Source organism: Enterobacter sp. Bisph1 (assembly GCF_000814905.1).
Taxonomy (GTDB): Bacteria; Pseudomonadota; Gammaproteobacteria; order Enterobacterales; family Enterobacteriaceae; genus Kosakonia.
This window is the reverse complement of record NZ_JXAG01000047.1, coordinates 56369-171711: the sequence shown is the minus strand read 5'-3', so window position 1 is coordinate 171711 and position 115343 is coordinate 56369. Positions and strand designations below refer to the sequence as shown.

The 115343-nt window shown below is 53.4% G+C and carries 104 protein-coding genes and 2 pseudogenes (2 of these 106 running past the window's edge); 61 read left to right on the top strand and 45 right to left on the bottom strand.

Annotation, left to right across the window (positions count from 1 at the left end; genetic code table 11):
* A protein-coding gene (locus RW65_RS16210; RefSeq protein ID WP_039057821.1) for a DUF1796 family putative cysteine peptidase crosses the window boundary here: on the bottom strand, positions 1 to 751 show its 5' portion. Its footprint begins 74 nt before the window's first position; 751 of the gene's 825 nt are visible here — the first part of the coding sequence; its start codon is at positions 749 to 751; its stop codon lies off the left edge, out of view.
* A 635-nt stretch (positions 752 to 1386) separates the two neighbouring features.
* Between RW65_RS16210 and RW65_RS16205 the strand changes: the two genes are divergently transcribed.
* On the top strand, positions 1387 to 2805 hold the full coding sequence (locus RW65_RS16205) for a hypothetical protein (RefSeq protein ID WP_039057819.1): 1419 nt from the start codon (positions 1387 to 1389) through the stop codon (positions 2803 to 2805).
* Positions 2806 to 2878: 73 nt separating this feature from the next.
* Here the strand turns inward: RW65_RS16205 and RW65_RS16200 are convergent, their stop codons facing one another.
* A complete protein-coding gene (locus tag RW65_RS16200) occupies positions 2879 to 3583 on the bottom strand; it encodes a GNAT family N-acetyltransferase (RefSeq protein ID WP_039057818.1) in 705 nt (234 codons plus the stop codon).
* A 553-nt stretch (positions 3584 to 4136) separates the two neighbouring features.
* Between RW65_RS16200 and RW65_RS16195 the strand changes: the two genes are divergently transcribed.
* Genes RW65_RS16195 through RW65_RS16180 form a run of 4 tightly spaced genes read left to right on the top strand, consistent with a single transcriptional unit; the run spans position 4137 to position 11567 of the window.
* The gene (locus RW65_RS16195; RefSeq protein WP_039057816.1) at positions 4137 to 6062 is read left to right on the top strand and encodes a type VI secretion system Vgr family protein; all 1926 of its coding nucleotides are present in this window, start codon (positions 4137 to 4139) and stop codon (positions 6060 to 6062) included.
* Positions 6062 to 6481 carry a DcrB-related protein gene (locus RW65_RS16190; RefSeq protein WP_039057815.1) on the top strand — a complete coding sequence of 140 codons (420 nt, stop codon included), beginning with the start codon at positions 6062 to 6064 and terminating at the stop codon, positions 6479 to 6481. Before RW65_RS16195 ends, RW65_RS16190 begins: the two co-directional genes overlap by 1 nt.
* A gap of 2 nt (positions 6482 to 6483) precedes the next feature.
* Complete coding sequence (locus tag RW65_RS16185) at positions 6484 to 11031, top strand: RHS repeat-associated core domain-containing protein (RefSeq protein ID WP_231564399.1); 4548 nt, start codon at positions 6484 to 6486, stop codon at positions 11029 to 11031.
* Complete coding sequence (locus RW65_RS16180; RefSeq protein WP_039057814.1) at positions 11028 to 11567, top strand: hypothetical protein; 540 nt, start codon at positions 11028 to 11030, stop codon at positions 11565 to 11567. The genes RW65_RS16185 and RW65_RS16180 overlap by 4 nt, the downstream gene beginning before the upstream one ends.
* 809 nt (positions 11568 to 12376) lie before the next feature.
* Here the strand turns inward: RW65_RS16180 and RW65_RS16175 are convergent.
* Entirely contained in the window at positions 12377 to 12964 is a 588-nt protein-coding gene (locus RW65_RS16175) for a DUF4291 domain-containing protein (protein ID WP_039057813.1), read from the bottom strand.
* Between the two features lie 512 nt (positions 12965 to 13476).
* Here RW65_RS16175 and RW65_RS16170 point away from each other — a divergent pair.
* From RW65_RS16170 to RW65_RS16160, 5 genes and pseudogenes are all read left to right on the top strand, one after another.
* Positions 13477 to 13758, top strand: coding sequence for a hypothetical protein (locus tag RW65_RS16170; RefSeq protein ID WP_039057812.1), 282 nt, complete (start codon positions 13477 to 13479; stop codon positions 13756 to 13758).
* 110 nt (positions 13759 to 13868) lie between these two features.
* Positions 13869 to 13949, top strand: a pseudogene (locus RW65_RS23390) (RHS repeat-associated core domain-containing protein); the annotation flags it as partial.
* A gap of 129 nt (positions 13950 to 14078) precedes the next feature.
* Positions 14079 to 14489 (top strand): RHS domain-containing protein, encoded by a 411-nt coding sequence (locus RW65_RS23385; RefSeq protein ID WP_502685562.1) that lies wholly within the window; start codon positions 14079 to 14081, stop codon positions 14487 to 14489.
* Positions 14387 to 14923, top strand: coding sequence for an RHS repeat-associated core domain-containing protein (locus tag RW65_RS23380; RefSeq protein WP_502685561.1), 537 nt, complete (start codon positions 14387 to 14389; stop codon positions 14921 to 14923). Before RW65_RS23385 ends, RW65_RS23380 begins: the two co-directional genes overlap by 103 nt.
* 8 nt (positions 14924 to 14931) lie before the next feature.
* Complete coding sequence (locus RW65_RS16160) at positions 14932 to 15366, top strand: hypothetical protein (protein ID WP_039057810.1); 435 nt, start codon at positions 14932 to 14934, stop codon at positions 15364 to 15366.
* A gap of 537 nt (positions 15367 to 15903) precedes the next feature.
* Here the strand turns inward: RW65_RS16160 and RW65_RS16155 are convergent.
* The 4 genes from RW65_RS16155 to RW65_RS23255 all read right to left on the bottom strand — a co-directional run bounded on the left by RW65_RS16155 (position 15904) and on the right by RW65_RS23255 (position 17306).
* Positions 15904 to 16215, bottom strand: a complete 312-nt coding sequence (locus RW65_RS16155; protein WP_039057809.1) for a SymE family type I addiction module toxin — start codon at positions 16213 to 16215, stop codon at positions 15904 to 15906.
* Positions 16216 to 16296: 81 nt separating this feature from the next.
* Positions 16297 to 16653, bottom strand: coding sequence for a helix-turn-helix domain-containing protein (locus RW65_RS21425; RefSeq protein WP_052250329.1), 357 nt, complete (start codon positions 16651 to 16653; stop codon positions 16297 to 16299).
* 32 nt (positions 16654 to 16685) lie between these two features.
* Complete coding sequence (locus RW65_RS16145; protein WP_156124015.1) at positions 16686 to 16997, bottom strand: hypothetical protein; 312 nt, start codon at positions 16995 to 16997, stop codon at positions 16686 to 16688.
* A 48-nt stretch (positions 16998 to 17045) separates the two neighbouring features.
* Entirely contained in the window at positions 17046 to 17306 is a 261-nt protein-coding gene (locus RW65_RS23255; protein ID WP_197058896.1) for a DUF4291 family protein, read from the bottom strand.
* Between the two features lie 637 nt (positions 17307 to 17943).
* On the opposite strand from RW65_RS23255, the gene RW65_RS16140 reads away from it, so the two are divergent.
* A complete protein-coding gene (locus RW65_RS16140) occupies positions 17944 to 18417 on the top strand; it encodes a hypothetical protein (RefSeq protein WP_231564398.1) in 474 nt (157 codons plus the stop codon).
* A gap of 295 nt (positions 18418 to 18712) precedes the next feature.
* Positions 18713 to 19690 (top strand): AEC family transporter, encoded by a 978-nt coding sequence (locus tag RW65_RS16135; RefSeq protein WP_039057806.1) that lies wholly within the window; start codon positions 18713 to 18715, stop codon positions 19688 to 19690.
* A gap of 17 nt (positions 19691 to 19707) precedes the next feature.
* Here the strand turns inward: RW65_RS16135 and RW65_RS16130 are convergent, their stop codons facing one another.
* The 8 genes from RW65_RS16130 to RW65_RS16095 all read right to left on the bottom strand — a co-directional run bounded on the left by RW65_RS16130 (position 19708) and on the right by RW65_RS16095 (position 26891).
* Positions 19708 to 20502 carry an SDR family NAD(P)-dependent oxidoreductase gene (locus RW65_RS16130; protein WP_039057805.1) on the bottom strand — a complete coding sequence of 265 codons (795 nt, stop codon included), beginning with the start codon at positions 20500 to 20502 and terminating at the stop codon, positions 19708 to 19710.
* 78 nt (positions 20503 to 20580) lie between these two features.
* Positions 20581 to 20982, bottom strand: a complete 402-nt coding sequence (gene nikR, locus RW65_RS16125) for a nickel-responsive transcriptional regulator NikR (protein WP_039057804.1) — start codon at positions 20980 to 20982, stop codon at positions 20581 to 20583.
* Positions 20970 to 21755 (bottom strand): nickel import ATP-binding protein NikE, encoded by a 786-nt coding sequence (gene nikE / locus RW65_RS16120; RefSeq protein WP_039057803.1) that lies wholly within the window; start codon positions 21753 to 21755, stop codon positions 20970 to 20972. The genes nikR and nikE overlap by 13 nt, the downstream gene beginning before the upstream one ends.
* Positions 21752 to 22516: a nickel import ATP-binding protein NikD gene (nikD, locus tag RW65_RS16115; RefSeq protein WP_039057802.1), complete on the bottom strand. Its 765-nt coding sequence runs from the start codon at positions 22514 to 22516 to the stop codon at positions 21752 to 21754. Before nikD ends, nikE begins: the two co-directional genes overlap by 4 nt.
* The gene (nikC, locus tag RW65_RS16110; RefSeq protein ID WP_039057801.1) at positions 22516 to 23349 is read right to left on the bottom strand and encodes a nickel ABC transporter permease subunit NikC; all 834 of its coding nucleotides are present in this window, start codon (positions 23347 to 23349) and stop codon (positions 22516 to 22518) included. Before nikC ends, nikD begins: the two co-directional genes overlap by 1 nt.
* Positions 23349 to 24290 carry a nickel ABC transporter permease subunit NikB gene (gene nikB / locus RW65_RS16105; protein WP_039057800.1) on the bottom strand — a complete coding sequence of 314 codons (942 nt, stop codon included), beginning with the start codon at positions 24288 to 24290 and terminating at the stop codon, positions 23349 to 23351. Before nikB ends, nikC begins: the two co-directional genes overlap by 1 nt.
* Positions 24287 to 25858 (bottom strand): nickel ABC transporter substrate-binding protein, encoded by a 1572-nt coding sequence (nikA, locus tag RW65_RS16100; protein ID WP_039057799.1) that lies wholly within the window; start codon positions 25856 to 25858, stop codon positions 24287 to 24289. The genes nikB and nikA overlap by 4 nt, the downstream gene beginning before the upstream one ends.
* Before the next feature lie 175 nt (positions 25859 to 26033).
* On the bottom strand, positions 26034 to 26891 hold the full coding sequence (locus RW65_RS16095; protein WP_039057798.1) for a LysR family transcriptional regulator: 858 nt from the start codon (positions 26889 to 26891) through the stop codon (positions 26034 to 26036).
* A gap of 97 nt (positions 26892 to 26988) precedes the next feature.
* On the opposite strand from RW65_RS16095, the gene RW65_RS16090 reads away from it, so the two are divergent.
* From RW65_RS16090 to arnF, 8 genes are all read left to right on the top strand, one after another.
* The gene (locus RW65_RS16090; protein WP_039057797.1) at positions 26989 to 27495 is read left to right on the top strand and encodes a phenolic acid decarboxylase; all 507 of its coding nucleotides are present in this window, start codon (positions 26989 to 26991) and stop codon (positions 27493 to 27495) included.
* A gap of 427 nt (positions 27496 to 27922) precedes the next feature.
* Complete coding sequence (gene arnB, locus RW65_RS16085) at positions 27923 to 29059, top strand: UDP-4-amino-4-deoxy-L-arabinose aminotransferase (RefSeq protein ID WP_039057796.1); 1137 nt, start codon at positions 27923 to 27925, stop codon at positions 29057 to 29059.
* 1 nt (position 29060) lies between these two features.
* A complete protein-coding gene (gene arnC / locus RW65_RS16080) occupies positions 29061 to 30044 on the top strand; it encodes an undecaprenyl-phosphate 4-deoxy-4-formamido-L-arabinose transferase (RefSeq protein WP_039057794.1) in 984 nt (327 codons plus the stop codon).
* The gene (arnA, locus tag RW65_RS16075) at positions 30041 to 32020 is read left to right on the top strand and encodes a bifunctional UDP-4-amino-4-deoxy-L-arabinose formyltransferase/UDP-glucuronic acid oxidase ArnA (protein ID WP_039057793.1); all 1980 of its coding nucleotides are present in this window, start codon (positions 30041 to 30043) and stop codon (positions 32018 to 32020) included. Before arnC ends, arnA begins: the two co-directional genes overlap by 4 nt.
* A 2-nt stretch (positions 32021 to 32022) precedes the next feature.
* On the top strand, positions 32023 to 32916 hold the full coding sequence (gene arnD, locus RW65_RS16070) for a 4-deoxy-4-formamido-L-arabinose-phosphoundecaprenol deformylase (RefSeq protein WP_039057792.1): 894 nt from the start codon (positions 32023 to 32025) through the stop codon (positions 32914 to 32916).
* Between the two features lie 4 nt (positions 32917 to 32920).
* A complete protein-coding gene (gene arnT, locus RW65_RS16065) occupies positions 32921 to 34579 on the top strand; it encodes a lipid IV(A) 4-amino-4-deoxy-L-arabinosyltransferase (RefSeq protein ID WP_039057791.1) in 1659 nt (552 codons plus the stop codon).
* A gap of 13 nt (positions 34580 to 34592) precedes the next feature.
* Entirely contained in the window at positions 34593 to 34931 is a 339-nt protein-coding gene (arnE, locus tag RW65_RS16060; RefSeq protein WP_039057789.1) for a 4-amino-4-deoxy-L-arabinose-phosphoundecaprenol flippase subunit ArnE, read from the top strand.
* Complete coding sequence (gene arnF / locus RW65_RS16055; protein ID WP_039057788.1) at positions 34928 to 35311, top strand: 4-amino-4-deoxy-L-arabinose-phosphoundecaprenol flippase subunit ArnF; 384 nt, start codon at positions 34928 to 34930, stop codon at positions 35309 to 35311. The genes arnE and arnF overlap by 4 nt, the downstream gene beginning before the upstream one ends.
* Before the next feature lie 3 nt (positions 35312 to 35314).
* Here the strand turns inward: arnF and RW65_RS16050 are convergent, their stop codons facing one another.
* Complete coding sequence (locus RW65_RS16050; RefSeq protein ID WP_039057787.1) at positions 35315 to 36364, bottom strand: AI-2E family transporter; 1050 nt, start codon at positions 36362 to 36364, stop codon at positions 35315 to 35317.
* A gap of 145 nt (positions 36365 to 36509) precedes the next feature.
* Between RW65_RS16050 and RW65_RS16045 the strand changes: the two genes are divergently transcribed.
* The 3 genes from RW65_RS16045 (at position 36510) to RW65_RS16035 (ending at position 39386) form a co-directional block, all read left to right on the top strand.
* A complete protein-coding gene (locus RW65_RS16045; RefSeq protein ID WP_039057786.1) occupies positions 36510 to 37712 on the top strand; it encodes an MFS transporter in 1203 nt (400 codons plus the stop codon).
* 317 nt (positions 37713 to 38029) lie between these two features.
* Complete coding sequence (locus RW65_RS16040; protein ID WP_082022460.1) at positions 38030 to 39001, top strand: DUF3289 family protein; 972 nt, start codon at positions 38030 to 38032, stop codon at positions 38999 to 39001.
* Positions 38994 to 39386, top strand: coding sequence for a DUF943 family protein (locus tag RW65_RS16035; RefSeq protein ID WP_039057785.1), 393 nt, complete (start codon positions 38994 to 38996; stop codon positions 39384 to 39386). The genes RW65_RS16040 and RW65_RS16035 overlap by 8 nt, the downstream gene beginning before the upstream one ends.
* A gap of 42 nt (positions 39387 to 39428) precedes the next feature.
* On the opposite strand, the gene RW65_RS16030 is transcribed toward RW65_RS16035, so the two are convergent.
* Both RW65_RS16030 and RW65_RS16025 read right to left on the bottom strand, forming a co-directional pair.
* Complete coding sequence (locus RW65_RS16030; protein WP_039057784.1) at positions 39429 to 39986, bottom strand: DcrB family lipoprotein; 558 nt, start codon at positions 39984 to 39986, stop codon at positions 39429 to 39431.
* Between the two features lie 72 nt (positions 39987 to 40058).
* Positions 40059 to 40724, bottom strand: a complete 666-nt coding sequence (locus RW65_RS16025) for a 7-cyano-7-deazaguanine/7-aminomethyl-7-deazaguanine transporter (RefSeq protein ID WP_039057783.1) — start codon at positions 40722 to 40724, stop codon at positions 40059 to 40061.
* Between the two features lie 187 nt (positions 40725 to 40911).
* Between RW65_RS16025 and tusA the strand changes: the two genes are divergently transcribed.
* Positions 40912 to 41157, top strand: coding sequence for a sulfurtransferase TusA (gene tusA / locus RW65_RS16020; RefSeq protein ID WP_072037784.1), 246 nt, complete (start codon positions 40912 to 40914; stop codon positions 41155 to 41157).
* Here the strand turns inward: tusA and zntA are convergent.
* A complete protein-coding gene (zntA, locus tag RW65_RS16015; RefSeq protein WP_039057781.1) occupies positions 41154 to 43364 on the bottom strand; it encodes a Zn(II)/Cd(II)/Pb(II) translocating P-type ATPase ZntA in 2211 nt (736 codons plus the stop codon). The two genes, tusA and zntA, sit on opposite strands and share 4 nt — an antisense overlap.
* Before the next feature lie 75 nt (positions 43365 to 43439).
* Positions 43440 to 44066, bottom strand: a complete 627-nt coding sequence (locus tag RW65_RS16010; RefSeq protein WP_039057780.1) for a lysoplasmalogenase — start codon at positions 44064 to 44066, stop codon at positions 43440 to 43442.
* A gap of 128 nt (positions 44067 to 44194) precedes the next feature.
* On the opposite strand from RW65_RS16010, the gene RW65_RS16005 reads away from it, so the two are divergent.
* Positions 44195 to 44560 (top strand): DUF2500 domain-containing protein, encoded by a 366-nt coding sequence (locus RW65_RS16005; RefSeq protein WP_039057779.1) that lies wholly within the window; start codon positions 44195 to 44197, stop codon positions 44558 to 44560.
* Between the two features lie 24 nt (positions 44561 to 44584).
* Here the strand turns inward: RW65_RS16005 and RW65_RS16000 are convergent, their stop codons facing one another.
* Both RW65_RS16000 and rsmD read right to left on the bottom strand, forming a co-directional pair.
* Positions 44585 to 44854, bottom strand: a complete 270-nt coding sequence (locus tag RW65_RS16000) for a DUF1145 family protein (protein WP_156124017.1) — start codon at positions 44852 to 44854, stop codon at positions 44585 to 44587.
* Positions 44844 to 45446: a 16S rRNA (guanine(966)-N(2))-methyltransferase gene (rsmD, locus tag RW65_RS15995; RefSeq protein ID WP_156124014.1), complete on the bottom strand. Its 603-nt coding sequence runs from the start codon at positions 45444 to 45446 to the stop codon at positions 44844 to 44846. The genes RW65_RS16000 and rsmD overlap by 11 nt, the downstream gene beginning before the upstream one ends.
* A 189-nt stretch (positions 45447 to 45635) precedes the next feature.
* Here rsmD and ftsY point away from each other — a divergent pair, with 189 nt between their 5' ends.
* The 6 genes from ftsY (at position 45636) to RW65_RS15965 (ending at position 52661) form a co-directional block, all read left to right on the top strand.
* The gene (gene ftsY, locus RW65_RS15990; protein WP_039057776.1) at positions 45636 to 47015 is read left to right on the top strand and encodes a signal recognition particle-docking protein FtsY; all 1380 of its coding nucleotides are present in this window, start codon (positions 45636 to 45638) and stop codon (positions 47013 to 47015) included.
* A 2-nt stretch (positions 47016 to 47017) separates the two neighbouring features.
* Positions 47018 to 47686, top strand: a complete 669-nt coding sequence (gene ftsE / locus RW65_RS15985) for a cell division ATP-binding protein FtsE (RefSeq protein ID WP_039057775.1) — start codon at positions 47018 to 47020, stop codon at positions 47684 to 47686.
* Positions 47679 to 48737 carry a permease-like cell division protein FtsX gene (ftsX, locus tag RW65_RS15980; RefSeq protein ID WP_039057774.1) on the top strand — a complete coding sequence of 353 codons (1059 nt, stop codon included), beginning with the start codon at positions 47679 to 47681 and terminating at the stop codon, positions 48735 to 48737. Before ftsE ends, ftsX begins: the two co-directional genes overlap by 8 nt.
* 267 nt (positions 48738 to 49004) lie before the next feature.
* On the top strand, positions 49005 to 49862 hold the full coding sequence (gene rpoH / locus RW65_RS15975) for an RNA polymerase sigma factor RpoH (protein WP_039057773.1): 858 nt from the start codon (positions 49005 to 49007) through the stop codon (positions 49860 to 49862).
* Between the two features lie 211 nt (positions 49863 to 50073).
* Positions 50074 to 51339, top strand: a complete 1266-nt coding sequence (locus RW65_RS15970; RefSeq protein WP_039057772.1) for a 4-aminobutyrate--2-oxoglutarate transaminase — start codon at positions 50074 to 50076, stop codon at positions 51337 to 51339.
* A 218-nt stretch (positions 51340 to 51557) separates the two neighbouring features.
* A complete protein-coding gene (locus tag RW65_RS15965; RefSeq protein ID WP_156124013.1) occupies positions 51558 to 52661 on the top strand; it encodes a branched-chain amino acid ABC transporter substrate-binding protein in 1104 nt (367 codons plus the stop codon).
* Positions 52662 to 52752: 91 nt separating this feature from the next.
* On the opposite strand, the gene panM is transcribed toward RW65_RS15965, so the two are convergent.
* Positions 52753 to 53136: an aspartate 1-decarboxylase autocleavage activator PanM gene (panM, locus tag RW65_RS15960; protein ID WP_039057872.1), complete on the bottom strand. Its 384-nt coding sequence runs from the start codon at positions 53134 to 53136 to the stop codon at positions 52753 to 52755.
* A 487-nt stretch (positions 53137 to 53623) separates the two neighbouring features.
* On the opposite strand from panM, the gene livK reads away from it, so the two are divergent.
* From livK to ugpQ, 10 genes are all read left to right on the top strand, one after another.
* On the top strand, positions 53624 to 54733 hold the full coding sequence (gene livK, locus RW65_RS15955; protein ID WP_039057770.1) for a high-affinity branched-chain amino acid ABC transporter substrate-binding protein LivK: 1110 nt from the start codon (positions 53624 to 53626) through the stop codon (positions 54731 to 54733).
* A gap of 54 nt (positions 54734 to 54787) precedes the next feature.
* Complete coding sequence (gene livH, locus RW65_RS15950) at positions 54788 to 55714, top strand: high-affinity branched-chain amino acid ABC transporter permease LivH (protein ID WP_039057769.1); 927 nt, start codon at positions 54788 to 54790, stop codon at positions 55712 to 55714.
* On the top strand, positions 55711 to 56988 hold the full coding sequence (locus RW65_RS15945; RefSeq protein WP_039057768.1) for a high-affinity branched-chain amino acid ABC transporter permease LivM: 1278 nt from the start codon (positions 55711 to 55713) through the stop codon (positions 56986 to 56988). The genes livH and RW65_RS15945 overlap by 4 nt, the downstream gene beginning before the upstream one ends.
* Positions 56985 to 57752 (top strand): high-affinity branched-chain amino acid ABC transporter ATP-binding protein LivG, encoded by a 768-nt coding sequence (livG, locus tag RW65_RS15940; RefSeq protein WP_039057767.1) that lies wholly within the window; start codon positions 56985 to 56987, stop codon positions 57750 to 57752. The genes RW65_RS15945 and livG overlap by 4 nt, the downstream gene beginning before the upstream one ends.
* Position 57753: 1 nt before the next feature.
* The gene (gene livF, locus RW65_RS15935) at positions 57754 to 58467 is read left to right on the top strand and encodes a high-affinity branched-chain amino acid ABC transporter ATP-binding protein LivF (protein ID WP_039057766.1); all 714 of its coding nucleotides are present in this window, start codon (positions 57754 to 57756) and stop codon (positions 58465 to 58467) included.
* Positions 58468 to 58684: 217 nt separating this feature from the next.
* Entirely contained in the window at positions 58685 to 60001 is a 1317-nt protein-coding gene (ugpB, locus tag RW65_RS15930) for a sn-glycerol-3-phosphate ABC transporter substrate-binding protein UgpB (protein WP_039057765.1), read from the top strand.
* Positions 60002 to 60103: 102 nt separating this feature from the next.
* Entirely contained in the window at positions 60104 to 60991 is an 888-nt protein-coding gene (gene ugpA / locus RW65_RS15925; RefSeq protein ID WP_039057764.1) for a sn-glycerol-3-phosphate ABC transporter permease UgpA, read from the top strand.
* Positions 60988 to 61833, top strand: coding sequence for a sn-glycerol-3-phosphate ABC transporter permease UgpE (gene ugpE / locus RW65_RS15920; protein ID WP_039057763.1), 846 nt, complete (start codon positions 60988 to 60990; stop codon positions 61831 to 61833). The genes ugpA and ugpE overlap by 4 nt, the downstream gene beginning before the upstream one ends.
* Before the next feature lies 1 nt (position 61834).
* On the top strand, positions 61835 to 62908 hold the full coding sequence (locus tag RW65_RS15915; RefSeq protein ID WP_039057762.1) for a sn-glycerol-3-phosphate import ATP-binding protein UgpC: 1074 nt from the start codon (positions 61835 to 61837) through the stop codon (positions 62906 to 62908).
* Complete coding sequence (gene ugpQ / locus RW65_RS15910; RefSeq protein WP_039057761.1) at positions 62905 to 63645, top strand: glycerophosphodiester phosphodiesterase; 741 nt, start codon at positions 62905 to 62907, stop codon at positions 63643 to 63645. The genes RW65_RS15915 and ugpQ overlap by 4 nt, the downstream gene beginning before the upstream one ends.
* Here the strand turns inward: ugpQ and RW65_RS15905 are convergent.
* Positions 63642 to 64052: a DUF2756 family protein gene (locus RW65_RS15905; protein WP_039057760.1), complete on the bottom strand. Its 411-nt coding sequence runs from the start codon at positions 64050 to 64052 to the stop codon at positions 63642 to 63644. The genes ugpQ and RW65_RS15905 overlap by 4 nt on opposite strands.
* A 122-nt stretch (positions 64053 to 64174) precedes the next feature.
* On the opposite strand from RW65_RS15905, the gene ggt reads away from it, so the two are divergent.
* Positions 64175 to 65932 carry a gamma-glutamyltransferase gene (gene ggt / locus RW65_RS15900; RefSeq protein WP_502685560.1) on the top strand — a complete coding sequence of 586 codons (1758 nt, stop codon included), beginning with the start codon at positions 64175 to 64177 and terminating at the stop codon, positions 65930 to 65932.
* Positions 65933 to 65963: 31 nt separating this feature from the next.
* On the opposite strand, the gene yhhY is transcribed toward ggt, so the two are convergent.
* The 3 genes from yhhY to RW65_RS15885 form a co-directional block, all read right to left on the bottom strand.
* The gene (yhhY, locus tag RW65_RS15895; protein WP_039057758.1) at positions 65964 to 66455 is read right to left on the bottom strand and encodes an N-acetyltransferase; all 492 of its coding nucleotides are present in this window, start codon (positions 66453 to 66455) and stop codon (positions 65964 to 65966) included.
* A gap of 402 nt (positions 66456 to 66857) precedes the next feature.
* Positions 66858 to 67862, bottom strand: a complete 1005-nt coding sequence (locus RW65_RS22735) for a hypothetical protein (RefSeq protein WP_156124012.1) — start codon at positions 67860 to 67862, stop codon at positions 66858 to 66860.
* A 409-nt stretch (positions 67863 to 68271) separates the two neighbouring features.
* The gene (locus RW65_RS15885; RefSeq protein ID WP_039057756.1) at positions 68272 to 69318 is read right to left on the bottom strand and encodes a hypothetical protein; all 1047 of its coding nucleotides are present in this window, start codon (positions 69316 to 69318) and stop codon (positions 68272 to 68274) included.
* Positions 69319 to 69551: 233 nt separating this feature from the next.
* Here RW65_RS15885 and RW65_RS15880 point away from each other — a divergent pair, with 233 nt between their 5' ends.
* From RW65_RS15880 to gntU, 5 genes are all read left to right on the top strand, one after another.
* Positions 69552 to 70589, top strand: a complete 1038-nt coding sequence (locus RW65_RS15880) for an oxidoreductase (RefSeq protein WP_039057755.1) — start codon at positions 69552 to 69554, stop codon at positions 70587 to 70589.
* 122 nt (positions 70590 to 70711) lie between these two features.
* Positions 70712 to 71407, top strand: a complete 696-nt coding sequence (locus RW65_RS15875) for a pirin family protein (RefSeq protein WP_039057754.1) — start codon at positions 70712 to 70714, stop codon at positions 71405 to 71407.
* 104 nt (positions 71408 to 71511) lie between these two features.
* Entirely contained in the window at positions 71512 to 72507 is a 996-nt protein-coding gene (gntR, locus tag RW65_RS15870) for a gluconate operon transcriptional repressor GntR (protein WP_039057753.1), read from the top strand.
* Positions 72508 to 72643: 136 nt separating this feature from the next.
* A complete protein-coding gene (gntK, locus tag RW65_RS15865; protein ID WP_039057752.1) occupies positions 72644 to 73177 on the top strand; it encodes a gluconokinase in 534 nt (177 codons plus the stop codon).
* Complete coding sequence (gntU, locus tag RW65_RS15860) at positions 73174 to 74514, top strand: gluconate transporter (RefSeq protein ID WP_039057751.1); 1341 nt, start codon at positions 73174 to 73176, stop codon at positions 74512 to 74514. The genes gntK and gntU overlap by 4 nt, the downstream gene beginning before the upstream one ends.
* A gap of 94 nt (positions 74515 to 74608) precedes the next feature.
* Here the strand turns inward: gntU and RW65_RS15855 are convergent, their stop codons facing one another.
* The 5 genes and pseudogenes from RW65_RS15855 to RW65_RS15840 form a co-directional block, all read right to left on the bottom strand.
* Positions 74609 to 75046 (bottom strand): type II toxin-antitoxin system HicB family antitoxin, encoded by a 438-nt coding sequence (locus tag RW65_RS15855; protein ID WP_039057750.1) that lies wholly within the window; start codon positions 75044 to 75046, stop codon positions 74609 to 74611.
* Between the two features lie 24 nt (positions 75047 to 75070).
* Positions 75071 to 75253: a type II toxin-antitoxin system HicA family toxin gene (locus tag RW65_RS22140; RefSeq protein WP_072037776.1), complete on the bottom strand. Its 183-nt coding sequence runs from the start codon at positions 75251 to 75253 to the stop codon at positions 75071 to 75073.
* 208 nt (positions 75254 to 75461) lie between these two features.
* Positions 75462 to 76215, bottom strand: a pseudogene (locus RW65_RS15850) (Fic family protein).
* Positions 76212 to 76475 carry a hypothetical protein gene (locus RW65_RS15845; RefSeq protein ID WP_039057749.1) on the bottom strand — a complete coding sequence of 88 codons (264 nt, stop codon included), beginning with the start codon at positions 76473 to 76475 and terminating at the stop codon, positions 76212 to 76214. The pseudogene RW65_RS15850 and the gene RW65_RS15845 overlap by 4 nt, the downstream one beginning before the upstream one ends.
* An 81-nt stretch (positions 76476 to 76556) precedes the next feature.
* Positions 76557 to 77150, bottom strand: coding sequence for a YhgN family NAAT transporter (locus RW65_RS15840; protein ID WP_039057748.1), 594 nt, complete (start codon positions 77148 to 77150; stop codon positions 76557 to 76559).
* Positions 77151 to 77324: 174 nt separating this feature from the next.
* Here RW65_RS15840 and asd point away from each other — a divergent pair, with 174 nt between their 5' ends.
* From asd to glgP, 6 genes are all read left to right on the top strand, one after another.
* Positions 77325 to 78431 (top strand): aspartate-semialdehyde dehydrogenase, encoded by a 1107-nt coding sequence (asd, locus tag RW65_RS15835; protein WP_039057747.1) that lies wholly within the window; start codon positions 77325 to 77327, stop codon positions 78429 to 78431.
* Between the two features lie 261 nt (positions 78432 to 78692).
* Positions 78693 to 80879: a 1,4-alpha-glucan branching enzyme gene (gene glgB, locus RW65_RS15830; protein WP_039057746.1), complete on the top strand. Its 2187-nt coding sequence runs from the start codon at positions 78693 to 78695 to the stop codon at positions 80877 to 80879.
* The gene (gene glgX / locus RW65_RS22730; protein ID WP_039057745.1) at positions 80876 to 82852 is read left to right on the top strand and encodes a glycogen debranching protein GlgX; all 1977 of its coding nucleotides are present in this window, start codon (positions 80876 to 80878) and stop codon (positions 82850 to 82852) included. The genes glgB and glgX overlap by 4 nt, the downstream gene beginning before the upstream one ends.
* A gap of 12 nt (positions 82853 to 82864) precedes the next feature.
* Positions 82865 to 84157 (top strand): glucose-1-phosphate adenylyltransferase, encoded by a 1293-nt coding sequence (gene glgC, locus RW65_RS22725; protein WP_039057744.1) that lies wholly within the window; start codon positions 82865 to 82867, stop codon positions 84155 to 84157.
* Positions 84158 to 84239: 82 nt separating this feature from the next.
* Positions 84240 to 85673 carry a glycogen synthase GlgA gene (glgA, locus tag RW65_RS15815; RefSeq protein ID WP_039057743.1) on the top strand — a complete coding sequence of 478 codons (1434 nt, stop codon included), beginning with the start codon at positions 84240 to 84242 and terminating at the stop codon, positions 85671 to 85673.
* Positions 85674 to 85692: 19 nt separating this feature from the next.
* Positions 85693 to 88140 carry a glycogen phosphorylase gene (gene glgP / locus RW65_RS15810; RefSeq protein ID WP_039057742.1) on the top strand — a complete coding sequence of 816 codons (2448 nt, stop codon included), beginning with the start codon at positions 85693 to 85695 and terminating at the stop codon, positions 88138 to 88140.
* Positions 88141 to 88175: 35 nt separating this feature from the next.
* Here the strand turns inward: glgP and glpD are convergent, their stop codons facing one another.
* Positions 88176 to 89681, bottom strand: a complete 1506-nt coding sequence (gene glpD, locus RW65_RS15805) for a glycerol-3-phosphate dehydrogenase (RefSeq protein ID WP_039057741.1) — start codon at positions 89679 to 89681, stop codon at positions 88176 to 88178.
* Between the two features lie 190 nt (positions 89682 to 89871).
* Between glpD and glpE the strand changes: the two genes are divergently transcribed.
* Genes glpE through RW65_RS15790 form a run of 3 tightly spaced genes read left to right on the top strand, consistent with a single transcriptional unit; the run spans position 89872 to position 91866 of the window.
* Entirely contained in the window at positions 89872 to 90201 is a 330-nt protein-coding gene (glpE, locus tag RW65_RS15800; RefSeq protein WP_039057740.1) for a thiosulfate sulfurtransferase GlpE, read from the top strand.
* A 58-nt stretch (positions 90202 to 90259) separates the two neighbouring features.
* Positions 90260 to 91090, top strand: a complete 831-nt coding sequence (glpG, locus tag RW65_RS15795; RefSeq protein ID WP_039057739.1) for a rhomboid family intramembrane serine protease GlpG — start codon at positions 90260 to 90262, stop codon at positions 91088 to 91090.
* Positions 91091 to 91107: 17 nt separating this feature from the next.
* A complete protein-coding gene (locus RW65_RS15790) occupies positions 91108 to 91866 on the top strand; it encodes a DeoR/GlpR family transcriptional regulator (RefSeq protein WP_039057738.1) in 759 nt (252 codons plus the stop codon).
* Positions 91867 to 91884: 18 nt separating this feature from the next.
* On the opposite strand, the gene malT is transcribed toward RW65_RS15790, so the two are convergent.
* Complete coding sequence (gene malT / locus RW65_RS15785; protein WP_039057737.1) at positions 91885 to 94590, bottom strand: HTH-type transcriptional regulator MalT; 2706 nt, start codon at positions 94588 to 94590, stop codon at positions 91885 to 91887.
* Between the two features lie 603 nt (positions 94591 to 95193).
* Here malT and malP point away from each other — a divergent pair.
* Positions 95194 to 97587, top strand: a complete 2394-nt coding sequence (gene malP / locus RW65_RS15780; protein WP_039057736.1) for a maltodextrin phosphorylase — start codon at positions 95194 to 95196, stop codon at positions 97585 to 97587.
* An 8-nt stretch (positions 97588 to 97595) separates the two neighbouring features.
* Positions 97596 to 99686: a 4-alpha-glucanotransferase gene (gene malQ / locus RW65_RS15775; RefSeq protein WP_039057735.1), complete on the top strand. Its 2091-nt coding sequence runs from the start codon at positions 97596 to 97598 to the stop codon at positions 99684 to 99686.
* A gap of 77 nt (positions 99687 to 99763) precedes the next feature.
* Here the strand turns inward: malQ and gntT are convergent, their stop codons facing one another.
* The 3 genes from gntT to gntX all read right to left on the bottom strand — a co-directional run bounded on the left by gntT (position 99764) and on the right by gntX (position 102754).
* A complete protein-coding gene (gene gntT, locus RW65_RS15770) occupies positions 99764 to 101080 on the bottom strand; it encodes a gluconate transporter (RefSeq protein WP_039057734.1) in 1317 nt (438 codons plus the stop codon).
* Positions 101081 to 101436: 356 nt separating this feature from the next.
* Positions 101437 to 102012 carry a Fe-S biogenesis protein NfuA gene (gene nfuA / locus RW65_RS15765; protein ID WP_039057733.1) on the bottom strand — a complete coding sequence of 192 codons (576 nt, stop codon included), beginning with the start codon at positions 102010 to 102012 and terminating at the stop codon, positions 101437 to 101439.
* A gap of 58 nt (positions 102013 to 102070) precedes the next feature.
* A complete protein-coding gene (gntX, locus tag RW65_RS15760; RefSeq protein ID WP_039057732.1) occupies positions 102071 to 102754 on the bottom strand; it encodes a DNA utilization protein GntX in 684 nt (227 codons plus the stop codon).
* Between the two features lie 38 nt (positions 102755 to 102792).
* Here gntX and bioH point away from each other — a divergent pair, with 38 nt between their 5' ends.
* Complete coding sequence (bioH, locus tag RW65_RS15755; protein ID WP_039057731.1) at positions 102793 to 103566, top strand: pimeloyl-ACP methyl ester esterase BioH; 774 nt, start codon at positions 102793 to 102795, stop codon at positions 103564 to 103566.
* On the opposite strand, the gene feoC is transcribed toward bioH, so the two are convergent.
* The 5 genes from feoC to greB all read right to left on the bottom strand — a co-directional run bounded on the left by feoC (position 103563) and on the right by greB (position 109790).
* Entirely contained in the window at positions 103563 to 103802 is a 240-nt protein-coding gene (gene feoC / locus RW65_RS15750; RefSeq protein ID WP_039057730.1) for a [Fe-S]-dependent transcriptional repressor FeoC, read from the bottom strand. The two genes, bioH and feoC, sit on opposite strands and share 4 nt — an antisense overlap.
* Positions 103803 to 103813: 11 nt before the next feature.
* Positions 103814 to 106132, bottom strand: a complete 2319-nt coding sequence (gene feoB, locus RW65_RS15745; RefSeq protein WP_039057728.1) for a Fe(2+) transporter permease subunit FeoB — start codon at positions 106130 to 106132, stop codon at positions 103814 to 103816.
* A gap of 32 nt (positions 106133 to 106164) precedes the next feature.
* Positions 106165 to 106392 (bottom strand): ferrous iron transporter A, encoded by a 228-nt coding sequence (feoA, locus tag RW65_RS15740; protein ID WP_039057871.1) that lies wholly within the window; start codon positions 106390 to 106392, stop codon positions 106165 to 106167.
* Positions 106393 to 106880: 488 nt separating this feature from the next.
* Positions 106881 to 109220, bottom strand: a complete 2340-nt coding sequence (locus tag RW65_RS15735; protein ID WP_039057727.1) for a Tex family protein — start codon at positions 109218 to 109220, stop codon at positions 106881 to 106883.
* 96 nt (positions 109221 to 109316) lie between these two features.
* Positions 109317 to 109790: a transcription elongation factor GreB gene (gene greB / locus RW65_RS15730; RefSeq protein WP_039057726.1), complete on the bottom strand. Its 474-nt coding sequence runs from the start codon at positions 109788 to 109790 to the stop codon at positions 109317 to 109319.
* A 227-nt stretch (positions 109791 to 110017) separates the two neighbouring features.
* On the opposite strand from greB, the gene ompR reads away from it, so the two are divergent.
* Positions 110018 to 110737 (top strand): osmolarity response regulator transcription factor OmpR, encoded by a 720-nt coding sequence (gene ompR, locus RW65_RS15725; protein WP_039057725.1) that lies wholly within the window; start codon positions 110018 to 110020, stop codon positions 110735 to 110737.
* Positions 110734 to 112086, top strand: coding sequence for a two-component system sensor histidine kinase EnvZ (gene envZ / locus RW65_RS15720; protein WP_039057724.1), 1353 nt, complete (start codon positions 110734 to 110736; stop codon positions 112084 to 112086). The genes ompR and envZ overlap by 4 nt, the downstream gene beginning before the upstream one ends.
* 46 nt (positions 112087 to 112132) lie before the next feature.
* Here the strand turns inward: envZ and pckA are convergent, their stop codons facing one another.
* The 3 genes from pckA to hslR form a co-directional block, all read right to left on the bottom strand.
* Positions 112133 to 113752 carry a phosphoenolpyruvate carboxykinase (ATP) gene (pckA, locus tag RW65_RS15715; RefSeq protein ID WP_039057723.1) on the bottom strand — a complete coding sequence of 540 codons (1620 nt, stop codon included), beginning with the start codon at positions 113750 to 113752 and terminating at the stop codon, positions 112133 to 112135.
* A gap of 335 nt (positions 113753 to 114087) precedes the next feature.
* Positions 114088 to 114966 carry an Hsp33 family molecular chaperone HslO gene (gene hslO / locus RW65_RS15710; protein WP_039057722.1) on the bottom strand — a complete coding sequence of 293 codons (879 nt, stop codon included), beginning with the start codon at positions 114964 to 114966 and terminating at the stop codon, positions 114088 to 114090.
* A gap of 24 nt (positions 114967 to 114990) precedes the next feature.
* Positions 114991 to 115343, bottom strand: the 3' portion of a protein-coding gene (hslR, locus tag RW65_RS15705) for a ribosome-associated heat shock protein Hsp15 (RefSeq protein WP_039057721.1). 49 nt of this gene lie beyond the right edge of the window; the window shows 353 of its 402 coding nt (coding positions 50-402); the start codon falls outside the window, past its right edge; its stop codon occupies positions 114991 to 114993.

Below are 115343 nucleotides of genomic sequence, written 5' to 3'. Positions count from 1 at the left end.
CGAACATTTCGGCAAACAGCCGATCGTCTTTTTTGGCCCAGAAGACGTCTAAATCGTCACCTTCCCATATCTCATGGGTATGGCAGACAAACTCAAGCAAACCGCTATCATGCGGTGTGAAGTCGATACGCTTAGGGTCATTTTCGCCAATAAGCCGTTGGTAAAAGAGCACCATTTTGCAGTCGCAGCCGCGTGTGTTGTACATCGCCAGCAACGCATTTAAGTGGTCGCGTAACTGGGGAAGGTTCGAGCGATCGGTAATGCGGTGATGATAGAGGAAGACAAAATTCTTCGTGCCCCGGTAGCTTAGCTGGCGAGAAATACGCCGTTGCATGGCGCAGCGATCCTCTTTAATGCGCAGTGGGTCATGATGCGTAAATTCAAAACCCAACATATGTCGGGTGGCGTAATGACCGGTGCATTTATCGTAGTAGGTCGAGCGCACCACCGTATGTTCACCGTCCGGGAAATGTCGCAAATTCTCTTTTGCCAGCAAATGGTGATAATTGTCGTTTTCCATTTGCAGGATATATTCGATATTCGAGCGCCCGGCGGAGAAAACGGAACTGAAAGATTTTCGATTATGACGTCGGAGAATATCGTCAGCGAGACAGTTTTCACCCAATGAAATCCAAAATACTTGCGACAAGTAATTATTTCGATATTTCCATTTCTTGCGTAGATTAATCAATTTTCTTTTCAGCGATTTAAGATGATCTTTCGCCAGTTGCTTAATTTCTCTACCTTGCATCAGCGGTACCTCATATTAATGACAGCCATTCCAAATGAAGTAATCAGCAGGCGTGTTACTTCGATCTTTTCTCCAGTGCGCCGTAAAGGTTATGTCCCGCGGCGCTAAAAGGTTTTTGTTATTTTTTTTGAGCGCAGGCTCACTAGCCTGCTGTTTCGCTGTGCAAAATGTGATGCGTCGCAGTCTGTCGCTGGCGTATACGCTATGCGCGTCGTTTATTCTCACCTGAATGAGGCGATAAATTAACGGCGTCTTTGCCGTATTTTAGTGGGCAATAATAGCCTAACTTGATGTCGTGGTGATGTTTAAATAATAACCTCCATGTTGATGCATAATATATCCAATATATCCCTTTCAGTGACCCATGAATAAATCCGTCTGCAACACCAAAAGGCGGTGTTAAACAACGCGGGTGCAGGTTATCTACTTTACACTTTGCCGCGCTATTGACCTTCATCAGGAAAATCCCAAAAGCCGCTGACAATGTTGATGCAGGTCGCGTAATAAAAAATAAATGCGGCATGGCGGGTTAGGCCGAAAGATTTTTGGCCTCGATATTTTATTTCCGCTGCCGATAACCGCTTCACGCGATCTCACTGGCGCAATTTATTACGCGCCCCGATACAGGAATGATAATGAAAATCGGCAATACCCTTTTATGCGCATTACTGGCGGCCACTCTGAGTTCTCATGCCGCTGATGCGCCTGCCCCGGCGGGCAAGAAAGTCCTGAGCAGCGCCGTGAATCCGCTGGTGCTGGTGCGCATTAACGATCGCATTTCTGCCTTGAACCAGCTGGTATTTGAAGACGGGCAACACATTAATCGCTGGGACGGTTTCGATTGCTCCACCAACCAGGCGGTAAGGCTTTACTGGGACATGCTTGATGAAAACGAAGCGGTGGTGCGCCGTTTTTACAATGGCAGCTATGACCGTTACGCCGCGCCGCAGCCGGAAAATTCGCTGGCCGAGGTGGCGGCAAATCTCTGTCGTGCTCCGCATCTAAAGAATCCGAGCTGGGTCTATATCGAGAAAAAATCCAAATACGACACTCCCATTCTTGTCGATACCGCTTCTGTGCTGCGGGTAAAAGATCTGCTGATTGCGAAAATTGGCTTCGAATACGGCGAAATCCAGTTCGATCCGCCCTATGACGCGCCCTACGATATGAAGATTGAAGTGCATGGTTATAACTGCGAAACCCAGCATGATAATGTGATCGCCGGTCTGGATATCACACCGGAGGGCTACGTTTCCGATAGCCTGACCGGCAAAGCGGCACAGCGCCGCAATGAAGATTTTTCTAACACCCCGGCAACCAGCGCCGCGCTGAAACAGCTTTGCGCCATGAGCACGCCGTCCGCGTTTAAAGGTGAAGGGGCTTATGTGGCGACGACGAAGAAGAAAAATGTCTCTTCAACGTCTGGGCCGATGCTGCCGGATATGAGCAATAACGGGCCGCAGTGGCTGGCGCAGTTCCCGCTCCCGGCAGAGATTGAAAAACAGGCGCTACAGACGATTAACCAGTGGGCCACGCCGCGCTTTAAGAAACTGAGCTGGAATATGCACTGGAGCGACAACGACACCGTACCGATGAGGCTGGATGTGCAGCCCAACGGCTTACTGTTACTGCTGGAAAATTACACTATGTTCAGCGCGCAGCGCCTGACAATGGGCAACCTTGGGCAGCTTAAAGGCGGTATCAGCATTAGCTACACGCCTACGGTCATTAGCGAACTGCATACTGATCTGCGCTTCCCGTTGCACCAGGGGCAGAAATTCACCTTTGATACCGTGGCGCCTAAAACGGACAAAAAAGATGAGCAGACGGTGATTAAACGCCGTTGCGAAGTGACCGGCAGCGATGAAGCGCGTCAGATCAATAGCGCGTTTAGTGGACGTTACTGGAAGGTCGCTTGCGAGATTGAAAGCGATGGTGTTGAACATCAGACGCTGGCGTGGCTTTCCGATCTGAATGTCTTTATGCCGCTGACGCAGTGGCAAAAAGGTAAAGAGGTGGCGGCCAAAATCACCGATGTTGAGATTGTGCGTTAAGTTATCGCCACCCTGAACGCACGGTTCAGGGTGGTATGTCATGCGTTGGGCTTGTCGCCAACGCATGACGCCATTAATAGCGGCGAAACGACGACAGTTTATGTAACTGGCGGCCGCGGCCGTCGAAATTGCTTTCGTTCAGCCAGCCGGTCAACATTGACGAGATGCCCGGCCATTCGCGCACGGTTATTGAGAACACCGTAATATCGCTGAGCCGCCCTTTACGGATTTTTTTCTCGCGCAAAATGCCCTCTTTGACAAAGCCGATACGCTCCGCCGAATGAATCGCTTCCGCGTTATAGCTGGCGGTTCGCCATTCGCAGCGGCGGTATTTCAACTGATCGAAAAAATAAGACAAAACAAGATACAGACTTTCGGTGCTCATACGGGTTCTTTTCATTAACGGCGTCCAGTTGACGTCGCCAATATCAAAAGAGCCGTTTTCCTGATCGAATTTGCCGGTGTAAAAAATGCCTTTAACTTGTTTATCGGTTTTATCTTGTACCACAAAATAGATTCTATCGGGGCGAGCGGTAAGATTGCGTAGGTAGGCGTAACAGGAGGTTAAGTCTCTTGGCCGGGGATCTTCAAGGTAGGTCCAGTCGCGGTCATCATCAATGCTTTGCCATTCGGGGAAAAGATCTTCAGCATGATCCAGCGCCAGCGGAACAACGTCGCAATAAGTGCCCTTAAGCACAATTTTTTCCGGCAGCGGACGTTTTGTCCAGCCTTCAATCTCCTGGCCGATACGCTGTCCATACTGGTTATAAAATTCCATATCCCCTCCTGATTAAGACGAATGTATTGCTGCTTAACTTTTATTAAATGGGTATTAATTATTAATAGGGTTAAGAGGTAAATTTTATCGGCATAAAACAATAACTCTTTATATAATTACGCAAATAATATAACGGCGACGTTTTTAAAAACTAATCCTGCTTTCATCATGCGCGTCGGCGTTTTCGTCTGAACGGCGATAATAATGGTGAACGGTTAAACAGATAATTTAACTTAGCGCCGGTAAATAAAGCGGTGACTTAAGGACAATGGCGCATTAGCGGAAGAAAGTGTGGTCCTTACAGCCATTTTTAGGGATTAATCAAGTTGGGCTGGTTTAAAAACCCCCCTTTTTTTTAGTAGGTTAAAAGTGGATTAGGATAATTCCTGGCATTTCTTGTCGCAAAAAACCAGACAATATTGATCTTTTTGTTTACAGCAATCATGCGGTAGCTTTTTACAGCAATCGTGCGGTAGCGTTTTCGCTCACCCGTAACGTTAAACTTGTGGACCGCACCCGGACAGGGGCGCATCCCTACGTCAGGATCCGATTTATGAGCAATCGTATTACTGTTCAATTACCCGTCGAAGGACTGCTTTTCTGGAAAATCTCCGGGCGTGAAGCGTTGTCTGAAGCTTTTACCTTCAACCTGCAGCTGCTGGGTACCGACGCGCGAATGGACCGCAGCACGCTGCTTGGAAAATCGGTGACTGTCACCCTTCCAACACAAGCGCTGACCGGCTCACCGCGCTACCTTAACGGCAAAATTACCCGCGTTGCGGTGAGCGCCGTCGAGCTGACCGGCACGCGTTACGCCGTCTATCAGCTGACCGTCGAGCCGGATGTATGGCCGATGAAGCGCGACCGTAACCTGCGCATCTTCCAGGGGCAGACGGTACCGCAAATCGTTAAAACCCTGCTCGGCGAATATCAGGTCAATATTGAAGACAAACTGACCGGCAGCTACCGCAGCTGGGAATACTGTGTCCAGTACCAGGAGAGCAGCTTTGACTTCATCAGCCGCTTAATGGAACTGGAAGGCATTGCTTACCACTTCCGCCACGAAGCGGATAAACACACGCTGGTGCTGACGGATGCCGCCACCCAGCATCAACCCTTTAGCGGTTACGAAATTATTCCTTATCACCAGACGCCGTCCGGCGGTTCGACCTCCGAAGAGGGCATTAGCCAGTGGGCGCTGGAAGACAGCGTGACGCCGGGGCTCTACAGCCTGGATGATTACGACTTCCGCAAACCCAACGCCTGGCTGTTCCAGGCGCGGCAGAACCCAAGCTCGCCGTCGCCGGGCACCATCGATGTTTATGACTGGCCGGGACGCTTTGTTGAGCACGGCCACGGTGAGTTTTACGCCCGCATCCGCCAGGAGCGCTGGCAGGTAGAGCATCAGCAAATTGAAGGCACGGCAACGGCGATGGGTATCGTGCCGGGCAGCACCTTCCAGTTGACTAACGCCGCTTTCTTTAATGACAACGGCGAATACCTGGTGACGGCGGCAAACTACTTTTTCGAAGAGAACCGCTACGCCAGCGGTGCCGACAACGACACCGTTCACCGCACTGATTTCAGCGTGATTCCCTCATCGGTTGTCTTCCGCCCGGCGCAGCAAACCGCCTGGCCGCGCACCTACGGCCCGCAAACGGCAAAAGTCGTCGGGCCGCAGGGGGAAAGCATCTGGACCGATAAATATGGCCGCGTGAAAGTAAAGTTCCACTGGGATCGGCTGGCGAAGGGCGATGATACCAGTTCCTGCTGGGTGCGCGTCTCCAGCGCGTGGGCCGGGCAGGGCTTCGGCGGCGTGCAAATCCCGCGCGTGGGCGACGAAGTAGTAATCGACTTTATCAACGGCGATCCCGACAGGCCCATTATTACCGGCCGCGTCTATAACGAAGCCAGTATGCCGCCGTGGGCGCTGCCTGCCGCCGCCACGCAGATGGGTTTTTTAAGCCGCTCGAAAGATGGCTCTGTCGACAACGCTAACGCCCTGCGCTTTGAAGATAAAGCCGGCGAAGAGCAGGTGTGGATCCAGGCCGAGCGCAATATGGATACCCACGTTAAAAATGACGAAACCCACAGCGTTGGCGGCTCGCAAACCGTCAGCGTCACCCGCGATTACACCGGTTCGGTGGCGGGTAAACATACCCAGGCCACCCAGCTCGCTCATGAAGAGGTGATTGGCGGCGGGTTTACGCAGATGGTGCAAGGCGCGCTGGTGCAGGCGTCCGACTCGGCAATCCAGTTGGTATCGGGACAATCGGTGTTGACGCTGGGTGCAAACGGCACCGTTACGTTGAAATGCGTCAATTTTCAAATTGATGCCACCGGCTCCGGGGCGATTAACACCGCTGGCCTGCTGGATCTCAACCTGTCGAAACCGGAAAAAGGCGCAGATGCGCAGCCGACCATTGCGCAGATCCAGGCGGCGGTCAAAGCGGCGTTTAATCAAGGAACGGATAAATAATGGCGACGGCACAATTTGCCCTTACTGAAGGCACACTGAACGTGCCGGATACGTATCAGGATCGCAGCATTAACGTGCTGAAGTTCAAAGAGAACAACGCGACGCTGGTGATCACCCGCGCCTGGGATATCGAGCCCGGCGACGAAGAGAATTTCCTTAACCAGCAGTTGGCGAAAGTGAAACGCAGCATGCGCAAAGTGGTGATGGACGCCATAGAGGACAGCCGCGTGGCAGGCCAGCCTGCTCGCGAAGTGTCTTTGCGCTTCGAAAATCAGAGCACCATGGTGTATGAGAAGCTTGCCGTCACGCGCATTGACGATCATCTGCTGGTGCTGACCCTCAGCCGTACCCTGCCGTTTGATACCGACGCCGACGCGTTTTGGGCGGCGATCAAAACGGGCTTTCAACTGGGGGCTTAAGGATGACGGATTACATCGCGGCCCGCATTGATGACCCGCTGATCCATAGCTCTGCGCTGGCGGACTTCGTTGGCGGGCTGGTGGAAGGGGCAATTGTTCTCGGTATTGTCGTCGCCGCCGGTTCCGGTATTGGCGCTGTTATTGGTGCCGTGGCGATTGGCGCGCTAATGGTCAGCGGTACGCTGGAGAGCATTGGCGATGCCGCCGGGAAAATGGTGGATGCGCTTATCGACCCCGGGCCTCCCGATGCGCATATTGTTTCCGGTTCTGATGATGTCCATATCATGGGCAAGAAAGCCGCGCGCGCTGCCGGCACGGTAGATCGCGACTATCTTAATAGCCTTGCCGCCGCGCCTGCCGATGACAGTATCGACTGGGCAGCAATCGGTTCGTTGGCGCTGGCCGGGGCGGCGGCGGTATTGAAAACCGCGTTGAACCCAACGGCGGCGATCCTCGCCGTGGCCGAACGCGCCAGCCATCTCACACTTGATGACATGAAAAAGTGGGGCTCGAACCTGTGGGATGATTTAACTCAGCCGACGGTCGAGAGCGCCAACCCCTATGCCACCCCGATGCCGCAAGATAACGTTGACTGCAAAAAAGGCCATATGGTCACCAGCAGCAACTTTGTCGCGCAAGGCTCCAGAACCGTCTTAATCAACAACCAACCGGCGGCGCGCAACGGCGAGAAAAGCACCTGCGAAGCCGAAATCAAAGTCAGTGAAAATCCGCGCGTGCGCATCGGTGGCGATACCATAACCGTGCGCGATATCCGCAGCGGTAAAAACCAGCTGGCGTACCTGCTGGGCAACTTGCTGGGCAGCCTGGGTATTGGTGCGATTTCGCGCCTGATCAAAATGGCCTGCGAGCGCCAGCTGATCCGCGGCGTGCTAAAAGAGATTGTTTGTCCCCTCGGTGGCTTAGCCGTATCGGAGATTGTTTCCGCAGCAGCGATCAGCGCAGCGAACACCGCCTTCCCGGTCAATATTCCGACCGGGGCGAAACTCCTCGCCAAAGAGGAGGATCTCGACTTTGTGCTGCCGGACCGCATGCCGCTCTACTGGCAGCGTATCTACCACAGCCGCAATCGCGCCACCGGCATGCTCGGCACCGGCTGGATGCTGCCCTTTGAAACCCGCCTGATTCGCCTGGCAGACAACCAGCTGATTTTCCGCGATATGAGCGGACGCGAGCTGGGGCTTGGCGAAGTGCTGCCAGGCGATATGATCACCTACCCGGACGAGGGGCTAAAACTCTTCTCCAGCCCGAACGGCGCAATGGTGATTCAGACCGGCGATGGCGAACATCAGGTTTATGAACCGGATCCGACCCGCCCCGGCGAGTGGCGTATGCACCGCCTGTTCGATCGCCATGAAAACGCCCACTATTTTAGCTGGAACGAACGCGGCCAGCTGGTGCGCATCTCCAGCGATAACGAAGCGCTGGATGTGGAACTGGAGCATGACGATGAATCCGGCAGGCTGCATGCGGTGTATCAGGTGTGCGGCGGCGCGCGCCATCAGCTGGTTTCCTATGATTTCAACGAACAAGGGCAACTGATCGCCGTGACCGATGCCGATGGCATTGTTACCCGCGAGTTCGGCTGGGATCGTGCCAGCGATCTGCTGGCCTGGCACGGCTTTTCTACTGGCTTAACCGTGCACTACCTGTGGCGACCCGCCGCCGACTCCAGCCACTGGCGCGTTAGCGCGTATCAGGTGCGCGACGAGCAGGGCACGGTGCTGGAAAACTGGCGCATCGACGCCGATGAAGCCAAACGCGTTGCCCGCGTGAGCAATGACGAAGGCGTGGTAAGCGACCACCATTGGGATGCGCTCTACCGTATTACCGAATATACCGACGTGCACGGCGGTAAATGGCAATTTAGCTGGGCGGGCAAAACCGCACAGCCCCTTGCCGTGATCCAGCCGGATGGCGGCCGCTGGGAGTATGCCTGGGACGAGCGCGGTAATATGGCCCTTGAGCGCGACCCGCTGGATCGCGCGACGCTGAAAACCTGGCATCCGCTGTATGACTTCCCGGTAACGGAAGTGCTGCCGGACGGCGCAACCTGGCGCTATGAATACAATCTGGCGGGCGATGTGGTAACGCTGACGGATCCCGAAGGCGGCGTCACCCGCTTTGAGTGGAACGATCAGGGCGATTTGATCCGCCGCATCGATGCGCTGGATAACAGCCACCGCTTCTGGTGGGACGCGCTGGGGCAGCTGATCCGCGAAGAGGATTGCTCCGGTTACCAGAGCCGTCGCCAGTACGATGAAGCCGGTCGGCTGGAACTCACTACGGACCCGCTGGGCAATAGCGAGCGCTATATCTGGAGCGCCGCAGGCCGCCTGAAAAGTTTTGTTCGCGCCGATGGCCGCGAAACCCTGTTTAAATACAACAAAGCCGGGCTGCTGTGCGGCCAGAGCGTGGACGGTATCAGCGAGCGTAAAGTCACCCTGAACGCGCGCGGCCAGGTCACGGAAGCCGTCGATCCCGCCGGGCATATCACCCGTTTCCGCTTTAACCGCGCGGGTCGGCTGGTCACGCTAACCAACGCCAATAACCAGCAATGGCGTTTCGATTACACCGCCACCGGCCTGCTGATGCGCCAGCATGATTACGCCGGGCGGCAAACGGAGTACCAGTACAACGCATCGCAACAGGTCGCAACCCTGGTACGCCATCCCGCCAGCGGCAGCAACCTGCCGCCGCAGGTAATGAACTACGAATATGACGCCCTCGGGCGCATGGTGGCGCGGGAAACCGAGCAGCACCGCACCGAATACCGCTACAGCGAGCTGGCGACGGAAGTGCGCCGCTATGTTTACAGCGAGTGGCGGCAGGCGATGATTGATTCCCGCGAGCCGGAAAACGCCGAGGTGATTGTTTTCCGCCGCAACAAGTTGGGGGATCTGGTCAGTGAAGAGAACCATTCTGGTATTTATCAGCATCAATATGATGCGTTAAGTAACCTTAGCGCTACCACCTTCCCGGACGGACGCCAGATGCAGTATCTGCGCTACGGCACCGGGCATCTGCTGGAGATGCAGCTCGCCTTCGCGGGTAAAACGCTGCCAATCACCGGCTACCGGCGCGACAAACTGCACCGCGAAACCCACCGCACGCAGGGCGCGCTGGAGCTGGAAACCCAGTACGATATCGCCGGGCGGATCACTCAGCGCCGCTGCATGGACAATGTGCGCGACCGGCTGGTCTTCGAGCGCCGTTACCAGTGGGATCGCGCCGACCAGATTATCCGTCAGATGTATACCGACGGCGCACCGCCGACGCCTGCGGAAAAATACCGTCAGTCGCTGTGGGGCTACGACGCCGCAGGGCGCATGACCCAGAGCATCCAGCCGACGGGTGAAGAACGTTTCTGGTACGACGCGGCGGATAACCGCACCACGGCGGATTTACCGCCGGTGTGGGACAACCTGCTGAAACGCCTGGAAGGCGTGCGCTGGGAGTATGACGGTTTTGGTCGCATGACCGAACGCCACGATGCTCAGCGCGGTACGGTGCAGCGCTTCAGCTATGACGATGAGCATCGCATCAGCCAGGTGCTTATCGAGGGTAATTCTGAATTTACTAAAGCCGAATATCGCTACGATGCCCTCGGTCGCCGCACGGAAAAACGGGTGTGGAAAAAGCGCGACCGCCAGCCGGAATGCACGCATTTCGCCTGGGCGGGATTGCAGATGGTCGGCGAAACCAGCGAAAGCAACCCGGATGCGGCGGTGCAGTATATCTACACCGAGAACAGCTACGAACCGCTGGCCCGCGTCGACAGCGTTGAACAGCATGCGGAAGTCTACTGGTATCACACGGAACTAAACGGTCTGCCAGAAAAAGTCACCGACAGCAGCGGCGACGTGGTGTGGCAGGGCGTGTCCACCACCTGGGGACGCAGCGAACGGGAAACCGCGCGCGTCGGCTGGGATGTACCACAGAACCTGCGCTTCCAGGGGCAGTATCTGGACCGCGAAACGGGGCTGCATTACAACACTTTCCGCTATTATGATCCGTGTGGTGGGCGTTACACGCAGATGGACCCGATAGGGTTGCTCGGTGGGCTGAACACTTATAGTTATGTGGTGGATCCGTTAACTTGGATGGATCCGCTGGGTCTGGCAAGAATTGGTTGCTATCAACCACCTGAGAAAGATGTATTCTACCGATCTATGTCTGAGCGGGATTATAAAGTTTTGAAAGCAACAGGACGCATGCCAGGTACAACAGAGACCACAATTTCGCCGACACGGGGATTTTCTCAAAACTATGACGGTATTTTAGTAAAATTCACGATGAAACCAGGTACTACCGATGCTTTGGAAAGAATTGGCATAAGGGATAGCTCTTCATTAGCAGCAAATACTTATCCTGAAATGCTCAGCCCCGCTAAGACTAGGGGCTGGGGGACCCAATATGCAAGGTTCAAAGGTGAAGGAGACCAGATTAATATAGCTTTAGGTAGAGAAGGTGGGAATGCATTAAATATATTTAATGATGGAATACACTCATTTGAGGTTTTACCAAAATGATTATTGATAAAAAAGATTTGATCTTATCCGTTATTAACAACACCCCTCTAAGGAAGGGTAAAATAACTGATGAGGAGTTTTTGAGAAAATTTTTAAACGGACCCGCTAATATCAATGAGGCGATTTCTAGAGAATTAAATAATTCACTGGTTACAAAGGATCCAGTTTCTCTCGAGCTTGCAATGTACTTGGGATTTCACTTTGAATTCTCTGAAAACGATGTAAATACGCTTGCTTCACTGATGACTGAAAATTGGCATGAAAAGCATGCTGATGTTTTAAGAGCGTTAGTCGGTTTGAAAAGTCATTCTTCTGAAGTAGTCGATGCAATCTATCATTGTGCGATCACTGATTTCGACTATCTCGAAGATGATAGAGAAGATGGGATATTTACTCTTGCATCAGACTGTATTTATGCTTTAGCAAAAATTGGAACGCCTTGTGCAATTGATAAACTAAAATTATTAATGGAAAGCAGATGGGAAGAAGTACGCGAACAAGTTGACAATGTTATGAGAAATTACGATCTTAAGTAGGCATGTCTTTAAAAATTATTTTCTTTGAGAAAAGCTCATCTAATTAGAAGGTATAGTTTTAATAAATACACTTTTTTGAATAAAAGCATGATTATTAAAATGAAAAATAAATTTATGAACTGTCGTGGGCGCTAATAGGAGTGTTTTTATTTGTAAACAATCGATTTTGTTTCTGATGAAAATCTCAATTAAATTAAGGTAAGATTTAGAGCATGAATGAGATTAAGGTTATTAAATCTCACCTAATTATTTTTTAGATAAAAGAGCAGCGTTTGAATGAACTGGTGTTTAATTATCGATTGGTTAGCAGACGCTCATTCTTAGATACAGATTTGCATCTCATTTTATGATAAATCAAGGAAATATAATTATTTGATAGGTTTAATCTTTTATAAAAAATCAATAAATAAAGATTGAATGTTTTTCGAAGGGTTGTCGAAATTATTAATTCCAAAAAAAATTATAGAGACATTTGGTCTTGGAGTTAGTGATTTTTTCATCGTTTGATGAAAAATTTAAAATATATTGCGGGCGTTGGATGGAAAAGATAATTTAAGCGCAAACTAGTTGTTAAATGGAAGCATTTACGCCCAAAACATTATAAGTTATTAGATTAGTAAAGAATTTCTTCCCGTATCGATAATCGTTAAAAGTATATAAGAATTAATATCGAGCGGAGTGGTTTTGCTGTAAAAAAACCGACTAAAAGGATAATTTTTTAGCTGAGGGCCGTCACCTAAATTTTTAGCTACTAATTATATTCTCTAAACGAGAATATTTATATCTACGTTTGCAGCTCAGAAATGCCCTCAAACCCCATATACCCGCTCTTTTGGCAGCATCTCCAGCGCTTCACTAATGCGTTCGGCTTCCACCAGAGCACATATCTCCTGCGTCAGATCAGTCACATCCGTGATGTTAACTATCCATTTCTGGCAGTAATCTTTGAGCGCTTGATTGCGCAAGCCGATCTGGATAGTACGATGCTCAAGTTTGTTCAACCGAATGTCGCGCTCCGGATCCCATTGAATAACCACATCTGAAGATTTGATTCGTTTTTGCCATTCAGCTTCTTCGCTGCCGGATTGTTGATGATGACTCAGAATCCCCTGTTCAAGGATTTCACGAAATCCCTCGTGGGTGAGATCGATAGCCAGGATCCGCTGTTGGTTGTGATCTTTCTTGCCCCATCCAGAGCGGTACATCATCCACATAAAAGAGGGCTTGATCCATGTCATCCGGGTCATACTAAACGGCGGAGAGACAAAGGTACCGTTCTCAAGGGCGCTATCGGCGATGGCGTCAGAATAGGCCTGGTAAACGCGTATAATATCTTGGTTATAAAACGCTCGGATCTCTCTTTCGCCAGGCGTATTAGCGAGTATTTCTCTCTTCATTATTCTGTGATTTATCCTAAATATGACCGCTTGATATCACTTTTTATCATTCGACCTGAACGAAGTAAAACAATTCTTAAAGTCGTTGATTTAGTTCATCTTATAATAATAACTCTATTGTACAAAAAATTTTTTTGAAGCAGCAGAAAAAATGCGTAGCATAAAAATACCTCATCGAAGCAGCTTTCGCCTCTCTATTTCCTTTCTACCCCACCAATTATGATAGTAACCAGTATGATACTCGCGTACTTTATATCACTAGCTTGACTCTCTTATCCTGCAAGGCAATTAAATAGCCAGGCCTGAAAAAAATGGCGACTACGTTTTTGACCAATCATTACCCCTGTGCTATATAAGGCTAAATGTGCTCAACGTACTGTTTTGACTTAAATTTGATGATGTTACTCACCAGATTGGCGCATGGGCTAAGTCTCAAGGATATGACGGAATATTTGTTCCTTCAGCACGAAATCCCACTGGTTCAAATTTGATTGCTTTCTTCGGATTTTAATATGCATAGATTAGAAAGGTATTATTCTGGTGATGCTGACTGGAATGATTTTGTAAGGCTCTACGCTGAGGATTATCTAGATGAAAATGCACGTATTTTATCTAGTAAGCTCAATGGCGCTCTTGACTTGGCAATCGTTATCTACGGAAAAAGAGGGATAAAAGAAGGAGAATGGTGGATAGAGCAGAAAGTACCTATGCTTGACAATATCAGACCATTAGACTGTCTTGATGAGCCTGAGTTACTTAAGCGCCTTCGGGAATGTTTAATGCGGATGCCATAAAGAAATATGGCGGTAGCGTAACCGATTTCTTACACAATGACGACGTTATGAAGGTAATTTACAGCCACAACCGGTAGTACGAACCGAACATCGGGTGAGTTATTTTAATTGATCCGATAGGGCTGGCGGGGGGCATTAATTTATATCAGTATGCGCCGAACCCTCTCAGTTGGATCGATCCTTTAGGCTTATATAAAGGTGAAGGTCAACGTGAGCTTGGTAAATATAATTTATTCCATGAACATACTTTAGATCCTTCTGAATATTCTCTTTCCGACCGAGAGCATTTTAAACGTGGAAATCAATCTGTTTATGAGAGAATGCTAAACGAACCTGTGTTCAGACGAGAAATGCAGACTAAATATCCTGGAGTGGTTGAACATGTTCAACCGATGTATATCTACACGGAGAACAGTCACGAACCGCTGGCCCGTGTCGACAGCGTTGAACAGCATGCGGAAGTCTACTGGCATCACACAGAATTAAATGGTCTGCCGGAAAAAGTCACCGACAGCAGCGGCGATGTGGTGTGGCAGGGCGTGTCCACCACCTGGGGACGCAGCGTGCGGGAAACCGCGCGCGTCGGCTGGGATGTGCCACAGAACCTGTGCGTTTCCAGGGGCAGTATCTGGACCGGGAGACGGGCCTGCATTACAACACCTTTCGCTATTATGACCCCTGCGGCGGGCGCTACACGCAGATGGACCCGATTGGGTTGCTCGGTGGGCTGAACACATATAGTTATGTGGTGGATCCGCTGGTTTGGGTGGATCCGTTGGGTTGGAAAAGCTGTAGATTGCAGTATATGGGAAGAACACCGAGCAAAAATTCCCGTACTGGCCGCGCCGTTATTCAGCGGATGCGTGAAGAAGGAAGAATTATTGGTTCAGGTAATAATATGCGATTTAAAAGCTCTACGGACGGGAAATGGTATCCAGTAAAAATGGCCGATATGGCACATTTAACTGATGCAGTTTCATATTGGAATCAAAAAGGTGGTTTCTATGGTGCTAAAGCATCAGAAGTAAGAGCCTGGATCAGGGATCCAAATAATTATGAACTTGAATATTTTGGATATAACCGTTCGCAAGGCACGAAACTACTTGAAACTTATAGAGATCCAGCGACTTTTATTGGGCCCGCTGAGGTTTCACAATATTTTTAGGAGGAATAATGAAAGAGCTTTCAAAAATTGATACGGTTTTAGAAAATAAAATTATTGAGACTATTTCTCTTGGGAATGAGCTTGATGATAATAAAAGATATGATGAGGCACTAGAAAAATATGATGAAGCCTTTTCTCTCTTACCCGAACCAAAGTTTGAATGGGAAATGATTAGTGCATGGCTTGTTGGGTGTTATTTTAATGCCTATTTTGCTATGGGGAATTATTTAAAAGCTAAAGAATGGGCTTATTTAGAATTAAAACACAGAAGTTCTGATATTGATATTACACCTTACATTAATATTGGTATGGCTTCTTTTGAGATGAATGAAGTTGATGAAGCATATAAAAATTTTGACGTGGCATATAAATATGGTCAAGAAAGACCATTTAAAGAATACCCTAAAAAATATCTTAAATTCTACCTTGAGAGAAAATCCTAATTACTTTCTAAAGAATATTTGACATATTGGATAGTAATAACGAGACCGGAAATGAAACTTCCGGTTTTTTTGTGATATTTTTATATATTAACGAATTTTGACCAAATTAAGTAAGTTTATGATCTTTCACTGAATCTATCATGCTTGAAAATTTTTCTGTAAAATTTACAAAATGTATATGCTATAAAACATTTATTGAGTTAACAAGTATAAATGGCACTTCCGGAAATGTACTTCCGTTAAGAGTAAACTCAAAAACTTTTTTGGTGAAATGAAATCTATCAATTGTGATTTTACGGACTTCTACCATGCAAAATAAAATTTTTATGCATTCTATTTTGAAAGCTGAAAATCTGATGACATAAATTTTAGGGGGGTATATCTGGATCCATCTTTATTGGCGCAAGGCTTTCAGATAGTTAAATTTCAAGCTGTCTAATGGCAGGAAAAATTAAATATTTATAACATTAAAGGTTTCACAAATAAAAGTGTTGAGCCGGAAATAACACTCTATTTTCGGCTCTTGACTAAATGCTTTCAAACCAGCACAGCCTTCACCTCTTTTACTACCTGCAACGCCTGCAGAAGCTGCTTTCTGAGTTCATATACTTCATTATTGTCAGCAATAATGCTCAGACAGCCCGGTGAAATCCTTACAGTAACGCCTCTTCCGGTATCGAAACCGGCTTCTTTGAGCCAGTCACCTTTGAGATGCAGGCTGGGATGTCGCGAGTAATATCTGGAATGCAGTGTCTTAGGATCCTGATGTCGTTTGCTCACATAACCGACTTTATAGCGACGCTGTGCTTTGGAAATCTTGCTTTCTGCCTTAGAATGCGTTTTAGCCATGATTAACTACCTCGTTTAGTTGATTGTGGTGAGCGGTGGCAGTGAGCTGCGAACTCATTGCCATCGCGTTAATACGAATACCTACGTTTTAGATTCTGCTAAATCCTTCACCAGAAGATATAAAAAGTAATTTTTCATCACCCTGCTCAATGCTTTCTGCTCTTTATGGGATAAAGTACCAGCCAGTGCGCAGAGTAAGTGCAGTTCTTTGTTATGGAAGAAGATTTCTTTCGCTTTAACGGGCCTGCCAACCAGTTCGTCGATAGAGACATCAAATATGTCGGCCAGCTTAATTACGGTTGATAGTTGTGGACACATATGCCCGCGCTCCCATCGATTATAAACTCTGGGTAAAACGTTTAGCAGTTGTGACAGCTCTGTTTGAGATAATCCTTTTGCTTCACGCAATTTTTTCATCTGAGCCGAAATAATGGTCATATATCAATCTTCCATGAATATAACGTGACTGTTTAAGCTTTACGATACAAATTAATTTGTCTACTTCGATATGATTCAATATTAATCGTTAAAACACGTATACCCAACCGGGCACCGATAAATATGCGAACTGTTTTCCAAAATAAAAAAACATAACAGATCGCCATTTTTACCCCGGACGCGCTGAAGCTGGAAACCCAGTACGATATCGCCAGGCACATTACCCAGCGCCGCTGCATCTTCTCCCCCAGCTTCGTAACCTCCGCAATCTTCCAACCAACCGGCAACCACTTGATTGGGCAAGCCGAGCTGTATCGTGCCGTATCAGGCTGGTTGAAACGCATATCGCGTTCCGGCTCCTCCTGAATCACACCTCCGCCGCTTTGATTTTGTTACCTGGCTTTTTTGCTGCAGAAACGCCAGCGATCGCTCAAAATCCTCTGGTTAACTATTCGCCGTAATTCCACAAGACTAAGATCAACGGTGAGGATCCGCAGCTGGCTGACGTGCTTTTTGCCCCAGCCGGAGCGGTGAAAAGTCCACACAAAAGAGGGCTTAATTATCGACAGCGGGTCAGTATGAACGACGTGGATACGAAGGAACTCATAGCAGCGCCTTGTCCGCAAGAGTGTTTGAATAGCCTTGCTAAACACGAATAAAATCTTCACTATAAAAAGCGCTAATTTCCCTTTTGGCAGTGAAATGAACTCATGTTTTTATTTTTATCAGGATGAAATTTACCCTAAATAAGCTTATCGCTTCGGTATCTGGCGCAAGAGGTATAGAAACGTTTAAAGCGGAAAACTATTTACTTCGATGCGTAATAATTACCGCATTATACAAATAATTCCTCGCTAGAGAGCCGCTTATTTAACGAAGCATGAAACTTTTTAATTGAAGCGACTGCTGTAAATATATAATGTAATTCAATCGGTTACCCTGTGGAAGTAGGGTTTCAGCGACTTGTCCGATATCACCTCCTTGACCTACATATACCTCACATCAATTAAATCGCGGTTTGGGAATATATTAACGAATCGAATTTTGACTAGTCTATAAGCTTGAGCTATATAAGGAATATCCTAAAAATCCTTCTCATTGCGCGAATGTTTAAAATTTAGTCGTATAACATGATTAAAATTATTCATAATATAAATGGTAATAAGTGCACTACACTGCAAAGGCAGCTCGACTCTTTAAGAAAACGATAAAAAGAGTTATTCGCATATAGCAGCCTTTTTGTTTATATATCGTGCATCAGAGACGGGTTTTGCCCAGGGAAGAATGGTTATGGTTGACTTCAACGCGGATATTGTGAGCTTTACCTCGCTTGGAAACGTACGTTTAGGTGATTCAATTGATTTTTATCTGGATGACATATTCAATCGATTTAATGTGGAAATAAAAGAGTACTCTCTGCCTGCGCCATCTATTGAAACGCGATATGCCTATTTAGTTGATAAAGGCACCTTAACAATCGCCACCACCACGGACGATATTATTGTTTCGCTGGGCTGTAATGAAAATTATAGCGGAAAATATAAAAATCGATTATCGGCGGGGATGACAATGGGGGAGTTGCTTAACCTCAGCACAAATGTGAGTATTGTTAACGGCGCGCTGATTATTGATAACGATTACGGGCTCTCTTTTACGTTGCCTTCCCCCTACGATGAAATCGCCGATTCACTCGCGCAAATTCCCGATGATGTCGTACTCAATCAAATTTATGTAAGCGATCATTCCGCCTGGAAGCCGCGTTAAGCCTAACGGCGCTATTCTGCTGATGTTTGCGCCTGCTTAATGGTGAAGCCCAACATCGGCGGAGACTGCGCAACACCGTTTTCCTGGCAACAACGCAAAGCCATTTAACCCGCAGAAAAACACCTTTTCTCAGCGATGATGGTGATAAAAAGGCGCGGCGAGAGTGCTCACGCTGCGTGCTTTTTTTAGGTAAAACACCAAAGCCGAAGCGGGCAGACTGACGCCCGTAAAACCTTCCCGTATACTGCGAAAAACAAAAGAAAATAACCTCTTTTCAATACTTACCGGGGATGGAATGGAAACGGCTGAATTCTTCGCGCAGCTCGCGCAACAATTGCTCCTCTCGGCACCGCTCTTTTTATTGATTGCGCTGGGATATGGCCTGGGACGCTTCGCGGGCTGGCCGGAGTCGGTCAATGAAGGGCTTAACCGCTTCTGTTTCAATGTGGCTATCCCATGCATGCTGTTCAAAGTGATGAGCAAGTTCTTTGAAAGCCCTCCGGTGGATATGCGCCTGCTGATTGCTTACTTCGGCACCTGCTTTGTTATCTATGTGATTGGCCGTATCGCCGCGAAAAGTCTGTTCCGCATGGAGGCCATTTCCGCCTCGGTATTTAGCCTTGCGGGCATTTTCTCCAATAACGTCATGCTCGGTATTCCGGTCGCCATTATTCTGCTGGGTACGCCGAGCCTCTCATCCGTCGCGCTGGTACTGGTTTTTAATAGCCTGATTTTATGGACGCTGGTTACCGTGTCGGTGGAGTGGGCGCAAAACGGCAGTTTCTCGGTGAGAGGGATCGCCAAAACGCTGCTCAGCGTACTGCGCAACTCGATTATTATCGGTATTTTTAGCGGCTTCGCCTGGAGCTTCTTGTTTCACCGCCCGCTGCCGCAATTCCTCGACAGCCCGGTGGGCATGGTGGCGCAGGTTGCCGCGCCGCTGACGCTGATTACCCTTGGTATGAGCCTCTCGCGCTATCAAATCCGTAAAGGGCTGCCGGAAAGTTTGACCATTTGCCTGTTTAAACTGATTTTAATGCCCGCGCTGATTTGGCTTATTGCCTGGCTGCTGCATCTGCCACGGGCCGAGAGCCAGGTCGTGGTACTGCTGGGATCGATGGCGGTGGGAATTAATGTCTATCTGATGGCACAAAAATTCCAGGTGCTGCAGGGGGCGACGGCGACCAGCATGCTGCTTTCCACGCTGCTATCTACCGTAACCACGCCGCTGTTTATGATTTTAATGGCCCATTATTATCCCGACTGGCCCTAAGGCCAGCCGGAACGGCGTTAGACAATATCATCCACTACGCCGCCGTCCACGCGCAGCGCCGCGCCAGAGGTGGCTGAAGCCTGTTTCGAGCATACATACACCACCATGTTCGCCACCTCTTCAACGGTGGCGGCGCGCTGAATAACCGAGCTTGGGCGGTTAGCCATCACAAACTCTTTCGCCAGCGTCTCCAGCGACTTACCGGTTTTCTCCATCTCCTCTTGCATCATCCCGGCAAAGCCGTCCGAAAGGGTAGGCCCCGGCAGCACGCTGTTAACCGTCACACCGCTGCCGGCGACAAACTTCGCCAGCCCGCGCGCCAGCGACAGCTGCGCGGTTTTGCTCACGCCGTAATGAATCATGTCCGCCGGGATATTCAGCGCGGATTCTGAAGAGATAAACACCACGCGCCCCCAACCCTTTTTCACCATTGTCGGCAGCAGCGCGCGGGAAAGACGCACGCCGGACATCACGTTGGTTTGCCAGTAGCTTTCCCATGTGGCGTCGTCGGTGGCATAAAAATCCTGCTGGCCATAAATCCCGGCATTATTCACCAGGATATCGACCTCACCGCTCGCTTTCAGCAGGTTTTCTACACCCTGCGCCGAGCCAAGATCGGCGATCGCCGTGCGGATTTTCGCCCCCGGGACCTGTTGCGCCAGCGCCGCCTGGGCCTTATTCACCGAGCCTTCGCTGCGCCCGTTAAGGATCACTTCCGCGCCGCTCTCAGCCAGCCCTTTCGCAATGGCAAAACCAATACCGCCCGTTGATGCCGTGACCAGTGCTATGCTTCCGTCGAGTGAGATTTTCATCGTCTGCTCCTTAAATGGATTGAACAAATGATTTAAGGCTAGCAGCTGCGGCGCGAAGGGGTTTGCCAATAGCGGGCGTTATTTCTCGGTTGCCAGACACTGCAAATGGCCGTGACGCACGCCGCGTTGGGCTATCACATCATCGGCAAAGTGCTGAACCTCGCCCATTTTGCCTTTCAGCACGGCGATTTCGAGGCAGTCGTCGTGGCTGATATGCACATGCAGCGTAGCGACGGACAAGTCGTGGTGATGGTGCTGCGTGGCGACAATGCGGCTTGCCAGATCGCGCTTCTCATGTTCATAAACATAGGACAGCACGGCGTAACCCTGCTGCTGCTGATCTTCGACGGATTCCTGCGCAAGCGCGCCGCGCAAAATATCCCGCAGCGCTTCCGAGCGATTATGGTAGCCGCGTCGCGCGCTCAGGTTGTCCAGCGTATCGAGCAGATCATCATCAAGGGTTATGGTTACGCGTTGCATAGCGGCGTCCTGTTGAAGGAGAGGGGAAAGGCGGGCAGGACCGCTTGTTGCAGCGCTTGCCCGGCCGGTGAGTGAAAGCGCAGCGGTGAAGTGACATCGAGGGTTTCGACCAGCGCGCCGGATTCCATCACCATTACCCGCTGGCAAAAACGCTCGACCAGACGTAAATCATGGGTGATAAACAGGCAGGCGACGCCGGAACGCTGCTGTAAGCGCTGCAACAGGCGGATAACCCCGGCCTGCAGCAATACATCGAGACTGGAAACGGCTTCATCAAGAATCAGCAGCGTCGGTTCTACCGCCAGCGCCCGTGCCAGACACACGCGCTGTAGCTGACCGCCGCTGAGCTGTGGCGGGCGTTTATCGACAAGGGATGGATCCAGTTCCACCTCTTCCAGTAAGTGTGCCACGCGCGCCTGCTGTTCAGCCTTCGGGAGCGTTAACAGATGGCGCAGCGGTTCGCGCACAATCTCGCCCACGGTTTTGCGCGGGTTGACGGCGCTGACGGGATCCTGAAACACCATCTGAATATCGCGGCGAAACGCCTGACGGGCGCGAGCATTAAGCGTGTGCAGAGGCGTGCCTCGCCAGCGCACGTCACCTTCCGCAGGGGATTCCAGCCCCACCAGCAGCCGCGCCAGCGTGCTTTTGCCACAGCCGCTGCGCCCGAGCAGCGCCACGGTTTCACCGCTTTTGATTTGCAACGAGATATTCTCCAGCACCGGGCGCTGGTGATACGCGTGAGAAACACCGCAAACCTCAAGAAGATTCATTCCGTCAGCTCCAGTCCATACAGCGCCAGATGGGCCGCCACCAATTCACGGGTAAGCGGGTGCTGTGGGGCGCTGAACAGGCTTTCTACGCTTCCCTGTTCAATAATGCGCCCGTTGTTCATTACTGCGACATCATCCGCCAGGCGTGCTACAACGCCCATATCGTGGGTTACTAACAACATCCCGGGTCGCCGTTCGCCCATGATGCGCGCCAGCAGATCGAGAATGCGTGCCTGGGCGACGGCGTCGAGATCGGTGGTCGGTTCATCGGCGATAATAAAAGGCGCATCACTCAGCAGCGCCATGGCGATCATCATGCGTTGCAGCATGCCGCCGCTCATCTCGAAGGGATAGAGCGACAATACGCGTTCGGCATCTTCAAGCCCGACGGCATTCAGCGCCGCCAGTAGCGTCGCGCGCTCGGCGGGTTTTCCCAACGCGCGACAGGTTTCCAGCCCGTGAGCGGCCATGGTATGCAGCGGGTTAAAGGCGCTGCGCGGGTTTTGCATAATCGTGGCGATGGTCGCGCCGCGCAGAGAGTGTGGCGTTACGGGTTGGTCATCCAGCAGCAGCCGTCCGGCAGTTTGCCGCACGCCCGCAGGTAATACGCCGAGCGCTGCCGCGCAGGTCAGGGATTTACCGCTGCCGCTGCCGCCTACCAGCGCCAGTACGCGCCCACGATGCAGGGTTAATGACAGATCCGCTACCAGTGGGCGTTCCGCCTGCAGGGAGATATTCTCAAGCGTCAGTTGCGCAGGCATCAGTGGGCATGCTCCGTTTCCAGATGGGGATCGAGATGGTCGCGCAGGGCGTCGCCCACCAGGTTAAAGGCCATCACGCTGATAAACAGCGCCAGCCCCGGCCACACCATTTGCAGCGGCTGCGTCCAGATATACTGCCGAGCGTCATTGATCATCACCCCCCATTCCGGCGTTGGCGCGGTAACGCCAAGACCGAGGAATGACATCCCGGCGACATGTAGCATCATATGACCAATATCCAACGTCGCCAGTACCAGCAGCGAGGGAACCACCGCGCCCGCCAGGTGATCGCGAAAAATCTGCCCGTAGCCTGCGCCGCTTAACCGCGCCGCCAGCACATATTCGCGGCTGCGCAGAGAAATCACCAGGCTGCGTACCATTCGTGCGTACCACGCCCAGTGGGAAAGGGCGATGGCGATAATCACGTTGGTTAAGCCGGTGCCGAGCACGCCGACCATAAAAAAGGACAGAATCGACGTCGGAAAGGTCATAAAGATATCCGCCACGCGCATCACCGCCTGATCGATGCGCCCGCCAAGCAGCCCGGCGCAGCCGCCAGCGGTTAAACCGAGCGCCAGCACCAGCAGCAGACAGAGCATCACCGAACCCAGCGAAACGCGGGTGGCGGCCATTAACCGTGAGAAGATATCGCGCCCAAGATGATCGGTGCCGAGCCAGTGCTGGCTGCCCGGCGGCAGCAGGCGCGCGGGTAAATCAATACTTTGCGGATCGTACGGCGTCCACCACTGGCAGGTGAGGGCAATAAACAGCAGCAACAGCAGGATCAGCAGCGCAAAACGCACCGGCCAGCGGGCGGTGTTGAGAAAGTGCATCAGTGCGCTCCTTGATGAAGGCGAATACGCGGATCCAGCGCGGCGCTCAGCAGGTCAACCAGCAGATTGCACACCACGAAAACGATCACCATCACCAGCGTAAAGCACTGAATTACCGGATAGTCGCGGTTAAATATCGCCGACACCGCATAGCGGCCAATGCCGGGCCAGGCGAAGATGCTTTCAATAATCATCGTGCCGCCAATCAATTCGCCAATATGCATGCCCATGGCGGTGATCACCGGCAGCGACGCATTACGCAAAATATGCCGCCGCTCGGTCTGCTTATCGTTTAATCCGCGCAGCCGCGCCCAGGTGACATGGCGCTGCCCGGCGGCTTCCAGCATGCTGGCGCGCAGCAGGCGAGCGTTGATCGCAAGCGACATAAAGGCGATGGAAATGGCAGGCAAAATAAGGTGCTGCCAGCCGCCATAGCCCATCGCCGGTAGCCAGCGCAGATGCACGGAAAAGAACATCACCAGCAGGAAGGCGAGCCAGAAGTTCGGCATCGACACGCCAAGAAACGCTATCGCGCGCACCAGATAATCCGGCAGCCCGTCGCGATGCCGCGCCGCCCAGATACCAAGGGGCACAGAGGTGAGAAAAATCAGCACCAGCGCCGCGCCTGCAAGCTGTAAGGTGGCGGGCAGAAAGTGCAACACATCCTCCAGCACCGGGCGCTGGGTGGCATAGGAGATGCCGAAATCGAGATGCAACGCGCGCCACAGCCAGTGAAAATATTGGCTAACAAGAGGCTGATCCAGTCCCAGTTGTAAACGGGTGGCGGCGATCATCTCCGGCGTCGGCGGCAGGTTGGAGAGACGCAAATAATCCATCGCCGGATCCCCCGCGCCAAGACGCAGCAGCAGGAAGATCGCGACCGATGCGGCAAAGATCATCGGGATCAGCAACAGTAGCCGCTGGCATAAATAGCGGATCATTGCGCATCACCCGGGGTTATCTGCTCAAAGGGGATCTCTGAGGCGATAGGGGCAAACGGGATTGTGCCAAGCTGCGGTTTCGCTACCACCATCATTGAGATATAGCTAATGGGCAGATACACCGCATCGTTATGCAGGCGGGTAAGAATATCGCGGTACAGCGCCCGGCGCGCGGTTTCGTCGCTGGTGGTTAGCACCTCGCCAATCTCTTTATCGATAATGGCTTTATCTGCCAGACCGCGTTGCGCCTGGTAATCGGCGTGGGACGGCACACGCATCGAACTCATAAACGCATGGGGATCGTAGGGCGCGCCCCAGGTGCGGTTAAAAATCATGCCGAAACGGCCATCGCGCTGGCGGGCGTAAATGCTGCTCTCTTCTTCACCGACCAGCCCGACGTCAACGCCCACCTGACGCAAGTTGGCCTGAATAATCTCCGCCATCGATTTGCTCAGGGCATCGGTGCCGATATACGCCAGTTCGATATGCAGCGGCTGCCCGGCTTTTTCACGGATACTTTTGCCAGCGGGAAGCGTCCAGCCCGCCTTTTCTAACAGCGCGTTAGCCTGCGCCGGATCGTACCGGCGCGGCTTAAGGCCGATATTGGCATAGGGTACGGAAGGGGCGAACAGCGTGTCGGCAACCTGCTGGGTGCCGTACAGCGCGCCGGTGATAAGGGTTTGCTTATCGACGGCATAGTTCAGCGCTTCGCGCACCGCTAACTCATTGGTTGGCGTATGGGTTGAATTGAGCGCCAGCATCACCGTTTCAATCGGCGCGGAGAGCTGTGTGTGCCAGGCCGGATCCTGGCTAAAGCGCGCAAACGTATCCAGCGGCAGCAACCCTTCGTTGCCATACAGTAAATCGATATCGCCGGTCTCAAAGGCGACCGCGCGGCTGGTCGGGTCGGGGATCACTTTGATAATGATTTTTTCCAGCGCCGGTTTCGCCCCCCAGTAATGTTCATTGCGCACCAGCACGTCATACTGATTGAGCTTCGATTCCTGCAACATCCACGGCCCGGTGCCAATCGGCGCGTTAATGCCGTTCAGGGTTTCGTGGTTTTTAAACTGCGAGGGTGCGATAAAGCGAAACGGACGGGGCAGGGCGAGCTCTTGCAGGAACGGATAGTAGGCGCTTTTCAGGGTGATTTGTAACTGATTGGGGCTAAGGGCTTTGACGTCGGTGATTTGGTTAGCCAGTTCAAGCCAGGCATGGCGCGGGCGGTTATCGAGTACCGCGCGGAAGTTCTCCGCCGCCGCCTCGGCGTTAAACGGCTCGCCGTTGGAAAAGGTCACCCCGTCGCGCAGGGTAAAGACCCAGGTTTTGCCATCCTCCGAGCGCGTCCAGCTTGTCGCCAGCCAGGGCTTGATGCTGCCGTCGGCCTGATATTTTACCAACGGTTCATACACCATGCTTTGGGCAAACATCTGATTCGGCGTATAGAGATGGGGGTTAAGTGGGCCCACATTGACCGGCCATGCGGTAGTCAGCGTGTTTTGCGCCGCGAGAGCGGCAAAGGATGCGCAGAGCAGAAGCAGAGCGCCAGCCTGACGATAGAAAGACACGTTCGGTTTCCTGACGAAAGTCGGTGGCGAGAAAGTATGACGATTTTAGAGATTCATCATACGAAGAGTATGTTCTGGATCAAAAGCCCCGGTTTTAACAGGGATTTATCGTCATGCTCGCCGCAGGTCAGCGATAACGGAAAGGCGATAATGGTATGTTTGACGGCGCAGCGCGCTACGCCTTAAAAAGCTGCAACAGTAGCTCGACTTGTTCATCCAGCGGCGCGAGGTCTTTTTTTACCAGCAGATGCAGCGGCGTCGCGCGGCGAACGCCATGGTTCAGCGGCAAGATTTTAAGTACGCCGCTGTCGAGCATCGGTTGAATGCGCTCTTCTGGCAACCAGCCGTAGCCCACCTGGTACTGCACCGCTTCTATCGCCGCATCAATCGTCGAGAAGGTCCACGACTCTTGCGCCGTCGGGTTTTGCCGGTTATCACTCTCGGCAATACGGATCAGCGGCCAGGCGGCGAGCATCGTTTCACTCACCTGGTCTGCGGCGCACAAAGGATGATCGCGGTGGGCGACAGCGACAAAATCAACATTCATCAGCCATTCGCCGCGTCCGGTCATATCCATGCGGCGGGTTAAAACCATGACATCGGCCTGGGCATAAGCGGGCAGTTCGCTGGAGGCCGACTCCAGCACTTCCGTAAGCCTGACCTGAGTTTGAGGATAGCGCTGCTGGAACTGGCGCAAAATGGCAAACAACCGCGCGCGGGGGAAAATAGTGTCCACCACCAGATCCAGCCGCGTCCGCATGCCGTTACGCAGGGTTGCCGCTCGCGTCTCTACCCAGTTAAAGGCTTTTAATAGCGGCTTCACCTGGTTGAGCAGCAGTTCCCCCGCCGGGGTGAGTACCGCGCGCCGACCCTCCTGCATCAGCAGCGCTACGCCGAGGCGCTCCTGCAACAGCGCCAGGTTGTAACTGACCGAGGACTGGCTGCGATGGGTTTCTTCCGCCGCTTTAGCAAAGCTGCCCAGTTCCACCACTTTTTGCAGTAGCGTCCATTGTTCCAGCGTCGTCTTGTGCATAACCAATCTAAAAAGTGAATGAATTTGATGCAAATATAGCGTTATTCATTCGATTTTTGCAGGTGTACGCTCATTTTATTCCCTAAGGAGATTAAAAATGAGCACCTTTGATAAATACGATTTGAGCGGTTTCGTCGGCAAACATCTGGTTTATACCTACGATAATGGCTGGAACTACGAGATTTATGTGAAAAACGGCGAAACGCTGGATTACCGTATTCATAGCGGCATCGTGGCAGACCGGTGGGTGAAAGATCAGCATGCGTATATCGTTCGCGTGGGCGAAAGTATTTATAAAATTTCCTGGACCGAGCCAACCGGAACCGATGTCAGCCTGATAGTGAACCTCGGCGATCGCCTGTTCCATGGCACCATCTTTTTCCCACGCTGGGTGATCAACAACCCGGAAAAAACTGTCTGCTTCCAGAACGATCATATTGCGTTGATGGAGTCTTATCGCGCTGCCGGCCCGGCTTACCCGACAGAAGTGATTGATGAATTTGCCACCATTACCTTTGTGCAGGAGTGCGGGGAAAATAATGACAGCGTAATTAACTGCGCAGCCAGTGCATTACCCACCAGTTTCCCACAAAATTTGTCATAAAATTTTCACACTATTTGATATATTTTAGACCGTGGTGTTTGAAATAATTAATTGCACATTGATATTATTTTTTTGAAAATTGTTGATGTGCCGTTTAAATAAACTTGCTAACGCCTTTGTATACATTGCACGGGCGTTAAACATTTCATTTTTTTGACGGCGATCTCATTAAGAATTTTCTTTTTTAAAATCTAACTCTCTGTTTTTTATCGTTTATCGTTATTTTTGAACTTTCCCTCTTCTTCATTATCTTAACCTTGTCCTAATATTGAATTGCTAAGATTGATACACTAGCCCTAATCGTAATAAATGCTTCAAAAACGCGTTCATTATATTTTGGTTTAACATTCATGCGCCATTTTACTGCCCAGCCGCAACGTTTTTTTGTGGCGGTCTATTTTTGCGTTGATGACGCCAAGGAAAAGAGATGAGTGATTTTTTACCGTTCTCGCGCCCGTCAATGGGGGAGGAAGAGTTCGCAGCCATTCAGCAAGTGCTGGCATCCGGCTGGATCACGACAGGCCCCAAAAATCAGGCGCTGGAAGAAGCTTTTTGCACGTTAACGGGTAACCGCCACGCCATTGCCGTCAGTTCGGCGACGGGCGGTATGCACGTCACCCTGATGGCGCTGGGTATTGGCGCCGGGGATGAAGTGATTACTCCCTCGCTGACCTGGGTTTCGACCCTCAATATGATTGTGCTACTCGGCGCGACGCCGGTGATGATTGACGTTGATAAAGAGACGCTGATGGTCACGCCAGAAGCCGTTGAGGCCGCGATTACGCCGCGCACCAAAGCGATAATTCCCGTGCATTACGCTGGCGCGCCGGTGGACATTGATGCTCTGCGCGCCATTGGCGAGAAGCACGGTATTCCAGTGATTGAAGACGCCGCACATGCTGCCGGAACCTACTACAAAGGGGAGCACGTGGGTGGGCGCGGCACCGCTATTTTCTCCTTCCACGCGATAAAAAATATGACCTGTGCGGAAGGCGGGCTGGTAGTGACCGATGACGAAGAACTGGCGCAGCGTATTCGCAGTCTGAAATTCCACGGTCTCGGCGTCGATGCGTTTGACCGCCAAACTCTCGGGCGCGCCCCGCAGGCGGAAGTGATCTCCCCCGGTTTTAAATACAACCTCGCCGATATCAACGCCGCCATTGCGCTGGTGCAACTGGGTAAACTGCCCGCCGCCAACGCCCGCCGCGAGGAGATAGCCCAACGTTATCTGCAGGAGCTGGCGGATACGCCGTTCCAGCCGCTTGCGCTGCCATCGTGGCCCCATCTGCACGCCTGGCACCTGTTTATTATCCGCGTTGATGAGCAACGGTGCGGCATTTCCCGCGACGCGCTGATGGAAACCCTGAAAGCGCAGGGTATCGGCACCGGGCTGCATTTCCGCGCGGCGCATACCCAGAAGTACTACCGCGAACGTTTCCCCATTTCTTTACCTAATACGGAGTGGAACAGTGCGCGCATCTGTTCCCTGCCGCTTTTCCCGGACATGACCCATGACGACACAACCCGCGTCATTCACGCGCTCCGCACCATTGCAGGGCGCTGATATGTTTACTTTACCGCCAGTAGAAAAAGTCTCTGTAGTGATCCCGGTCTACAACGAGCAGGAGAGTTTGCCGGAGTTAATTCGCCGCACCACTGACAGCTGCGATCTGCTGGGCATTGATTATGAAATTTTGCTGGTTGATGACGGCAGCAGCGATGATTCAGCGAGGATGTTAACGGAAGCGGCTGAGCTGCCCGGCAGCCATATTGTCGCGGTACTGCTGAACCGCAACTACGGTCAGCACTCGGCGATCATGGCCGGTTTCAGCCATGTTACCGGCGATTTAATCATCACCCTGGATGCCGATTTGCAAAACCCGCCGGAGGAGATCCCGCGGCTGGTGGCGAAAGCCAACGAAGGGTATGACGTGGTGGGTACGGTGCGGCAAAACCGCCAGGACAGCCTGTTTCGTAAAATGGCCTCGCGCAACGTCAATCGCCTGATCCAAAGAGCCACCGGTAAAGCAATGGGCGATTACGGCTGTATGCTGCGCGCCTACCGCCGCCATATTGTCGATGCCATGCTGCACTGCCATGAACGCAGCACCTTTATCCCGATCCTCGCCAATACCTTTGCCCGCCGCGCGGTAGAAATCCCCGTGCAGCACGCGGAGCGTGAATTCGGCGATTCCAAATACAGCTTTATGCGCCTGATAAACCTGATGTACGACCTGGTGACCTGCCTGACGACCACGCCGCTGCGCTTGCTGAGCGTATTCGGCAGCGTGATCGCGGTGCTCGGCTTCTCGCTATCGGTGCTGCTGGTGCTGCTGCGTCTGGCGTTTGGCGCGCAGTGGGGTGGAGAAGGGATGTTTATGCTGTTCGCCATCCTGTTCACCTTTATCGGCGCGCAGTTTATCGGCATGGGGCTACTTGGGGAGTATATCGGGCGCATCTATAACGATGTGCGCGCGCGCCCCCGCTACTTTATTCAACGTGTTGTCCGTCAGGATCATCAAGTTTCGCAAGAGGAAGAAAATCAATGAAAGCCGTTGTCTTTGCTTATCACGATATGGGCTGTGTCGGTACACAGGCGTTACTGGATGCAGGTTTCGAGATTGCGGCGATTTTTACCCATCCCGACAGTGCAAACGAAAACCACTTTTTTGGTTCGGTGGCGCGTATCGCCGCTGAGCGCGGTATTCCAGTCTATGCCCCGGAAGATGTGAATCACCCTTTGTGGGTTGACCGCATTCGCGAACTGAATGCGGATGTGATTTTTTCCTTCTATTACCGCAACTTGCTGTGCGACAGCATTCTTGAAACCGCGCGTGTCGGGGCGTTTAACCTGCACGGCTCGCTGCTGCCTGCCTACCGTGGGCGCGCACCGCTGAACTGGGTGCTGGTAAACGGCGAAAGCGAAACCGGCGTGACGCTGCATCGCATGGTTGCGCGTGCGGACGCAGGTGCCATTATCGCGCAACAGCGCGTGGCGATTGAAGAGAATGACGAAGCGTTATCCCTGCATCGCAAACTGGCGGAAGCGGCCAAAGGCATGCTGGGAAGCGCGTTGAGCGCCATCAAAACGGGCACCTTTAGCGAAACGGCGCAGGATGAGAGCCGGGCCAGCTACTATGGTCGCCGCACGCCGGAAGATGGCCGTCTGGACTGGGAAAAACCGGCGCAGACGCTGCAAAATCTGGTGCGAGCGGTCTCCGATCCGTGGCCGGGTGCGTACAGCTTCGCCGGAACGCACAAGTTTATTGTCTGGAAATCTCGTGTGCGTAAGGACATCGCACCGGCGCGTGCCGGCACGGTGCTTTCCGTTGCGCCGCTGCTGGTCGCCTGCGCGGATGGCGCGCTGGAAATTCTTACCGGCCAGGTAGAAAACGGCGTGTATATGCAGGGCGCACAGTTGGCGCAATCCTTAGGCCTGGTGGCGGGCGCGCTGCTGACCAGCAAACCGGTAGTGGCGGTAAAACGTCGTACTCGCGTGCTGATCCTCGGTGTAAATGGCTTTATCGGTAACCATTTGACCGAACGCCTGCTGAGCGATGATAACTACGAGATTTACGGTCTCGATATTGGCTCTGACGCTATCAGCCGTTTCATGGACTGCCCGCGTTTCCATTTTGTTGAAGGCGATATCAGCATTCACTCCGAGTGGATTGAGTACCACATTAAGAAATGCGACGTGGTACTGCCGCTGGTGGCGATCGCGACACCGATTGAGTACACCCGTAACCCGCTGCGCGTGTTTGAACTGGATTTCGAAGAGAACCTGAAAATCATCCGCGACTGCGTGAAGTACAACAAACGCATCATTTTCCCGTCGACATCGGAAGTGTACGGTATGTGTACTGACGATAACTTCGATGAGGACAACTCGAATCTGGTGGTTGGGCCTATCAATAAACAGCGCTGGATCTACTCCGTGTCCAAGCAGCTGCTTGACCGGGTACTTTGGGCCTATGGCGACAAGCACGGTCTGAAGTTCACCCTGTTCCGTCCGTTTAACTGGATGGGACCGCGTCTGGATAACCTCAACGCCGCACGTATCGGCAGCTCGCGCGCTATTACTCAGCTGATCCTCAACCTGGTGGAAGGTTCGCCAATTAAGTTGATTGAGGGCGGCAAACAGAAACGCTGCTTTACGGATATTAGCGACGGTATCGAAGCGCTGTTCCGCATTATCGAGAACAAAGATGGCCGCTGCGACGGGCAGATCATTAACATCGGCAACCCGGACAACGAAGCCAGTATTAAAGAGCTGGCGGAGATGCTGCTGGCCAGCTTCGAAAAACACCCGCTGCGTGACCGTTTCCCGCCCTTCGCCGGTTTCCGCGAAGTGGAGAGCAGCAGCTATTACGGCAAAGGTTATCAGGATGTGGAGCACCGCAAACCGAGTATTCGTAATGCCAAACGCTGCCTGCAGTGGGAGCCGACCGTGGATATGCGCCAGACTATTGACGAAACGCTGGATTTCTTCCTGCGTACCGTTGAACTGACGGATGAGAAATAAGCATGAAGTACATCGGCTTGCGGATTGATGTCGATACGTTTCGCGGTACGCGTGATGGCGTGCCGCGCCTGCTGGACATCTTAAAGAAGCACAATATTCAGGCCAGCTTTTTCTTTAGCGTTGGACCTGACAATATGGGGCGCCATATCTGGCGCCTGCTAAAGCCGAAATTTCTCTGGAAGATGCTGCGCTCGCGCGCAGCGTCACTCTACGGCTGGGATATTTTACTGGCGGGAACCGCCTGGCCCGGCAGGCTGATTGGTGAAGGTAATGCGGAGATCATTCGCAAAACCGCGCAGGCGCACGAAGTGGGTCTGCATGCCTGGGATCATCATCGCTGGCAGTGCTGGAGCGGCACGTGGGATCAGGCGCACCTGGAGGCGGAGATCGAGCGTGGATTACTGGCGCTGGAGCAGATCATTGGCCGTTCGGTGACCTGTTCCGCCGTGGCGGGCTGGCGCGCCGATCAGCGGGTGGTGCAAGCCAAATCTCATTTCAATTTCCGCTATAACAGCGACTGTCGCGGTACGCAACCCTTTCGTCCGCTGCTCACCGAAGACACTTTCGCCGCACCGCAGATTCCGGTCACGCTACCGACATGGGATGAAGCCGTGGGGATTGCCGTTACGGCGCAAGACTACAACCGTTTTATTCTCGACAGTATGCACCGCAATACCGGTACGCCGGTATATACCATCCATGCCGAGGTCGAGGGCATTATCGGCGCGGAGGGTTTTGACGAGCTGTTAACCATGGCGAAGCGCGAAAACATCGCTTTTTGCCCGTTAAGCCAGCTTCTGCCGGAGTCGCTGGACACGCTACCGCCAGGTAAAGTGGTACGTGGAGGCGTAGTTGGCCGTGAAGGCTGGCTGGGTTGCCAACAACTTTTAGGTTAGGACTATGAAATCCACTCGCTATGGACTGGCGCTGATTGCGCTGTTCGCGCTTTACTATCTGGTTCCGCTGGAGTATCGCCTGCTGTGGCAGCCCGATGAGACTCGCTACGCAGAGATCAGCCGTGAAATGCTCAACAGCGGCGACTGGATTGTGCCGCACTTCCTCGGCCTGCGTTATTTTGAAAAGCCAATAGCCGGGTACTGGATCAATAACCTTGGCCAGTGGCTATTTGGTCACAACAACTTCTCCGTGCGTTTTGGTTCAGTGTTGTCCATCACCCTGTCGGCGCTGCTGGTGGGCGCGCTGGCGTGGAAAATGTGGCGCGATAAACGCACCGCCGTGCTGTCGTCGGTGATCTTCCTGACAGCGTTTCTGGTGTATGGCATCGGTACTTATGCGGTACTGGATCCGATGATCACCCTGTGGATGACGCTGGCAATGTTCAGCTTCTGGCAGGCGGCGCAGGCCAATACGGCACGGGGTAAATTCGGCGGATATCTGCTGCTCGGCGTGGCGTGCGGCATGGGCGTGATGACCAAAGGGTTTCTCGCGCTGGCGGTGCCGGTGATTGGCGTACTGCCGTGGGTTATTGTCGCGAAACGCTGGAAAGAGGTGCTGAGCTGGGGCTGGCTGGCGGTTATCTGCTGCGTGCTGACGGTACTGCCCTGGGGGCTGGCGATTGCGGCGCGGGAACCTGATTTCTGGCGCTACTTCTTCTGGGTGGAACATATTCAACGCTTTGCCCAACAGGATGCACAACATAAAGCGCCGTTCTGGTATTACATCCCGTTTTTAATCGCCGGTTCGTTGCCGTGGCTGGCGCTGTTACCCGGTGCGCTGAAGCGCGGCTGGCTGGCGCGAAAAGTGGGGAACCAGGATGCGTTTTATCTGCTGGGATGGGTGGTCATGCCGCTTATCTTTTTCAGCATCGCCAAAGGCAAGCTGCCGACCTATATTCTGCCCTGTTTCGCCCCGCTAGCGATACTGATGGCACGTTATGCCGTGGAGATTGCCCACAGCGGCAGCCGCGTGCTGCGCGCCAATGCGTGGATCAATATCGCTTTTGGCCTGACGGTGTTTATTGCGGCGTTGGTTGTCTCGCCCCTTGGATTCCTGAAACATCCCGTCTGGACGGAGTTAGAGGTCTATAAAGCAGCGCTGGCGGCCTTTGCCTTCCTTGCCTGGGCGCTGGTCGGGCTATTTACCTTGCGCTCAAGCGACAAGCGCTGGTCCTGGGCCGCGCTGTGTCCGCTGGCGATTGCCCTGCTGGTGGGGATCGTTGTCCCGGATAAAGTGATGGACTCCAAGCAACCGCAGTTCTTGATTAACTTTATCAACGAACCGCTGATGCCGAGCCGCTATGTGCTGACCAATAATGTTGGTGTAGCTGCCGGGCTTGCCTGGGAGCTGAAGCGAACCGATATTATTCTGTTTGATGCGCGCGGCGAGTTAACCTACGGTATGGCCTATCCTGACGGCGAAGGGCGTTTTGTTAGCGAGGAGGATTTTGCCAGGTGGTTGGCGCTACATCGTCGGGAAGGGGTGATTTCACTTATCCTGCACCAGTCTAAACCCGACGACTATATGCACATGTCGCTCCCGAAACCGGACAATATTTATGTACAAGGGCGTATGGTCTTTATTCAGTACTTGCCACAATGATAAGTGAAGCCCAATGAGCAACTGGCTATGGCTTGCGCTGGCAAGCCTGTTGAGCTGCGCAGGCCAGCTGTGCCAGAAACAGGCGACGCGTCCCGCGCCGAACGGCCAGCGCGGCAGACATCTTGGCCTGTGGCTGGGGTTAGCGCTGGCGGCGCTCGGCGCGGGTATGGCGCTGTGGCTGCTGATATTACAACGCATTCCTGTCGGCGTAGCCTACCCGATGCTGAGCCTCAATTTTGTCTGGGTGACGCTGGCGGCGCGTTTTATCTGGCGTGAGCCAGTGAGCGTCCGTCATGGCATTGGCGTGGCATTGATTATCGCCGGGATTATCTTGCTGGGGAGCTCGTTATGAAAGGCCTGCACTGGGCGTTGTTCAGCGTGCTGCTGGTAAGCGGCGCACAACTATTGTTGCGTTATGCCATGGTATCGCTGCCGCCGGTGGAGCTTAGCGAGTCTTTTATCCGGGCGCTGCTGCAACCGCAGAAAGGTACGCTGGCGCTGGTGCTTGGGCTTGCCGGTTATCTGGCTTCGATGGGCTGTTGGTATCTTGCCCTGCACCGTTTACCGCTGAGTAAAGCCTACGCGCTACTCAGTCTGAGCTATATCCTTGTGTGGGCGGCGGCCATCTGGCTTCCCGGATGGCACGAACCTTTTTCTCTGCGCGGCGGTATCGGCGTGCTGGTGATTATAGCGGGCGTTCTGGTTATTTTTCTGCCCGCCCGTCAACGATAAAATCTACCCTGGCAGACGGCTTTTCGGCCGTCCTGGACCAAGCAAAATCGCCAGTTTGCTGCCGCCGGTGGTGGTTTCCATCCAGATTTTACATACGCTGGTCAGCGGCACTGATAGCAGCATACCTATCGGGCCAAGCAACCAGCCCCACACCAGCAACGATAAAAACACCACCAGCGTCGACATGCCCAGCCGATGACCCATCATCCGCGGCTCAAGAATATTGCCAATCAGCATATGCACCACCAGGAACAGCACGCCGACCATCACGCACTCATAAGTGCCGTTAAACAGCAGCGCCTGGATCATCGGCGGAATAGCGGAGATCACGGAACCAATATTGGGGACGTAATTCAGCAGAAACGCCAGCACACCCCACATCAACGCGAACTGCACTCCCAGCATTACCAGTCCGACCCAGACAATCACGCCGGTCCATACGCTAAGTAACGTTTTCAGCGCCAGATAGTGAGACACGCCTTTCAGCGCGCGGTGCAATCCGGCGATATGAATCTGCGGATTGTTAAGGGCGAAGCGCAGTTTGTACGGTACATGGCGCACTTCAAACAGCATAAACACCACCGTCATTACCAGCAGCACGATGCTGGCCATGGCGTTGGAAAGCTGGGTCGCCATGGTAGTGGCAAAACCCATCAGCCGCTCGGAGTCCATCCGTTGCAGCATTCGTTCCGGCGACATATGCAGATGAAGAAACGGCATGGCATCCTGAAGCTGAAGAAATTTACGCGTGAGCTCGCGGTTGTACTTCGGCATCAGGGTCATAAAGTCATTGATCGACGCGGCGAGCACACCGAACAGGGCGGTGAGGAAAATCAGCATCACCAGCACCACAATGCTTATCGCTACGGGGCGCGATACGCCGCGACGCAAAAACCAGGTGACCAGCGGATTGAGGACAATGGCAAAAAAGAGCGCCAGCAACAGCTGGACGATAATATCGGCTGCGGCATGGATACCGGCCAAAATAATCACCAGCGAAGCCAGTTTTAACAAGATATGTAGACCCGCCCGATCGGGCTGAGGAAGTGTCATAGTAAATTCCTTAAATCATCGGCCTGTTAATTGTAGTGCGCCGCCGCGCCTTCGCTTGCTGGAGCTAATCTTAAAGTGAGTGCTGATTTCTGTTTGCTGACGTGATAATAGTGAAACACTGTTGTGAAAATCTGAGTAAAACGCCATGCCTGTTGTACCCGCCGCCGAACCGGCGCTTAGCGGATTGCGCCTCAATCTGCGGATTCTCTCCGTCGTTATGTTTAACTTTGCCAGCTATCTCACCATTGGCCTGCCGCTGGCGGTGCTGCCCGGCTATGTCCATGATGTGATGGGCTATAGCGCCTTCTGGGCGGGGCTGGTGATCAGCCTGCAGTACTTCGCCACGCTGTTGAGCCGACCGTATGCCGGGCGCTATGCCGATCTGCTGGGGCCGAAAAAAGTGGTGATTTTCGGGCTGTGCGGCGCGTTTCTCAGCGGTTTGAGCTATTTACTGGCGGGGCTGGGCGGTACGGCAAGCGTCGCTGGCTTACTCCTGCTGTGCCTGGGTCGGGTGATTTTGGGGATTGGCCAGAGTTTTGCCGGTACGGGTGCCACGCTCTGGGGCGTCGGCGTCGTCGGATCGCTACATATTGGCCGGGTGATATCCTGGAACGGTATTGCCACCTACGGCGCAATGGCCCTTGGCGCGCCCCTTGGCGTACTCTGTTATCACTCAGGGGGGCTACAGGGGCTTGCACTGCTGATTATGGGCGTCGCGCTGCTGGCGGTGCTACTGGCGCTGCCGCGTCCGGCGGTGAAAGCCAGCAAAGGCAAACCGTTGCCTTTTCGCGCTGTGCTGGGGCGTGTTTGGCTCTACGGTATGGCGCTGGCGCTCGGTTCTGCCGGTTTTGGCGTGATCGCCACGTTTATCACCCTCTATTACGATGCAAAAGGTTGGGAAGGTGCGGCCTTGGCTCTGACGTTATTTAGCTGTGCGTTTGTGGGTACCCGCTTGTTATTCCCCAACGGCATTCAACGCGTCGGCGGAATAAATGTGGCGATGCTCTGCTTTGTCGTCGAAACCATCGGGCTGGTGCTGGTAGGACTGGCGGTTGAACCGTGGATGGCGAAAACGGGGGTATTTCTTGCCGGAGCCGGTTTCTCGCTGGTGTTTCCTGCGCTCGGCGTAGTGGCGGTCAAAGCCGTGCCGCAGCATAACCAGGGATCTGCGCTGGCGACCTACACGGTATTTATGGATTTATCGCTGGGGATAACCGGGCCGCTGGCGGGGCTGCTGATGGCACGAGCGGGCGTTTCCTCAATCTATTTCGCCGCCGCAGGGCTGGTGACGATCGCCTTGCTGCTGGCCTGGCGTTTAAAACAGCGGCCCGTATTGCTGAGTGAATAACGAAAAAGGGAACCTGACGCTTACCATCGATAACGAACCCCATGTTGTAGGTGGGGTTCTTTTTGAGTCGATGGTGTGTTGGAATTAGCCTTTGTGTCTGGCGCTCAGTTATTTTTATAAGGCTTTTTTGCGTTTATATTCAGTATTGTGTTGCTGATTCCGTGTTTTAGTCTGTTCCCATAAATGAAATTATCTCTCTATCTCCTTAATGAGACAAAGATAATTTCAGATGATCATAAGCTTGATACGGCGCACGTCGTTCAGACATGGGATCGGTATTATCCCCCCGTTTATGCTAAAGGAATCGAGGTGGCAATATGGGGCGGGATGAAATTGATGGCATTAAGCAAGGACATTATAAGGACAAAATAACAGCAGGGACACCCAGTTGCAGCCATGTTCAGGGAGCATTGTTAAATGGTCGTCCCGCTCCGTTGCCGTTTCCTGCTCTGATATACCAGACCGTGCGTCAGATGGATGATTATCACGCCAAAGATATGCATTACGGCGATCTGGATGTACTGACATTAAGAAATGTTTTCCGGATTGACGTCGATGAAGTCTCCATGAAAGTAAACCCCCGCACTCTTAAGGTGAAAGAACCTGTAGCTCCTTTCGCTTTTTCCTTATCTCACGTCCGTCCCAAATTTCAGCTAAAACCGAGGCCATTGGTCAACAGTAACGAGGCAGCGGCGTTGATATTCGATGAGTTCCGTGAACTGGCGAAGCTGTTTGCTTTTCAGGGTGAATACCGGTACGTCATTGCAGAAATGATTAGCCATATGCAGGGAAACAGCGGAAAGCCCTTCAGCAGCCTCCTTTTGGACAAGGCATTGAAAGAGCAAATTCTTAATGACCGTACTCAACAAAGCACTGTAATGAGAATAAAAAGAGTAATCAGCCTTTACATGAGCAGTGAATATTCGCTTTATCCATTAAAATATAAAGACAAATTCAAAGAAGAAATAGGTAAGCGTTCTATTTTGCCGAAATTTAACCGGTTGAACGATTTTACAAACGGCTTGGTCATTACTGTGCATGATATATGGGCCACGCATATTACCCTGCAATCGCTGGAAGTGAAGGGTGACAGCTACCGGGCCAAAGTGCATTACCGCGTTCAGGATCACTTTGGACTTGATGAAGCGGATGTTCAGAATGAGCTGTTCCGCCGGTTCCGTATTTTTCGCTTGTGGTTTGTTCTGCAGCGCTGGCAGAAGTACGGGTTTAGGCCGTTTATCACGGAGATGAATGCAACCGTGGAGATATCAGGTAGGCGCGGTGAATAAGAGACTTATTACAGGCATTATTACAGCAACTGCCTGTGGCTATCTGCTCTGGCATTATCTGACGCCAGTGGAGATTGTTGCTGTGCATGACGGAAATACCCTACTGGTCAAGCATTTTCCCTTCTTCAAAAGCCAGCAGATCGCCTGGTGGGAGTCGAATAAGTCGTTGATTAAGAAAAAATATGGCATTCCACATAAAGATCGTAATGGTTACTACACTGTTTATATACTGGATTTCGGAGAAGGCTATCGCAGGGAGCAGGGCACCGATGGGGATGCAAATCTGTTGTGCTTCGATGATATGACTGTAATGGCACGGTGTATCGATAAGAGGCCGCTGATGTCATTAGGAAGCGCCCCGAATGCCGTTATGTATTACGACTAATAAAAGGGAACCTGAGGTTCCCTTTTTACCGCGTCGTGAATGTTATTTCACTTCGAGGGTATTGATAATATTTTCCGCAGCGGTTTGCGCCTGCTGCTGATTATCTGCCGGCAGCGTCACCTGGAAGGTGAGCAGTTTATTATCGACTTTACCCAGCACAACAGAGGACCACGCGGTCTGGCCTTTAGCGGAGATAATGCTGTCGAGCTGCTGCAGCGTCTGGCCTTTCAGTTCGATGGATTTATTGGTAACCACCTGCAGCTGCGGATCGCGGCTGCGCTGCTGATCTTCCAGACGTTTCGCCAGCGTGCTCAGATCGTCTGGCGTGTTATCGCCAACAATCACAATCACCGCTTTTTGCCCCGTCGCATCGGAATAGACGTGCATATTATTCGCCTGGGTGCCCAGCTTGCCGCTCTGATCGGTCATATCCGCAGGCAGCGAGAAGTTGAGTTTGCCGTCGAGCAGAGTTACCGGCTGTCCATTGGCGTTGCTTTCAGCGGCAGCGCCCTGAGCAGGCTTTTTGCTGTCGCTGTTATCACAGGCGGCCAGCCCAACAACCAGCAGGCCGATACCGACATATTTCACCAGATTGCGCATTAACTTCTTCCTTTCGATTAACAGCCATAACGGCTTATCGGCGCATCTTATCACATCTGCTAAGCCGTACCTTTAACTCACCTGTAACGCGCTAATTTCAGATTTGTCTGCCAACTTTTTTAGCAGCATATTCAACAACACACCGTACATCGGCAGGAAGAAAACGATGCTGATAAACACTTTGAAGCTGTAATCCACCAGCGCGATTTCCGTCCAGTGCTGCGCCATAAACGCATCGGGGCTGCGCCAGAAGGCAATAAAGAAAAACGCGGCGGTATCGCTGGCGTTACCGAATACCGTGGAGGCCGCAGGGGCAAGCCACCAGCGACGGTTCTGACGCAGCCGGTTAAAGACATGCACATCGAGAATTTGCCCCAGCGCGTACGCCATAAAGCTGGCGGCGGCGATACGGGCGACAAACAGATTGAAGTGCAGCAGCGCGCCAAAACCTTGCCAGTTGCCCATGTAAAACAGCGAAGAGATAACATACGAAGCCAGCAGCGCAGGCACCATCACCGCAAAAATTATCCGCCGGGCCAGAGGCGCGCCGAAAATGCGCACGGTCAAATCCGTCGCCAGGAAGATAAACGGGAAGCTGAACGCGCCCCAGGTGGTGTGGAAACCGAAAACGGTGATCGGCAGCTGTACGAGGTAGTTACTGGAGATGATCACCAGCAGATGAAACAATGAAAGCCAGAACAGCGCCTTCATGCGCTGAGCGTCGGAAAAATGCGTCATATTGTGACCTTTTTGGTAAATGGGGTGAGGGAACCCAGTACGTATTATGCTCTGACAAGCAGAGCCGCCGCATGATACTGCAATCGGAACGGGATGCAATGGTTAATTTTAACGCAATCGTTAACCTCTCTTGCGTCACAAAAAAGGCGGCGTAAACTAATGCGGTTTTTTCCATTGCGAGATGAAGATGACCGATCCGTTTTCCACCGCCGACCATACGCTGGATGCTCAGGGCTTACGCTGCCCGGAGCCGGTGATGATGGTGCGCAAAACCGTACGCACGATGCAGCCAGGCGAAACGTTGCTGATTATCGCCGACGATCCGGCAACCACCCGCGATATTCCCGGCTTTTGCCGCTTTATGGAACATGAGCTGATTGCCGGTCATACCGAGTCGTTACCGTATCGCTATCTGCTGCGTAAAGGCCATTAAGCCTTACTGCGTAACAGACGCAGCGCGTTCGCCGTCACCAGCACCGTTGCGCCCGTATCCGCCATCACCGCCAGCCACAGCCCGGTTACGCCTACAAGCGTCGTCACCAGAAAAATGGCTTTCAAACCAAGCGCCATAGCAATGTTCTGGCGAATATTGCGGTGCGTGGCGCGCGCCAGGCGAATCATCTGCCCAAGGCCGGTAAGCCGGTTATGAGTTAATGCCGCATCGGCGGTTTCCAGCGCCACGTCCGTTCCGCTGCCCATCGCGATGCCTATCGTTGCGGCTTTCATCGCTGGCGCATCGTTAATGCCGTCGCCAACCATCGCCAGTGCGGCCTGCTGATTAAGCGCGCGTACCGCAGACACTTTATCTTCCGGCAACAGCCCGGCGCGAAACGCCAGTCCTAATTCGGCAGCAATAGCCGCCGCGGCGCGTGGGTTATCGCCGGTAAGTATAACGCCCTGGATACCAAGGGCGTGCAGGCCAGCAACCGCCTCTTTGGCATCGTCGCGCAAGGTGTCTTGTAAACCAATGGTGCCGATAACGTCCCCGGCGCGTTGTACCACTACTACGGTTTGACCGCGACTTTCCTGCTGTGCAATCTGCGCCAGCAGGCTTTCATCCCCCGCGCCTTGCCCGAGTTTGTCCGGCGCGCTGATAAGTATCTGCTGACCGTTAACCGTCGCTTCAATACCGCGACCCGCCAGCGCGCGTTGCCCGTGGGCCTGAGGAATAAGCAGCTTCCGGCGCTGGGCTTCCAGCACAATGGCTTGCGCCAGCGGGTGAGTGGAACCCTGTTCCACCGCGGCGCTCAGGGCCAGCAGTTCACTCTCGTCCGTACCGGAGAGGGGCGTGATTGTCGTCACTTGCGGCTTGCCGACAGTGAGAGTGCCGGTTTTATCAAACGCCACCTGGCGAATGCTGCCAAGCTGCTCTAACGCCGCGCCGCCTTTAATTAACGCGCCGTGCCGCGCCGCTGCCGCCAGCCCCGAAGTGATCGCCGCCGGGGTAGAGATCACCAGCGCGCACGGGCAGCCAATCAGTAGCAGCGCCAGCCCTTTGTAGATCCACACCAGCCAGGGCTGGGCAAACAGCAGAGGCGGGATGATGGCCACCAGCAGCGCCACGACCATAATGGCCGGGGTATAAATGCGGCTGAAGCGATCGATAAAACGCTCAATGGGCGCGCGGCGCTCTTCGGCCTCTTCAATCAATTTCAGAATGCGGTCGATGGCGCTTTCACCCGACTTTGAAACCACCTCCAGCGTCACCAAACGATCGACGCTGGTCGCCCCTGCGGGCACGCTTTCGCCCTGAGTGCGTTCGACGGGCACCGATTCGCCCGTCAAGGCGCTTTCGTCAAAGCTGGCAAAGGGCGAGATAAGACGCCCGTCCGACGGCAAACGTCCGCCAGCCGGGACTTCAATCACATCGCCCGGCTGTAAGTCGCTGGCGGCAACGCGCTGGCGCTCGCCGTCGCGCAGGCGAATGGCGCTATCCGGTTTAAGCGCCATCAGCGCACTGACGCCGCGACGGGCGCGGCTGGCGGCCCAACCTTCAAGGCGTTCGCCAATTAAAAACAGCACCAACACCATTGCTGCTTCCGCTGTCGCACCAATAAACAGTGCGCCGATGGCCGCTACGCTCATTAACGTTTCGATGGCAAACCAACTGCCGCTTTTGATTAAGCGCAGCGCCTGACGGGCAATGGACCACAGCCCGACCAGCGTTGTGACAATAAACGCCGCCTGGCCGAGAGGATGATTGAACTGTTCCAGCCCCCAGCTCAACGCCATCATGACGATTAAAACCATCAGCGCCAGGTTCTCGCGCAGCGGCGAGGGAGCGGGCGCAGGCGCACTATTTTCACCGCGTAGCTGATATCCGGCCTGCTCAACGGCTTGTTCGACGCGCTTACGCACATCATCTTGCGCAATGACCGTTAGCTTTTCGGTGGCAAAAGCAACCTGCACCTGGCTGACACCGTTAACCTGGCGTACCGCATTCTCCACTTTGCGGGCGCAGGCGGCGCAGTCCATTCCCGCTACCCGCCAGCTGTAACGTTCGCCGCTGGCATTAAGTTCAGGTTCAGGTTGCTGACATTCGCCAGTGGTGCAGCACGATGCGGGCTTCTCTTCGACGGGACGCAGTTTAACCGCCGCGAATTGCGGCGTTTTTTTCGATTCTGCTGAGGGGACTGACATTGCATCCTCCGGTGAATGATAATTTTCTCATTAACCGGAGTATGCACTCTGGAGTCGACTCCAGAGTCAAGGCTTTTAAATATAGAGCGAACGGACAATCAAAAAGTGCCCGGCAAAATAGCAGGCGGAAGAGATGGCGTTGTCGGCGCGAAAACGTCTGCGGTAATGGCTACCCAGCCATACCACATTGCCGATCAACAGCAGCGACGCACCAACAAAGGCCGACAGAGCAGGGCTGGTGGGGCGGAAGAACCACAGCTCGCCCGCCAGCCATACCATCACCAGCGTCATGGCAATAAAGGTACATACCGCCGTGCGCAATTCTTCCAGCCGTGTCCATATTACGGCTATCAGCAGCGCACCGATGACCAGCAGCACCAGCGGCAGCGGCCAGAAGAAAGAGAAGGTCATCTGGCTGGCGAAATAAATGGTGTAAAGCAGATGCGCGAGGAAGAACGCGCCAATGGCGTAGAGCAATTTTTGTCGCGGCAGCAGCGTGAGCGCATCACCGACCAGCGAGGCGCACAGACCCGCCAGTACCAGGTAGCTGATGGCATCCAGCATGGGCGCTTGCCAGGCCAGTAACAGCAGGAGTAAGAGCGTAACGGGTTTAAAAACCCAGCGTTGCCAGACCGGGCCGCGATACGAAGCATCAACAAATAACCAGCCGGACAGGCAGACGGCGATAAATGACCACAGCATAAATAACTCCCTGTATCTGTTATTTTTGGTAAAACACTCCTACTCAGTGTAGTGGTGGGAAAAGGATGATGACAATGCTATTTGCGCCGCGCTAAGCTCAATTCCGCTTTTTCCGACAGGTATTCGCGATGAACAAACCTCCGCTTTTTTTCCTTCTCGTCATCGGGTTGATAGTGATTTTTGCCTCTTTTCGCTTTGTTCAACAGCAGCGCGAAAAGACCAACAACGATAGCGTTGTGCAGCAGCAACAAGAGGTGGTGGTGAGTACAAAGCGGGAAATTCCGCAGAACCCGCGCCTTTCGCAGCAGCAACAAGTAACGCCTGCAGGGACTGATATACGCTATGAGGCAGTTTTTAAGCCCCTGACGGGAGGGCCAGAGATGACGTTTCGTGTAGATGCAAAGCAGTACCATGAGCTGACGGTTGGCGATAAAGGGGTAGTGCACTATAAAGGGACGCGTTTCGTCGACTTTACACCAGAAGCGGCCCGGTAAGCGTTCAGCTCCCGGACCATGCCACTATTTCTTCTCTTTTAACTTCTTCTGCCAGATAAGCAGTTCAAAGACGCCAAACAGGAAAATACGGATCTGCTCCGCTTTGGTCATCTGTGGGCCATCTTTCGGCAACGCTGTTTTCAACATCGTGGCCTGCAAAGCATGCATAAAGACGGTGAAAACCAGCGCGACGTTGACAAAAATATTCAGCGGGCGTGGAAAGGGCTTAATCAGATTAAGGATCAGAAAGGCCCAGATGCAGAGCATCATCAGGCGTCCAAGATTAATTAACAGCGGCATGCTTCTCTCCTTGTGCTTCGCGATGATACAGACGATACGCTACCTGCCCGGCGACTTTTTCCCGATGCAGTTTCCAGTGCGTGGGCACAGGGGGCAAGCCATTTTCAACTTCGCTTTCGATATAGATTAGCGCCTCATCGGCGAGCCAGCCGTTGTTTTCCAGCAAATGTAGGGTTTCTTCCAGCATCCCTTTACGAAACGGCGGATCGATAAACGCAATGGTGTGTGGCGTACCGGGGTTGGCTAAAAAGGTCAGCGTATTGGTGTTCACCACTTTCCCATTAATCGCTTTGAGGGTTGCCAGATTTTGCTGTAACTGCTGGGCGACGCTACGCTCCATTTCCAGTAAGGTTGCGCTGGCGGCGTAGCGGGAGAGCGCTTCCAGCCCCAGCGCGCCGCTGCCGGCGAAGCAGTCGAGACAGCGAGCGTCAACCATTGACGGCGCCAGCCAGTTGAATAACGTTTCACGTACGCGATCGGTGGTCGGGCGCAGGCCGGGGCTATCCGGAACCGGTAATTTACGGCCTCGCCACTGTCCGCCAATAATGCGTATTTGGCCGGCGGCGGCACGGGTAGGTTTCTTCATGGTTATCGCTTTGCTCATCATTTCGGCCTGCTATTCTAGCGGTCTGACGAAAGAGGTGAAACCCTAATCCTCAGGCCGTGATGCCCGTTGAGGAAAGTGGTAGACTATCCGGCTAATTAACAAATGATTTCAGTCCCTGCCGTGCAGACGGGCTGCGCCATGAAATAACAGCGAGGAGTGTGGTCGGCAATGGCAAATGAGAAGAAACGTGGCTTTTTTTCCTGGCTCGGTCTTGGACAGAAAGAGAAGGCTGAAGAGCCGAAAACCGAAGAGCCAAAAACCGAACAGCAGGAAGTAACGCAGCCGCCAGAAGAGACGCCGGTTGTTGAGCCTGCCGCCGACAGCGAAAAATTCGCCGAAGAGGTTGTTGAAGTCAGCGAACAGCTGGTACACGAGCATGCCCCTGAGCAGACGGTCGAGGAACCGAAACCGGCCGTTATTGAACATGAAGAGCTGCCGCTGCCGGAAGAGATTACGCAGCAGGCGATTGATGCCGAAGAGTGGCAGGTGGAAGCCGAGCCCCTTGAAGAAGGCGCGCCAATAAGCGATGAAGAGCTTGATGCGCAAGCCCTTGCCGCCGAAGCCGCGGAAGAAGCCGTTGTTGTTGTACCCGTTGAAGAGCCCATGCAGGAGCAGGAGAAGCCGACCAAAGAGGGCTTTTTCGCGCGGCTGAAACGCAGCCTGCTTAAAACCAAAGAAAACCTCGGATCCGGATTTATCAGTCTGTTCCGCGGCAAGAAGATCGACGATGATCTGTTTGAAGAGCTGGAAGAGCAGCTGCTGATTGCCGATGTTGGCGTGGAAACCACGCGCAAAATCATCACCAATCTGACGGAAGGTGCGAGCCGCAAGCAGCTGCGTGATGCGGAAGCGCTGTATGGTCTGCTGAAAGATGAGATGAGCGAAATCCTCGCCCGCGTGGATGAGCCGTTAAATATCGAAGGCAAAACGCCGTTTGTGATTTTGATGGTTGGCGTTAACGGCGTCGGTAAAACCACCACCATCGGTAAGCTGGCGCGCCAGTTCGAGCAGCAGGGTAAATCGGTGATGCTGGCGGCGGGTGATACCTTCCGCGCCGCTGCGGTCGAACAGCTGCAGGTGTGGGGCCAGCGTAACGATATTCCGGTGATCGCCCAGCATACCGGTGCGGACTCCGCGTCGGTGATTTTTGACGCTATTCAGGCGGCGAAAGCGCGCAATATCGATGTGCTGATCGCCGATACCGCCGGTCGCTTGCAGAACAAAGCGCACCTGATGGAAGAGCTGAAGAAAATTGTCCGCGTGATGAAGAAGCTCGACGAAGATGCGCCTCATGAAGTGATGCTGACGATTGACGCCAGCACGGGGCAAAATGCCATCAGCCAGGCCAAATTGTTCCACGAAGCCGTCGGCATCACCGGGATTACGTTGACCAAGCTTGACGGTACCGCCAAAGGCGGCGTGATATTCTCCGTGGCGGACCAGTTTGGTATTCCGATTCGCTACATTGGCGTCGGCGAACGTATAGAAGATTTACGTCCGTTTAATGCGGGCGATTTTATAGAGGCACTTTTTGCCCGAGAGGATTAACAATGATTCGCTTTGAACACGTCAGCAAAGCCTATCTCGGTGGGAGACAAGCGCTGCAGGGGGTGACGTTTCACCTGCGGCAGGGCGAGATGGCATTTCTGACCGGGCATTCCGGTGCGGGGAAAAGTACCCTGCTGAAGCTTATCTGTGGTATTGAGCGGCCGAGCGCCGGGAAAATCCACTTCGGCGGCCACGATATTTCCCGTTTGAAAAACCGGGAAGTCCCGTTTTTGCGCCGTCAGATCGGCATGATTTTCCAGGATCACCATCTGCTGATGGATCGTACCGTGTTCGATAACGTGGCGATCCCGCTGATCATTGCGGGAGCCAGCGGGGATGATATTCGCCGTCGTGTTTCGGCGGCGCTGGATAAAGTCGGGCTGCTCGACAAAGCGAGAAGCTTCCCGATTCAGCTCTCCGGCGGTGAACAGCAGCGTGTGGGGATTGCCCGTGCGGTGGTCAACAAACCCGCCGTGCTGCTGGCAGATGAACCGACCGGGAATCTGGATGAAGCGCTGTCTGAAGGGATTCTGCGTCTGTTTGAGGAATTTAACCGCGTGGGGGTAACGGTGCTGATGGCAACGCACGACTTAGGGCTGATTTCCCGTCGTTCGTACCGCATGCTGACCCTGAGCGACGGCCATTTGTATGGAGGCCAGGCGGGTGAATAAACGCGACGCAATGAATCATATTCGGCAGTTTGGCAGCAGGCTGGATCGCTTTCGTAAATCCTCTTCGCCTTCTGGTGACGGTAACCGCAGCGCGCCGCGTCGCGGTAAAGCGGCGGCGAAAGCACCCTCGCGTAAAAGCAACGTGTTTAATGAACAGGTGCGCTACGCCTGGCACGGCGCGGTGCAGGATCTGAAAAGCAAACCGCTGGCGACGTTTCTGACGGTGATGGTAATTGCCATCTCCCTGACGCTGCCCAGCGTCTGCTATATGGTCTACAAAAACGTTAACCAGGCGGCGTCGCAGTATTACCCTTCGCCGCAGATAACCGTCTATTTCGACAAAGCGCTGGATGACAACGCCGCGCAACAGGTGGTGGGACAACTGCAGTCCGAACAGGGTGTGGAAAAGGTCAATTATCTGTCGCGCGAGGATGCGTTGGGCGAGTTCCGTAACTGGTCCGGTTTTGGCGGCGCGCTGGATATGCTGGAAGAGAACCCGCTGCCCGCCGTGGCGGTGGTGGTGCCGAAGCTGGATTTCCAGAGCACCGATTCCCTGAATACCTTGCGCGATCGCATCTCACATCTGCAGGGCATTGATGAGGTGCGAATGGATGACAGCTGGTTTGCGCGGCTGGCGTCGCTGACCGGGCTGGTCGGGCGCGTGGCGGCAATGATCGGCGTGCTGATGGTGGCAGCGGTGTTCCTGGTGATTGGCAACAGCGTAAGGCTGAGTATTTTCGCCCGCCGTGATTCCATCAACGTACAGAAACTGATTGGCGCGACGGACGGTTTTATCCTGCGACCTTTCCTGTACGGTGGCGCGCTGCTCGGTTTTTCCGGCGCGTTTTTATCGCTAATTTTATCTGAAATTTTAGTGATGCGTTTATCCTCGGCGGTCACCGAAGTGGCGAAAGTTTTCGGCACACAGTTCGAGCTGAGCGGCCTCTCCTTTGATGAGTGCCTGTTACTGCTGCTGGTGTGCTCGATGATTGGCTGGCTTGCCGCCTGGCTGGCGACGGTGCAACATTTACGTCACTTTACTCCGGACTAAAAAATCTCTGATATAATCCTTCCCTGCACGTGAAATATTCACGCTGCAGGGAAGCATAAAATCACTTCTGCCACTCCTTGCGCCGGTTTATCATTCTTGTGTCACATTTTGTGCGTAATTTATTCACAGACCCGCAAGGAACTTGTGGATAAAATCACTGTCTGATAAAAGAGTGGATGCTATTCTCGTTGCTCAAAATCGCTGGCATGTTTGTTGCCTGATGGGGACAAGCCGCCGCCAGCTGAAAAGTGAATTGAGAGGATTTGAATGACCAAAGAAATGCAAACTTTAGCTTTAGCCCCTGTTGGTAACCTGGAATCTTACGTCCGGGCTGCGAACGCATGGCCGATGTTGACGGCTGATGAAGAGCGGGCACTGGCTGAAAAGCTGCATTACCAGGGCGATCTGGAAGCAGCGAAAAAGCTGATTCTGTCTCACCTGCGCTTTGTTGTTCATATTGCTCGTAACTACTCGGGCTATGGTCTGCCGCAGGCGGATCTTATCCAGGAAGGTAATATCGGCCTGATGAAAGCCGTACGCCGCTTCAACCCTGAAGTCGGTGTTCGCCTGGTCTCTTTCGCCGTGCACTGGATCAAAGCTGAGATCCACGAGTATGTACTGCGCAACTGGCGCATCGTGAAAGTCGCGACCACCAAAGCTCAGCGCAAGCTGTTCTTTAATCTGCGCAAAGCTAAACAGCGTCTGGGTTGGTTCAACCAGGACGAAGTGGAAATGGTGGCCCGTGAACTCGGCGTAACCAGCAAAGATGTGCGTGAAATGGAATCGCGTATGGCGGCGCAGGATATGACATTCGATATGACGTCGGATGATGATGCGCAGGACAGCCAACCGATGGCTCCGGTGCTCTATCTGCAGGATAAATCGTCTAACTTTGCCGACGGCATTGAAGATGATAACTGGGAAGAGCAGGCCGCCAACAAACTGACGGATGCGATGCAGGGTCTTGACGAGCGCAGCCAGCACATTATTCGTGCCCGCTGGCTGGACGAAGATAATAAGACCACGCTGCAGGAACTGGCCGATCGTTACGGCGTTTCCGCAGAGCGCGTGCGTCAGCTTGAAAAGAACGCGATGAAAAAACTGCGCGCCGCTATCGAAGCCTAAGCGCAATGCAGTGAAAAAGCCGGGTCGGCGCAAGCCTCGCCCGGCTTTTTACTGTCTGAATTTCCTACTCTGGTTTTATCCCCCCCTCAACGTCTCTCCCATCCGTGCCGGGAAGCTCTCCCTTCGCTTACGCAAGAGCGGTTAAAACATCGCTTTATCAAAGGCGCTATATACTTGGTAAGCGGACATTTACTGACAGGGGGCAAGCAAGGTGAAGAATAACGAATTAAATCAGCGCCGTTTACAGGCGACGCCGCGCGGAATTGGCGTCATGTGCGATTTTTACGCTGAAAAGGCAGAAAACGCCACGCTGTGGGATGTAGAAGGCAATGAAGTGATCGACTTTGCCGCCGGGATCGCGGTGCTAAATACCGGTCATCGTCATCCGAAAGTGATGGCGGCGGTAGAAAAACAGCTGCAGGCATTTACGCACACCGCTTATCAAATCGTTCCTTATGAAAGTTATGTCGCTTTGGCGGAACGCATCAATGAACGCGTGCCCATCGCTGGCCCGGCGAAAACGGCCTTTTTCTCTACGGGGGCGGAAGCGGTAGAGAATGCCGTTAAAATTGCCCGCGCTTACACCAAACGGCCGGGAATTATCACCTTTGGCGGCGGTTTTCATGGCCGCACTTATATGACCATGGCCCTCACCGGCAAAGTCGCGCCCTACAAAATTGGCTTTGGCCCGTTCCCCGGTTCGATCTATCACGCGCAATACCCGAATGAACTGCACGGTGTGAGCACCGCAGAGGCGCTAAAAAGCCTCGAGCGCATCTTCAAAGCGGATATCGCCCCCGATCAGGTCGCGGCGATCCTGCTGGAGCCGGTGCAGGGCGAAGGCGGCTTTAATATCGCACCGAATGATTTTATGCAGGCTCTGCGCAAGCTATGTGATAACCACGGAATTTTGCTGATTGCCGATGAGGTACAGAGTGGTTTTGCCCGCACCGGTAAGCTCTTCGCCAGCGAATATTACGATGCGAAACCGGATCTTATCACCATGGCGAAAAGCCTCGCCGGTGGATTGCCGCTCTCTGCAGTAAGCGGGCGTGCGGAAGTGATGGATGCCCCCGCGCCAGGTGGTTTAGGCGGAACCTATGCGGGTAACCCGCTGGCGATCGCGGCCGCCCATGCGGTGCTGGATGTGATTGAAGAGGAAAATCTCTGTGAACGCGCCAACCATCTGGGTCAGCATCTGGTGGAAGTGCTGAACCGCGCAAAAGCGCAGTGCCCTGCGATCGCCGATATACGCGCCCAGGGCTCGATGGTGGCGGTCGAGTTTACCGATCCGCAAACCGGCGCCCCTTCGCCAGAGTTTACTCGTCAGGTTCAAGATAAAGCACTGGCCGCCGGTTTGCTGTTATTGAGCTGCGGCGTTTACGGTAACGTCATCCGTTTTCTGTATCCACTGACTATTCCAGAAGTTCAGTTCCGTAAAGCGCTGGACATTATCGCCCAGTCGCTGACCCGCTAATCATTCAGCCGCCTTATAGGCGGCTTACACACAACCTGCAAAATTGTTATTCCCAAATGTGAAAAATGGGGTATGTTTTAGCAGAGTATGCTGCTCAGGCACGGGCAAAAGCGCTAAAAACGACTATCATATTCTTTGCTTATCTTAATAAGCGAGACAATGTGCCACATAACAACATCACAACAAATGCAATAACCATAACAATGGGGAAACTCAGGATGAAAATGAAGGGCAAAGCGTTACTGGCAGGATGTATTGCGTTAGCAATGAGCAACGTGGCATTCGCCAAAGATATTAAAGTTGCCGTTGTCGGTGCGATGTCCGGTCCGGTTGCGCAGTACGGCGACCAGGAATTTACCGGCGCGGAACAGGCCATTGCCGATATCAACGCCAAAGGTGGAATTAAGGGCGACAAACTGGTTGCGGTAAAATATGACGATGCCTGCGACCCGAAACAAGCGGTAGCGGTCGCCAACAAAGTGGTCAACGACGGCATTAAATACGTTATCGGTCACCTCTGCTCCTCTTCGACTCAGCCCGCGTCTGATATCTATGAAGACGAAGGCATTTTGATGATCACGCCTGCGGCGACGGCGCCTGAACTGACGGCGCGCGGCTACAAACTGACGATGCGCACAACCGGTCTGGACTCCGATCAGGGCCCGACGGCGGCAAAATACATTCTGGAAAAAGTGAAGCCGCAGCGTATCGCCGTGATTCATGATAAGCAGCAGTATGGCGAAGGTCTGGCGCGCGCGGTGCAGGATGGTCTGAAAAAAGGCGGCGCGAACGTGGTCTTCTTTGACGGTATCACCGCCGGTGAGAAAGACTTCTCCACGCTGGTTGCGCGCCTGAAAAAAGAGAATATCGATTTTGTATATTACGGTGGTTACCACCCGGAAATGGGGCAGATCCTGCGTCAGTCCCGCGCCGCTGGCCTGAAAACCAAATTTATGGGGCCGGAAGGCGTAGCGAACGTCTCGCTGTCTAACATCGCTGGTGATTCCGCCGAAGGTATGCTGGTCACTAAACCGAAAAACTACGATCAGCTGCCAGTGAACAAACCGATTGTCGATGCGATCAAAGGCAAGAAACAGGATCCAAGCGGCGCATTCGTCTGGACCACTTATGCCGCGCTGCAATCACTAGCTGCGGGCCTGAATCAGTCGGCTGAGCCGTCCGAGATCGCAACTTACCTGAAAGGTCACTCAGTGGATACCGTTATGGGGCCGCTGTCATGGGATGAGAAGGGCGATCTGAAAGGCTTTGAGTTTGGTGTCTTTACCTGGCACGCCAACGGTACAGCCACCGACGCCAAGTGATCCTGAACTGACCGTCGCCTCCCTGCGAGGCGACAAAGGTTAGCCAGTCACCCATTCTCTGCCGGATACGCACGCGCTATCCGGCATTTTTTTAGCGTTTTTCCCACCCGTTTTGCTGGGCGGTAAAACCCAGCGCCTGGGTAAACGCGGCCATTACGCTGCGGTCTTCAACACCCACATCGCTGATCCACCAACTGGTGACAGAGGGGTTATCGCGCATCACCTCTTCCACCAGATATTGGCCTACGCCGCGGCGGCGAGTGATATCGCGTACGCGCAGAGAATCCAGCGCACCTTCGCAACCGCGTAGCGTGACGCGCACGGCGGCGAGCAAGCGATCGTTAAAGCGCGCCGCATAGATACGGTGCGTCTCATCCACCTCGAGAGAAGCGGACGAATATTCCGGCCAGACTTTCGCTAAATCAATATGATCCTGCCCGGTGAATGTCTCCAGTCGGATGATAGTCAATTTCATGTACTGCTTGTCCAAAAGGCAAAATGTAGGGTGAGTGTAAACACTTTCTCCTGCCAGCAAACAAGGGATTTTTATTTTTCATTCAACAGGTGAATAATTTTGCCGAGGTCGCTGGGGCAGCGGGAAACATTGAAGATCGAAAAACACCCAGGATTTTAACCTGACTGCCAGGGATTTATTCCGCTTTATGTGCCATGATTTTATGCTACAGGCGGGGCTTTTATTTGTTTATCTCGGCAAGAATACAGAATATTATCTCTGCTTAATCGCCTGAAAAATAGAGGTTTTAGTATGGTTTTTGCGAAAAAATCGCGCTAAGCCCTTAAAGGCACTGGTAAAAATAGCATTGTCGATTAATAGTACAGAATGCTTTTTAACCATTATAAAACAAAATTATTACATGAATAATTCGGGAACATGATGCTTTGATATCTGTTACCTGAAGCAGAAAGTATCAACACGACATCACGAATGGGGATCTACAGCAATGAAAAGGAACGTGAAGACCTTAATCGCGGGAATGGTTGCCCTTGCGATGTCTCACGCGGCCCTGGCGAAGGATATTAAGGTGGCGGTTGTCGGTGCGATGTCCGGTCCGGTTGCCCATTGGGGTGATATGGAGTTCAACGGCGCGCGACAGGCTATCCAGGATATCAACGCGAAAGGCGGCATCAAGGGCGACAAACTGGTCGCCGTGGAGTATGGCGACGCCTGCGATCCCAACCAGGCCGTTGCGGTGGCGAACAAAATCGCCAATGACGGCGTGAAATATGTGATTGGCCATCTTTGCTCATCATCGACACAGCCGGCATCCGATATCTACGAAGAAGAAGGCGTTCTGATGATAACGCCTGGCGCCACCAACCCCGAACTGACCCAGCGCGGCTATCAGTACATTATGCGTACCGCCGGGCTGGACTCTGCTCAAGGGCCGACCGCCGCGAAATACATCCTTAACAACGTCAAACCGCAGCGCATCGCCATCATTCACGATAAGCAGCAGTACGGCGAAGGTCTCGCCCGCGCCGTGCAGGAAGGGCTGAAGGCGGGCGGTGCAAACGTGGTTTTCTTCAACGCTATCACCGCCGGTGAGAAAGACTTTGCTGCGCTGGTATCACGTCTGCAAAAAGAGAAAATCGACTTTGTCTACTACGGGGGTTACTACCCGGAAATGGGACAGCTACTGCGCCAGGCGCGCGCCATCGGCCTGAAAATCCAGTTTATGGGACCCGAAGGCGTGGGTAATGCGTCGCTGTCAAACATTGCGGGCAATGCGGCGGAAGGCATGCTGGTGACGTTACCGAAACGGTATGACCAGGATCCGGCGAACCAGAGCATTGTCAACGCCCTGAAAGCGCAGAAAAAGGATCCGAGCGGCCCGTATGTCTGGATAACCTACGCTGCTGTGCAGTCGCTGGCGACGGCGCTGGAACGCACTGGTGAACGTGAACCGCTGGCGCTGATAAAAGATTTAAAAGCCAACGGGGCTAAAACCGTGATTGGGCCGCTGAACTGGGATGAAAAAGGCGATCTGAAAGGATTTGAATTTGGTGTCTTTCAATGGCACGCCGATGGTTCGTCGTCCGTGGCGAAATAACTGTCATCCCTCTCTTTGGGCGAAAAGTTTAAAGAGAATTTAGAAGGTTACGTTATGTCCGAGCAGTTTCTTTATTTTGTGCAGCAGATGTTTAACGGCGTCACGCTGGGAAGCACCTACGCCTTGATCGCCATTGGTTACACCATGGTTTACGGCATTATCGGCATGATCAACTTCGCCCACGGCGAGGTCTACATGATCGGTAGCTATGTCTCCTTTATGATTATCGCCGCCCTGATGATGATGGGCATCGACTCAAGCTGGCTGCTGGTCGCCGCCGGTTTCGTGGGTGCCATAATTATTGCCAGCGCCTACGGCTGGAGCATTGAGCGGGTGGCTTATCGGCCGGTACGCAACTCCAAGCGCCTGATTGCGCTGATTTCCGCCATCGGTATGTCTATCTTCCTGCAAAACTACGTCAGCCTGACGGAAGGGTCGCGAGATGTGGCGTTGCCGAGTCTGTTTAACGGTCAATGGACTGTCGGCAGCAGTGAAAACTTCTCCGCCGCCATTACTACCATGCAGCTGGTTATCTGGATTGTGACCCTGGTGGCCATGCTGGCGTTAACGCTGTTTATCCGGTACTCCCGCATGGGGCGCGCCTGTCGCGCCTGCGCAGAAGATCTGAAAATGGCGAGCCTGTTGGGCATCAATACCGATCGTGTTATCGCTCTGACCTTTGTGATTGGCGCGGCGATGGCGGCGGTGGCGGGCGTGCTGCTCGGCCAGTTCTACGGCGTTATTAACCCCTATATCGGTTTTATGGCCGGGATGAAGGCGTTTACCGCCGCGGTGCTGGGCGGTATCGGCAGCATTCCTGGCGCGATGATCGGCGGCCTGATTCTGGGCGTGGCTGAATCCCTCTCTTCGGCGTACCTGAGCACCGAATATAAAGATGTGGTGTCGTTCGCGCTGTTGATTGGCGTACTGCTGGTGATGCCGACCGGCATTCTCGGCCGTCCGGAGGTTGAAAAAGTATGAAACCGATGCATTTTGCCATGGCGCTGCTGTCTGCGGCGATGTTCTTCGTGCTGGCGGCCGTCTTTATGGGCGTTCAATTGCAGCTTAACGGCACCAAACTGGTGGTCGATACCGCGGCGGATATTCGCTGGCAGTGGATCTATGTCGGTACGGCGGTGGTGTTCTTCTTCCAGCTGATGCGGCCTGTTTTCCAGAAGAGCCTGAAAGGGGTTTCCGGGCCAAAATTCGTGCTGCCGGCGATTGATGGTTCAACCCTGAAGCAGAAGCTCTTTCTGCTGGCGCTGCTGGTCATTGCCGTGGCGTGGCCGTTTGTTGTGTCGCGCGGCACGGTGGATATTGCCACCATGACGATGATTTATATCATTCTCGGCCTCGGGCTGAATGTGGTGGTCGGGCTTTCGGGTCTGCTGGTGCTCGGCTACGGCGGTTTTTACGCCATTGGTGCTTACACTTTCGCACTGTTAAATCACTATTACGGCCTCGGTTTCTGGACCTGCCTGCCGCTGGCGGGGCTGGTTTCCGCCGCCGCCGGTTTCCTGCTCGGCTTTCCGGTCCTGCGCCTGCGCGGTGACTATCTGGCGATTGTGACGCTGGGCTTCGGTGAGATTGTACGCATCCTGCTGCTGAATAATACCGAGATCACCGGCGGTCCGAACGGCATTAGCCAGATCCCGAAACCGACGCTGTTCGGTCTGGAGTTCAGCCGTACCGCCCGTGAAGGGGGCTGGGATACCTTCAGCAACTTCTTCCACGTCGCTTACGATCCTGGCGACCGCGTGGTGTTCCTCTACCTGGTGGCATTACTGCTGGTGGTGCTGACGCTATTTGTGATCAACCGCCTGCTGCGTATGCCGTTGGGGCGCGCGTGGGAAGCGCTGCGTGAAGATGAAATTGCCTGCCGCTCGCTGGGTCTCAACCCAACGCGTATTAAGCTGACGGCGTTTACTATCAGTGCCGCCTTTGCCGGCTTTGCCGGAACGCTGTTTGCCGCGCGCCAGGGTTTTGTTAGCCCGGAATCCTTTACCTTCGCCGAATCGGCGTTTGTGCTGGCGATTGTGGTGCTGGGCGGAATGGGTTCGCAGTTTGCGGTGATCCTCGCGGCTATCCTGCTGGTGGTCTCCCGTGAGCTGATGCGTGACTTTAATGAATACAGCATGTTGATGCTGGGTGGTTTGATGGTACTGATGATGATCTGGCGTCCGCAGGGCTTGCTGCCAATGACCCGTCCGCAGTTGAAATTGAAAAACGGGCAAGCGAAAGGAGAGCAGGCATGAGTCAGCCACTGTTATCCGTAAACGGCCTGATGATGCGCTTTGGCGGTCTGCTGGCGGTAAATAATGTCTCCCTGGAGCTGCGCCCTCAGGAAATTGTCTCGCTGATTGGTCCGAACGGTGCGGGCAAAACCACCGTGTTTAACTGCCTGACGGGTTTTTATAAACCGACGGGTGGCACCATTATGCTGCGCGACCAACATCTGGAAGGGCTGCCGGGGCAGCAAATCGCGCGCATGGGCGTGGTGCGTACTTTTCAGCACGTGCGTCTGTTCCGCGAAATGACGGTGATCGAAAACCTGCTGGTGGCGCAACATCAGCAGTTGAAAAGCGGTGTTTTCTCCGGACTTTTAAAAACTCCGGCGTTTCGCCGGGCGCAGAGTGAAGCGCTGGATCGCGCCGCTACCTGGCTGGAACGTATCGGTTTGTTAGCGCACGCTAACCGCCAGGCCAGTAATCTGGCGTATGGCGATCAGCGCCGTCTGGAGATTGTTCGCTGCATGGTGACGCAGCCGGAGATTCTGATGCTGGATGAACCGGCCGCCGGTCTTAACCCGAAAGAGACCAAAGAGCTCGACGAGCTAATTGTCGAACTGCGTAATCATCACAACACCACCATTTTGCTGATTGAGCACGATATGAAACTGGTGATGGGCATTTCCGACCGCATTTACGTGGTGAACCAGGGCACGCCGCTGGCGAACGGTACGCCGGAAGAGATTCGTAACAACCCGGACGTGATCCGTGCATACCTGGGTGAGGCATAAGATGGAAAAAGCGATGTTATCTTTTGACAAAGTTAGCGCTCACTACGGCAAAATCCAGGCGCTGCATGATGTCAGCCTGCATATTAACCAGGGTGAAATTGTCACCCTGATTGGTGCCAACGGCGCGGGGAAAACCACGCTGCTCGGCACCCTGTGCGGCGATCCGCGTGCCAGCAGCGGGCGAGTGGTATTCGATGGCAAAGATATTACCGACTGGCAGACGGCGAAGATCATGCGCGAAGCCGTGGCGATTGTACCGGAAGGCCGTCGCGTCTTTTCGCGTATGACCGTTGAAGAGAACCTGGCGATGGGCGGATTTTTTGCCGACCGCGCGCAGTATCAAACCCGCATCGAAAGAGTGTATGAACTGTTTCCGCGTCTGCATGAACGTCGTATCCAGCGTGCAGGTACCATGTCGGGCGGTGAGCAGCAGATGCTGGCGATTGGCCGTGCCTTAATGAGCCAGCCGCGTTTATTACTGCTCGATGAGCCGTCGCTGGGCCTGGCACCGATTATTATTCAGCAAATCTTCGACACCATCGAGCAGCTGCGCAAAGAGGGGATGACCATCTTCCTGGTGGAACAAAACGCCAACCAGGCGCTGAAGCTCGCCGATCGCGGCTATGTGCTGGAGAACGGCCATGTGGTGCTGGAAGACACCGGTGACGCCTTGCTGGCTAATGAAGCGGTACGCAGCGCTTATTTAGGCGGTTAACTCTTTTTCAACGAAACGAAGGAGCCTTTTGGCTCCTTTTTTGTAGATACCGCCATCTTTCCTTCACGCTTCTATCATCCTGCCGACATATCCCTGACGCCTGGCTGTCATTTATTTGTAATCAAACAGTTATTTTTCTGTAATTCGCGCATGTCATGTTACCTCGCGAGCACAAAAAGCGTGAAAACGCGCATTCCGCATAACAAGAGAGAGAACAATGACAACGTTACGACATACAGCTTTGGCTCTGGCGATGGGGTTAGTCTTTGCAGGCAACGCCATGGCCGCAACCACCATTCCGTTCTGGCATTCGATGGAAGGGGAGTTAGGTAAAGAAGTTGACTCCCTGGCGCAACGTTTCAATGAAACCCACCCGGATTACAAAATCGAACCGGTGTACAAAGGTAACTATGAGCAGAACCTGAGCGCGGGTATTGCCGCGTTCCGTACCGGTAACGCACCGGCTATTCTGCAGGTTTATGAAGTAGGCACCGCTACCATGATGGCCTCGAAGGCAATCAAACCGGTCTATCAGGTATTTAAAGATGCGGGCATCAACTTTGATGAAGGCCAGTTTGTGCCGACCGTCTCTGGTTACTACACCGACGCTAAATCGGGCCATTTACTCTCTCAGCCCTTTAACAGCTCCACGCCGGTGCTCTATTACAACAAAGATGCCTTCAAAAAAGCCGGTTTAGATCCGGAACAACCGCCAAAAACCTGGCAGGACCTGGCCGCATATACCGCGAAGCTGAAAGCTGCCGGAATGAAATGCGGTTACGCCAGCGGCTGGCAGGGCTGGATCCAGATTGAAAACTTTAGCGCCTGGCACGGTCTGCCGGTAGCGACGAAAAACAACGGCTTTGACGGTACCGATGCGGTACTGGAATTTAATAAGCCGGAGCAGGTGAAACATATCGCCATGCTGCAAGAACTCAACAAGAAGGGCGATTTCAGCTACTTCGGCCGTAAAGATGAGTCCACCGAGAAGTTCTATAACGGCGACTGCGCTATCACCACCGCCTCTTCCGGCTCGTTGGCCTCTATCCGCCAGTATGCCAAATTCAACTACGGCGTAGGGATGATGCCGTACGACGCTAACGTCAAAGGCGCGCCGCAGAACGCCATTATCGGCGGTGCCAGCCTGTGGGTTATGCAGGGCAAAGACGAGGCGACTTACAAAGGTGTAGCCCAGTTCCTCGACTTCCTGGCGAAACCGGAAAACGCAGCCGAATGGCATCAGAAAACAGGCTATTTGCCGATCACCAAAGCCGCTTACGATATGACGCGCCAGCAGGGTTTCTATGAGAAGAACCCCGGTGCCGATATCGCCACGCGTCAAATGCTGAACAAGCCGCCGTTGCCGTTCACCAAAGGGCTGCGTCTGGGCAATATGCCGCAGATTCGTACCATTGTTGACGAAGAGCTGGAAAGCGTCTGGACCGGGAAGAAAACGCCGCAGCAGGCGCTGGATTCCGCTGTTGAGCGTGGCAATCAGCTGCTGCGCCGCTTCGAGCAGTCTACCAAGTCTTGATTTTGTGAATGTATGCCGGATAAGCCCCCTTATCCGGCAGATGTCTTCGGCCTGGTTAATGCCAGGCTGTTGCTTTCCATCCCGTTTCGAAAAGAGTTGCCTATGTCCTCATCCCGCCCGGTGTTTCGTTCGCGCTGGCTCCCCTACGTGTTGGTCGCGCCGCAGCTGGCGATAACCCTTATTTTCTTTATCTGGCCCGCGGCCGAAGCGCTGTGGTATTCAGTGCAAAGCGTCGATCCCTTCGGCCTTTCCAGCCAGTTTGTCGGGCTGGATAACTTTGTCGCACTGTTCCACGACAGCTATTACCTGGATGCCTTCTGGACCACCATACGCTTTAGTACGCTGGTGACGGTGAGCGGCCTGCTGGTATCGCTGTTTTTCGCCGCACTGGTGGATAACGTGGTGCGCGGCAGCCGAATTTATCAAACGCTGATGCTGCTGCCCTATGCCGTTGCGCCTGCCGTGGCCGCCGTGCTGTGGATATTCCTTTTCAACCCCGGTCGCGGGTTGATTACCCATTTACTGGCGCAGTTCGGTTACGACTGGAACCATGCGCAAAACAGCGGCCAGGCAATGTTTCTGGTGGTTTTTGCTTCCGTCTGGAAGCAGATAAGCTACAACTTCCTCTTTTTCTTTGCCGCGCTGCAGTCTATTCCCCGCTCGCTGGTGGAAGCTGCCGCGATTGACGGTGCCGGGCCAATCCGCCGTTTCTTTAAGCTTTCCTTACCGCTGATTGCGCCGGTGAGTTTTTTCCTGCTGGTCGTCAACCTGGTGTATGCCTTCTTCGATACCTTCCCGGTTATCGATGCGGCGACGGCCGGCGGGCCGGTACAGGCCACCACGACGCTGATTTATAAAATTTACCGCGAGGGGTTTGTCGGCCTGGATCTTTCTGCGTCCGCCGCCCAGTCGGTCGTTTTAATGGTGCTGGTGATTGTGCTGACGGTGGTCCAGTTCCGCTATGTTGAAAGCAAGGTGCGCTACCAATGATTGAGAACCGCCCGGGGCTGACGTTGTTCAGCCATATCATGCTGATTCTGGGGATCGCGGTGGTGCTGTTTCCCCTGTATGTCGCCTTTGTCGCGGCGACGCTGGACATCAACGGCGTTTATAACACGCCGATGACGCTGATTCCCGGTACGCATCTATGGGAAAACCTGCGCGCTATCTGGGTCAGCGGCGTTGGGGTCAATAGCGCACCGTTTTGGTTGATGTTGACCAACAGCTTCATCATGGCGTTGGTGATAACCGTCGGCAAAATTTCCGTGTCGATACTCTCCGCCTTCGCCATTGTCTGGTTTCGCTTTCCGTTGCGTAACCTGTTCTTCTGGATGATCTTTAGCACGCTGATGCTGCCCGTTGAGGTGCGTATTTTCCCGACGGTAGAAGTGATCGCCAACCTGAAGATGCTCGACAGCTATACCGGTTTGACGCTGCCTTTAATGGCCTCGGCGACCGCCACGTTCCTGTTCCGCCAGTTCTTTATGACCCTGCCGGATGAGCTGATGGAAGCCGCACGTATTGATGGTGCCTCGCCGATGCGCTTTTTCCGCGACATCGTGCTGCCGCTGTCAAAAACCAATCTCGCGGCGCTGTTCGTCATCACCTTTATTTACGGCTGGAACCAGTATTTGTGGCCGTTGCTGATTATCAGTGACGTCAACCTCGGCACCGCCGTAGCGGGGGTAAAGGGCATGATCGCCATCGGCGAAGGCACCACGCAGTGGAACCAGGTGATGGCAGCCATGCTGCTGACGCTGCTGCCACCAGTGATTATCGTTTTAGCCATGCAGCGCGCCTTTGTGCGTGGGTTAGTGGACAGTGAGAAATAAGATGGCCGGATTAAAATTACAGGCAGTAACCAAGAGTTGGGATAGCGGTAAAAGCCAGGTGATTCAGCCGCTGACGCTGGATGTCGCCGACGGCGAGTTTATTGTGATGGTCGGCCCATCGGGCTGCGGTAAATCAACGCTGCTGCGTATGGTGGCCGGGCTTGAGCGCGTCACCAGCGGAGATATCTGGATTGACGCCCGGCGCGTGACCGAGATGGAGCCAAAAGATCGCGGCATCGCGATGGTGTTTCAGAACTATGCGCTCTACCCGCATATGAGCGTGGAAGAGAACATGGCGTGGGGCCTGAAAATTCGCGGCATGGGTAAAGAGCATATCGCCGGTCGCGTAGCGGAAGCTGCACGTATTCTCGAATTAGATGGGCTGTTAAAGCGTCGCCCGCGTGAACTTTCCGGTGGCCAGCGCCAGCGTGTAGCGATGGGGCGCGCCATTGTGCGCGATCCGGCGGTGTTTCTCTTCGATGAACCGCTCTCAAACCTTGATGCCAAACTGCGCGTACAAATGCGCCTTGAGCTGCAGCAACTGCATCGCCGACTTAACACCACATCGCTGTATGTTACCCACGATCAGGTTGAAGCGATGACGCTGGCGCAGCGCGTGCTGGTAATGAATAAAGGTGTTGCCGAACAAATCGGTACGCCGGTCGAAGTGTATGAAAAGCCCGCCAGCCGTTTCGTGGCGAGCTTTATCGGCAGCCCGGCGATGAACCTGCTGGATGGGCGTATCAGCGATGCCGGAAGCCATTTTGAACTCGGTAACGGTATGGCGCTGCCCATTAATGGCAACTATCGCGCTTATGCAGGGCGCAAAATGACGCTGGGTATCCGTCCGGAACATATTGCGTTAAGCTCACAGGCCGCAGGCGGCGTGCCGCTGGTGATGGAGACGCTGGAGATCCTCGGTGCGGATAACCTGGCGCATGGCCGCTGGGGCGATCAAAAAATGGTGGCGCGTTTGTCCCATCAGGAGCGCCCGACAGCGGGCAGCACGCTATGGCTCCATGTGCCGGAAAAGCACCTGCACTTTTTTGATGGAGAAACAGGACAACGAGTATGAGCAACTGGCCATATCCCCACATTGTCGCCCATCGCGGCGGCGGAAAACTGGCACCGGAAAACACGCTGGCCGCCATTGACGTTGGCGCGCGCTATGGGCATACGATGATTGAATTCGATACCAAGCTGTCAAAAGATGGGCACATTTTTTTGCTGCATGACGATAACCTCGAACGAACCAGCAACGGCTGGGGCGTGGCGGGCGAGCGTACATGGAGCGAGTTACTAAAAGTGGATGCTGGCGGCTGGTATAGCGCTGAATTCAAAAACGAACCGTTGCCGCTGCTCTCAGAGGTTGCGGAACGCTGTCGCCAGCACGGCATGATGGCGAATATCGAAATTAAACCGACCACCGGCACCGGCTCGCTAACGGGAAAAGCGGTAGCGCTGGCGGCGCGTGAATTATGGACGGGAATGGTCCCACCGCTGCTGTCGTCATTTGACATCGATGCGCTGGAAGCGGCACAGCTGGCGGCAGCGGAATTGCCGCGCGGTTTGCTCCTTGATGAGTGGCGCGATGACTGGCAACCGCTCACGGAACGTTTGGGTTGTGTCTCTATCCACTTGAATCACAAATTGTTGGATGAAGTGCGGGTGCGCACGCTGCGCGAGGCGGGTTTACGTATTCTGGTTTATACCGTCAACCAGCCTGCGCGCGCGGCGGAGCTATTACGCTGGGGCGTGGATAGCATCTGCACCGATAAAATCGATGAGATTGGCCCGCACTTTCGTTATTAAGGCGTTGTCGACGGCGTTGTGCTCTGCAGCATTCCGCCGTTTTGTGTCTGCGGCAGCATATGCTGCTGCGTCACGCCGCTGTTACTCGTTTCCCCGTTGAGCATCCCGGCACTGTTATTGGGTAGTACCTGCTGTTGAACAGGAACGCCCCCCGGCTGCGGCTGCCTTACCCGCTGCGTATTATCGTTAATCTGCGTCTGCAATTGCTGCTGTTGCAGCTGTGTTTGCGTCTGCATTTGCTGTTTCAGCATGCCTTGATGCTGCTGCTGTTGATTCAGCATTTGTGTCTGCATCCGCTGCTGGCTGGGAATCACATACCCCGGCTGATGGGGATCGTTGGTGGTATTTAACGGCTGCGCCAGCACGCTAAACGGCAGTACCAATGCGAAAAGGGCTACTCGTTTCATCGTCTTTTCCTCCATTGAGGTTTGCTTTAAGTTTACTCCCTTTCCTGCGTAAGAATGATTTTTTAGGAGTTGTGAACCAAGCTTAATCGGGGACTGTAGCCCCTTTATGGAGAACGACGATGATGAAACAAAAATTTACGCGTTGGCTGGCGATTGTTGCACTGATGGCCGGAGGATGTTTTGGGGTTGCCGCTGCGCCTCCTGACAGCCATGCCGCCGCACCACCGCCGGTATCATACGGGGTTGAAGCAGATGTCTTTCATCCGGTAGTGGCAAAGCAGGGCATGGTGGCCTCGGTGGATGAAACCGCGACCCGGGTTGGCGTCGATATTTTAAAGCAGGGCGGTAATGCCGTAGATGCCGCCGTGGCGGTGGGTTATGCGCTGGCGGTAACGCATCCGCAGGCGGGTAACATCGGCGGCGGCGGTTTTATGCTGATTCGCGGTAAAGATGGCAAGGTGACGGCGATCGATTTTCGCGAAATGGCCCCGGCTGGCGCAACACGCGATATGTTCCTTGATGAGCAGGGTAATCCGGACAGTAAAAAATCCCTCACCTCCCATCTGGCCTCCGGCACCCCCGGCACCGTAGCGGGTTTCTCACTGGCGCTGGAAAAGTACGGCACGATGCCGCTTAACAAAGTGGTGCAGCCCGCCATCAAGCTGGCGAAGCAGGGCTTTGTGGTAAACGATGCGCTGGCCGACGATCTCAAAACCTATGGCAGCGAAGTATTGCCCAATCATGACACCAGTAAAGCCATTTTCTGGAAAGATGGCGAGCCGCTGAAAAAGGGCGACAAACTGGTACAAAGCAATCTTGGTAAAAGCCTGGAGATGATTGCTGAAAAAGGCCCGGACGCTTTTTACAAAGGTGCCATTGCCGAGCAGATAGCCCAGCAGATGAGCAAAAACGGCGGGCTTATCACTAAAGACGATCTTGCCAATTATAAAGCGGTGGAGCGCACGCCGATAAGCGGTGACTATCGCGGGTACCAGATTTACTCCATGCCGCCGCCCTCTTCCGGCGGGATTCATATAGTGCAAATCCTCAATATCCTGGAAAACTTTGACCTGGCGAAATATGGCTTTGGTAGTGCCGACGCAATGCAGGTGATGGCCGAGGCGGAGAAATATGCCTATGCCGATCGTTCTGAATATTTAGGCGATCCGGATTTCGTTAAAGTGCCGTGGCAGGCGCTGACCAGCAAAGAGTACGCCAAATCGATTGCCGCGCAGATTGATGTCAATAAAGCGCGTCCATCCAGCCAAATCCGCCCTGGCAAGCTTGAGCCTTATGAAAGCAACCAAACGACCCATTTCTCAGTGGTGGATAAAGAGGGCAATGCGGTCGCGGTCACCTATACCCTTAACACGGTGTTTGGCACCGGGATTGTCGCGGGTAATACCGGCATTCTGCTGAATAACCAAATGGATGATTTCTCTGCCAAGCCGGGCGTACCGAATGTTTACGGTTTGGTGGGCGGCGACGCGAATGCCATTGGGCCGGGCAAGCGCCCACTCTCCTCTATGTCGCCTACCATTGTGCTAAAAGATGGCAAAACCTGGCTGGTCACCGGCAGCCCTGGCGGTAGTCGCATTATCACCACGGTGCTGCAGATGGTCGTCAATAGCATTGATTTTGGAATGAACGTTGCTGAGGCGAGCAATGCACCGCGTTTTCATCACCAGTGGTTACCGGATGAGCTGCGCGTCGAGAAAGGCTTTAGTCCAGATACCTTAAAACTCCTTGAGCAGAAAGGGCAAAAAGTCGCAGTCAAAGAAGCGATGGGCAGTACGCAAAGCATTATGGTAGGCGCGGACGGAACGCTGTATGGCGCATCGGATCCGCGTTCGGTGGATGATTTAACCGCCGGGTACTAAACCGTTCCTCTCCCCACCGGGGAGAGGATGCTTAGCCTTTCAGGCGTGCCATAAAGTACGCATCAACGTACTCGCCGTTACGTAGCGCAAAGCGTTTAGCGGTACCCTCAATGTCAAAACCAAACTTACGGTATACCGCCAGCGCCGGGGCATTGTCTACGTAGACGGTGAGCTCAATACGCTCGATACGCAGCCAGTTATCACACAGGTTGATCATCTCGCGCATCAGGGCGCTGGAGACGCCGCGGTTTTGAAAGTCCGGCGAAACCGCGATACCAAAGCTGGCGACGTGGCCGCGTCGCGGGTTTTGTTCCACCATTAGTGTCAAATTGCCGACGACCTGCTCCTCAATACTTGCTACCAGTTGACGACGGCCCGGCTGTGTTTTGAGGCGATCTTGCCATAGATCAGCGGGGGGATGAGGGAGCTGTAGCAGGTGGTGATAGACCTCGGGCTGCGCATAAAAATGGCGTAAAGCTTCTGCATCGCGCGCTTCGGCATGGCGTATCACTATCTCACTCATCCTGTTTCTCCTCGCTGTTTGGACAGGTAAATACCTTCCGGTCTTTGCGGCGAAGCGTCAACTGCCATTTTTTGCAAAAAGGGGTAGACAAGTGCGAATGATAATGATTATTATTGCCATGCGTTCAGGTAAACCGTTGCGGTACTCCTGAAAGCACGACATTGCTCACATTGCTTCCAGTATTTTTTAGCCAGCCGCGTGCTGGCTTTTTTTTGTCTGCTGTTTAGGTAATGCCCATCATAGCTTTTGTCAGTTAGCGGTGTTCAGTGACGGCTTCGCTGTTGATGAGCGGCTCCCGACAGGATCTAAATTGTGGGCGTACGCGGCGCATTGTCTAGAGAGTAGATTATTTCCCCGGCAGCAACAGGGCTAAACAACACTTTGTTACCCCTTTTTATCCGCTTATCTGTTGTCATATTTATCGCGGAGCTCATTCATTTGCGTAATATACTCAAATTCAGTCGGAATTTTCTTTTTTATCGGATCTTTCGTGGTATACCCTTTCGCCATACACTCTTCCAGGGTATACCAGTCTGGATCGAAATCTGGACCGGTGTAATAGAGGGTGATTTCTGTATCATATTTATATTTCTCCGTATCGCTACGATTTAGCTCAACTAATTTTTCCAACAGTGCTGTTTCTTTATAAAATTTATTCAGCGCGCTATTCTCATTGAGAAGATCCTCAATCATATTTTTTAGCGCAAAGGAATCGAACCGTTCAAAAGGTTTTGCCCAACGTTTCACTTTTAAAGTTGGGTTAATAACCGTTAACCGTATCCTGTTATTTTTATACTCAGCGGTAATGAAGTTATCGACTACCCGACGAAAATGCTCTTTCGATAGGCAAGGGAAAAAGTCCATTATATGCATTTTAGACATTGCGGCACCGATCAGTTTTTCCTTAAGTCGCAGCGCTTTGGTCTCGATTTTTAAAATAAAATTAAGGATTTCCTGGCGATTGGGATCGGTCAGCAAAAATGGACTTTGTCTTAGTAACTCTTTCGCTTTATTCAGTTCATATAAAAAAAGATGTTTGGTTAGCATCTTGCCGACTAAAACCTGACATGACGAAAAGCCAGGATGTTTGCACATCTCGACAGGATAAAGTCTTTTACTGTTGAGATAGCTGTTATGCGGTGGTGTTAGTACGCCATTACTGTCCCTTGTTCCAACGAGTTTTATAAATTCGATAACAATATCTCTGGTAGCAGAGGCGGCAGGGTTGAAGTGGGCTTTTTTGGCTCGATTGGTAAAGACGATATTATTTGCATCCCTAAGATCATCATATAAGATTTGCAATAAATCATTGACTGATTCTGCCGACAACAACGCCGTGTTTTCTTCTATTAGCAAAGCGTCATAAATACCATGACGCTGTGCGTTAATAGTGTCTCTGGATAACATATTCACTCCCTTTTTAAGCCAGAAAAACAGGGGAATAACAAAGTTTATCGTTTTCCTAAAACCGAAAAGCGAATGTTAATTTCTGCGCATTCAACCATATGCGCTGATTTAACGAAAATGAAGAAATCTTAATTTAAAGGATTATTTAACGTGTCATTATTATTAGTTTTGCTTTTATTGACTTTGTGAAAAGGCCAGAGGGTGTATTTGATAGTGGGGTTACAACGATCTGCTAAGCATGAGTCGGGTCATTTTAAGTCAGTTTCTGGCTCTCGTGGGTTATACATATTTCTATGATAAGCCGCGAAAAATAACGGCTTGTTTTGTTTATGCTGCACCGGGACGATTGTAATACGGGCAGCTAATACGCTGTACCGAACGCAGCATCTTTCACTGACGGTTTTACCTGCTACAACACCCCTTCGTATCCATCTCGCCTGTCCTGGTGATTTCTTTTATATCTTTTTTCGAGCCTTTCAACTTCCTCTATATACACTTGCTCTGACGGGATCTCTTTTTTAGTCGGATTCTTAAGGGGGTAATTATTATCGATACACTCTTCTTCTGTATACCAGTCAAAAAAGTCCGCTACGCCGGTGTAATAAAGAGTGACGGGTATTCCTTGCTGATACTTAACTGCATCCTGACGTTGTATCTCATTTAATTTCTCCCACATTTCCATTTCTTTGCGTAATAAGTCGAGGCCGGTATTGCCTTCGAGTATACTTTCTATCTTGTTTTTTAAATAGTGTTTATCTCTAAAGGTGAAACCTAATCCTTTTGCACGTCGCTTAACCGTTAGCCCGTTGTTTACAACTCTTAATTGTGTTTTATTCTTTTCATACTCTACGGTGATAAATTTTTCGACTATCATTGTAAAATGGCTTTCTGATGCACTGGCGAAAAACTGCATCCTGCTCATATGGTGCATGACATTATTTATCGCTTCAGTTTTCTGCTGTCGTGCTTTGCTTTCAACTCTTTCAATAAATTCCTTGAGCTCGTTGCGGTTTGGATCGCCCGGTAGCCAGGGACTCTCTGTTAATAGCTCTTTTGCTTTGCACAATTCATAGACAAAAAGATGCTTGGTCAACATTTTTTTCACTAAACGTCTACAGGCATAATAGCCGGTAAGGATATTTAACTTCGCTGAAAAATGAATTAAACCATCATAACGATACTCATCTGGGGGAATAAGCCGACCCTGATCGTCTTTTAATCCGAATTCAGCAAGAAATTTTAAGGCAAGACTTCTTATCGATGTCGATGCCGGATTAGCGAAGATTTTTTTGGCGTGAGAAGTATAGACAATATTGTTTATATCAAGAAGATCATCATGCAAAATTTGTAATAATTTAACCATTGTTTTGTCTGATAATAACTCCCTGTGTTCTTTTGTTTTTAAAGCGTCATAAATACCGTTATTTTTTATGCTGATTTTTGCTGTGGGTAACATATCTTCTCCGTGGGTGAATTAATTAGCAAGCGGAATAATAAGAAATCAATGTGTCTAATAAGTGGGTGTTTATTAAATTGACGAAATTTCATCATATTAGGTGAGGCAGTAAAAATGATTAAACCTTAATTTATATGATTCAATGCCAATAGATATGCTAAAATTTATTAATTATGCTTTATTTAAACAATTAAGCTTTTTTTATACAGAAAGCTAAATATAAGGACTCGATTATGACTCTGGATTGCGCCTTTATCGGCTTTGGTAAAAGCACCACCCGTTATCACCTTCCTTATGTTCTGCACCGTAAAGCCAGCTGGAACGTCGCGCATATTTATCGCCGCCATGCGAAACCGCAAGAGCAGGAACCGCAGTATCAGCATATCCATTTCACCAGCGATATTGACGATATCTTCAACGATCCTAACGTTAAGCTGGTTATCGTCTGCACCCACGCGGACAGCCACTTTGATTATGCGAAGCGCGCGCTGGAAGCGGGTAAAAATGTGCTGGTCGAAAAGCCCTTTACACCGACAATGGCGGAAGCGATAACGCTGTTTGAGCTGGCAAAGCGCAAGGGGCTAACGGTAACGCCGTATCAGAATCGTCGCTTCGACGCTTGCTTTCTCACCACTAAAAAAGTGATTGAAAGCGGTAAGCTTGGCAACATTGTTGAAATAGAAAGCCATTTTGACTACTTCCGCCCGGTTGCGGAAACCGCTCCTGGTCTGCCGCAGGATGGCTCGTTCTATGGCCTGGGCGTGCATACAATGGATCAGATCATTTCGCTGTTCGGTCGCCCGGATCATGCCGCCTTCGACATCCGTAGTTTGCGCAATAAAGCCAACCCCGATGACACCTTTGAAGCACAGCTGTTTTACGGGGATCTGAAAGCCATTGTCAAAACCAGTCATCTGGTAAAGCTGGATTATCCGAAATTTATTGTCCATGGCAGCAAAGGATCGTTTATCAAATACGGCATTGACCAACAGGAAACCAGCCTCAAAGCCAATATTATGCCGGGCGATCCGGGTTTTGCCGCAGATGAAAGCGTCGGTACGCTGGAGTATATAAACGCAGCGGGTGAAACGGTGCGGGAAACGATGTTGCCGGAAACGGGCGACTATGGGCGCGTCTATGATGCGCTGTACGCAACCCTCACCGCCGGTGCGCCAAATTACGTCAAGGAATCTGACGTTCTTACCAACCTTGAGCTGCTCGAACGCGCCTTTGAGCAGGCTTCACCTGCCACGATCACCCTTGCCAAATAACTGATAATGGCTCCTCGTTAGTTGTTCATATTTTTTGAACAGAGGAGTCAATTTTCACCCTCTATGATCGTTGGCCGATTGCGTCCACACTTACTCCATCGACAACATACGGGGGTAAACAAATGATCTTCTTACGCAAAGCAAATGACCGCGGTCACGCAAATCATGGTTGGCTGGACTCATGGCACACCTTCTCATTTGCCAATTATTACGATCCGAATTTTATGGGCTTCTCGGCACTGCGCGTAATTAACGATGACGTTATCGACGCAGGTCAGGGCTTCGGCACCCATCCCCATAAAGATATGGAAATTTTGACGTATGTTCTGGAAGGTGCGGTTGAACACCAGGACAGTATGGGCAACAAAGAGCAGGTTCCTGCGGGCGAATTTCAGATTATGAGCGCCGGTACCGGGGTTCGTCATTCGGAATATAACCCGAGTAAAACCGACCGTCTGCGCCTGTATCAAATCTGGATCATTCCAGAAACCACCGGCATCACGCCGCGTTATGAGCAACGTCGTTTCGATGCGGCGCAGGGTAAACAACTGGTGCTGTCGCCGGATGCGCGTGACGGCTCGCTGAAAGTGCATCAGGATATGGAGCTTTACCGCTGGGCGCTGCTGAAAGATGAGCAGTCTGTTCACACCATCGCCGCTGAACGCCGCGTATGGATCCAGGTAGTGAAAGGCAACGTCACCATTAACGGCACGAAAGCCACCACCAGCGATGGTCTGGCGATTTCCGATGAGCAGGCTATTTCGGTGCATGCCGACAGCGACAGTGAAATCCTGCTGTTCGATCTGCCGCCGGTTTAATGTTGAATAAATAAAAGACGCAACCTTCTGGTTTTGACCAGAAGGTTGCGCATTGTCCGTGATAAACTGAGGGCATCTTTCACTCAGAAAACACTGTCAGGACGATGAAAAAGAAAAGACCCGTACTTCAGGATGTGGCCGATCGCGTTGGCGTGACCAAAATGACCGTCAGCCGTTTTTTGCGTAACCCGGAACAGGTTTCCGTGGCGTTACGGGGCAAAATCGCGGCTGCCCTTGATGAACTGGGTTATATTCCGAATCGGGCTCCCGATATCCTCTCTAATGCCACCAGCCGCGCCATTGGCGTGCTACTCCCTTCTTTGACCAACCAGGTTTTTGCTGAAGTTCTCCGCGGTATTGAAAGCGTTACCGACGCCCACGGTTATCAAACGATGCTGGCGCACTACGGTTACAAAGCGGAGATGGAAGAAGAGCGCCTGGAATCCATGCTCTCGTGGAATATTGACGGCCTGATCCTCACTGAGCGTACCCATACGCCGCGTACGCTGAAAATGATTGAAGTGGCGGGCATTCCGGTAGTAGAGCTGATGGACAGCCGCTCGCCGTGTCTCGATATTGCCGTTGGTTTTGACAACTTTGAAGCCGCGCGACAGATAACCGCCGCTATTATCGCCCGCGGCCACCGTCGAATCGCTTACCTTGGCGCACGTCTGGATGAACGTACTATTATCAAACAGCAGGGTTACGAGCAGGCAATGCTGGATGCAGGGCTTACGCCGTACAGCGTGATGGTGGAACAATCGTCCTCTTACACCGCCGGTATTGAGCTGATGCGCCAGGCGCGCCGCGAGTATCCCCAGCTTGACGGGATTTTTTGCACCAACGATGACCTCGCCGTTGGCGCGGCGTTTGAGTGCCAGCGCCTTGGGCTAAAAATTCCGCAGGATATGGCTATCGCCGGGTTTCACGGTCACGACATTGGCCAGGTTATGGAGCCGCGTCTGGCAAGCGTGCTCACGCCGCGTGAACGTATGGGACGCATTGGCGCCGAACGCTTACTGGCGCGCATTCGTGGTGAGTCGGTTACGCCAAAAATGTTAGATTTAGGTTTCACTTTGTCACCGGGCGGATCTATTTAGTCTGACAAATTTGAGCTAGCTCACACTTATTTATCTCTGGCACGAATGGATATTGCTTCTCCGATACCCCGGCATGACAATGTTACCGATAACAGTTACCCGTAACAATTCACTCTTGCACCTGTGGGGGCTACCCTTGAGCACGACTAATCTTGATCACCACGTCTATGTTTTGATGGGCGTTTCTGGCAGCGGTAAATCGGCTGTGGCCAGCGAAGTAGCGCATCAGTTACACGCCGCGTTTCTTGATGGCGACTTCCTCCATCCGCGCAGTAACATTACTAAAATGGCTTCCGGTGAGCCGCTGAACGACGATGACCGCAAACCGTGGTTACAAGCGCTCAACGATGCCGCGTTTGCGATGCAGCGCACCAATAAAGTGTCGCTGATTGTCTGTTCAGCGCTGAAAAAGCACTACCGCGATCAGCTGCGCGACGGAAACCCGAATCTCTCTTTTATTTATCTGAAAGGCGATTTCGACGTCATTGAAGGCCGCCTGAAGGCGCGTAAAGGGCACTTCTTCAAAACGCAGATGCTGGTTACGCAGTTTGAAGCATTGCAGGAGCCGGGCGCGGATGAGCCGGATGTTTTAGTGGTAGATATTGACCAGCCGCTGGATGGCGTTGTTGCCAGCACAATTGCAGTGATAAATGAAGGCAGTGTTAAGTGAGTACATTGACGCTTGTATTAACAGCAGTAGGCTCCGTTTTGCTGCTGCTGTTTTTAGTGATGAAAGCGCGTATGCACGCTTTTGTTGCTTTGATGGTGGTTTCGATTGGTGCAGGGCTTTTTTCCGGGATGCCGCTGATTAAGATAGCGCAGACCATGGAAAAAGGGATGGGCGGTACGCTGGGTTTCCTGGCGATTGTGGTCGCCCTTGGCGCGATGTTCGGCAAAATTCTGCATGAAACCGGCGCGGTGGATCAAATCGCCGTCAAAATGTTGCACTCTTTCGGCCATAGCCGGGCTCATTATGCGATCGGTCTGGCGGGGCTAATTTGTGCGCTGCCGCTGTTCTTTGAAGTGGCGATTGTGCTGCTGATTAGCGTTGCGTTTTCTATGGCGCGCCATACCGGTACCAACCTCGTAAAACTGGTCATTCCGTTGTTTGCAGGCGTTGCGGCAGCGGCGGCATTTCTGCTGCCGGGTCCAGCGCCGATGCTGCTGGCCTCGCAGATGCACGCGGATTTTGGCTGGATGATCCTGATTGGTCTCTGTGCGGCGATTCCGGGCATGCTGGTTGCCGGTCCGCTGTGGGGCAACTTTATTAGCCGTCATGTCGAGCTGCATATTCCTGAGGATGTCAGCGAGCCGCATTTAGGCGAAGGCAAAATGCCCTCGTTCGGCTTCAGCCTGGCGTTGATTTTGCTGCCGCTGGTGCTGGTGGGGATGAAAACCATCGCCGCGCGTTTTGTCGCAGAAGGCAGCAGCCTGTATGACTGGCTGGAGTTTATCGGCCATCCGTTTACTGCCATCCTTGTCGCCTGTCTGGTGGCGATGTATGGCCTGGCCATGCGTCAGGGGATGCCGAAAGATCGGGTGATGGAAATCTGCGGTCACGCGCTGCAGCCGGCGGGTATTATTCTGCTGGTGATTGGCGCAGGCGGCGTGTTCAAACAGGTGCTGGTGGATTCCGGCGTCGGTCCCGCCCTCGGTGAAGCATTAACCGGTATGGGTTTACCGGTGGCGATTACCTGTTTTGTGCTGGCCGCTGCGGTACGTATTATTCAGGGTTCCGCGACGGTTGCCTGTCTGACGGCGGTGGGGCTGGTGATGCCGGTTATTGAGCAGCTGCACTTTAGCGGCGCGCAGATGGCGGCACTCTCCATCTGTATCGCGGGCGGTTCGATTGTGGTTAGCCATGTGAATGACGCCGGTTTCTGGCTGTTTGGCCGCTTCACCGGCGCGACAGAAGCGCAAACCTTAAAAACCTGGACGATGATGGAAACCATCCTCGGCACCACCGGTGCGATTATCGGGATGATTGCTTTCAGCTTATTAAGTTAAGCGGTGAGTGATAAAAAAGCAGCGCCGTTTGGTCGCTGCTTTTTTTCGCGTTGCATCGTAGTGTCAATGCTTACTGGTATCGCAGCTGTCAGCATTATTTATTCGCAAGCTCATGACGTGCTGCCTGCGCCAGAAAATGGCTTCGGTCTTTATAGACCGCGCGCTTGTTTTGAATAAACCCGTCAATGCGCTTAATCAGCACGTCCGGCAGGGTGATATTCACGCGCTGCTGTTTACCTTCGAAGCCGGTTAAATCAACATCGATCATGAACCATGAATCACAGTGCGCATAATCCGGGCTGGCGGCATAAACCATAAAACCCGCATCTGTAATATCTTCAACCGCATACTTGCCGCTGATTACCATCTCTTCAACAATACTCAGAATCGCTTCCCGCGCCATTACCGGAATATCGGTTTGCTCATCAGCGGCGGAAACACAGCCATAGTCAAAACGGTCAAAGGCCGGAACACTGATACCAAATGCAGTAGATGCATCTGCAGGCGATTCAACCCCGACTGAAAAAAACATAGCTACCTCCAACAGCGGCGGGGGTCAGATGCCCGCCATTTTTTTGATTGATCTGATGGTACCTACAGGTAAATCCTTCTTCGGATGCGGAACAGGAAATGTTTTCCCTGTCACTGGCGACCACCAAATTTGATGACTGCCTCCGTTATGCCGTTGAAGAACGCACCCTGCTGCGATCAATTCCTTCAGCAAGTCAGCAGATTTCATAGGTCCTCCCTAACCCAGAAATCATCATACACACCTATACACACGAATTAAAGCGGTGCTAAAGAGAACGCGATTATCCCTTCATCCACATCCGTATGCCGTCGAGGAACATCTGGGTGGCGAACAGGTTCAGGGTTAGCGTAACTGTGGGATGCTATTAGGATATAAATGCAGCACCATTGGGTCGCTGCTTTTTATGGGGTCTTGCTTACTTCTCGACGGGATTGTTATCAGGGATTGAATAGCGATTCGCCAGATAGACTCTTTGAATTTCCGGGTCATCCAGGCTGGCATAAGAGATGTTCTCTTTATCTAAACCGTCCAATCCTTTAATACCGCCGATCATTTTAGGCCATTGGCTTCGGCTCGTTATATTCACAATGTAAGGAGACAAATATTGGTTTAGATGACCTTTGGAAGGGTTTTCAATCTCTGCACTTAACGCTTCAAGGTAGACAACTTTGTTTGTTCTGGCCCAGTCTATAGCGAAGCCTGCACGGTAGGACAGTTCCATGAAAACCAGCAAAATTGTACGCCCGTTGCCGTCAAGAAAGGGGTGCGCAAAGGCTAAAATTCCCATCATTTTCCCTGGGTTATTCTTGAAATACTCAAAATCTGATGCCAGCCGTAATGCATATTCAACGGCTCGCTTGATCCCTTTCGGGTGCTCGAAAGCGGTATGGCGGGGGTTATCAGGGGTACCTTTAAAGACAGCAAGGTCAGGAAAAAGCTGATTACGATCTTGCCCGGCCCACGGAGAACTCGGCGAAGAGTAATTCATGAACTTTCAGTACCGAAGAGTACTCGATGACGTCAAGGTCGGCCAGGAAGTTAAGGGCGTCAGTAATGCTTAGTTCAAATGCAAGGTGTTCCGATCGTTTAACGTCATCAGGATCTTTAAGCCCTGACACGTTTTGCAGATATCCTGCCGTAGTAAAGTCTCCAAACGGATCGAAAATCACGCACGAAACTTCCCGTTGGCACTGCGTTTTTCTTGCAGATAATCAGCCTGCAACGAGAGCGTTTCAGCCTTCGTTAGCACGCCTTTTTTCTTGAGATTAACCAGCAACTGCTCTGTGCTATCCAGTACGACGCTGTCTCCTGCAAGCTGCGTAATCACCCTCGCCATGCGGCTGGTATCGTCGCAAATATCAGAGACATTATGAGATGCGGCAAGGCGTCTCACTTTGTTGGCCACACTTGAGGAAAGCGTTTTAGACATCACAGTAACCTCCATTAGTGTTCAAATTTTAGCATACGGGAAGATCCGTGTCTCTAACGGCTCCGGTTTCAATCACACAGCCTATCCCTTCATCCACATCCGTATGCCGTCGAGGAACATCTGGGTCGCCAGCATCACCAGAATCAGCCCCATCAACCTTTCCAACGCGTTAACCCCTTTCTCGCCGAGCAGGCGCAAGAAAAGCGTCGATTGCAGCAGGATGGCCACGGTGCCGCCCCAGGCGATAAGCAGGGCAATCACCAGGTGGCTCATTTGATTCGGGTACTGGTGTGAGAGCAGCATTAACGTTGCCAACAATGTTGGGCCAGCTACCAGCGGGATCGCCAGCGGGACGATAAAGGGTTCTTCGCCTGCGGGCAGGCCAGAACTGCTGCCGGTTTCGCTGGGAAAAATCATCTTGATGGCAATCAAAAACAGAATAATGCCGCCGGAGATAGAAACCGTCTCCGCGCGTAAACTCAGCAGAGCAAGGATTTTCTCGCCAGCGAACAGGAAGATAAACATCACCAGCAGGGCAATCAGCAGCTCGCGGATCATGATCGCCCGGCGGCGCTTCGGCTCGGTATGTTTCAGTACCGACATAAAGATGGGCAGGTTACCCAACGGATCCATTATCAGGATCAACAACACGGTGGCGGAGATGATATCAGTCATTCACTCTTTTCCCTGATGCAAGCGGTGAAACCGCAGTAATTAGCCGCATTTCTGATGCGTTCATTATCATTGATTAATTTCACTTGCGACTTTGGCTGCATTTTGTAAGGTGGGCTATGTCCCAGTGGGATACTGGTTCGTATACACAGCACACACCTTCGCAGGAACTTCGCTATGAAAAATGTTGGTTTTATCGGTTGGCGCGGAATGGTCGGCTCCGTTCTCATGCAGCGCATGATTGAAGAGCGCGATTTCGACGCCATTCGCCCTGTCTTCTTTTCCACTTCCCAGCTTGGACAAGCTGCGCCCGCCTTTGGCACAAGCACAGCAGGTACGCTTCAGGACGCGTTCAATCTGGAAGCGCTGAAGGCGCTCGACATCATTGTCACCTGCCAGGGCGGCGATTATACCAACGAAATCTATCCAAAGCTTCGTGAAAGCGGTTGGCAGGGTTACTGGATCGACGCGGCCTCTTCTTTACGCATGAAAGATGACGCCATTATTATCCTCGACCCGGTTAACCAGGCGGTGATCGACGAAGGCCTTAATAAAGGCGTTAAAACCTTTGTTGGCGGTAACTGTACCGTGAGCCTGATGCTGATGTCACTCGGCGGTCTGTTCGCCAACGATCTGGTTGAATGGGTTTCCGTTGCCACTTACCAGGCAGCCTCCGGCGGCGGCGCGCGCCATATGCGTGAACTGCTGACGCAAATGGGCCAGTTGCAAAACCATGTCGCCGCTGAGCTTGCGGATCCGGCCTCGGCGATTCTGGATATCGAACGCAAGGTTACGGCGTTGACCCGCAGCGGCGATCTGGCGGTAGATAACTTTGGCGTACCGCTGGCCGGTAGCCTGATCCCGTGGATCGATAAGCAGCTTGATAACGGCCAGAGCCGCGAAGAGTGGAAAGGCCAGGCCGAAACCAACAAAATCCTCAATACTGCAAACGTTATTCCTGTCGATGGCCTGTGCGTACGTATCGGCGCGCTGCGCTGCCATAGCCAGGCGTTTACCATCAAGCTGAAAAAAGATGTCTCGATCCCTACCGTTGAAGAGCTGCTGGCGGCCCATAACCCGTGGGCGAAAGTGGTGCCAAACGATCGCGAAATCAGTATGCGCGAGCTGACGCCTGCCGCGGTGACCGGCACGCTGACCACGCCGGTTGGCCGTCTGCGTAAGCTCAATATGGGACCGGAGTTCCTCTCCGCCTTTACCGTGGGCGATCAGCTGTTATGGGGCGCGGCTGAACCGCTGCGTCGCATGTTGCGCCAGCTGGCGTAACGTATTCTTCACTACCAGGGGCGCTACGGCGCCCTTTTTTTATGCTTTTTTTTGCCGTAACAACCCGCCAATGTGTTTATTTTCTCAAGTGTTGAAAAGTGTTAGCTATGCTTTATGCAAGGTGTCGGAACATCTTGCCTGAAGATGGGACGGTGCAGAGAGGATGCACATTTGGTGCTGTGCCGTTCAGGTTAAAAAAAGTGTCGCAACCGGACTTAGCTACGGTGGAAGGTGCGATGCCACAACAACAGGATAAGAACCATGTCCGTTCGTGTTGATAAAGACGTCATTAACGCGCTAATTGCTGGTTATTTTGCCGATCCTTTTTCGGTACTGGGGATGCACCAGACCGAAGCGGGTCTGGAGGTACGAGCGCTGCTGCCCGATGCCACCGAAGTGTGGGTTATCGAGCCAAAAACCGGCCGCAAAGTAGGTAAACTGGAGTGCCTGGATTCCAGGGGCTTCTTTTGCGGCGTGATGCAGCGTCGCAAAAACCCTTTTTATTATCAGCTCGCTGTCGTGTGGCACGGGCAACAAAATCTGATTGACGATCCTTACCGTTTCGGGCCGCTTATCCGCGATATGGATGCCTGGCTGTTGAGCGAAGGTACGCATATGCGCCCTTATGAAATGATGGGCGCACACGCCGATACGGTGGATGGGGTAGTCGGTACGCGATTCTCTGTCTGGGCACCGAACGCGCAGCGCGTGTCGGTGGTAGGGCAGTTTAACTATTGGGATGGCCGTCGCCATCCGATGCGCCTGCGTCGTGAAAGCGGTATCTGGGAGCTTTTTATTCCCGGCGCGCTCAATGGTCAGCTCTATAAGTTCGAGATGATCGATGCTAACGGCAGGCTGCGTATGAAAGCCGATCCTTATGCTTTTGAAGCGCAGATGCGGCCGGATAGCGCCTCGCTGATTTGTGGCCTGCCGGGCAAGAAAACCCAGAGTGAAGAGCGCAAACAAGCGAATAACTTCGATGCGCCAATCAGCATCTATGAAGTCCACCTCGGTTCCTGGCGTCGCCATACGGATAACAACTTTTGGCTGAGCTATCGGGAACTGGCGGACCAGCTGGTGCCGTACGCAAAATGGATGGGCTTCACCCATATCGAACTGATGCCGATTAATGAGCATCCCTTCGATGGCAGCTGGGGTTATCAGCCGACCGGCCTGTATGCTCCAACGCGTCGCTTCGGTACGCGCGATGATTTCCTGCACTTTATTCATACCGCTCATGCTGCCGGTTTAGGGGTGATCCTCGACTGGGTGCCGGGGCATTTCCCGTCTGATGATTTTGGCCTGGCGGAGTTCGACGGTACCAAACTCTACGAGCACAACGATCCGCGCGAAGGTTTTCATCAGGACTGGAACACGCTGATTTACAACTACGGCCGCCGGGAAGTGAGCAACTATCTGGTCGGCAACGCGCTGTACTGGATTGAGCGCTTCGGCATTGATGCCCTGCGCGTCGATGCTGTCGCATCAATGATCTACCGCGACTATAGCCGCAAAGAGGGGGAGTGGATCCCCAACGAATTTGGCGGTCGCGAGAATCTTGAAGCGATTGAGTTTCTGCGCAATACCAACCGCATTATTGGCGAGCAAGCACCCGGTGCGGTGAGTATGGCGGAAGAGTCGACGGATTTCCCCGGCGTATCGCGCCCGCCAGCGCATGGCGGCCTGGGCTTCTGGTACAAATGGAACCTCGGCTGGATGCACGACACGCTGGATTACATGAAGCTCGATCCGGTCTATCGCAAGCATCACCACGATAAGATGACCTTCGGTATGGTTTATAACTACACCGAAAACTTTATTCTGCCGCTCTCCCACGATGAAGTGGTGCACGGTAAGAGATCGATTCTTGACCGTATGCCCGGTGATGCCTGGCAGAAATTCGCTAATCTGCGTGCCTATTACGCCTGGATGTGGGGCTTCCCCGGTAAAAAACTGCTGTTTATGGGCAACGAATTTGCCCAGGGACGCGAGTGGAACCATGACGGTAGCCTCGACTGGCATTTGCTGGAAGGCGGCGATAACTGGCATCACGGCGTACAGCGGCTGGTACGCGATATGAACCATGTTTATCGCCATCACAAAGCGCTGCACGAACTGGATTTCGATCCCTATGGATTTGAATGGCTGGTGGTTGATGACCACGAAGCCTCGGTGTTTGCCTTTGTGCGCCGCGATAAAGAAGGTAATGAAATTATCGTGGTCAGCAACTTTACCCCGGTGCCGCGCCCCGGTTATCGCATTGGCATTAATCAGCCTGGCCGCTGGCGCGAAGAGCTGAACAGCGACTCGATGCATTATCACGGCAGCAATACTGGCAATGGCGGCGTCGTGCACAGCGACGAAATAGCCAACCGTGGACGTGATTACTCTTTGCTGTTGAACCTGCCGCCGCTGGGAACCATCTGGCTGGTGCGGGAGGGTGAATGAGTAAGCTGACGGCCGGAAACGCGTCGCCGCTCGGCGCACAGGTGCAGAAAGGCGGCGTAAACTTTACGCTCTTTTCTGCCCATGCTGAGCGCGTGGAGCTGTGCCTGTTCGATAAAGAAGGTAATGAACAGCGCCTCGACTTGCCCGGCCGCAGCGGAGATATCTGGCACGGTTTTCTGCCGGGGGCAAAGGCCGGCCAGCGTTATGGCTATCGCGTGCATGGCCCCTGGGAGCCTGCGCGCGGCGACCGTTTTAACCCGGCTAAATTATTGCTCGACCCGTGCGCGCAGCGCGTGGACGGCGAAACCCACGATAGCCCGCTGTTTCACAGCGGTTATGACATGCCCGATCCCCACGATAACGCCGCGCTCGGTTTGCGCAGTGTGGTGGTACATGACGTTTACGACTGGGAAGAGGATGCGCCGCCGCAGATCCCCTGGGGCAACACCGTTATTTACGAAGCGCACGTCAAAGGGCTGAGTCAACTGCATGCGGAATTACCGCCTGAGATCCGTGGCACCTATAAGGCGCTGGGGCATCCGCTGATGATTGAGTGGTTTTCGCAATTAGGCATTACCGCTCTGGAGCTGTTGCCCGTGGCCCATTTTGCCAGCGAGCCACGTTTACAGCGGTTAGGCCTTACCAACTACTGGGGCTATAACCCGCTGGCGCTGTTTGCCCTCGATCCCCGCTACGCCAGCAATCCACAGCAGGCGCGCCATGAGTTTCGCGATGCGGTAAAAGCGCTGCATCGGGCCGGGATCGAAGTGATCCTCGATATTGTGCTTAACCATAGCGCCGAAAGCGATCTCGACGGGCCGACCTTCTCCCTGCGCGGAATCGATAACCGTAGCTATTATTGGATTAGAGAAGACGGTGATTACCACAACTGGACCGGCTGTGGAAACACGCTCAATTTGAGTAATGCCGCCGTGGTGGAGTATGCCCATGCCTGCCTGCGCTATTGGGTGGATACCTTCCATGTGGATGGTTTTCGCTTCGATCTGGCCTCGGTAATGGGGCGTACGCCGGAATTTAGCCAGCAGGCGCCGCTGTTCGCCGCGATTAAAAACGATCCGCTGTTGCGCTCGGTGAAATTGATTGCCGAGCCCTGGGACATTGGCCCCGGTGGCTATCAGGTGGGGAACTATCCGGCACCTTTCGCCGAGTGGAACGATCATTTTCGCGATGCGACGCGCCGTTTCTGGCTGGAAGGCTCACTTAGCCTTGGTGAGTTCGCCGGGCGCTTTGCCGCCTCCAGCGATGTGTTTAAACGCGATGGCCGTCCGCCATCGGCCTCTGTCAATCTGGTGACTGCGCACGACGGCTTTACGCTGCGTGATTGTGTTTCGTTTGACCACAAACACAACGAAGCCAACGGCGAAGATAATCGCGACGGCACCAGCAATAACCACAGTGCTAACCACGGGCATGAAGGCTTAGGTGGCAGCCTGGAGGTGGCGGAAAGACGGCGCGCAAGTATGCATGCGCTGTTAACCACACTTCTGCTTGCGCAAGGTACACCGATGCTGCTCGCAGGTGATGAACAGGGGCACAGCCAGCACGGCAACAACAATGCTTATTGCCAGGATAACGCTTTAACCTGGCTTGACTGGCAGCAGATGGACAGCGGGCTGGTGGCCTTTACCGCCGCCCTGATCCATCTGCGCCAACGAATTCCTGCACTCACGCGTGATGCGTGGTGGGAAGAGGGCGATGGAAACGTCGTCTGGTTAAACGACGAAGGGCGGCCGCTAACGGCTCAGGCATGGCAAACCGGGGTGCATCGCTTACAGATTCTCTTATCTGACAGCGTGTTGATCACCTTTAACGCCACCGCGGAGATGGCGGAAATGGCATTACCTGCAGGTGAATGGTGCGCCATTCCGCCTTTTGCCGGAGAAGACAATCCGGTCGTCGTCTCTGTCTGGCACGGGCCCGCACATGGAGTGTGCGTTTTTCATCGGTCATAAAAGGGGTAAGTCATGGTGAGATTAGATAAGAACGACCCAACGATGCTGGCGCGCCAACTGCCACTAAAATCCGTTGCCCTAATTCTGGCGGGCGGTCGCGGCACGCGTCTAAAAGATTTAACGAAAAAACGCGCCAAACCCGCGGTGCACTTCGGCGGCAAGTTTCGCATTATCGACTTCGCCCTCTCTAACTGCATCAACTCCGGTATTCGGCGGATAGGCGTTATTACGCAGTACCAATCCCACACGCTCATTCAACATATTCAGCGCGGTTGGTCTTTTTTCAACAACGAAATGAACGAGTTTGTCGATCTGCTGCCTGCGCAGCAGCGCTTACACGGTGAACACTGGTATCGCGGCACCGCCGATGCGGTCACGCAGAATCTCGACATCATTCGTCGCTACGGGGCGGAGTACATCGTCATATTGGCGGGCGATCATATCTACAAGCAGGATTACTCGCGCATGCTGATAGATCACGCCGAAAAAGAGGCGCGCTGTACCGTTGCCTGCCTGCCGGTACCGGTGCATGAAGCGACCGCCTTTGGCGTAATAGCGGTGGATGAGAACGACAAAATTATCGACTTTGTTGAAAAACCCGCTTCGCCGCCGAGTATGCCGGGCGATGAGACGCAGGCGCTCGCCAGTATGGGGATCTATATTTTCGACGCCGAGTACCTGTACGAGCTGCTGGAGCAGGATGACCAGAACGAAAACTCAAGCCATGATTTTGGCAAGGATATCCTTCCCCATGTGGTGAAATCGGGCATGGCCTACGCGCATCCCTTCCCGCTGTCCTGCGTGCAGTCCGATCCCGATGCCAAACCTTACTGGCGGGATGTCGGTACCCTGGAAGCTTACTGGAAAGCCAACCTCGATTTAGCGTCGGTGATGCCGGAACTCGACATGTACGATCATACCTGGCCTATCCGTACCTATAATCATTCTTTACCCCCGGCGAAATTCGTTCAGGACAGGTCGGGCAGCCACGGCATGACGTTGAATTCGCTGGTTTCCGGCGGGTGCGTTATTTCAGGATCTGTTGTTGTGCAGTCGGTACTTTTTTACCGCGTGCGCGTCAATTCGTTCTGCAATATCGACTCTTCGATCTTGCTGCCGGAAGTGTGGGTGGGGCGCTCCTGTCGTCTCCATCGTTGCATTATTGACCGCGGCTGCGTGATACCCGAAGGGACAGTCATTGGTGAAAATCCAGAAGAAGATGCGCGTCGTTTTTACCGCTCAGAGGAAGGCATTGTGCTGGTCACGCGGGAAATGTTGCGCAAATTAAAAGCAAAAGGCATCTGATGATAACCTTGCGCGGAAGGGTTCCGCGCGCTGTGTTCCCCAATGTGGCATCAAGGCCAGGTGGTTTTGAACAGGAGCGATAATGCAGGTTTTACATGTATGTTCTGAGATGTTTCCGTTGCTGAAGACCGGAGGTCTGGCGGACGTGATTGGCGCGTTACCTGCGGCACAAATTGCCGGCGGAGTTGATACACGCGTTCTGTTGCCTGCGTTCCCTGATATTCGTCGAGGTGTGGGCGATGCAAAAGTGGTGTCCCGGCGTGAGACGTTTGCCGGTCCCATTGCGCTGCTGTTCGGCCACTTTAACGGGGTGGGGATTTACATGATCGATGCGCCGCATTTATATGCGCGCCCCGGCAGCCCCTATCACGACACCAATCAGTTCGCCTATACCGACAACGTGCTGCGCTTTGCCTTGCTCGGCTGGGTGGGCAGCGAAATGGCCGGCGGGCTTGATCCATTCTGGCGCCCGGATATCGTGCACGCGCACGATTGGCATGCAGGGCTGGCTCCGGCTTACCTTGCCGCGAAAGGGTATCCGGCCAAGTCCATCTTCACGGTGCACAATCTTGCCTATCAAGGCATGTTTTATGCACACCATATGAACGAAATCGAACTGCCAATGTCATTTTTTAATATGCATGGGCTGGAATTTAAGGGACAGATTTCGTTTCTCAAGGCCGGGCTTTACTACGCGGATCATATTACCGCCGTTAGCCCCACTTACGCGCGCGAGATCACCGAACCGCAGTATGCCTACGGGATGGAAGGGCTACTGCGCCAGCGCCAGCAAGAAGGCCGCCTGAGCGGTATTTTGAACGGCGTGGATGAGAAAATTTGGGATCCGGCCACCGACCTGCTGTTGGGCGCACGTTATACGCGCGATACGCTGGAAGAGAAAGCGGAGAACAAACGTCAGTTGCAGGTTGCCATGGGGCTAAAGGTCAATGACAGAGTGCCGCTGTTTGCCGTGGTGAGCCGCCTGACCAGCCAAAAAGGGTTGGATCTGGTACTGGAAGCCTTGCCGGGTTTACTTGAGCAGGGCGGTCAGTTGGCGCTGCTGGGCGCGGGCGATCCGGTGCTGCAGGAGGGTTTCCTCGCCGCCGCCGCCGAACACTCCGGGCAGGTTGGCGTGCAGATTGGCTATCACGAAGCCTTCTCCCACCGCATTATGGGCGGGGCGGATGTCATTCTTGTGCCGAGCCGTTTTGAGCCCTGCGGCCTGACACAGCTGTATGGTCTGAAATACGGCACCCTGCCCTTAGTGCGTCGTACGGGCGGGCTGGCGGATACGGTTTCCGATAGTTCGCTGGAAAACCTCGCCGATGGCGTCGCCAGCGGCTTTGTATTTGAAGACAGTAATGCCTGGTCATTGCTTCGGGCTATCCGGCGTGCCTTCGTGTTGTGGTCGCGTCCATCGCTGTGGCGTTTTGTGCAACGTCAGGCGATGGCGATGGATTTTAGCTGGCAGGTCGCTGCGCAGGCATATCGCGATCTTTACCTTCGGTTGAAATAGTTTTCCAGGAATCACTTATATGAATGCACCGTTTACTTATGCTTCACCTACGTTAAGTATTGAGGCACTAAAACATTCGATTGCCTATAAGCTGATGTTCACCATCGGTAAAGATCCGGCTATCGCCAATCGCCACGAATGGCTCAACGCAACGCTGTTTGCTGTGCGCGATCGGCTGGTGGAACGCTGGCTGCGCTCCACCCGCGCGCAGCTCTCCCAGGAAGTGCGGCAGGTTTACTATCTTTCGATGGAGTTCCTGATTGGCCGTACGCTCTCCAACGCCTTGCTTTCACTCGGTATTTACGACGACGTGAACAAGGCGCTGGATGAGATGGGCTTCGATCTCGAAGAGCTGATTGATGAAGAGAATGACCCAGGCCTCGGCAATGGTGGCCTGGGACGCCTGGCGGCCTGTTTCCTTGATTCGCTGGCGACCCTTGGGCTGCCAGGACGCGGGTACGGTATTCGTTACGACTACGGCATGTTCAAACAGAACATCGTCGACGGCAGGCAAAAAGAGTCGCCGGATTACTGGCTGGAGTATGGCAACCCGTGGGAATTCAAACGTCACAATACGCGCTATAAGGTGCGTTTTGGCGGACGTATTCAGCAGGAAGGCAGAAAGAGCCGCTGGGTCGAGACGGAAGAGATCCTCGCCGTTGCCTACGACCAAATTATCCCCGGTTATGATACCGATGCCACCAACACGCTGCGTTTATGGAACGCGCAGGCCAGTAGCGAAATCAATCTTGGGAAATTTAACCAGGGCGATTACTTCGCGGCGGTAGAGGATAAAAACCACTCGGAGAACGTTTCCCGCGTACTTTATCCCGACGACTCAACCTATTCCGGGCGCGAATTACGTCTGCGTCAGGAGTATTTCCTCGTCTCGGCGACTATTCAGGATATTCTCAGCCGCCATTACCAGCTGCATCAGACCTACAGCAACCTGGCGGATAAAATCGCCATTCACCTCAATGACACGCATCCGGTATTGTCGATTCCCGAGCTGATGCGCTTGCTGATTGACGAACATAAGTTTGAATGGGATGACGCCTTCGAAGTCACGTGCCAGGTGTTCTCTTACACCAACCACACGTTGATGAGCGAGGCGCTGGAGACCTGGCCGGTGGAAATGCTGGGCAAAATTTTGCCGCGCCATCTGCAAATTATCTTTGAAATCAACGATTACTTCCTGAAAACGCTACAGGAGCAGCATCCGAACAATATCGACCTGTTAAGCCGGACCTCGATTATTGACGAGTCCAGCGGACGTCGGGTGCGTATGGCCTGGCTGGCGGTGGTGGTGAGCCATAAAGTGAATGGCGTTTCCGAACTGCATTCCAACTTGATGGTGCAATCGTTGTTTGCCGACTTCGCTGAAATCTTCCCGATGCGTTTTATCAACGTCACCAACGGCGTGACGCCGCGACGCTGGCTGGCGCTGGCGAACCCGCCGCTGTCGGAGGTGCTGGATGAACATATCGGGCGTACATGGCGCACCGATCTTAGCCAGTTGAGCGAACTTGAACAGCACCTTGATTATCCAACGGTAAATCAGGCGGTGCGGCAGGCGAAGCTGGAGAATAAAAAACGTCTGGCGAACGTTATCGGTCAGCAACTAAACGTGGTGGTGAATCCGAAAGCGCTGTTTGATGTGCAGATCAAACGCATACACGAATATAAGCGCCAGCTGATGAATGTCCTGCATGTGATTACCCGCTATAACCGCATTAAGGCCGATCCAACGGCGGCGTGGGTACCCCGTGTGAATATCTTCGCCGGTAAAGCGGCTTCCGCTTATTACATGGCGAAACACATCATTCATTTGATCAATGACGTCGCGCAGGTGATCAATAACGATCCGCAGATTGGCGATAAGCTGAAAGTGGTGTTTATCCCTAACTACAGCGTTAGCCTGGCACAGGTGATTATTCCTGCGGCGGATCTTTCCGAGCAGATCTCGCTGGCGGGTACGGAGGCTTCCGGCACCAGTAATATGAAGTTTGCGCTCAATGGTGCACTCACTATTGGTACGCTGGACGGCGCGAATGTTGAAATGCTCGAGCATGTCGGCGCGGAGAATATCTTTATCTTCGGTAATACGGCGGACGAGGTCGAGGCGCTGCGGCGTAAAGGCTATAACCCGCGTGGATATTATGAGAAAGATGAAGAGCTGCACCAGGTATTAACGCAGATTGCTACCGGCCTGTTTAGCCCGCAAGAGCCAGGACGTTACCGCGATCTGGTGGATTCATTAATTAACTTTGGTGACCACTATCAGGTGCTGGCGGATTATCGCAGCTATATTGACTGCCAGGAGAAAGTGGATGAGCTTTATCGTCATCCCGAAGAGTGGACCATGAAAGCGATGCGTAACATCGCGCATATGGGTTACTTCTCCTCTGACCGCACCATTCAGGAATATGCCGAGCATATCTGGAACATTAAGCCGGTCCGCTTGTAATGAAAAACCTCTCCCGCCAGGGAGAGGTTAGTTTTTTACGATGCCAGCGACAGTTCCGTTTTATTATGCCGCATTACCCACTGCGCCACGCGCGATTGCTCTTCAGCGTTCAGAAACATACCGATTTTGGTTCGCCGCCAGATAGCGTCATCTAAGCGTCTTACCCACTCATGTTCCACCAGGTAACGCAGCTCAGCTTCATACAGCTCATGACCAAAATGCTCGCCTAAATCCTCAAGGCTTGTGGCGTTAGCCAGCACCAGCTCGCTGTTGCTGCCGTAAGTACGCGCATAATGGCGCGCCAGCGTTTCGCTGATAAACGGATAACGGCGACGCAGTTTCGCGGCGTAATCATCGCGATCGCCAGCGATATCTCCGCCCGGGAGTACGCAGCTTTTCGTCCACGCCGGGCCGATGCCTTTATAGTACGGCGTCAGTTTTTCCAGCGCGTGTTCCGCCAGCTTACGGTAGGTGGTCAGCTTGCCACCAAACACCGACAGCAGCGGCGCTTTACCGTTTTCATCATGAATATCCAGCGTATAGTCGCGGGTAATTGCCTGCGGTGAATCAGATTCGTCATCGCACAGCGGACGTACGCCGGAATAAGTCCAGACGATATCATCGCGCTTAAGTTGTTTCTTAAAGTGGCCGTTATAGACGTTCAGCAGGTAGTTGATCTCGTTTTCGTCGATCTCAACATGTTGCGGATCGCCGTTGTACTCAACGTCGGTAGTACCAATAATCGAGAACTCATCCATCCATGGGATAACAAAAACAATACGCTTATCTTCGTTTTGCAGAATGTAAGCCTGTTTCTGTGAGTGCGCGCGCGGCACCACAATATGGCTGCCTTTGATCAGGCGAATACCGTACGGTGACGGCAGTTTCATACCATCATCGAAGAACTCTTTCACCCAGGGGCCTGTCGCGTTAACCAGGCCGCGCGCCTGCCAGCTAAATTTCTCGCCGGTATCAATATCTTCCGCTTCGACAATCCACATGCCGTTTTCACGGCGTGCGCTTGTGGCGCGGGTGCGGGTCATTACTTTGCCGCCTTTGCGCTCAACCATCTGGGCATTCGCCAGCACCAGACGGGCATCATCGACCCAGCAGTCAGAATATTCGAAACCGCGCACGATTTCCGGCTTCAGCACCGATTCTGCGCCAAAACGCAAACCGGTCGAAGCGGGCAAACTGGTGCGTTTACCGAGGTGATCGTACATAAACAGACCAATTCGAATCATCCAGGCCGGACGCAGATGCGGGCGGTGCGGCAGGCGAAAACGCATCGGGAACGCAATGTGCGGTGCCATTTTCAGCAGCACTTCGCGTTCGGCCAGCGCCTCGCTCACCAGGCGGAATTCGTAGTGTTCAAGGTAGCGCAGGCCGCCGTGAATCAGTTTGGAGCTGTTGCTGGAGGTCGCGCAGGCGAGATCCTGCGCTTCCAGCATCAGCACGGATAGACCACGCCCTGCGGCGTCAACCGCGATACCGGCACCGTTAATGCCCCCGCCTATCACAATCAGATCTTTGGTTTCCATGCTGCCCCTCATGCACTTTCGTTATAGCTCAAAAATGTTCGATATCGCTCATAATAGCAAAGGAACGCGCCTTTGGTAACATCAAAAAAACAATTTAGAGTGATATGCATAACATAATGGCGCTTACCCGCTGTCACGACGTACACTTGACGGCAGAATAGCTATTTACTGTGTCAATTAAGAGAACGCCATGGATAACTTCGAGTGTATTAACGTAGAAGAAGCCCACCAAAAATTGCATCAACAACAGGCCGTGCTGGTGGATATTCGCGATCCGCAAAGTTTCGCTATGGGACATACTCCGGGCGCGTTTCATTTAACCAACGACACGCTGGGCACGTTTATGCGTGATAACGACTTTGAAACGCCGGTAATGGTGATGTGCTACCACGGCAACAGCAGCAAAGGCGCAGCGCAATATCTGTTGCAGCAGGGCTTCGATCGGGTCTATAGCGTGGATGGCGGTTTCGACGCGTGGCATCGGCACTTCCCTTCCGAGGTGATGCACGGCGCGCTGTAGGCATTATGTCCGTCTTCGGTATACTGTGTTTTTTTGTAGGGATTAAACGGCGCCTGCCATGTTGATGATTACCTCTTTTTCCAACCCCCGCGTCGCCCAGGCGTTTGTTGATTATATGCAGACCCAGGGTGTTATCCTGACTATTCAACACCATGAGCAAAGCGATGTTTGGCTGGCGGATGAAAGCAAGGCCGAGCGCGTACGCAGCGAGCTGGCTCGCTTTATCGAAAATCCTGCCGATCCGCGTTATCTGGCGGCGAGCTGGCAGTCCGGGCATACCAATAGTGGTCTGCACTATCAACGCTTTCCGCTGCGGGCGATGCTGCGTGAGCGCAGTGGGCCCTTAACGCTGTTAATAGCGGCACTGTGCATTATTGTCTTTATCGCCATGAACGTTATCGGCGATCAAACGGTGATGATGTGGCTTGCCTGGCCGTGGGATGCAAGCGTACGGTTTGAGGTGTGGCGCTACTTTACCCATGCGGTGATGCACTTTTCACTGGTGCATATCATCTTCAACCTGTTTTGGTGGTGGTATCTCGGCGGGATGGTCGAAAAGCGTCTGGGCAGCGGGAAACTGGTGGTTATCACCTTTATTAGTGCGTTGTTAAGCGGCTTTGTGCAGCACCAGCTTACCGGTCCGTGGTTTGGTGGCTTATCCGGCGTGGTGTATGCGCTGATTGGCTATGTCTGGCTGCGGGGTATTCGCGATCCGCAGTCGAACATCGCGTTACCCACCGGTTTGTTTATCTTTACGGTTGTGCTGATGGTGGCGGAGTGGTTCGGCTTAACCGGCTTTGAGATTGCCAACGGCGCGCATACTGCGGGGATGGTGATTGGGCTTTCGATGGCATTGGTTGACGCGCAAAATGTGCGAAAACGAACATAATAATTCTGGGACTATTCATGAAACAGACACAGCGTCATGACGCAATTATTGAGCTGGTTAAACAGCAGGGATATGTCAGTACCGAAGAGTTAGTAGAACAATTTTCTGTGAGCCCGCAAACGATTCGCCGCGATCTGAACGATCTGGCGGATCAAAACAAGATTTTGCGCCACCACGGCGGCGCGGCGCTGCCCTCCAGCTCGGAAAACACCTCCTGGCACGATCGCAAAGCGACCTTAACGGCGGAAAAAGAGCGCATCGCGCGTAAAGTGGCGGAACAGATCCCCAACGGCGCAACGCTGTTTATCGATATTGGCACGACGCCGGAAGCTGTTGCTCACGCGCTGCTCAGCCATAGCGATTTACGCATCGTCACCAATAACCTGAACGTCGCTAATACCTTAATGAAGAAGGACGATTGCCGGGTGATCCTGGCGGGCGGTGAGTTACGCAGCCGGGATGGCGGCATCGTTGGTGAAGCAACCCTCGATTTTATCTCTCAGTTCCGCCTTGATTTCGGCATTCTGGGGATCAGCGGTATCGATGCCGATGGTTCACTGCTGGAGTTTGATTACCATGAAGTGCGCACCAAGCGGGCGATCATTGAAAATTCCCGCCACGTCATGCTGGTGGTGGATCACTCGAAATTTGGCCGCAACGCGATGGTGAATATGGGCAGTATCAGTATGGTGGATGCGGTTTATACCGACGCTATGCCGCCCGCAAGCGTGGTGCAGGTGATTGCCAACAATAATGTGCAACTGGAGCTGTGCTAAACCGCCTTGCGGCGGTTTTTACACCCCGTAGCCCATAATTTTCAGCAGCTGCTGGGCATGCTGAACCGCATCCTGACGATGGGCAACACCAAGCTTCTGGTAGAGGTTGCGGATATGGGTTTTGATGGTCGTCGCCGCGACGGCCAGCTCGCCGGCGATTTGCTCATTACTATAGCCGGAGTAAATCAGCCCCAGCACCTGCCACTCGCGCTGGGTCAGCGGGCTGGTGCGGATCAGTTCTGGCACTTCCGGGTGGGTCAGCAGCCGTTCGACAAAGTTCTCATCAAAGTGGGCAAACTTATGCCGGTGATGCTGGTTAATGTCGCGCAGAATACGCTGCGCGCGATGCTGATCCAGCTCCGGCAGCGTATTAAGCTGAATAAGCTGACGCAGCTGCTGCGCCATCGCTTCGCCTTCAATGACAAAATGGCTGATAAATCCGGTGCGGTTTGCCAGCTGCAGCGCTTCGAGCAGCACCCGCTGGGCGTCGTTTTTACGCCCGGCCTGCCAGTAAAGCTGATTCAACAGCAGCAGGTTACGGTTAATATCGGTCATCAGGCGCAGGCTGCGCGCGTTTTCGTTTAACTCTTCCAGCACCATTTCCGCCGGCTCAAAATCACCGAGCAGAATCTGCGCGCGGGCAATATTGCGCCACTGGCTTTGCAGGAAGTGGTTATTGGCGAACTCGGGTTTCGGCGTCAGACGCAGCCACTGTGCGGCCGCTTTTTTATCGCCGGTCATTTGCCAGTAGATCACCCGCACTTTGTCGGCATTAGAGACCCAATCGCTATGGTACTGGCCGTTACCGAGCAGGTTCTCCAGCCGGTGCAAATGGTTACGGGCATTATCCAGATCGCCTCGTGCCAGCGAGTTTTGCACTAACAGCGCCAGACACTGCAGCTGCTGCTGCGGTTGCAGGGCGGCAAGCACCTCCATACCCTGGCGCGCCGCCGCTTCTGATTCATCCAGGCGCGCCCATGCCCACAACAGCTGAGCGCGGATGCGCAGTAAAAATTCGTGCATCGGCAGTTGTTCAAGATGCTGTTCGCGGATAAGCGTAAAGGCTTTCTCCTGCATCTCCCAGGCGGCCTGCAGGAAACCCTGGGCAAAGAGAATTTCGCTCTGCTGGATAAGGCTCCACAGCGCGTAGTGCCAGACATCGTGACGACGAGCCATCTGTTCAGTCTGCTGCATCACCGACAACGAGTTGGTGAGCTCACCTTTGCAGTGCAGGACCTCCCCATGCACCGAGGTTGCCACAATGCGGCTGTAGTAATTCGCCAGCGGCAGCTCTTCAAGGGCCACCATCGCCAGCCGTTCGGCTTCGACCGGATCGCCATCATTAATCGCGACCTGGGCGCGCAGGGCGTTAAAATCGCCGTGCAGCGAGGCGTCCATTTGCGTGGTCATCTCCTGTTCAGCACGAGCTAATAGCGTATTAACTTCGCTGTAGCGATGCTGGCTTTGCATCAGCCAGGCCTGCAGCAGCACCAGCCGGGGATTTTCCAGCAGGCTTTCCCACGACAGCGCTTTCAGCGACGCTTCCAGCACGCTCAGTTCGCTGTGGTTAAACAGGCCCCATGCATGGTTGAGCAGAATATCGCGCAGCATCGTGCCGTCGCCGGCCGCCAGCGCATGGTGGATGGCTTCGCTGGGGAAACCCTGCGCCATCCAGCTCTCCGCCGCGGCGCGGTGGATATCGGGTAACTCCGTCGCCAGCTCCCATTGACAGCGCTGACGCAGGAAGCTGCCAAACAGCGGATGGTAGCTAAACCACTCGCCGGAGTCGTCCATACGTTGCAGGAATAGCCCCTGACGCTCAATCTCTTCCAGCCGCATCTGCCCATTCTCTTCGCCGGTCACGCGGACAATTAAGGCATCGTTCATAGAACGCAGCAGCGCGCTTTTCAGCAGAAAACGGCGGGTATCGCCATCGACATTATCCAGCACTTCATCTACCAGATAATCGGCAAGATGGCTGGCGTTAATGCCCGCCAGGCGGCGTGCGGACTGATGCGCCGCGCTGTGATTTTGCCGGGCGGAGAGGGCGATAAGCTGTAGCGCCGTGGCCCAACCGGCGACATCGTCGCACAGTCGGCTGCTCTCTGAGGCTTCAATGGGTGAACTCAGGCGGCAGTCAAAGAACTGTTTCGCTTCCTGATGGGTGAATGCCAACTGCTGGCTGCTGATCTCCAGCAACTGCTCGCGTACGCGCAGGTTAGCGATACCTAACTGTGGCAGATTACGCGACAGCACAAGCAGCGTGAGATTTTCCGGCTGATGACGGAGGAAAAAGCGCATCGCATCGTGAATAACTGGATTAGTGACCAGATGATAATCGTCAATCACCAAATACAACGGCCGCTGCCATTCCGTCAGTTCGATAAACAGCTGGGAAAAGAGCGACGGCAGGCTGGCGTACTGGCGCTTTTGCGCCATCGCCTCGCTGCTTACGCAGTGGCCGCCGGTCGCCTGCTGCACGGCGGCGATAAAATAGCTGGCAAACCGCTCCTGCTGGTTATCCCCTTCATCCAGCGAATACCAGCCGATGTCATTTTTACCGGCCGCCCACTGGGAAATAAGCGTGGTTTTGCCGTAGCCCGCAGGGCTTGTTACCAGCGCAAGCCGATAATTGTTGGCGCCGGAAAGTTTAGCCAGCAGCCGTTCACGAACCACCGTGTGGTCGAGACGAACCGGGCGACTTAATTTGGACGGAATCAACATAGTTATCACTTCACTGTGCGAAGAACGAGAGGGAGATTTTTTTTGCGCTTCGTAATTAATACTAATAAGGTCGGCCAGATGAAGAAATATTGCAAGTTATGTCCAAATCTGGCGATTGTGAATTTGCACCTTGTCACATTTCCATTTATGCCACGAATGAATAGAGGCCAATTATGACTAATGCGGGAGGAGGCAGAGCTGGCGCGCGGTACAGGGCGAAATAAAAAATACATTCGGCAACTATAGGGTCTTTCTTTAAATTAATAAGAAATACCCGAGAGTTATCGCACAAATAGCAAACAGCGTTTCGAACTCTGTTACCAAATATTATTTCCTCTTTTTCTCTCAGAACGGGAAAAAACTTCACTTCAAAACATCATTTCATTTTTCTAAATAAGCGAACGATTTTCGTTGGGCTGTGGTGGATTTTTTGAGGAAGAAAAGGTCAAAAATCAGGCTACCTTTAAGTGGCGGCGATCACACTTTTCGCTCATCCCCGCTACTCCTCCCCGGCTAATCCCTGGCAGGATGAGGAAGTCACCTGTTGAGCCAGGCACACTAGCGCAAATATCGATTTACTTCATTACAGGACCCGAATTCTTTATGTCAAAGCCAACGTTTAATAAAGCGGAATTTGAAGCGGCTCTCACGCGCCAGCGGCAGCGTTTGGGGGTGCAGGACGCCAATGACATGACTTCACGCCAATGGTGGCACGCCGTCAGCGCTGCGCTGGCGGAACTGTTAGCGGCGCAGCCTGCGCCCAAAGCGGACAAAAAACAGCGTCACGTTAACTATATCTCGATGGAGTTTTTGATTGGCCGTCTGACGGGCAACAACTTACTCAATCTTGGCTGGTATCAGGACGTCGGCGAGGTACTGCAGGACCACAACATCAATTTAACGGACCTGCTGGAAGAGGAGACCGATCCGGCCCTCGGCAACGGCGGTTTAGGTCGACTGGCAGCCTGTTTTCTCGACTCAATGGCGACAGTGGGTCAATCGGCGACCGGTTACGGCCTGAACTATCAATATGGCCTGTTCCGCCAGTCATTTGTTGAAGGCCAGCAGCATGAAGCGCCGGACGATTGGCACCGCCGCAGCTATCCGTGGTTTCGCCATAACGAACAACTGGATGTGCAGGTCGGTATTGGCGGCAAAGTCAACAAAGAGGGGCGCTGGCAGCCCGCTTTTACGCTGATTGGCGAAGCCTGGGATCTGCCGGTCATCGGCTACCGTAATGGCGTGACTCAACCGCTGCGCCTGTGGCAGGCCACGCACGCGCATCCTTTTAATCTGACCAAATTTAACGATGGCGATTTCCTGCGCGCCGAGCAAACGGGCATTGACGCAGAAAAACTGACCAAAGTGCTCTATCCCAATGACAATCACCAGGCGGGCAAAAAGCTGCGTCTGATGCAGCAATATTTCCAGTGCGCCTGTTCCGTCGCCGATATTCTGCGCCGCCATCACCTGGCGGGCCGTAAGCTGGCGCAGCTGCCTGATTTCGAAGTGATCCAGCTTAACGATACCCATCCTACTATTGCTATCCCTGAGCTACTGCGCGTGCTGCTCGACCAGCATCAACTGAGCTGGGATGACGCCTGGGCTATCACCAGCCGTACCTTCGCCTATACCAACCACACCTTGATGCCGGAAGCCCTTGAGTGCTGGGATGAAAAGCTGATCAAAGCGCTGCTGCCGCGCCATATGCAAATCATTAAGCAGATTAACGACAAGTTTAAAACGCTGGTAGAACAGACCTGGCCGGGCGATAGCGCGGTATGGGCGAAGCTTGCGGTAGTGCATAACAAACAGGTCCGTATGGCGAATCTGTGCGTTGTCGGCGGCTTTGCCGTCAACGGCGTGGCGGCGCTGCATTCCGATTTAGTGGTTAAAGATCTGTTCCCGGAATATCACCAATTGTGGCCGAACAAATTCCACAACGTCACCAACGGCATTACGCCGCGCCGCTGGATCAAACAGTGCAACCCGCAGCTGGCCGCACTGCTTGATAAGACACTGAAGAAAGAGTGGGCTAACGATCTTGACCAGTTAATTCATCTGGAGAAATACGCCGACGACGCGGATTTCCGCCAGCAATATCGTCAAATCAAACAGCACAACAAACAACAGCTGGCGGCGTTTGTGAAAGCGCGCACCGGTATCGAGATTAACCCGCATGCGCTATTTGATATCCAAATCAAGCGCTTGCACGAATACAAACGCCAGCATCTTGGCTTACTGCATATTCTGGCGCTGTATAAAGAGATGCGTGAAAACCCGCAGGCTGACCGCGTACCGCGCGTATTTCTGTTTGGCGCGAAAGCCGCGCCGGGCTATTACCTGGCAAAAAATATCATTTATGCCATTAATAAAGTGGCAGAGGTGATTAATAACGACGCCAGCGTAGGCGACAAACTGAAGGTGGTGTTCTTACCGGATTACTGTGTGTCGGCGGCGGAAAAATTGATCCCGGCGGCGGATATCTCCGAGCAGATCTCAACCGCCGGTAAAGAGGCGTCCGGCACCGGTAATATGAAATTGGCCCTTAACGGCGCATTGACCGTCGGTACGCTTGACGGCGCGAACGTCGAGATTGCCGAACAGGTCGGCGAGGAGAACATCTTTATCTTTGGCCATACCGTTGAACAGGTAAAAGCGCTGAAGGCGAAGGGTTACGATCCACTGAAATGGCGTAAAAAAGATAAGCTACTTGATGCGGTGTTGAAAGAGCTGGAGATCGGCAAATACAGCGGGGGCGATAAGCACGCGTTTGACCAGATGCTGCATAGCATCGGTAAACAGGGCGGCGATCCCTACCTGGTGCTGGCGGATTTTGCTGATTATGTGGCCGCGCAAAAACGTGTCGATGTGCTCTACCGCGACCAGGAAGCCTGGACGCGCGCTGCGATCCTCAATACCGCGCGCTGCGGCATGTTCAGCTCCGACCGTTCTATCCGTGATTATCAAACCCGTATCTGGCAGGCGAAGCGCTAAGGAAGGGTATGCAGAGTAAACATCTGGAACAGGCCGCGCTGGCGGCGGGGATCAGCCCAAACTACATTAATGCGCACGGTAAACCGCAATCTATTACTGTGCAAACCAAGCAGCGTCTGCTGGAAGCGATGCATTCCGCGCCAGCCGCGGCAGTCAGTACGCCGCCGGTGCCTGTGGTGCAGGTGTTTATCCACGGGAAGAAAAAGGTGCTGCCGGTTGTCGGTAAAGGTGACTTTCACTGGCAACTGACAACGGAGACCGGTAAGCAGTATCAGGGCGACGTTCGCGCGGGCGCAAACCTGCCGTTGCCCACCGGGCTGGCGCTGGGCTACCACGCGCTGACCCTGACGCAGAATAAGCAGCAGTGGCAATGTCGGATAATCATTGCGCCTGCCCGCTGTTATGAGCCCCAGGCGCTGCTCGAAGGTAAAAAGCTTTGGGGCGCGTGCGTGCAGCTCTATACGCTGCGCTCAGAGAGTAACTGGGGGATTGGCGATTTCGGCGATTTGAAAAACATGCTCGGCGAGGTTGCCCGTCGCGGCGGCGCGTTTATCGGCCTTAACCCAATCCATGCGCTCTATCCGGCGAACCCGGAGAGCGCCAGCCCCTATAGCCCTTCATCCCGTCGCTGGATGAATATTATCTATATCGATGTCAATGCGGTGGCCGATTTTCGCGATAGCGAAGAGGCGCAACGCTGGTGGAAATTGCCCACTACGCGTGACGCTTTACGTGCCGCCCGCGAAGCACAATGGGTCGATTATGCCACCGTTACAGCGCTGAAACTGGAGGCGCTGCGCATGGCATGGCAGCGCTTTAGCCAGCGCGCTGAAGAGGATGAGCAATATGCGGCGTTTAAAGATTTTGTACAGCAGGAAGGCGAAAGCCTTTACTGGCAGGCCGCCTTCGATGCCATTCATGCCAACCAGGTAAAAGTCGATGCCCTGCGCTGGGGCTGGCCGGTATGGCCGGAAGGCTACCAAAACATCCATAGCCCGCAGGTAAAAGCGTTTTGTAAAACCCATGTGGACGAGGTGAATTTCTATCTTTGGCTGCAATGGCTGGCATTCACGCAATTCGCCGAGTGCTGGCAAACCAGCCAGGGCTACACGATGCCGATTGGCCTGTACCGCGATCTGGCCGTTGGCGTGGCGGAAGGCGGCGCGGAAACCTGGTGCGATCGCGAGCTTTACTGCCTGAAGGCGTCCGTTGGCGCGCCGCCGGATATCCTCGGGCCGTTAGGGCAAAACTGGGGCCTGCCGCCGATGGATCCCCATGTTATGCGTGAACGTGGCTATGCGCCGTTTATCGATCTGCTGCGCGCTAATATGAAGAACTGCGGCGCGCTGCGTATCGATCATGTGATGTCTATGCTGCGTCTGTGGTGGATCCCGTACGGTGAAACGGCGGATCAGGGTGCCTATGTGCAGTATCCGGTAGACGATCTGCTCGCCATTCTGGCGCTGGAAAGCCAGCGTCAGCAGTGCATGGTTATCGGTGAAGATTTAGGCACCGTGCCGGTAGAGATTGTCGGCAAACTGCGCAGCAGCGGCGTTTACTCCTACAAAGTGCTCTATTTCGAAAACGATCATGAAAAAACCTTCCGCGCACCGCAGGCCTATCCGCAGCAGTCAATGGCGGTAGCGACCACCCATGATTTGCCCACGCTGCGCGGCTACTGGGAGAGCGGTGATTTAACCCTCGGTAAAACCCTGGGGCTCTATCCCGATGAAGTGGTGCTGCGCGGTTTGTATCTCGATCGGCAACTGGCGAAACAGGGGCTGCTGGATGCGCTGCATCAGCATGGCTGTTTACCGCAGCGTGCCGGGCACAAAGCGGTACGTACGCCGATGTCGCCGGTACTCAACCGTGGTTTACAGCGCTACATAGCCGACAGTAACAGCGCGCTGTTGGGGCTGCAGCCGGAAGACTGGCTGGATATGGCCGGGCCGGTCAATATTCCCGGCACCAGCTCGCAGTACAAAAACTGGCGACGCAAGCTGGCGGTTTCGCTGGAAGAGATGTTTGCCGATGAGAAGGTCGACAAACTGCTTAAAGATCTCGACCGACGCCGCAAGCTGGCTACTAAGCGCCAATAAAAAAGCCTGGATTCGCGAGGGGCGAATCCAGGCTTTACCATTTCTTCACTGCCCGGTTTTGCCGGGCAGCGTCTTTTTTACACCACCATACCCAGCAGCAGACAGCCAATCAGGCCACAGAGCGAGATGATGGTTTCCAGCACCGACCAGGAGCGGATCGTCTCACCGATGGTCAGGTTGAAGTACTCTTTGAACAGCCAGAAGCCCGGATCGTTTACGTGCGAGAAGATAACGCTACCGGAACCGACCGCAATTACCATCAGTTCCGGGCTGACGCCGGTGGTGGCAATCAGCGGAGCCGCAATACCGCCAGCGGTAATCGCCGCAACGGTTGCGGAACCGAGCGCGATACGCAGAACGGCAGCAATCGACCAGGCCATAAACAGCGGCGAAAGGTTGGTGGCATGCATCATCGAGGCGATGTATTTATCCACGCCGCTATCTACCAGCACCTGTTTAAACGCGCCGCCGCCGCCAATGATCAGCAGCATCATGGCGATAATTTTGATTGAGCTGCCCAGCGTGTCGTTGATCTCATCCATCGAACGGCCGCGGTTCAGACCAAAAGTGAAGACTGCAATCAAGACGGCAATCAGCGTCGCCATCACCGGGTCGCCGAAGAACTCAGCGTAAGGCAACAGCCCATGTCCTTTTGGCAGCACCATTTCCGCCACGGCGCGCAGCGCCATCAGGATAACCGGAACCAGTGATGTCCAGACGCTGACGCCGAAGCCCGGCATCTCTTCTTCGGTAAAGGTTTTCGCGTTGTAGAGACCTTCCGGGATCGGCTTATCGATACTTTTCAAAAAGCGCGCGTAAACCGGACCGGCGAGGATAACCGTTGGGATACCCAGCAGCGTACCGTAGAGCAGGGTTTTGCCCATATCGGCGTGGAAAATGGTGGCAATCGCGGTTGGACCCGGGTGCGGCGGCAGAAAACCGTGGGTGACCGAGAGCGCAGCCGCCATCGGTACACCGATGTACAACAGCGGAATGCGAGCGGAAGCGGCGATGGTGAAGACCAGCGGCAACAGCAGGACAAAGCCAACTTCATAGAACAGGGCGAAACCGACGGTGAAACCGGTCAGCACCACCGCCCACTGAATATGCTGGCGACCAAACTTTTCGATAAGCGTCGTGGCGATGCGTTGTGCGCCGCCGCAGTCCGCCAGCATTTTGCCGAGCATGGCACCGAAGCCCATGATCAGCGCAAGGCTGCCCAGCGTTCCGCCGACCCCGTTTTTAATCGATTTAATCACGGCGTCAAGCGGCATACCCTGCATCATCCCCACGGCAAGCGCCACGAGGATCAAAGCAATAAACCCGTTCATTTTGAAGCGGATCATCAGCAGGAGTAAGAGTGCGACACCGATAGCGACAATGACTAGTGGCATGATTTACCTGGCCTTTAATTTGTTATGGGTAACGTCAATGTTTCCTGGCAGCCGCGAATATATTCCCGCGCGCGGGACAAGCGGTCTGCGGCACCGTTAAGGCTGACATCCATTGCTGCAAATTGTAGTCGGATGTTTTTTAAGTTGTCAGTGCTGGTACAAATGATACGGGTAACATCCATTAAAAGAGAATCACCCAGCGGATCTAAATGTGAGATCTGCGACATAGGTCATATTAACGTCGGGAAACTACCTGGCGCTGAAGAAAGAAAACAGGGCGGAAAGATACGGGTAACAAGATGAGGATTAGAGACCCGGCAGGCGTGCGCCGCCGGGTAATCTAAGCAAAACAGGACTTAGTAATAAGAGTGCTCGCCGCGCTGGTGCTCTGTCAGATCGCGGACGCCTTTTAGTTCCGGGAACTCGGTCAGCAGCTGCTTCTCAATCCCCTCTTTCAGCGTCACGTCGACCATTGAGCACCCGTTACAGCCGCCGCCAAACTGCAGAATGGCGTAGCCTTCGTCGGTAATCTCCATCAGCGACACGCGACCGCCGTGGCCTGCCAGCTGCGGGTTGATTTGTGACTGCAGCAGGTACTCGACGCGCTCCATTAGCGGGGCATCGTCGGAGACTTTACGCATTTTGGCGTTCGGCGCTTTCAGCGTCAGCTGGGAACCTAACTGATCGGTGACAAAATCGATTTCCGCATCTTCCAGATACGGCGCGCTCAGCTCATCGACATAGGCAGTCAGCTGTTCAAATTTTAACGCGGTGTCGGTGGCTTCAACCGCGTCCGGCGGGCAATAAGAGACACCGCACTCGGCGTTGGGCGTGCCTGGGTTAATCACAAATACGCGGATTTGTGTCCCTTCTTCCTGATTTGCCAGCAGTTTGACAAAGTGCGCTTGGGCAGCGTCGGAAATACGGATCATAGCAATGGCCTAATAGTTGACTATTTTACTCGGTTATAATACGCCCATCATCGAGGGTCTACAAGGTTCGACACAGGCACCAGACCTGAACAGTTGCCGCGCCGCTGCGTATAAGCAGACGGGTAATTTCCGCAACGGTGCTGCCGGTCGTGACGACATCATCCACCAGGACGATATGGAGACCGGTGACCGGCAATTCAAGACGAAAGGCATTTTTCAGGTTCTGCTTGCGCAAGCGGGCCGTGAGCTGCCGCTGCACCGGCGTTTCCCGCACTCGACGTAACGCCCCTTGCTGCCAGGGATATTGTAGCCAGCGCGTCAGCGCCCGGCACAGCAGGTCGCTCTGGTTAAACCCTCTGCGCCACTGGCGACGTACATGCAGCGGCACGCTCATTAACATGTCGGGTTTTTGCCAGTTTTTATGCCGGCGCGCATTGAGTGCCGCCAATAACAGCAGGCGTGCCAGCATGCTGGCCATCTCCGGGCGCGGCAAAAATTTAAATTGATGCACCAAAGGGCTCAGCGGCGGCGCGTAACGGCTAACGGCAATCAGCCGCTGCCAGGGCGGCGGTTTTTGCAGGCAGCGCCCGCAGGGGATCTCATCGGCGGCGGCAGGTAAACCGCACACCGGGCACATTTTCTCGCGCCCTTTCATGGCGCGGGCACAGCCCGAACAGACGCCCCAGTGGCTGAGCATCAATGGCATCCTGCATAGCCAGCATAAGCCCGACACTGTTAGCATGTGGCACCTCCTTGTGTAAAAAAAGAGAACGATAGCTGATGAAAAACATCTGGTGGCAAACCAAAGGCGAGGGAAATTGTCATCTTGTGCTGCTGCACGGATGGGGACTGAATGCGCAGGTCTGGGATTGCATTACGCCGCAACTGAGTTCGCACTTTATCCTGCATTTAGTCGATCTGCCGGGCTATGGCAGAAGCGAGGGATTTGGCGCGCTTACGCTTGCGGAGATGACGGAGCAGGTATTAGCCCATGCGCCGCAGCAGGCGATTTGGCTGGGCTGGAGCATGGGTGGGCTGGTGGCAAGCCAGCTGGCGCTGCAGGCGCCTGAGCGGGTCAGCGCGCTTGTCACCGTTGCGTCGTCGCCCTGCTTTAGCGCACAAGAAACCTGGCCCGGTATCAAACCGGAGATCCTGGCAGGTTTTCAGCATCAGCTGAGTGAAGATTTTCAGCGCACCGTCGAGCGTTTTCTGGCGCTGCAAACCCTCGGTACAGAAACCGCCAGGCAGGATGCGCGGCTGCTGAAAAACTCGGTGCTCTCCCTTGATATGCCATCGACGGAGGTGCTAAACGGCGGGCTGGAGATTTTGAAAACCGTGGATTTGCGCGAGGAACTCGGCGCGCTGGCGATGCCATTTTTACGCCTGTATGGTCATCTTGACGGGCTGGTGCCGCGTAAAATAGTGCCGCTATTAGATGAGATGTGGCCGCAGAGCGAGTCGGTTATCTTCCCGAAAGCGGCCCACGCGCCGTTTGTCTCGCACCCGGCGCAGTTCTGCGAGGCGCTGCTGGCGCTAAAAGCCAGGCTGGTTTAACGCAGCGCCCACCACACGCGTGAGCAGGCATTTTTTCCATCAGGGCACTGCTTACAGCTACCGGTTAAACAACCGGTAGCCTCTTCCTGAATGCGCACGGCTTTGCCCATCGCTTCCAGCCGACCGAGCATGGCGTCGATCATCGCGCGCGGCGTATGCAGCGCAGCGCTTAACTGACTGGCTTCCATGCGGCCCTGTAGCGCCAGCATATCCCGCACTTCAATTAACGACGCCATAATCGTGCTCCCTAATGACAATCACTTGCCGGGCTGTCGCAGCAGCTGGCCACGGTTTTGCGCGCCGCCAGCAGATTGACATCCACCCGGCTTCTCGCCCGGCGCAGCAGCCCAATGACCAGCACGTTGAACAGCAGCACCGCCAGAATGCAGGTCAGGCTATAGGTGGGGTGTTCGCTAAAGGTCGCCGTCTGGTAAAAGAGCGTGGCGAGGGAGTAGGCGATATTTAACCCCCACAGCACGGAGAAGCCCATCCAGCCGCGGCTTGATTCACGGGCGATAGCGCCCATCGCCGTAATGCATGGCACATACAGCAGCACGAAAATCAGATAGCTGTAAGCCGCTGCCGCGCTGCCAAATTTCTGGCTCATGACGCCCATCGTCCCCGTCGCCATTTCGCCATCGCCTTTGCTGGCTTCAATCGGGTTCGCCAGCACGCTCAGGCTAAAGGTCTCTTTAACGCTTTTAACCGTGTCTTCCACTGCGGCAAGCAGCTCGCCCGTCAGGCTGAATTGTGCCGGATCAAAAGCGGCCTGCTCAATGTTTTCTGCGGTGTAGAGGGTATTTAGCGTACCGACTACCACCTCTTTCGCCATCGCACCGGTGACAAGACCCACCGTGGCCTGCCAGTGATCGCCGTGCACGCCAATCGGCTCCAGCAGCGGGGTAAATACGCGGCTGATGGAGGCCAGCGCGGATTCATCAATTTTATGTACCGTGCGGCCATCAAGGGAGAAGCTGTTCATCGCGCTAAGGAAAACGCTGACGATGATGATCACTTTACCGGCGCGGATAACAAAGCCTTTCAGACGCTGCCAGGTTTGCAGCAGCAGGCTTTTCAGGTGCGGAACGTGATAAACCGGCAGCTCCATTACAAACGGCGACGCTTCGCCGCGCAGCAGCGTATATTTCAGCACCAGGCCCGTCAGAATCGCCATCACGATGCCAATCACATATAACGAGAAGACGGTAATTGCGCCCTGCTGACCGAAGAAGGCGGCGGCGAATACGGCGAAGATAGCCAGACGCGCGCCACAGGACATAAACGGCGCCATCATAATGGTCATCAGACGTTCGCGCGGTGCATCTAATGTCCGTGCGCCCATTACGGACGGCACGTTACAGCCAAAGCCGACAATCAGCGGCACGAAGGATTTGCCCGGCAGCCCCAACGATTGCATCAGGCGATCCATTACAAAAGCGGCGCGCGCCATGTATCCGGAATCTTCGAGAAAGGACATAAACAGGTACATCATGCCAAGCTGCGGCACCAGCGGCAGCACGGTATTAACCCCGCCGCCCAATCCTTGTGCGAGAAACACCGTCAGCCAGTCCGGGAAGTGCAGGGTATAGCCCAGCCACTGAATACCGTGAATAAAGATCGCCACCGAACCCGCATCGAAAATCGGCTGGAACGCGCCGCCGATATTGATGGCGAAGAGGAACATCAAATACATAACGAACAAAAAGATCGGTAAGCCTAAAAACCGGTTGAGGATAATGCGGTCAACGGCAGCGGTGAACTGGCTCGGTTCGGCGGTCAGCGTATTGCTGACGGTATCGCAAATGGCGGCAATCGATTGATAACGCGCGTCGGCAATATGCAGCGCGGGATCGTCCATTTCAGCCGCCAGGCGTGCGAGCGAAGCGCGGATGTTGTGTTCATCCACGCCTGCGTTAGCGCGGCTATAAATATCGCCCTCCAGCATTTGCAGACCCATCCAGCGGCGCTGCTGCCACGGCACATCATCGGCCATCTGCTGCGCCAGCGCATCGGCTTCGCGAGAGAGGGGCTTCGCATAGTGCACCAGCTCAACATTGTCATTGTGCTGATGGCGATCGATGGCCAGCTTTAACGCTTCAATGCCGCGCCCGCGCGTGGAGACCAGCGGAATAACCGGGCAGCCGAGGCGGGCGGCCAGGCCGTCGATATCAATGCGGACTTTCTGTTTTTCCGCGATATCCAGCATATTCAGCGCGATAATGCACGGCACGCCCAGTTCCAGCAGCTGCAGGGTTAAATAGAGGTTACGTTCCAGATTCGAGGCATCGACGACGTTGATCACTAAATCCGCATCGCCACTCAAAATGTAGTGACAGGCAATCTGTTCATCGAGTGAGGTTTGCGCAGAAATGGTCGTCAGGGAGTAGGTGCCGGGAAGGTCAACCAGCGTGACCTGGCTGTCGGTAGTGGTGAACTGGCCCTCTTTACGTTCCACGGTAACGCCGGACCAGTTACCCACTCGCTGACGCGCGCCGGTTAACTGATTAAATAACGTTGTCTTGCCAGAATTCGGATTACCAATTAAGCCAATGGTCAATTTTTTCATTTTAACTTTGCACTCTGTTAACAACCGGCCGATTAACGAGAAACCGCTTCCAGTTCAAGGAAGGCGAGATCTTTTTTGCGTAACACTAAATTAACGCGGCGCGTTTCAATATGAATGGGATCGCCAAGGGGGGCGACGCGCACGACATTAAAAGAGGAGCCGGGCAACATCCCGAGTGACAGGAGCTTCTGTCGCCAGGCCGGGCTTATTTGTTGTGAGAAGCCGGTAATTTTCCACGCGCTGTCAGGAGTGAATTGCATAGAGCCTACTTGTTTATGCTGCGAGCCAGTTGTCATCACGCGCCGCATGGGCGCTCGGTAAAGCATCGAAGGAGTGGTGAAATCATCTACTGAGCCAATGATAATGAGAATGGTTTCTATCAGCAATGATAAAAATGCGATCGCAGATGACCGAATTAATAATTTGCTCCTGTTTTGATATAGCTCAAAAGTTTGTCGGGTTTCGTATTCTCTGCATTAACGAGAAATTAAGAACGCTCGCTTCAAAAAGATAATTATTCTTAACAACCTTAATATTTAATTAAGGTTTGTAATATAAGCGGATCGCCTAATAACCGCGTATTAGCTGGAAAACGTTATCTTCGGTGCGGGTATTGATTACTCGATTGTTGCCTGCGAGGGATGGAAGAGATTATTAGCATTTCGCTGAATAGTGAGATGCATCAATTTGTTCATTTAAAACGTTTTAAGCAAAATTGACCCCTCTCCCACCAGAGAGAGGGGCAGGATTAGCGTTTTTTGCCCATCGCTGCGGCAAGCGCGTCCATCATGGCGCTATTGCCGCCAGGCTGATTGTCACGCCCGCGCGGCGCTTTGGCCGGGCGTTGCGTACTGCGGTTACCGTTATCGCGATTGCCAGCGTTGCCGCTGCCACGGCGCGCATTGGTTTCGCCCGGCTGTTCATCCAGACGCATCGTTAGCGCGATACGTTTACGCGGCAGATCCACTTCCAGCACTTTAACCTTCACGATATCGCCCGCTTTGACCACCGTATGCGGGTCTTCAACGAACTTATCCGCCAGTGAAGAGATATGCACCAGGCCATCCTGATGCACGCCAATATCGACGAAAGCGCCAAAGTTGGTCACATTGGTGACCGCGCCTTCAAGTACCATTCCCGGCAGCAGATCGTTCATCGTTTCCACGCCGTCAGCAAAGGTCGCCGTTTTGAACTCCGGACGCGGATCGCGCCCCGGTTTCTCCAGCTCTTTGATGATGTCGGTCACCGTCGGCACGCCGAACTGCTCATCGGTAAATTCACTGGCTTTCAGTTTACGCAGCTCGGTGCTGTTGCCCATCAGATCGCGCAGCGACTGCTCCGTGGCCGCCAGAATGCGTTCAACCACCGGGTAGGTTTCCGGGTGAACCGTAGAGGCGTCCAGCGGGTTATCACCGTGGTTAATACGCAGGAAGCCTGCGCACTGTTCAAAGGCTTTTGGCCCCAGACGGCTCACTTTCAGCAACTGCTGGCGATTCTTAAACTGACCATTCTCATCGCGCCAGGAGACAATATTCTGCGCCATCATACGGGTTAAACCGGCAACGCGCGTCAGCAGCGGAACCGACGCGGTATTCAGATCCACGCCGACGGCGTTTACGCAGTCTTCAACCACCGCATCGAGTTTACGCGCCAATTGGCTCTGGCTGACATCATGCTGATACTGGCCAACGCCGATGGATTTCGGATCGATTTTTACCAGCTCCGCCAGCGGATCCTGCAGACGACGGGCAATAGAGACCGCGCCGCGGAGGGATACGTCGAGGTCCGGGAACTCCAGCGCTGCCAATTCGGAGGCGGAATAGACCGACGCGCCCGCCTCGCTGACAATCACTTTTTGCGCCGTCACTTTCGGGAACTGTTTTTGTACATCCTGATAGAAGCGTTCCGTTTCGCGCGAAGCGGTGCCGTTACCAATCGCCACCAGCTCAACATGATGTTTTTCACACAGCGCCGCGACAACGACGGCAGCTTTGGCCGCCTGGCCGGTGTGCGGATAGATAGTGTCGGTAGCGACCACTTTGCCCGTGGCATCGACCACCGCCACTTTTACCCCGGTACGCAGACCCGGATCGAGACCCATCGTGGCGCGCAGCCCGGCAGGCGCGGCCATCAACAGATCGTGCAGATTGCGGGCGAAAACATTGATGGCTTCATCTTCCGCGCGTTCACGCACGGTGCTCATCAGTTCTGTTTCCAGGTGCATCAGCACTTTAATGCGCCACGTCCAACTCACCACGCCTTTGCGCCAGCTGTCCGCCGGTGCGTTGTTCAGGCGCAGGCCGAGGTGGTCGATAATAATGTGCTCGCAGTGGCTCTCTTTTGGCGGCTCGTCAAACTGCGGATCGGCGTTTAACGCCAGCTGCAAAATCCCTTCGTTACGCCCACGGAACATCGCCAGCGCGCGGTGGGAAGGGACGGTAGAAATAGGCTCATGATGATCGAAGTAGTCGCGGAATTTCGCGCCTTCGTCCTCTTTACCGCTGATAACGGTGGCGACCAGATGGGCGTTTTTCCACAGATAATCACGTACTTTCGCCAGCAGGGCGGCATCTTCCGCAAAACGTTCCATCAGGATATAGCGCGCGCCATCCAGCGCCGCTTTGCTATCGGCAACGCCTTTATCGGCATCGACAAACGTCGCGGCCAGGGTTTCCGGATCGTGGGAAGGATCGTTCCACAGGGAATCCGCCAGCGGCTCAAGACCGGCTTCGATGGCGATTTGCCCGCGGGTGCGGCGCTTGGGTTTGTACGGCAGGTAGAGATCTTCGAGTTCGGTTTTGCTCAGCGTACCGTTAATCGCTTTTGCCAGTTCATCGCTGAGTTTGCCCTGTTCACCGATCGATTTCAGAATCGCCTGGCGGCGCTCTTCCAGCTCCCGAAGGTAGCCAAGACGGGTTTCGAGCTGACGCAGTTGCGTGTCGTCCAGACCGCCGGTGACCTCTTTACGATAGCGCGCGATAAACGGCACGGTATTCCCTTCATCAAGCAGGCGAACGGCGGAGGCCACCTGTTCGGTACGTGCCTGAAGTTCACCCGCAATAATGCGGCAGAGCGAATCATTCATCATGTGTTTTCATCTTCTGAACAAAAAATCAGGGGATAGTTATACGGACTGGCATAGGAAAATGCCAGTCGCAAAGGGCTTCTCAGACTGTTCCGCGGGCTATTTCACATATTCGATTTGATTAACGTACCAGGTCGCTTCACCGGCGGGTGTTTGCACTGTAGCCACATCGCCTTCCTCTTTCTTCAGCAGGGCGCGAGCCATCGGTGAATCGATAGAGATGTAGTCTTTGCGGCCAAAAATTTCATCATAACCAACGATGCGAAAACGCAGCGTATCGCCATTGTCGTTCTCAATTTCCACCCACGCGCCAAAGAATACTTTGCCTTCCTGCTGCGGGGAGTAATCGACGATTTTCAGGTTTTCCAGGCATTTGGTGAGATAGCGCACGCGGCGGTCTATTTCACGCAGGCGCTTTTTGTTGTACTGATAATCGGCGTTTTCGCTGCGATCGCCGAGGCTTGCCGCCCAGGTGACTTTTTTAGTGACTTCCGGGCGCTCCTGACGCCAGAGAAAATCGAGTTCCTGCTTAAGTTTTTCATAACCTTCGCGGGTAATCAGGGGCGTTTTCATTCTGCGGCCTTATTTCCGTAACGTTCATAGCTGCGCACACTTTACAAACACTTTGCTGTAAGGTGTGGATTAATCATGCTTTATGTGATGAAAGATGCATATAAGCTACTGTTAAATATGCTTTGTAACAATTTCGACTAGAATGTATACCAGATTTCGCTGGTCGTTATCGCGCACAATTTTAGAATACGGAAACATTATTGTCGGAACCTGTGGGAGTATAAACAATGCAAGAGAATTATAAGATTCTGGTCGTGGATGACGACATGCGCCTGCGCGCATTGCTTGAGCGTTACCTTACCGAGCAGGGCTTCCAGGTTCGTAGCGTCGCTAACGCTGAGCAGATGGATCGTCTGCTAACCCGTGAATCTTTCCATCTGATGGTGCTGGATTTAATGCTGCCAGGCGAAGATGGTCTCTCAATTTGCCGTCGTTTGCGCAGTCAAAGCAATCCGATGCCAATCATTATGGTCACGGCGAAAGGCGAAGAAGTGGATCGCATTGTAGGGCTGGAAATCGGTGCCGACGATTATATTCCAAAACCGTTTAACCCCCGTGAGCTGCTGGCGCGTATTCGCGCGGTGCTGCGTCGTCAGGCCAATGAACTGCCGGGCGCGCCGTCTCAGGAAGAAGCGGTGGTTGCGTTTGGTAAATTTAAGCTCAATCTCGGCACCCGTGAAATGTTCCGCGAAGATGAGCCGATGCCGCTGACCAGCGGTGAGTTTGCGGTATTAAAAGCGCTGGTGAGCCACCCGCGCGAGCCGCTTTCGCGCGATAAACTGATGAACCTGGCGCGCGGTCGCGAATACTCGGCGATGGAGCGCTCCATTGACGTGCAGATCTCACGTCTGCGCCGCATGGTGGAAGAAGATCCGGCGCATCCGCGCTATATCCAAACCGTTTGGGGCCTGGGCTACGTGTTTGTACCGGACGGCTCTAAAGCATGATGCGAGTGCGTTTCTCGCCGCGAAGTTCATTTGCCCGCACCCTGTTATTGATTGTCACCCTGCTGTTCGCCAGCCTGGTGACGACTTATCTGGTGGTGCTGAACTTCGCGATTTTGCCCAGCCTCCAGCAGTTTAATAAAGTTCTCGCCTACGAAGTTCGTATGTTGATGACCGATAAACTGCAGCTGGAGGACGGCACGCAGCTGGTGGTGCCTCCCGCTTTTCGTCGGGAGATTTACCGCGAGCTGGGCATTTCGCTTTACTCCAACGAGGCCGCGGAAGACGCCGGTCTGCGTTGGGCGCAGCATTATGAATTCTTAAGCCAGCAAATGGCGCAGCAGCTTGGTGGCCCGACGGAAGTGCGCGTTGAGGTCAATAAAAGCTCGCCGGTGGTGTGGCTGAAAACCTGGCTGTCGCCCAATATTTGGGTGCGCGTGCCGCTGACCGAAATCCATCAAGGGGACTTCTCCCCGCTGTTTCGTTACACGCTGGCGATTATGCTGCTGGCGATTGGTGGTGCCTGGCTGTTTATTCGTATCCAAAACCGTCCTCTTGTCGACCTTGAGCACGCCGCGCTGAAGGTGGGGAAAGGGCATATCCCGCCGCCATTACGGGAATATGGCGCATCGGAAGTGCGTTCGGTAACGCGCGCGTTTAACCAGATGGCCTCCGGTGTGAAGCAACTGGCCGACGATCGTACGTTATTGATGGCGGGCGTCAGCCACGATTTACGTACGCCGCTGACGCGCATTCGTCTGGCGACAGAGATGATGGCGCAAGAAGATGGCTATCTGGCGGAGTCGATCAATAAAGATATTGAAGAGTGCAACGCGATAATTGAGCAGTTTATCGATTATCTGCGCACCGGCCAGGAGATGCCGATGGAAGTGGCCGAACTGAACGCGGTGCTTGGCGAAGTGATCGCCGCCGAAAGTGGCTACGAACGTGAAATTGACACCGGATTGCACCAGAGCGAGATTTTTGTGCGTATGCACCCGCTGTCCATTAAACGCGCCGTCGCCAATATGGTGGTCAACGCGGCACGCTACGGTAATGGCTGGATTAAAGTCAGCAGCGGCACCGAACTGAACCGCGCCTGGTTTCAGGTAGAAGATGACGGTCCGGGGATTAAACCTGAGCAGCGCGAACACCTGTTCCAGCCGTTTGTGCGCGGAGACAGCGCGCGCAGCACCAGCGGCACCGGGCTGGGTCTGGCCATCGTACAGCGTATTGTTGATAACCATAACGGCATTCTTGAGCTGGGCACCAGCGAGCGGGGCGGTTTATCTATCCGCGCCTGGCTGCCAATCCCGATTGGCCGGCTGAGCGGTCAACATAAAGAAGCATAAAAAAACCCGTCGCTGTGACGGGTTTTGTTGCTCTTGCGTAGCCGAATTACACTTTTGGCCCGGCGCTGACCAGCGCGGCTCCCGCAGGGGTATCGGTGTATTTCTCGAAATTCGCAACAAACAGCGCGGCCAGCTGCGCGGCTTTCTCCTGCCATTGTTCAGGAGAGGCGTAGGTATTGCGCGGATCGAGAATGCGCGTATCCACCCCCGGCAACGAGGTAGGGATCGCCAGGTCGAACATCGGCAGAGTAAAGGTTTCGGCATCATCCAGCGAACCATCAAGAATGGCGTCGATAATCGCGCGCGTATCTTTGATTGAGATGCGTTTGCCGGTGCCGTTCCAGCCGGTATTCACCAGGTAAGCCTGCGCCCCGGCAGCCTGCATTCTTTTCACCAACACTTCCGCATATTGCGTTGGGTGCAGCGACAAAAACGCGGCGCCAAAACAGGCGGAGAAGGTCGGCGTCGGTTCGGTTACGCCGCGCTCGGTGCCGGCAAGCTTAGCGGTAAACCCGGACAGAAAATGGTACTGCGTCTGGCTGGCAGTCAAACGAGATACCGGCGGCAGCACGCCGAAAGCATCCGCGGTCAGAAAGATGACTTTTGTCGCGTGGCCCGCTTTCGAGACCGGTTTAACAATATTCTGAATATGGTAAATCGGATAGGAAACGCGGGTGTTTTCCGTTTTTGAGGCATCATCGTAATCAATGCTGCCATCGGCACGGACGCTGACGTTTTCCAGCAGCGCATCGCGACGGATAGCGTGGAAGATATCCGGTTCCGCTTCTTCTGAAAGCCTGATGGTTTTGGCGTAGCAGCCGCCTTCAAAGTTAAACACCCCGTCATCATCCCAGCCGTGCTCGTCATCGCCAATTAAACGGCGTTTCGGGTCGGTGGAAAGGGTGGTTTTGCCGGTGCCGGAGAGGCCGAAAAAAACCGCTACATCGCCTTTTTCGCCGACGTTTGCCGAGCAGTGCATCGAGGCAATTCCCTGCAGCGGCAGCAGGTAGTTCATGATCGAGAACATTCCCTTCTTCATCTCGCCACCGTACCAGGTCCCGCCAATCAGCTGGATGCGCTCCGTAAGGTTAAAGGCGACAAAGTTTTCTGAGTTCAGGCCTTGTTCTTGCCACTGCGGGTTAGTGCACTTCGCGCCGTTCATCACGATAAAGTCGGGTTCAAACTCCGCCAGCTCTTCATCGGTTGGGCGAATAAACATGTTCTTAACGAAGTGTGCCTGCCAGGCGACTTCGGTGATAAAACGTACCGAAAGGCGGCTGTCTTCGTTTGCGCCGCAAAAAGCGTCAATAATAAACAGGCGTTTAGCGGAGAGTTGCTGCGTTACCAGCTCTTTTAAATGTTGCCAGACAGCAGGGGAGAGCGGCTTATTGTCGTTCTTACCTTTGCCTTTATCAGCCCACCACACGGTATCGCGGGTAGTGTCATCACGCACAATATACTTATCTTTCGGCGAACGTCCGGTAAAGATACCGGTATCGACGGCGACCGCACCAGACGTCGTTAACACGCCCCGCTCAAAGCCTTCCAGCTCTGGACGAAGCTCTTCCTGATACAGCGTATCGTAATCGGGGTTGTAAACGATCTCCTGAACGTCGTTGATGCCATAAGCCTTGAGATCCTGCGGGGTTAAGCTCTTAACACGCATTTCACTGCTCCTTAGCCAATATGTACTGCCTAAAATTGTAGGGTTGTTTTTTGCCCGCTTACCGGGACGAGGCTCATAGATTTACCTAAGGTGAAAAACCTGAACTAATGAAAAACTCTGTGAGTATGGTCACGCAGCGACACGGATTATGGCAAAAGTAGAGGATTTTATGGCAAAAATGTTTCGCAAATAGGCGTATGCAACATTTTCAACCGCAGGATTGTGACTGTAATCGCTTTCATGAAAGAAAGTTACGTACTACTTTCAGAAAACATTTTAGCAAAAACGTGACAAAGTCTACAAAAGCGCCGCCCGAAGGCGGCGTATGTAAAGAATCAGTGAACCTGCGGATCGGCAGGCGAAGCGTTGTTACGGATCTCGGCGATGTCCATCGCGTTAAACAGATAGTGGCTACCGCAATAGTCGCAGTGCATATCGATTTCACCTTCTTCCGCCAGAATGCTGTCGATCTCCTCATCCGGCAGTGTTTTTAGCGCGCCTGCGCAGCGCTCACGCGAGCAGGTGCATTTGAATTCAACATCCTGCGGATCGTACAGCGTGACTTCTTCTTCGTGATACAGGCGCCACAGTACATCTTCTGCCGCCAGCGTCAGTAGCTCTTCCGCTTTGATGGTGTCCGTTAACACCGCCAGATGCTCGAAATCTTCGGCCTGGGTTTCCTGGGCCGGTAACACCTGCAGCAGCATACCGCCCGCCGCCGGTTGACCGTCAACGTCGCCGGTACGGATAAACAAACGCGTCGGCAGCTGTTCTGAGCGCAGGAAGTAATCTTCCAGGCACGCCGCCAGCGTATCACCTTCAAGGCCGACAACGCCCTGATAACGTTCGCCCTCTTCCGGTGTAATGGTGATAACCAAATAACCGTTGCCCACCAGCGTTTTAAGATCCGCATCGTCCGGCACGTCGCCCTGAACGCGCGCAACGCCGCGCATTTGCTGGCGATTATTACCGTTGATCACCGCCAGGGTCATCGGGCCATCACCCTGCAGCTGCACGGTGATATCACCGGCGAATTTCAGCGTCGCCGTCAGCAGGCTGGTTGCCACCAGCAGTTCGCCGAGGACCTTTTTTACCGGTAGCGGATAAGTATGATTTTCGAGGATCTGCTTCCAGGTATTGGAAACCGTCACCAGCTCGCCGCGCACGGCATAATTTTCAAACAGATAGCGGTGTAATTGGTCTTGAATGGCCATGGTTATCTCTCTTGCGGGTGAGCGTTACTCGCTATCACCTAATTTAAATTTAATCAGATCGCGGCGCTCTTTCTTATCCGGACGGCGATCGGGATGCGGCATCGTTAGGGCATTGAGTTTGCGGGCCTGCGCCATTTTTTCGCGCTTCTCAATGCTCTCCGCCGTCTCTTCGTACAACTCGGCTGCTTCGCTTGCGGGACGACGTTGTTCAGTAATGCCTTTGATAATGACGGTGCGTTCGTCATTTCCCTGACGCAGCGTGAGCGTCGCGTTCAGCTCAACGATTTTACTCGGCTTACTGCGCTGCCCGTTGTAATGCACTTTTCCGCCGTCAATCATTTCACGGGCAAGGGCGCGCGTTTTATAGAAACGTGCCG

What these genes read in the sequence shown, in the direction of transcription:
- RW65_RS16185 (WP_231564399.1), top strand. Translation starts at nt 6,484, where the DNA reads ATGACGGATTACATCGCGGCCCGCATTGATGACCCGCTGATCCATAGC.
- glpE (WP_039057740.1), top strand. Translation starts at nt 89,872, where the DNA reads ATGGATAACTTCGAGTGTATTAACGTAGAAGAAGCCCACCAAAAATTG.
- malQ (WP_039057735.1), top strand. Translation starts at nt 97,596, where the DNA reads ATGCAGAGTAAACATCTGGAACAGGCCGCGCTGGCGGCGGGGATCAGC.
- RW65_RS16190 (WP_039057815.1), top strand. Translation starts at nt 6,062, where the DNA reads ATGGCGACGGCACAATTTGCCCTTACTGAAGGCACACTGAACGTGCCG.
- RW65_RS15790 (WP_039057738.1), top strand. Translation starts at nt 91,108, where the DNA reads ATGAAACAGACACAGCGTCATGACGCAATTATTGAGCTGGTTAAACAG.
- RW65_RS16050 (WP_039057787.1), bottom strand. Translation starts at nt 36,364, where the DNA reads ATGACACTTCCTCAGCCCGATCGGGCGGGTCTACATATCTTGTTAAAA.
- RW65_RS15735 (WP_039057727.1), bottom strand. Translation starts at nt 109,220, where the DNA reads ATGATGAATGATTCGCTCTGCCGCATTATTGCGGGTGAACTTCAGGCA.
- RW65_RS15845 (WP_039057749.1), bottom strand. Translation starts at nt 76,475, where the DNA reads ATGTCTAAAACGCTTTCCTCAAGTGTGGCCAACAAAGTGAGACGCCTT.
- RW65_RS15885 (WP_039057756.1), bottom strand. Translation starts at nt 69,318, where the DNA reads ATGTTACCCACAGCAAAAATCAGCATAAAAAATAACGGTATTTATGAC.
- RW65_RS15875 (WP_039057754.1), top strand. Translation starts at nt 70,712, where the DNA reads ATGATCTTCTTACGCAAAGCAAATGACCGCGGTCACGCAAATCATGGT.
- RW65_RS16095 (WP_039057798.1), bottom strand. Translation starts at nt 26,891, where the DNA reads ATGCACAAGACGACGCTGGAACAATGGACGCTACTGCAAAAAGTGGTG.
- glgB (WP_039057746.1), top strand. Translation starts at nt 78,693, where the DNA reads ATGTCCGTTCGTGTTGATAAAGACGTCATTAACGCGCTAATTGCTGGT.
- ugpQ (WP_039057761.1), top strand. Translation starts at nt 62,905, where the DNA reads ATGAGCAACTGGCCATATCCCCACATTGTCGCCCATCGCGGCGGCGGA.
- RW65_RS15840 (WP_039057748.1), bottom strand. Translation starts at nt 77,150, where the DNA reads ATGACTGATATCATCTCCGCCACCGTGTTGTTGATCCTGATAATGGAT.
- gntT (WP_039057734.1), bottom strand. Translation starts at nt 101,080, where the DNA reads ATGCCACTAGTCATTGTCGCTATCGGTGTCGCACTCTTACTCCTGCTG.
- RW65_RS16010 (WP_039057780.1), bottom strand. Translation starts at nt 44,066, where the DNA reads ATGCTGTGGTCATTTATCGCCGTCTGCCTGTCCGGCTGGTTATTTGTT.
- envZ (WP_039057724.1), top strand. Translation starts at nt 110,734, where the DNA reads ATGATGCGAGTGCGTTTCTCGCCGCGAAGTTCATTTGCCCGCACCCTG.
- malT (WP_039057737.1), bottom strand. Translation starts at nt 94,590, where the DNA reads ATGTTGATTCCGTCCAAATTAAGTCGCCCGGTTCGTCTCGACCACACG.
- RW65_RS15880 (WP_039057755.1), top strand. Translation starts at nt 69,552, where the DNA reads ATGACTCTGGATTGCGCCTTTATCGGCTTTGGTAAAAGCACCACCCGT.
- feoC (WP_039057730.1), bottom strand. Translation starts at nt 103,802, where the DNA reads ATGGCGTCGTTAATTGAAGTGCGGGATATGCTGGCGCTACAGGGCCGC.
- ugpE (WP_039057763.1), top strand. Translation starts at nt 60,988, where the DNA reads ATGATTGAGAACCGCCCGGGGCTGACGTTGTTCAGCCATATCATGCTG.
- ggt (WP_502685560.1), top strand. Translation starts at nt 64,175, where the DNA reads ATGAAACAAAAATTTACGCGTTGGCTGGCGATTGTTGCACTGATGGCC.
- RW65_RS23385 (WP_502685562.1), top strand. Translation starts at nt 14,079, where the DNA reads ATGCTAAACGAACCTGTGTTCAGACGAGAAATGCAGACTAAATATCCT.
- arnD (WP_039057792.1), top strand. Translation starts at nt 32,023, where the DNA reads ATGAAGTACATCGGCTTGCGGATTGATGTCGATACGTTTCGCGGTACG.
- yhhY (WP_039057758.1), bottom strand. Translation starts at nt 66,455, where the DNA reads ATGAGTGAGATAGTGATACGCCATGCCGAAGCGCGCGATGCAGAAGCT.
- RW65_RS16195 (WP_039057816.1), top strand. Translation starts at nt 4,137, where the DNA reads ATGAGCAATCGTATTACTGTTCAATTACCCGTCGAAGGACTGCTTTTC.
- RW65_RS16030 (WP_039057784.1), bottom strand. Translation starts at nt 39,986, where the DNA reads ATGCGCAATCTGGTGAAATATGTCGGTATCGGCCTGCTGGTTGTTGGG.
- nikC (WP_039057801.1), bottom strand. Translation starts at nt 23,349, where the DNA reads ATGCACTTTCTCAACACCGCCCGCTGGCCGGTGCGTTTTGCGCTGCTG.
- glgP (WP_039057742.1), top strand. Translation starts at nt 85,693, where the DNA reads ATGAATGCACCGTTTACTTATGCTTCACCTACGTTAAGTATTGAGGCA.
- RW65_RS15905 (WP_039057760.1), bottom strand. Translation starts at nt 64,052, where the DNA reads ATGAAACGAGTAGCCCTTTTCGCATTGGTACTGCCGTTTAGCGTGCTG.
- bioH (WP_039057731.1), top strand. Translation starts at nt 102,793, where the DNA reads ATGAAAAACATCTGGTGGCAAACCAAAGGCGAGGGAAATTGTCATCTT.
- ompR (WP_039057725.1), top strand. Translation starts at nt 110,018, where the DNA reads ATGCAAGAGAATTATAAGATTCTGGTCGTGGATGACGACATGCGCCTG.
- RW65_RS15945 (WP_039057768.1), top strand. Translation starts at nt 55,711, where the DNA reads ATGAAACCGATGCATTTTGCCATGGCGCTGCTGTCTGCGGCGATGTTC.
- RW65_RS16145 (WP_156124015.1), bottom strand. Translation starts at nt 16,997, where the DNA reads ATGCGTTTCAACCAGCCTGATACGGCACGATACAGCTCGGCTTGCCCA.
- tusA (WP_072037784.1), top strand. Translation starts at nt 40,912, where the DNA reads ATGACCGATCCGTTTTCCACCGCCGACCATACGCTGGATGCTCAGGGC.
- RW65_RS21425 (WP_052250329.1), bottom strand. Translation starts at nt 16,653, where the DNA reads ATGACCATTATTTCGGCTCAGATGAAAAAATTGCGTGAAGCAAAAGGA.
- arnF (WP_039057788.1), top strand. Translation starts at nt 34,928, where the DNA reads ATGAAAGGCCTGCACTGGGCGTTGTTCAGCGTGCTGCTGGTAAGCGGC.
- glgX (WP_039057745.1), top strand. Translation starts at nt 80,876, where the DNA reads ATGAGTAAGCTGACGGCCGGAAACGCGTCGCCGCTCGGCGCACAGGTG.
- glgA (WP_039057743.1), top strand. Translation starts at nt 84,240, where the DNA reads ATGCAGGTTTTACATGTATGTTCTGAGATGTTTCCGTTGCTGAAGACC.
- asd (WP_039057747.1), top strand. Translation starts at nt 77,325, where the DNA reads ATGAAAAATGTTGGTTTTATCGGTTGGCGCGGAATGGTCGGCTCCGTT.
- nikD (WP_039057802.1), bottom strand. Translation starts at nt 22,516, where the DNA reads ATGCCTGCGCAACTGACGCTTGAGAATATCTCCCTGCAGGCGGAACGC.
- glgC (WP_039057744.1), top strand. Translation starts at nt 82,865, where the DNA reads ATGGTGAGATTAGATAAGAACGACCCAACGATGCTGGCGCGCCAACTG.
- arnA (WP_039057793.1), top strand. Translation starts at nt 30,041, where the DNA reads ATGAAAGCCGTTGTCTTTGCTTATCACGATATGGGCTGTGTCGGTACA.
- RW65_RS15965 (WP_156124013.1), top strand. Translation starts at nt 51,558, where the DNA reads ATGAAAATGAAGGGCAAAGCGTTACTGGCAGGATGTATTGCGTTAGCA.
- nfuA (WP_039057733.1), bottom strand. Translation starts at nt 102,012, where the DNA reads ATGATCCGTATTTCCGACGCTGCCCAAGCGCACTTTGTCAAACTGCTG.
- ugpA (WP_039057764.1), top strand. Translation starts at nt 60,104, where the DNA reads ATGTCCTCATCCCGCCCGGTGTTTCGTTCGCGCTGGCTCCCCTACGTG.
- livH (WP_039057769.1), top strand. Translation starts at nt 54,788, where the DNA reads ATGTCCGAGCAGTTTCTTTATTTTGTGCAGCAGATGTTTAACGGCGTC.
- feoA (WP_039057871.1), bottom strand. Translation starts at nt 106,392, where the DNA reads ATGCAATTCACTCCTGACAGCGCGTGGAAAATTACCGGCTTCTCACAA.
- gntX (WP_039057732.1), bottom strand. Translation starts at nt 102,754, where the DNA reads ATGCTAACAGTGTCGGGCTTATGCTGGCTATGCAGGATGCCATTGATG.
- arnB (WP_039057796.1), top strand. Translation starts at nt 27,923, where the DNA reads ATGAGTGATTTTTTACCGTTCTCGCGCCCGTCAATGGGGGAGGAAGAG.
- arnC (WP_039057794.1), top strand. Translation starts at nt 29,061, where the DNA reads ATGTTTACTTTACCGCCAGTAGAAAAAGTCTCTGTAGTGATCCCGGTC.
- RW65_RS16135 (WP_039057806.1), top strand. Translation starts at nt 18,713, where the DNA reads ATGGAAACGGCTGAATTCTTCGCGCAGCTCGCGCAACAATTGCTCCTC.
- RW65_RS15855 (WP_039057750.1), bottom strand. Translation starts at nt 75,046, where the DNA reads ATGTTTTTTTCAGTCGGGGTTGAATCGCCTGCAGATGCATCTACTGCA.
- RW65_RS16155 (WP_039057809.1), bottom strand. Translation starts at nt 16,215, where the DNA reads ATGGCTAAAACGCATTCTAAGGCAGAAAGCAAGATTTCCAAAGCACAG.
- zntA (WP_039057781.1), bottom strand. Translation starts at nt 43,364, where the DNA reads ATGTCAGTCCCCTCAGCAGAATCGAAAAAAACGCCGCAATTCGCGGCG.
- RW65_RS16090 (WP_039057797.1), top strand. Translation starts at nt 26,989, where the DNA reads ATGAGCACCTTTGATAAATACGATTTGAGCGGTTTCGTCGGCAAACAT.
- nikR (WP_039057804.1), bottom strand. Translation starts at nt 20,982, where the DNA reads ATGCAACGCGTAACCATAACCCTTGATGATGATCTGCTCGATACGCTG.
- RW65_RS16180 (WP_039057814.1), top strand. Translation starts at nt 11,028, where the DNA reads ATGATTATTGATAAAAAAGATTTGATCTTATCCGTTATTAACAACACC.
- RW65_RS16200 (WP_039057818.1), bottom strand. Translation starts at nt 3,583, where the DNA reads ATGGAATTTTATAACCAGTATGGACAGCGTATCGGCCAGGAGATTGAA.
- greB (WP_039057726.1), bottom strand. Translation starts at nt 109,790, where the DNA reads ATGAAAACGCCCCTGATTACCCGCGAAGGTTATGAAAAACTTAAGCAG.
- RW65_RS22735 (WP_156124012.1), bottom strand. Translation starts at nt 67,862, where the DNA reads ATGTTATCCAGAGACACTATTAACGCACAGCGTCATGGTATTTATGAC.
- nikE (WP_039057803.1), bottom strand. Translation starts at nt 21,755, where the DNA reads ATGAATCTTCTTGAGGTTTGCGGTGTTTCTCACGCGTATCACCAGCGC.
- RW65_RS15915 (WP_039057762.1), top strand. Translation starts at nt 61,835, where the DNA reads ATGGCCGGATTAAAATTACAGGCAGTAACCAAGAGTTGGGATAGCGGT.
- nikB (WP_039057800.1), bottom strand. Translation starts at nt 24,290, where the DNA reads ATGATCCGCTATTTATGCCAGCGGCTACTGTTGCTGATCCCGATGATC.
- feoB (WP_039057728.1), bottom strand. Translation starts at nt 106,132, where the DNA reads ATGAAAAAATTGACCATTGGCTTAATTGGTAATCCGAATTCTGGCAAG.
- livF (WP_039057766.1), top strand. Translation starts at nt 57,754, where the DNA reads ATGGAAAAAGCGATGTTATCTTTTGACAAAGTTAGCGCTCACTACGGC.
- RW65_RS16040 (WP_082022460.1), top strand. Translation starts at nt 38,030, where the DNA reads ATGGGGCGGGATGAAATTGATGGCATTAAGCAAGGACATTATAAGGAC.
- RW65_RS16140 (WP_231564398.1), top strand. Translation starts at nt 17,944, where the DNA reads ATGGTTGACTTCAACGCGGATATTGTGAGCTTTACCTCGCTTGGAAAC.
- arnE (WP_039057789.1), top strand. Translation starts at nt 34,593, where the DNA reads ATGAGCAACTGGCTATGGCTTGCGCTGGCAAGCCTGTTGAGCTGCGCA.
- arnT (WP_039057791.1), top strand. Translation starts at nt 32,921, where the DNA reads ATGAAATCCACTCGCTATGGACTGGCGCTGATTGCGCTGTTCGCGCTT.
- RW65_RS16005 (WP_039057779.1), top strand. Translation starts at nt 44,195, where the DNA reads ATGAACAAACCTCCGCTTTTTTTCCTTCTCGTCATCGGGTTGATAGTG.
- livG (WP_039057767.1), top strand. Translation starts at nt 56,985, where the DNA reads ATGAGTCAGCCACTGTTATCCGTAAACGGCCTGATGATGCGCTTTGGC.
- glpD (WP_039057741.1), bottom strand. Translation starts at nt 89,681, where the DNA reads ATGGAAACCAAAGATCTGATTGTGATAGGCGGGGGCATTAACGGTGCC.
- RW65_RS16025 (WP_039057783.1), bottom strand. Translation starts at nt 40,724, where the DNA reads ATGACGCATTTTTCCGACGCTCAGCGCATGAAGGCGCTGTTCTGGCTT.
- ftsE (WP_039057775.1), top strand. Translation starts at nt 47,018, where the DNA reads ATGATTCGCTTTGAACACGTCAGCAAAGCCTATCTCGGTGGGAGACAA.
- RW65_RS16205 (WP_039057819.1), top strand. Translation starts at nt 1,387, where the DNA reads ATGAAAATCGGCAATACCCTTTTATGCGCATTACTGGCGGCCACTCTG.
- gntR (WP_039057753.1), top strand. Translation starts at nt 71,512, where the DNA reads ATGAAAAAGAAAAGACCCGTACTTCAGGATGTGGCCGATCGCGTTGGC.
- RW65_RS22140 (WP_072037776.1), bottom strand. Translation starts at nt 75,253, where the DNA reads ATGAAATCTGCTGACTTGCTGAAGGAATTGATCGCAGCAGGGTGCGTT.
- malP (WP_039057736.1), top strand. Translation starts at nt 95,194, where the DNA reads ATGTCAAAGCCAACGTTTAATAAAGCGGAATTTGAAGCGGCTCTCACG.
- glpG (WP_039057739.1), top strand. Translation starts at nt 90,260, where the DNA reads ATGTTGATGATTACCTCTTTTTCCAACCCCCGCGTCGCCCAGGCGTTT.
- RW65_RS16170 (WP_039057812.1), top strand. Translation starts at nt 13,477, where the DNA reads ATGCATAGATTAGAAAGGTATTATTCTGGTGATGCTGACTGGAATGAT.
- RW65_RS16175 (WP_039057813.1), bottom strand. Translation starts at nt 12,964, where the DNA reads ATGAAGAGAGAAATACTCGCTAATACGCCTGGCGAAAGAGAGATCCGA.
- pckA (WP_039057723.1), bottom strand. Translation starts at nt 113,752, where the DNA reads ATGCGTGTTAAGAGCTTAACCCCGCAGGATCTCAAGGCTTATGGCATC.
- livK (WP_039057770.1), top strand. Translation starts at nt 53,624, where the DNA reads ATGAAAAGGAACGTGAAGACCTTAATCGCGGGAATGGTTGCCCTTGCG.
- ftsY (WP_039057776.1), top strand. Translation starts at nt 45,636, where the DNA reads ATGGCAAATGAGAAGAAACGTGGCTTTTTTTCCTGGCTCGGTCTTGGA.
- hslO (WP_039057722.1), bottom strand. Translation starts at nt 114,966, where the DNA reads ATGGCCATTCAAGACCAATTACACCGCTATCTGTTTGAAAATTATGCC.
- rsmD (WP_156124014.1), bottom strand. Translation starts at nt 45,446, where the DNA reads ATGAAGAAACCTACCCGTGCCGCCGCCGGCCAAATACGCATTATTGGC.
- ugpB (WP_039057765.1), top strand. Translation starts at nt 58,685, where the DNA reads ATGACAACGTTACGACATACAGCTTTGGCTCTGGCGATGGGGTTAGTC.
- rpoH (WP_039057773.1), top strand. Translation starts at nt 49,005, where the DNA reads ATGACCAAAGAAATGCAAACTTTAGCTTTAGCCCCTGTTGGTAACCTG.
- RW65_RS16045 (WP_039057786.1), top strand. Translation starts at nt 36,510, where the DNA reads ATGCCTGTTGTACCCGCCGCCGAACCGGCGCTTAGCGGATTGCGCCTC.
- RW65_RS16130 (WP_039057805.1), bottom strand. Translation starts at nt 20,502, where the DNA reads ATGAAAATCTCACTCGACGGAAGCATAGCACTGGTCACGGCATCAACG.
- panM (WP_039057872.1), bottom strand. Translation starts at nt 53,136, where the DNA reads ATGAAATTGACTATCATCCGACTGGAGACATTCACCGGGCAGGATCAT.
- RW65_RS16160 (WP_039057810.1), top strand. Translation starts at nt 14,932, where the DNA reads ATGAAAGAGCTTTCAAAAATTGATACGGTTTTAGAAAATAAAATTATT.